Source organism: Chitinophaga sp. SVR4-12A (assembly GCF_056754765.1).
On the sequence record NZ_JBPGWP010000001.1, the window covers coordinates 3610858 to 3726200 of the forward strand.

General features: G+C 49.3%; 103 protein-coding genes and 1 tRNA gene (2 of these 104 only partly in view). 39 read left to right on the plus strand and 65 right to left on the minus strand.

What is annotated here, in order from left to right:
- The 5 genes from ACR9Y8_RS14715 to ACR9Y8_RS14735 all read right to left on the minus strand — a co-directional run.
- A protein-coding gene (locus ACR9Y8_RS14715) for an ABC transporter ATP-binding protein (protein ID WP_481213999.1) crosses the window boundary here: on the minus strand, nucleotides 1-623 show its 5' portion. It extends 187 nt beyond the left edge of the window; 623 of the gene's 810 nt are visible here — the first part of the coding sequence; its start codon is at nucleotides 621-623; its stop codon lies beyond the left edge, outside the window.
- Nucleotides 623-1408, minus strand: a complete 786-nt coding sequence (locus tag ACR9Y8_RS14720) for an ABC transporter permease (protein WP_481214000.1) — start codon at nucleotides 1406-1408, stop codon at nucleotides 623-625. The genes ACR9Y8_RS14715 and ACR9Y8_RS14720 overlap by 1 nt, the downstream gene beginning before the upstream one ends.
- Nucleotides 1409-1484: 76 nt before the next feature.
- On the minus strand, nucleotides 1485-3245 hold the full coding sequence (locus tag ACR9Y8_RS14725; protein WP_481214001.1) for an OmpA family protein: 1761 nt from the start codon (nucleotides 3243-3245) through the stop codon (nucleotides 1485-1487).
- A 55-nt stretch (nucleotides 3246-3300) separates the two neighbouring features.
- Complete coding sequence (locus tag ACR9Y8_RS14730; protein ID WP_481214002.1) at nucleotides 3301-4287, minus strand: hypothetical protein; 987 nt, start codon at nucleotides 4285-4287, stop codon at nucleotides 3301-3303.
- Nucleotides 4288-4306: 19 nt separating this feature from the next.
- Nucleotides 4307-4969: a hypothetical protein gene (locus ACR9Y8_RS14735; protein WP_481214003.1), complete on the minus strand. Its 663-nt coding sequence runs from the start codon at nucleotides 4967-4969 to the stop codon at nucleotides 4307-4309.
- Between the two features lie 318 nt (nucleotides 4970-5287).
- Between ACR9Y8_RS14735 and gldA the strand changes: the two genes are divergently transcribed.
- The 7 genes from gldA (at nucleotide 5288) to ACR9Y8_RS14770 (ending at nucleotide 11540) form a co-directional block, all read left to right on the plus strand.
- Nucleotides 5288-6208 carry a gliding motility-associated ABC transporter ATP-binding subunit GldA gene (gene gldA / locus ACR9Y8_RS14740; RefSeq protein WP_481214004.1) on the plus strand — a complete coding sequence of 307 codons (921 nt, stop codon included), beginning with the start codon at nucleotides 5288-5290 and terminating at the stop codon, nucleotides 6206-6208.
- Nucleotides 6209-6232: 24 nt separating this feature from the next.
- A complete protein-coding gene (gene eno, locus ACR9Y8_RS14745) occupies nucleotides 6233-7525 on the plus strand; it encodes a phosphopyruvate hydratase (RefSeq protein ID WP_481214005.1) in 1293 nt (430 codons plus the stop codon).
- A gap of 90 nt (nucleotides 7526-7615) precedes the next feature.
- Nucleotides 7616-7954, plus strand: coding sequence for an FtsB family cell division protein (locus ACR9Y8_RS14750; RefSeq protein WP_481214006.1), 339 nt, complete (start codon nucleotides 7616-7618; stop codon nucleotides 7952-7954).
- 168 nt (nucleotides 7955-8122) lie between these two features.
- A complete protein-coding gene (locus ACR9Y8_RS14755) occupies nucleotides 8123-8260 on the plus strand; it encodes a hypothetical protein (protein WP_481214007.1) in 138 nt (45 codons plus the stop codon).
- A gap of 45 nt (nucleotides 8261-8305) precedes the next feature.
- Nucleotides 8306-8956, plus strand: coding sequence for an endonuclease III (nth, locus tag ACR9Y8_RS14760; RefSeq protein WP_481214008.1), 651 nt, complete (start codon nucleotides 8306-8308; stop codon nucleotides 8954-8956).
- Between the two features lie 128 nt (nucleotides 8957-9084).
- On the plus strand, nucleotides 9085-10311 hold the full coding sequence (locus tag ACR9Y8_RS14765) for a nucleoside permease (protein ID WP_481214009.1): 1227 nt from the start codon (nucleotides 9085-9087) through the stop codon (nucleotides 10309-10311).
- Nucleotides 10312-10346: 35 nt separating this feature from the next.
- Nucleotides 10347-11540 (plus strand): Gfo/Idh/MocA family protein, encoded by a 1194-nt coding sequence (locus ACR9Y8_RS14770; RefSeq protein ID WP_481214010.1) that lies wholly within the window; start codon nucleotides 10347-10349, stop codon nucleotides 11538-11540.
- Here ACR9Y8_RS14770 and ACR9Y8_RS14775 read toward each other — a convergent pair.
- The 4 genes from ACR9Y8_RS14775 to ACR9Y8_RS14790 all read right to left on the minus strand — a co-directional run bounded on the left by ACR9Y8_RS14775 (nucleotide 11533) and on the right by ACR9Y8_RS14790 (nucleotide 14637).
- Complete coding sequence (locus ACR9Y8_RS14775) at nucleotides 11533-12123, minus strand: DUF6134 family protein (RefSeq protein ID WP_481214011.1); 591 nt, start codon at nucleotides 12121-12123, stop codon at nucleotides 11533-11535. The two genes, ACR9Y8_RS14770 and ACR9Y8_RS14775, sit on opposite strands and share 8 nt — an antisense overlap.
- Nucleotides 12124-12208: 85 nt before the next feature.
- Nucleotides 12209-12337: a hypothetical protein gene (locus ACR9Y8_RS14780; RefSeq protein ID WP_481214012.1), complete on the minus strand. Its 129-nt coding sequence runs from the start codon at nucleotides 12335-12337 to the stop codon at nucleotides 12209-12211.
- A gap of 11 nt (nucleotides 12338-12348) precedes the next feature.
- Complete coding sequence (locus ACR9Y8_RS14785; RefSeq protein WP_481214013.1) at nucleotides 12349-12711, minus strand: OmpA family protein; 363 nt, start codon at nucleotides 12709-12711, stop codon at nucleotides 12349-12351.
- A gap of 72 nt (nucleotides 12712-12783) precedes the next feature.
- Nucleotides 12784-14637 (minus strand): 2-oxoacid:acceptor oxidoreductase subunit alpha, encoded by a 1854-nt coding sequence (locus ACR9Y8_RS14790; protein ID WP_481214014.1) that lies wholly within the window; start codon nucleotides 14635-14637, stop codon nucleotides 12784-12786.
- Between the two features lie 511 nt (nucleotides 14638-15148).
- Between ACR9Y8_RS14790 and ACR9Y8_RS14795 the strand changes: the two genes are divergently transcribed.
- The 3 genes from ACR9Y8_RS14795 to ACR9Y8_RS14805 all read left to right on the plus strand — a co-directional run bounded on the left by ACR9Y8_RS14795 (nucleotide 15149) and on the right by ACR9Y8_RS14805 (nucleotide 17383).
- Nucleotides 15149-15466: a peptidase associated/transthyretin-like domain-containing protein gene (locus ACR9Y8_RS14795; RefSeq protein ID WP_481214015.1), complete on the plus strand. Its 318-nt coding sequence runs from the start codon at nucleotides 15149-15151 to the stop codon at nucleotides 15464-15466.
- A 239-nt stretch (nucleotides 15467-15705) separates the two neighbouring features.
- A complete protein-coding gene (locus ACR9Y8_RS14800) occupies nucleotides 15706-16386 on the plus strand; it encodes an RNA polymerase sigma factor (protein ID WP_481214016.1) in 681 nt (226 codons plus the stop codon).
- 4 nt (nucleotides 16387-16390) lie between these two features.
- The gene (locus ACR9Y8_RS14805) at nucleotides 16391-17383 is read left to right on the plus strand and encodes a FecR domain-containing protein (protein WP_481214017.1); all 993 of its coding nucleotides are present in this window, start codon (nucleotides 16391-16393) and stop codon (nucleotides 17381-17383) included.
- A 276-nt stretch (nucleotides 17384-17659) separates the two neighbouring features.
- Here ACR9Y8_RS14805 and ACR9Y8_RS14810 read toward each other — a convergent pair whose 3' ends face one another.
- From ACR9Y8_RS14810 to ACR9Y8_RS14835, 6 genes are all read right to left on the minus strand, one after another.
- Entirely contained in the window at nucleotides 17660-18862 is a 1203-nt protein-coding gene (locus tag ACR9Y8_RS14810) for a 2'-5' RNA ligase family protein (protein WP_481214018.1), read from the minus strand.
- A gap of 550 nt (nucleotides 18863-19412) precedes the next feature.
- Nucleotides 19413-20198, minus strand: coding sequence for a TIGR00266 family protein (locus ACR9Y8_RS14815; RefSeq protein ID WP_481214019.1), 786 nt, complete (start codon nucleotides 20196-20198; stop codon nucleotides 19413-19415).
- A 163-nt stretch (nucleotides 20199-20361) separates the two neighbouring features.
- Entirely contained in the window at nucleotides 20362-23928 is a 3567-nt protein-coding gene (locus ACR9Y8_RS14820) for an efflux RND transporter permease subunit (protein WP_481214020.1), read from the minus strand.
- Between the two features lie 21 nt (nucleotides 23929-23949).
- Nucleotides 23950-25065: an efflux RND transporter periplasmic adaptor subunit gene (locus ACR9Y8_RS14825; protein WP_481214021.1), complete on the minus strand. Its 1116-nt coding sequence runs from the start codon at nucleotides 25063-25065 to the stop codon at nucleotides 23950-23952.
- A 14-nt stretch (nucleotides 25066-25079) separates the two neighbouring features.
- The gene (locus ACR9Y8_RS14830; protein ID WP_481214022.1) at nucleotides 25080-26456 is read right to left on the minus strand and encodes a TolC family protein; all 1377 of its coding nucleotides are present in this window, start codon (nucleotides 26454-26456) and stop codon (nucleotides 25080-25082) included.
- 14 nt (nucleotides 26457-26470) lie between these two features.
- The gene (locus tag ACR9Y8_RS14835; RefSeq protein ID WP_481214023.1) at nucleotides 26471-27088 is read right to left on the minus strand and encodes a TetR/AcrR family transcriptional regulator; all 618 of its coding nucleotides are present in this window, start codon (nucleotides 27086-27088) and stop codon (nucleotides 26471-26473) included.
- A 235-nt stretch (nucleotides 27089-27323) separates the two neighbouring features.
- On the opposite strand from ACR9Y8_RS14835, the gene ACR9Y8_RS14840 reads away from it, so the two are divergent.
- The gene (locus ACR9Y8_RS14840) at nucleotides 27324-27935 is read left to right on the plus strand and encodes a DUF502 domain-containing protein (RefSeq protein WP_481214024.1); all 612 of its coding nucleotides are present in this window, start codon (nucleotides 27324-27326) and stop codon (nucleotides 27933-27935) included.
- 100 nt (nucleotides 27936-28035) lie between these two features.
- On the opposite strand, the gene ACR9Y8_RS14845 is transcribed toward ACR9Y8_RS14840, so the two are convergent.
- Nucleotides 28036-28869 (minus strand): alpha/beta fold hydrolase, encoded by an 834-nt coding sequence (locus tag ACR9Y8_RS14845; RefSeq protein WP_481214025.1) that lies wholly within the window; start codon nucleotides 28867-28869, stop codon nucleotides 28036-28038.
- 245 nt (nucleotides 28870-29114) lie between these two features.
- Between ACR9Y8_RS14845 and ACR9Y8_RS14850 the strand changes: the two genes are divergently transcribed.
- The 11 genes from ACR9Y8_RS14850 to ACR9Y8_RS14900 all read left to right on the plus strand — a co-directional run bounded on the left by ACR9Y8_RS14850 (nucleotide 29115) and on the right by ACR9Y8_RS14900 (nucleotide 39332).
- Complete coding sequence (locus ACR9Y8_RS14850; RefSeq protein WP_481214026.1) at nucleotides 29115-30098, plus strand: zinc dependent phospholipase C family protein; 984 nt, start codon at nucleotides 29115-29117, stop codon at nucleotides 30096-30098.
- 149 nt (nucleotides 30099-30247) lie between these two features.
- On the plus strand, nucleotides 30248-31357 hold the full coding sequence (serC, locus tag ACR9Y8_RS14855) for a 3-phosphoserine/phosphohydroxythreonine transaminase (RefSeq protein ID WP_481214027.1): 1110 nt from the start codon (nucleotides 30248-30250) through the stop codon (nucleotides 31355-31357).
- Between the two features lie 252 nt (nucleotides 31358-31609).
- On the plus strand, nucleotides 31610-31735 hold the full coding sequence (locus ACR9Y8_RS14860; protein ID WP_481214028.1) for a hypothetical protein: 126 nt from the start codon (nucleotides 31610-31612) through the stop codon (nucleotides 31733-31735).
- 64 nt (nucleotides 31736-31799) lie between these two features.
- Nucleotides 31800-33044: a DUF1015 domain-containing protein gene (locus tag ACR9Y8_RS14865; RefSeq protein WP_481214029.1), complete on the plus strand. Its 1245-nt coding sequence runs from the start codon at nucleotides 31800-31802 to the stop codon at nucleotides 33042-33044.
- A gap of 115 nt (nucleotides 33045-33159) precedes the next feature.
- On the plus strand, nucleotides 33160-34254 hold the full coding sequence (locus ACR9Y8_RS14870; RefSeq protein ID WP_481214030.1) for a tetratricopeptide repeat protein: 1095 nt from the start codon (nucleotides 33160-33162) through the stop codon (nucleotides 34252-34254).
- Nucleotides 34255-34355: 101 nt separating this feature from the next.
- Nucleotides 34356-36014 (plus strand): phenylacetic acid degradation protein PaaN, encoded by a 1659-nt coding sequence (paaN, locus tag ACR9Y8_RS14875; protein ID WP_481214031.1) that lies wholly within the window; start codon nucleotides 34356-34358, stop codon nucleotides 36012-36014.
- Between the two features lie 22 nt (nucleotides 36015-36036).
- On the plus strand, nucleotides 36037-36690 hold the full coding sequence (locus tag ACR9Y8_RS14880; protein WP_481214032.1) for a YceI family protein: 654 nt from the start codon (nucleotides 36037-36039) through the stop codon (nucleotides 36688-36690).
- A gap of 63 nt (nucleotides 36691-36753) precedes the next feature.
- The gene (locus ACR9Y8_RS14885; RefSeq protein WP_481214033.1) at nucleotides 36754-37041 is read left to right on the plus strand and encodes a 2TM domain-containing protein; all 288 of its coding nucleotides are present in this window, start codon (nucleotides 36754-36756) and stop codon (nucleotides 37039-37041) included.
- Nucleotides 37042-37068: 27 nt separating this feature from the next.
- Nucleotides 37069-38850: an AMP-dependent synthetase/ligase gene (locus ACR9Y8_RS14890; RefSeq protein ID WP_481214034.1), complete on the plus strand. Its 1782-nt coding sequence runs from the start codon at nucleotides 37069-37071 to the stop codon at nucleotides 38848-38850.
- A 71-nt stretch (nucleotides 38851-38921) separates the two neighbouring features.
- Nucleotides 38922-38993 (plus strand) — tRNA-Arg (locus ACR9Y8_RS14895).
- A gap of 162 nt (nucleotides 38994-39155) precedes the next feature.
- On the plus strand, nucleotides 39156-39332 hold the full coding sequence (locus tag ACR9Y8_RS14900) for a class I lanthipeptide (RefSeq protein ID WP_481214035.1): 177 nt from the start codon (nucleotides 39156-39158) through the stop codon (nucleotides 39330-39332).
- A 135-nt stretch (nucleotides 39333-39467) separates the two neighbouring features.
- Here the strand turns inward: ACR9Y8_RS14900 and ACR9Y8_RS14905 are convergent, their stop codons facing one another.
- Nucleotides 39468-39794: a VOC family protein gene (locus tag ACR9Y8_RS14905; protein WP_481214036.1), complete on the minus strand. Its 327-nt coding sequence runs from the start codon at nucleotides 39792-39794 to the stop codon at nucleotides 39468-39470.
- 126 nt (nucleotides 39795-39920) lie between these two features.
- On the opposite strand from ACR9Y8_RS14905, the gene ACR9Y8_RS14910 reads away from it, so the two are divergent.
- Nucleotides 39921-40898, plus strand: a complete 978-nt coding sequence (locus tag ACR9Y8_RS14910) for a GlxA family transcriptional regulator (protein WP_481214037.1) — start codon at nucleotides 39921-39923, stop codon at nucleotides 40896-40898.
- Between the two features lie 168 nt (nucleotides 40899-41066).
- The gene (locus ACR9Y8_RS14915; protein WP_481214038.1) at nucleotides 41067-43460 is read left to right on the plus strand and encodes an ABC transporter permease; all 2394 of its coding nucleotides are present in this window, start codon (nucleotides 41067-41069) and stop codon (nucleotides 43458-43460) included.
- 263 nt (nucleotides 43461-43723) lie between these two features.
- Here the strand turns inward: ACR9Y8_RS14915 and ACR9Y8_RS14920 are convergent, their stop codons facing one another.
- From ACR9Y8_RS14920 to ACR9Y8_RS14940, 5 genes are read right to left on the minus strand one after another with little or no spacing between them, the layout of a single operon-like run.
- On the minus strand, nucleotides 43724-44674 hold the full coding sequence (locus ACR9Y8_RS14920) for a hypothetical protein (protein ID WP_481214039.1): 951 nt from the start codon (nucleotides 44672-44674) through the stop codon (nucleotides 43724-43726).
- A gap of 13 nt (nucleotides 44675-44687) precedes the next feature.
- Nucleotides 44688-45638 (minus strand): hypothetical protein, encoded by a 951-nt coding sequence (locus ACR9Y8_RS14925; protein ID WP_481214040.1) that lies wholly within the window; start codon nucleotides 45636-45638, stop codon nucleotides 44688-44690.
- Nucleotides 45635-46333: a hypothetical protein gene (locus ACR9Y8_RS14930; protein ID WP_481214041.1), complete on the minus strand. Its 699-nt coding sequence runs from the start codon at nucleotides 46331-46333 to the stop codon at nucleotides 45635-45637. The genes ACR9Y8_RS14925 and ACR9Y8_RS14930 overlap by 4 nt, the downstream gene beginning before the upstream one ends.
- 2 nt (nucleotides 46334-46335) lie before the next feature.
- Nucleotides 46336-47385: a glycosyltransferase gene (locus ACR9Y8_RS14935; RefSeq protein WP_481214042.1), complete on the minus strand. Its 1050-nt coding sequence runs from the start codon at nucleotides 47383-47385 to the stop codon at nucleotides 46336-46338.
- Nucleotides 47382-48404, minus strand: coding sequence for a glycosyltransferase (locus ACR9Y8_RS14940; protein WP_481214043.1), 1023 nt, complete (start codon nucleotides 48402-48404; stop codon nucleotides 47382-47384). The genes ACR9Y8_RS14935 and ACR9Y8_RS14940 overlap by 4 nt, the downstream gene beginning before the upstream one ends.
- A gap of 167 nt (nucleotides 48405-48571) precedes the next feature.
- Between ACR9Y8_RS14940 and ACR9Y8_RS14945 the strand changes: the two genes are divergently transcribed.
- Genes ACR9Y8_RS14945 through ACR9Y8_RS14955 form a run of 3 tightly spaced genes read left to right on the plus strand, consistent with a single transcriptional unit; the run spans nucleotide 48572 to nucleotide 51524 of the window.
- Nucleotides 48572-49573 (plus strand): right-handed parallel beta-helix repeat-containing protein, encoded by a 1002-nt coding sequence (locus ACR9Y8_RS14945; protein ID WP_481214044.1) that lies wholly within the window; start codon nucleotides 48572-48574, stop codon nucleotides 49571-49573.
- A gap of 28 nt (nucleotides 49574-49601) precedes the next feature.
- Complete coding sequence (locus ACR9Y8_RS14950; RefSeq protein ID WP_481214045.1) at nucleotides 49602-50843, plus strand: outer membrane protein assembly factor BamB family protein; 1242 nt, start codon at nucleotides 49602-49604, stop codon at nucleotides 50841-50843.
- A gap of 24 nt (nucleotides 50844-50867) precedes the next feature.
- Complete coding sequence (locus ACR9Y8_RS14955) at nucleotides 50868-51524, plus strand: alpha/beta hydrolase family protein (protein ID WP_481214046.1); 657 nt, start codon at nucleotides 50868-50870, stop codon at nucleotides 51522-51524.
- 50 nt (nucleotides 51525-51574) lie between these two features.
- Here ACR9Y8_RS14955 and ACR9Y8_RS14960 read toward each other — a convergent pair whose 3' ends face one another.
- The 7 genes from ACR9Y8_RS14960 to ACR9Y8_RS14990 form a co-directional block, all read right to left on the minus strand.
- Nucleotides 51575-53011, minus strand: coding sequence for a TolC family protein (locus ACR9Y8_RS14960; protein WP_481214047.1), 1437 nt, complete (start codon nucleotides 53009-53011; stop codon nucleotides 51575-51577).
- Nucleotides 53004-56171 carry an efflux RND transporter permease subunit gene (locus ACR9Y8_RS14965; RefSeq protein ID WP_481214048.1) on the minus strand — a complete coding sequence of 1056 codons (3168 nt, stop codon included), beginning with the start codon at nucleotides 56169-56171 and terminating at the stop codon, nucleotides 53004-53006. Before ACR9Y8_RS14965 ends, ACR9Y8_RS14960 begins: the two co-directional genes overlap by 8 nt.
- A 22-nt stretch (nucleotides 56172-56193) precedes the next feature.
- Nucleotides 56194-57273 (minus strand): efflux RND transporter periplasmic adaptor subunit, encoded by a 1080-nt coding sequence (locus ACR9Y8_RS14970; RefSeq protein WP_481214049.1) that lies wholly within the window; start codon nucleotides 57271-57273, stop codon nucleotides 56194-56196.
- A 166-nt stretch (nucleotides 57274-57439) separates the two neighbouring features.
- Nucleotides 57440-57847 carry a hypothetical protein gene (locus ACR9Y8_RS14975; protein ID WP_481214050.1) on the minus strand — a complete coding sequence of 136 codons (408 nt, stop codon included), beginning with the start codon at nucleotides 57845-57847 and terminating at the stop codon, nucleotides 57440-57442.
- Nucleotides 57848-57932: 85 nt separating this feature from the next.
- Complete coding sequence (locus ACR9Y8_RS14980; protein WP_481214051.1) at nucleotides 57933-58454, minus strand: GNAT family N-acetyltransferase; 522 nt, start codon at nucleotides 58452-58454, stop codon at nucleotides 57933-57935.
- Nucleotides 58455-58469: 15 nt separating this feature from the next.
- Nucleotides 58470-59423, minus strand: a complete 954-nt coding sequence (locus tag ACR9Y8_RS14985; protein WP_481214052.1) for a bifunctional helix-turn-helix transcriptional regulator/GNAT family N-acetyltransferase — start codon at nucleotides 59421-59423, stop codon at nucleotides 58470-58472.
- A 71-nt stretch (nucleotides 59424-59494) separates the two neighbouring features.
- The gene (locus ACR9Y8_RS14990; protein ID WP_481214053.1) at nucleotides 59495-59995 is read right to left on the minus strand and encodes a transposase; all 501 of its coding nucleotides are present in this window, start codon (nucleotides 59993-59995) and stop codon (nucleotides 59495-59497) included.
- A gap of 90 nt (nucleotides 59996-60085) precedes the next feature.
- Here ACR9Y8_RS14990 and ACR9Y8_RS14995 point away from each other — a divergent pair, with 90 nt between their 5' ends.
- On the plus strand, nucleotides 60086-61063 hold the full coding sequence (locus tag ACR9Y8_RS14995; protein WP_481214054.1) for a helix-turn-helix transcriptional regulator: 978 nt from the start codon (nucleotides 60086-60088) through the stop codon (nucleotides 61061-61063).
- Between the two features lie 4 nt (nucleotides 61064-61067).
- Nucleotides 61068-61316, plus strand: coding sequence for a hypothetical protein (locus tag ACR9Y8_RS15000; RefSeq protein WP_481214055.1), 249 nt, complete (start codon nucleotides 61068-61070; stop codon nucleotides 61314-61316).
- A gap of 281 nt (nucleotides 61317-61597) precedes the next feature.
- Here the strand turns inward: ACR9Y8_RS15000 and ACR9Y8_RS15005 are convergent, their stop codons facing one another.
- Complete coding sequence (locus tag ACR9Y8_RS15005; protein WP_481214056.1) at nucleotides 61598-61747, minus strand: hypothetical protein; 150 nt, start codon at nucleotides 61745-61747, stop codon at nucleotides 61598-61600.
- A 214-nt stretch (nucleotides 61748-61961) separates the two neighbouring features.
- Nucleotides 61962-64283, minus strand: a complete 2322-nt coding sequence (locus ACR9Y8_RS15010) for a T9SS type A sorting domain-containing protein (protein WP_481214057.1) — start codon at nucleotides 64281-64283, stop codon at nucleotides 61962-61964.
- A 286-nt stretch (nucleotides 64284-64569) separates the two neighbouring features.
- Here ACR9Y8_RS15010 and ACR9Y8_RS15015 point away from each other — a divergent pair, with 286 nt between their 5' ends.
- Nucleotides 64570-64863 carry a hypothetical protein gene (locus tag ACR9Y8_RS15015; protein ID WP_481214058.1) on the plus strand — a complete coding sequence of 98 codons (294 nt, stop codon included), beginning with the start codon at nucleotides 64570-64572 and terminating at the stop codon, nucleotides 64861-64863.
- A 61-nt stretch (nucleotides 64864-64924) separates the two neighbouring features.
- Here the strand turns inward: ACR9Y8_RS15015 and ACR9Y8_RS15020 are convergent, their stop codons facing one another.
- The 3 genes from ACR9Y8_RS15020 to ACR9Y8_RS15030 are packed head-to-tail and all read right to left on the minus strand — an operon-like array spanning nucleotide 64925 to nucleotide 67618.
- A complete protein-coding gene (locus ACR9Y8_RS15020) occupies nucleotides 64925-65728 on the minus strand; it encodes a carboxypeptidase-like regulatory domain-containing protein (protein ID WP_481214059.1) in 804 nt (267 codons plus the stop codon).
- A gap of 56 nt (nucleotides 65729-65784) precedes the next feature.
- Nucleotides 65785-66666 (minus strand): alpha/beta fold hydrolase, encoded by an 882-nt coding sequence (locus tag ACR9Y8_RS15025; RefSeq protein ID WP_481214060.1) that lies wholly within the window; start codon nucleotides 66664-66666, stop codon nucleotides 65785-65787.
- A gap of 55 nt (nucleotides 66667-66721) precedes the next feature.
- Nucleotides 66722-67618 carry an alpha/beta fold hydrolase gene (locus tag ACR9Y8_RS15030; protein ID WP_481214061.1) on the minus strand — a complete coding sequence of 299 codons (897 nt, stop codon included), beginning with the start codon at nucleotides 67616-67618 and terminating at the stop codon, nucleotides 66722-66724.
- A gap of 85 nt (nucleotides 67619-67703) precedes the next feature.
- Here ACR9Y8_RS15030 and ACR9Y8_RS15035 point away from each other — a divergent pair, with 85 nt between their 5' ends.
- Nucleotides 67704-68564: an ester cyclase gene (locus ACR9Y8_RS15035; RefSeq protein ID WP_481214062.1), complete on the plus strand. Its 861-nt coding sequence runs from the start codon at nucleotides 67704-67706 to the stop codon at nucleotides 68562-68564.
- Nucleotides 68565-69036: 472 nt separating this feature from the next.
- Here ACR9Y8_RS15035 and ACR9Y8_RS15040 read toward each other — a convergent pair whose 3' ends face one another.
- The 3 genes from ACR9Y8_RS15040 to ACR9Y8_RS15050 all read right to left on the minus strand — a co-directional run bounded on the left by ACR9Y8_RS15040 (nucleotide 69037) and on the right by ACR9Y8_RS15050 (nucleotide 72788).
- Nucleotides 69037-69900: a hypothetical protein gene (locus ACR9Y8_RS15040; protein ID WP_481214063.1), complete on the minus strand. Its 864-nt coding sequence runs from the start codon at nucleotides 69898-69900 to the stop codon at nucleotides 69037-69039.
- A gap of 119 nt (nucleotides 69901-70019) precedes the next feature.
- Complete coding sequence (locus ACR9Y8_RS15045; RefSeq protein ID WP_481214064.1) at nucleotides 70020-70451, minus strand: molybdopterin oxidoreductase; 432 nt, start codon at nucleotides 70449-70451, stop codon at nucleotides 70020-70022.
- A 45-nt stretch (nucleotides 70452-70496) separates the two neighbouring features.
- Complete coding sequence (locus ACR9Y8_RS15050; protein WP_481214065.1) at nucleotides 70497-72788, minus strand: molybdopterin oxidoreductase family protein; 2292 nt, start codon at nucleotides 72786-72788, stop codon at nucleotides 70497-70499.
- 219 nt (nucleotides 72789-73007) lie between these two features.
- On the opposite strand from ACR9Y8_RS15050, the gene ACR9Y8_RS15055 reads away from it, so the two are divergent.
- Nucleotides 73008-73931, plus strand: coding sequence for an alpha/beta hydrolase fold domain-containing protein (locus tag ACR9Y8_RS15055; protein WP_481214066.1), 924 nt, complete (start codon nucleotides 73008-73010; stop codon nucleotides 73929-73931).
- A 6-nt stretch (nucleotides 73932-73937) separates the two neighbouring features.
- On the opposite strand, the gene ACR9Y8_RS15060 is transcribed toward ACR9Y8_RS15055, so the two are convergent.
- The 3 genes from ACR9Y8_RS15060 to ACR9Y8_RS15070 all read right to left on the minus strand — a co-directional run bounded on the left by ACR9Y8_RS15060 (nucleotide 73938) and on the right by ACR9Y8_RS15070 (nucleotide 76338).
- Nucleotides 73938-74351 (minus strand): hypothetical protein, encoded by a 414-nt coding sequence (locus tag ACR9Y8_RS15060; RefSeq protein WP_481214067.1) that lies wholly within the window; start codon nucleotides 74349-74351, stop codon nucleotides 73938-73940.
- 56 nt (nucleotides 74352-74407) lie between these two features.
- Nucleotides 74408-75445, minus strand: coding sequence for an Atu2307/SP_0267 family LLM class monooxygenase (locus tag ACR9Y8_RS15065; RefSeq protein WP_481214068.1), 1038 nt, complete (start codon nucleotides 75443-75445; stop codon nucleotides 74408-74410).
- A 74-nt stretch (nucleotides 75446-75519) separates the two neighbouring features.
- Nucleotides 75520-76338: an SDR family NAD(P)-dependent oxidoreductase gene (locus tag ACR9Y8_RS15070; protein WP_481214069.1), complete on the minus strand. Its 819-nt coding sequence runs from the start codon at nucleotides 76336-76338 to the stop codon at nucleotides 75520-75522.
- 138 nt (nucleotides 76339-76476) lie between these two features.
- Between ACR9Y8_RS15070 and ACR9Y8_RS15075 the strand changes: the two genes are divergently transcribed.
- Entirely contained in the window at nucleotides 76477-77454 is a 978-nt protein-coding gene (locus tag ACR9Y8_RS15075) for a ligand-gated ion channel (protein WP_481214070.1), read from the plus strand.
- Nucleotides 77455-77458: 4 nt separating this feature from the next.
- On the opposite strand, the gene ACR9Y8_RS15080 is transcribed toward ACR9Y8_RS15075, so the two are convergent.
- The 3 genes from ACR9Y8_RS15080 to ACR9Y8_RS15090 form a co-directional block, all read right to left on the minus strand.
- Nucleotides 77459-77836, minus strand: a complete 378-nt coding sequence (locus ACR9Y8_RS15080; RefSeq protein ID WP_481214071.1) for a VOC family protein — start codon at nucleotides 77834-77836, stop codon at nucleotides 77459-77461.
- A 72-nt stretch (nucleotides 77837-77908) separates the two neighbouring features.
- The gene (locus ACR9Y8_RS15085) at nucleotides 77909-78721 is read right to left on the minus strand and encodes an AraC family transcriptional regulator (protein ID WP_481214072.1); all 813 of its coding nucleotides are present in this window, start codon (nucleotides 78719-78721) and stop codon (nucleotides 77909-77911) included.
- 6 nt (nucleotides 78722-78727) lie between these two features.
- Entirely contained in the window at nucleotides 78728-81001 is a 2274-nt protein-coding gene (locus tag ACR9Y8_RS15090) for an ATP-binding cassette domain-containing protein (RefSeq protein ID WP_481214073.1), read from the minus strand.
- Nucleotides 81002-81140: 139 nt separating this feature from the next.
- On the opposite strand from ACR9Y8_RS15090, the gene ACR9Y8_RS15095 reads away from it, so the two are divergent.
- Nucleotides 81141-82085, plus strand: coding sequence for a helix-turn-helix transcriptional regulator (locus ACR9Y8_RS15095; protein ID WP_481214074.1), 945 nt, complete (start codon nucleotides 81141-81143; stop codon nucleotides 82083-82085).
- On the opposite strand, the gene ACR9Y8_RS15100 is transcribed toward ACR9Y8_RS15095, so the two are convergent.
- Nucleotides 82086-83114, minus strand: coding sequence for an aldo/keto reductase (locus ACR9Y8_RS15100; RefSeq protein WP_481214075.1), 1029 nt, complete (start codon nucleotides 83112-83114; stop codon nucleotides 82086-82088).
- 140 nt (nucleotides 83115-83254) lie between these two features.
- Between ACR9Y8_RS15100 and ACR9Y8_RS15105 the strand changes: the two genes are divergently transcribed.
- Nucleotides 83255-85423, plus strand: a complete 2169-nt coding sequence (locus ACR9Y8_RS15105; protein WP_481214076.1) for a xanthine dehydrogenase family protein molybdopterin-binding subunit — start codon at nucleotides 83255-83257, stop codon at nucleotides 85421-85423.
- Nucleotides 85420-85887: a RidA family protein gene (locus ACR9Y8_RS15110; RefSeq protein ID WP_481214077.1), complete on the plus strand. Its 468-nt coding sequence runs from the start codon at nucleotides 85420-85422 to the stop codon at nucleotides 85885-85887. Before ACR9Y8_RS15105 ends, ACR9Y8_RS15110 begins: the two co-directional genes overlap by 4 nt.
- A gap of 231 nt (nucleotides 85888-86118) precedes the next feature.
- On the opposite strand, the gene ACR9Y8_RS15115 is transcribed toward ACR9Y8_RS15110, so the two are convergent.
- The 7 genes from ACR9Y8_RS15115 to ACR9Y8_RS15145 form a co-directional block, all read right to left on the minus strand.
- Complete coding sequence (locus ACR9Y8_RS15115; protein ID WP_481214078.1) at nucleotides 86119-87912, minus strand: PQQ-dependent sugar dehydrogenase; 1794 nt, start codon at nucleotides 87910-87912, stop codon at nucleotides 86119-86121.
- A gap of 108 nt (nucleotides 87913-88020) precedes the next feature.
- On the minus strand, nucleotides 88021-89559 hold the full coding sequence (locus tag ACR9Y8_RS15120) for a DHA2 family efflux MFS transporter permease subunit (protein ID WP_481214079.1): 1539 nt from the start codon (nucleotides 89557-89559) through the stop codon (nucleotides 88021-88023).
- A gap of 51 nt (nucleotides 89560-89610) precedes the next feature.
- On the minus strand, nucleotides 89611-90201 hold the full coding sequence (locus ACR9Y8_RS15125) for a TetR/AcrR family transcriptional regulator (RefSeq protein ID WP_481214080.1): 591 nt from the start codon (nucleotides 90199-90201) through the stop codon (nucleotides 89611-89613).
- 56 nt (nucleotides 90202-90257) lie between these two features.
- Nucleotides 90258-90458, minus strand: coding sequence for a KTSC domain-containing protein (locus ACR9Y8_RS15130; RefSeq protein ID WP_481214081.1), 201 nt, complete (start codon nucleotides 90456-90458; stop codon nucleotides 90258-90260).
- Between the two features lie 184 nt (nucleotides 90459-90642).
- Entirely contained in the window at nucleotides 90643-90936 is a 294-nt protein-coding gene (locus ACR9Y8_RS15135) for a hypothetical protein (RefSeq protein ID WP_481214082.1), read from the minus strand.
- A 170-nt stretch (nucleotides 90937-91106) separates the two neighbouring features.
- Nucleotides 91107-94346, minus strand: coding sequence for a TonB-dependent receptor (locus ACR9Y8_RS15140; protein ID WP_481214083.1), 3240 nt, complete (start codon nucleotides 94344-94346; stop codon nucleotides 91107-91109).
- A gap of 185 nt (nucleotides 94347-94531) precedes the next feature.
- Nucleotides 94532-94915, minus strand: coding sequence for a winged helix-turn-helix transcriptional regulator (locus ACR9Y8_RS15145; protein ID WP_481214084.1), 384 nt, complete (start codon nucleotides 94913-94915; stop codon nucleotides 94532-94534).
- Nucleotides 94916-95020: 105 nt separating this feature from the next.
- Here ACR9Y8_RS15145 and ACR9Y8_RS15150 point away from each other — a divergent pair, with 105 nt between their 5' ends.
- Nucleotides 95021-95707 (plus strand): DsbA family oxidoreductase, encoded by a 687-nt coding sequence (locus ACR9Y8_RS15150; RefSeq protein WP_481214085.1) that lies wholly within the window; start codon nucleotides 95021-95023, stop codon nucleotides 95705-95707.
- A gap of 19 nt (nucleotides 95708-95726) precedes the next feature.
- Here the strand turns inward: ACR9Y8_RS15150 and ACR9Y8_RS15155 are convergent, their stop codons facing one another.
- The 5 genes from ACR9Y8_RS15155 to ACR9Y8_RS15175 all read right to left on the minus strand — a co-directional run bounded on the left by ACR9Y8_RS15155 (nucleotide 95727) and on the right by ACR9Y8_RS15175 (nucleotide 100675).
- Nucleotides 95727-96977, minus strand: coding sequence for an SGNH/GDSL hydrolase family protein (locus tag ACR9Y8_RS15155; RefSeq protein WP_481214086.1), 1251 nt, complete (start codon nucleotides 96975-96977; stop codon nucleotides 95727-95729).
- A gap of 79 nt (nucleotides 96978-97056) precedes the next feature.
- A complete protein-coding gene (locus tag ACR9Y8_RS15160; RefSeq protein WP_481214087.1) occupies nucleotides 97057-97731 on the minus strand; it encodes a chitosanase in 675 nt (224 codons plus the stop codon).
- Nucleotides 97732-97751: 20 nt separating this feature from the next.
- Nucleotides 97752-99023, minus strand: a complete 1272-nt coding sequence (locus ACR9Y8_RS15165; RefSeq protein WP_481214088.1) for an MFS transporter — start codon at nucleotides 99021-99023, stop codon at nucleotides 97752-97754.
- Nucleotides 99024-99102: 79 nt separating this feature from the next.
- Complete coding sequence (locus ACR9Y8_RS15170) at nucleotides 99103-99693, minus strand: TetR/AcrR family transcriptional regulator (protein ID WP_481214089.1); 591 nt, start codon at nucleotides 99691-99693, stop codon at nucleotides 99103-99105.
- Between the two features lie 136 nt (nucleotides 99694-99829).
- Nucleotides 99830-100675 carry a hypothetical protein gene (locus tag ACR9Y8_RS15175; RefSeq protein WP_481214090.1) on the minus strand — a complete coding sequence of 282 codons (846 nt, stop codon included), beginning with the start codon at nucleotides 100673-100675 and terminating at the stop codon, nucleotides 99830-99832.
- Nucleotides 100676-100983: 308 nt separating this feature from the next.
- Here ACR9Y8_RS15175 and ACR9Y8_RS15180 point away from each other — a divergent pair, with 308 nt between their 5' ends.
- The gene (locus ACR9Y8_RS15180) at nucleotides 100984-102369 is read left to right on the plus strand and encodes an alpha-L-fucosidase (RefSeq protein WP_481214091.1); all 1386 of its coding nucleotides are present in this window, start codon (nucleotides 100984-100986) and stop codon (nucleotides 102367-102369) included.
- A gap of 38 nt (nucleotides 102370-102407) precedes the next feature.
- Here ACR9Y8_RS15180 and ACR9Y8_RS15185 read toward each other — a convergent pair whose 3' ends face one another.
- The 9 genes from ACR9Y8_RS15185 to ACR9Y8_RS15225 form a co-directional block, all read right to left on the minus strand.
- Nucleotides 102408-103544, minus strand: coding sequence for a bile acid:sodium symporter family protein (locus tag ACR9Y8_RS15185; RefSeq protein WP_481214092.1), 1137 nt, complete (start codon nucleotides 103542-103544; stop codon nucleotides 102408-102410).
- Nucleotides 103545-103562: 18 nt separating this feature from the next.
- Nucleotides 103563-104486, minus strand: a complete 924-nt coding sequence (locus ACR9Y8_RS15190; RefSeq protein ID WP_481214093.1) for an RraA family protein — start codon at nucleotides 104484-104486, stop codon at nucleotides 103563-103565.
- A 29-nt stretch (nucleotides 104487-104515) separates the two neighbouring features.
- Nucleotides 104516-105802, minus strand: coding sequence for an amidohydrolase/deacetylase family metallohydrolase (locus ACR9Y8_RS15195; RefSeq protein WP_481214094.1), 1287 nt, complete (start codon nucleotides 105800-105802; stop codon nucleotides 104516-104518).
- 17 nt (nucleotides 105803-105819) lie between these two features.
- Nucleotides 105820-107043, minus strand: a complete 1224-nt coding sequence (locus ACR9Y8_RS15200) for an aminotransferase class V-fold PLP-dependent enzyme (protein ID WP_481214095.1) — start codon at nucleotides 107041-107043, stop codon at nucleotides 105820-105822.
- A 21-nt stretch (nucleotides 107044-107064) separates the two neighbouring features.
- Nucleotides 107065-107523, minus strand: coding sequence for a RidA family protein (locus tag ACR9Y8_RS15205; RefSeq protein ID WP_481214096.1), 459 nt, complete (start codon nucleotides 107521-107523; stop codon nucleotides 107065-107067).
- Between the two features lie 155 nt (nucleotides 107524-107678).
- A complete protein-coding gene (locus tag ACR9Y8_RS15210; RefSeq protein WP_481214097.1) occupies nucleotides 107679-109235 on the minus strand; it encodes a SusD/RagB family nutrient-binding outer membrane lipoprotein in 1557 nt (518 codons plus the stop codon).
- Nucleotides 109236-109262: 27 nt separating this feature from the next.
- The gene (locus ACR9Y8_RS15215) at nucleotides 109263-112748 is read right to left on the minus strand and encodes a SusC/RagA family TonB-linked outer membrane protein (RefSeq protein WP_481214098.1); all 3486 of its coding nucleotides are present in this window, start codon (nucleotides 112746-112748) and stop codon (nucleotides 109263-109265) included.
- Nucleotides 112749-112775: 27 nt separating this feature from the next.
- Nucleotides 112776-113828, minus strand: a complete 1053-nt coding sequence (locus ACR9Y8_RS15220; RefSeq protein ID WP_481214099.1) for a FecR family protein — start codon at nucleotides 113826-113828, stop codon at nucleotides 112776-112778.
- A gap of 44 nt (nucleotides 113829-113872) precedes the next feature.
- Nucleotides 113873-114496: an RNA polymerase sigma factor gene (locus ACR9Y8_RS15225; protein WP_481214100.1), complete on the minus strand. Its 624-nt coding sequence runs from the start codon at nucleotides 114494-114496 to the stop codon at nucleotides 113873-113875.
- A 69-nt stretch (nucleotides 114497-114565) separates the two neighbouring features.
- Between ACR9Y8_RS15225 and ACR9Y8_RS15230 the strand changes: the two genes are divergently transcribed.
- Nucleotides 114566-115343, plus strand: the 5' portion of a protein-coding gene (locus ACR9Y8_RS15230) for an SDR family NAD(P)-dependent oxidoreductase (protein ID WP_481214101.1). It continues 2 nt past the right edge of the window; only the first 778 of its 780 coding nucleotides appear in the window; the start codon lies at nucleotides 114566-114568; only part of the stop codon is in view: it crosses the right edge, with 1 base visible at nucleotide 115343.

Genomic DNA, 115343 nt, shown 5'->3' on the forward strand with positions numbered 1-115343 from the left:
CTCACGATAATGAGCGTATTGTGCTCTGCCAGGGTAGACACTTTCTGCAGCAGGCCGATCACCCTATCGATCATCAGGATATCCAGGCCGGAGAAAGGCTCGTCCAGCAGGATAAACTTATTGCCTGTGAGCACCTGCTGAATGATACTCACCCTTTGGCGCTGACCGCCACTAAGCTGGGCCGGGTATTTCTTCAGGTGTTCTGTAAGGCTGAAGGTGTCTGCGTAGTCGTTAATGATGGCTTTCTTTTCTGCATCGGATAGTTTCACCGCTGCGTTGTCCAGCCCTATTTTCAGGTTCTGGTAGATGGTGCGGTGGTTGAACAGTACATAATTCTGCGGAACGATGCCCATCTCCCCCGGGTATACGGCATGCTGGTCTTCATCTATCAGCACAGTACCGGTGGTAGGCTTATTCAAACCTGCCAGGATCCTGAAAAGCTGCGTTTTACCGATGCCGCTGCGGCCTATCAGTGATACCACCTGTCCCTGTGAAACTTCCGGGCGGTGAATATCCTGTATAGAAAAGTTGATATCCCTTAAGATCTGTTTGTCTCCGTATTGCAGGCTTACATCAGTTGCCTTCAACAACACCTCATGCTTGGTATAATTGCTATTTGCCATTACTTGCGGGTTTGAAGTTGGGTGTAAGGAAATAACCAGTAGCGCATCTTGCCGAGAATATAGTCGAACAATACACCCAGTATAAAGATGATGACGAGGGTGCCGAAAACGGCTTCCAGCTGTACATATTTGTTAGCCTTGATAAGCATCACGCCCAGGCCGCCTTCGCTCATGCTCAGGCCTTCCACGCTGGTGATCATCAGCCAGGCAATGGCAAAGTTCTGCCGCATTACCTCGAACACCTGGTCCAGGCGGCCCCTTACCACTACTTCCAGCCAGGTTTTCCAGCTGTTCATGCGCAGGGTGGTACAGAGCTCAAACTCCTGTACGTTGATGCTTTCAAATTCCGCCAGCAGGGAGGTTACGAAGAAGGGCACGATACCGAAGATAAGCAGGCTTACCTTCAGCTGATGCCCGTTCTGTGTCCATAGGGTAAACAGGAAGATCAGACCAGTGAGCGTGAGGTAACGGCATTTTACCACAAACCTTGCGATGGGATGGAAGAAAGGGATCATGGCGAGATAGCTGATCACCAGGGCAACCAGGATGGAAATGGCCATGCCTTTGATAGTAAGTGTTAAGCTGGCAAAGAGGTTATCTATAAAATCAGGGGCAGCTACAATACCACCCAGTGCTTTCAGTACTTTAACAGGTGTTGGAATAAGCCCTCCCCCGCTGAGCTGCCAGGCAATAAGCCCCAGCACGATCTCTGCAACCATCAGGAAGATCATGTTCCTCCTGCTGATAATACGTAGCGGTTCAAAGAAGGATTTGATCAGGTTCATAAGTATAAGTTTGTTAAAAGAAGAGGTAAGCTAATTGCTTACCTCTTCCTGATAATCTTGTATGTATCCGGAGAGATTAAGAGCCCAGTACGATCTGTACACGGCGGTTGCGGGCGCGGCCCTCGGCGGTAGTATTATCTGCTACAGGTTTGGATGCGCCATAGCCTTTGGACTCCAGCCTTTCCGTGGAAAGACCTTTGCCAAGCAGGTAGCTTTTTACAGCGGCGGCGCGCTCGTTAGACAGCTTCATGTTCGCTTCGTCGTTACCAACATTATCGGTGTGGCCATATACGCCCAACTTCAGACCTTCAGCCACCACAGCGCTTTTCAGAATCTCGTCCAGTGTAGTATAAGAAGCAGGTTTGATCACGGAGCTACCGGTCTCAAACTGGATCTCATATGATTTGGAAGATACTTCGTGCGTGATCTCCTGTGCATATGTTTCCTTGATGGCGGTACCTTCCATCAGCTCAGGGTGATTAGACACCACGGAGGTAACGAAGGAACGGTCTACCACTTTGTTATATACGGGATAAGCAGGTATCAGCTCAGGGTACATTTTGGAGAGAATGTCGCCGAAGGTGTTATACACCACCTTGTAACGGTCTAGACCGTCTTTACCCAGACCGAATGTATTGGCGGCGTCAGCCAGGTTAAAGGCCATAGAACCACCCAGGGTCTGATTAATGCCCTGTGCATCTTTTTCTTCTGTACCATTGTAGTACTTCAGCCAATAGGCGCCATCCTGCTCGTTGTATACTTTGGCAGAAACGGCGGCAGCAAAGGCTTTTGCCTCTGTAAAGGAACGTACCTGGTCGCCAGCCTGCGCCAGTGCCATGATCAGGTTCTCTATATCCGTTCTGTGATCGTAGGCAAACTTCTTAATGGTGATAGTGATGTTAGGCATTTGTGAAGCATACTCGCGGGTAGACGCGATGCTTACCAGGCCGCCTTTCTTCTGCGCCACGTTCACGTCGCCGGGTGTCCAGGTGGCCACAGCGTCAACACCTACCGTAGTATCTTTGCTCAGTTTCTTGCCATCTACTACCAGCTTGCGGTTCTCAGTATAACCGGCAATGTATTTATTACCGGCATCCAGGAAGTCGTTTGCAGCGATCAGGTTGATGGCGTTGCGGTCGTAGGATGTTTCATCCGGGTTAATGCGCAGGCCGTTATCGCCAGCCCATTTCAGCAGGATGTTCATGTCGCCGTCGCGCAATACGCAGGCAACCGTTTTACCCAGCGCGTTCTTAGGATCCCGTTTCCAGTCGGTAGGGCCCATCAGTTTATCTTCACCGTAGCTCTTACCCATTGCATAGAAAGCAATAGGCTGGTAGTCCGGGCCAAGTGGTTCCAGCTCTTTGCTCAGTGCAGCAAAGAACATGGGCATACCGTCTCCCATGAAGGAAGCGAACACGCCGGGTGTGTTGGCGTTTGTTTTATACTCCTGTGCAAATTTTACGATGTCTGCGATGGATTTATTACAATCGTCCTGGCGTTCGATCGTTACCTGCAGGCCTGCCTTATCAATAAGAGAGCCTTTGGTCGTGTTGGCGGCGCCGTTGGCGTACATCAGCGGGAATTGAGAGTTCCAGGCCATGATCTTCCAGGTAACTTTTGTTCCGCCGTTTACGGCCGCTTCCGTGCCGGGTAATGGCATCATTACCGCATTCTTACTAAGAGAAGCCTCCGGAGCATCCGGCAGGGATACCTTCCCGATATCAGCAGCTGCCTTAGCTTCCTGGGGACGTTTGTCCCACCATAATACTTTTGCTGCATAGATACCACCCAGTACCAGCACGATGGCCAGTATTTTACCACCGGGTTTTACTTTCATTGCCATTTTGTTTATGATTTAAGTTGTGAGTGCGTTGTTAATAATAATTGAATGCTTAGCTGAGCAGGTCATTATAATTGTCCTTCGCTACGGTGCCGGGCGTACGTACTTCGCGGGAAGGTTCCCATTTCTGTACATCCAGTTTGTAGGTAGTGTCAGGATCAAAAGACTCCAGCATTTCCAGTCCCTGTAATTCATAGGTAGCATTATCCAGGTCAATGGAGCGCATGAAATCTGTAGAGTAGTTGATCGCTTTCTTCATGCTGGATAGTTTGGTAGCGATATCTTCTTTCAGGAATTCCATGGATTGCTCTACCATCAGCTTCTTCTCAGGATCTCCCTTGAAGATCTTCAAAGCAGAGTTCAATGCTTTATTACCGGAAGAAACAGCCTTATACAGGTCTTTCTTCAGCTCCAGTTCATTGCGTGCATCTTCTATCAGGTAACCGCTGTTCTTGTGCACTTTGGTCAGGTAATCGCCTATCCTGGCCAGGTTATCGCGGATGGGAGCCAGCTGTTTGATGTATTCTTTAATACGTGCCACCTGCCGGGTAGCATTACCCAGCTCAGGCGCCATGTTATTGTTCTTGGCAGCGTTGGCACGGATCAGGAGCTGGTTCATTTCCTTTTCTTTCTCCTGGATCTTCAGGTCGATCTTTTCTTTCTGTGCATCTACGTCAACAGATTGTTTGTACAGCGTTTCGCGCTGCTCTTCCATGTCCTGGATATAGTCTTCTGCGATCAGGAAAGGGTCGAGCTCTATTACCACACCCACCAGTTTTTTCATGAGCCATTCATAGAGATAGAACAGGCTTAAACGCAGTTTGCGGTGAGTGATGCAATACAGGAATATGCCCAGGCTCACCAGTGCGATACCGAAATTGAGCGTGTTCCAAACCACCTGGGTGAGAATAGGCACTACATAGTATCCAATGAGCACTAATAAGCCAAGGCCGATGATGATACCGAATTTACCACCCGGCCTGTTCCAGTATGACTTTAGCTTTTGCTCCGTGGGAGCAGGGAAATAATTTGTTTCCATATGGTTCAGGGATAAATAATTAAAGGCTTGTTTGTATTTTCTGCAGGTCAGTTTCTATTTTATTGATCATAGCGCCGCAGGCAACCTGGTAGCCCTGGCGGTTGGAACTGATCTTTTGTTCATGTTCCGTGATCGCTGCTTTTATCTGCCCGGTTTGTATCTGGGCGGCAGTGATCTCTTCGGTCAATTTTTTGATGGTCTCTGCATTTTGTGCGATCTTCTTTTCCAGGTCTGCCAGTTGTTGCTGACGGCCCTGTACTTCCTGCAAAGCTTTCTCGTTGACCGCTTTTTCAAATTCAGCGCGGTCATTTTCCACTATCTGCCTGTACTGTGCAGCTGTTTCCAGGAGCTTCTGTTTGGTGAGGCCCTGGATGCTCAGTGTCGCAAATACGGCGGCCATGCGTGCCTTTTCATCAGGCACGTGTGCTTCGAGCGTTTCCATCATTTTCCAGAACTCATAATAGTCCGGGCCAGGAAGGTTGCTGCGTTCGAACAATCCGGAGAAGTGCTGCTCAAATTTGTCAATATCCGCTTCGCTCATTGACTGTGCAGCCTGCGTAGCACCCTTGATATTGCTCAACGGGAATTTCTGCGTAACATCGCGATGTATGTTTGCGTCAGTTTTTTCATTAGGCTCAAATTCAACGAAGAGGCCTAATGCTTTCTTAAGAAAATTTGCCATTAGTGCATAAGATTATAGTGTATTGTCCAATAGGCTGGGCTATGCTGATTCTTACGAGGGGTGTTGAATAGTTTTGATCACAGGGAAAACACATGCACGGTACGGGTTATTAACACGCCTCATGGTATAGGTCTGAAAGAGTATTTCTTACATCGGTCGGAATAATTAATCGGATGTAAATGTATAACATTTTCGAATATCCGCGTAAAAAATCGGTTAACTTACTGAAAATGAGTTGGTAACAAGGCCCAAAATTTCTTATATACGGTCCTTTACTATCGACTTATTTTTTTACTTTAGTGCCCGCAATATACAACCATGTCCATCCAGGTAACACAACTCAGTAAGACGTACGGTGAACAAAAAGCTGTAGACAATATCTCCTTTACACTCGGTAAGGGAGAGATCGTAGGTTTCCTGGGACCTAACGGCGCCGGTAAATCCACTACCATGAAGATGATCACAGGCTATCTGCCGCCCAGCGGCGGACAGGCGGTGGTAAGCGGTTTTGATGTAAGCAAAGATCCGCTGGAAGTGCGTAAGCGTGTAGGTTATCTCCCGGAATCCAATCCCCTGTACTACGATATGTACATAAAGGAATTCCTTTCATTCGTCGCTAATGTGCACCAGCTGGGCAATACGGCGCCTGAAAGGATCCGCAATGTGATTGCGCTTACCGGGCTGGAGCCTGAAAGCAAAAAGAAGATAGGCGCCCTCTCAAAAGGATATAAGCAGCGTGTAGGCCTGGCGCAGGCCCTGCTGCACGATCCCGAAGTACTGATACTGGATGAGCCCACCTCCGGCCTGGACCCTAACCAGCTGGCGGATATCCGCCAGGTGATCAAAAACCTGGGCAGCAACAAGACCGTTATTCTCAGCACGCATATCATGCAGGAGGTGGAAGCCATGTGCAGCCGCGTTATCATCATCAACAAAGGCCACATCATTGCAGACGATACCCTGCAAAACCTGCAGCAGCAGAAGGATGGCCAGGGCTATATACAGGTGAGCTTCGGAGAGCCTGTTAATGCCGCCGACCTGGAACAGCTGGCGGGAGTGACCCGGGTAGTGCCCGGCGACGCCAACAGCTGGCAGCTGTTTACCGGGAATGTGGATGAGGTACGTAAAAACCTGCTGCAATTTGCTTTGATAAATAACCGGAACATCCTTTCTTTGCAAAGCAATTCGCAAAGCCTGGAGGCGATCTTCCGGCAGCTGACGAGCCAATCCATAGACTAAAATTCTTTAAACACTGATAAAACTATGAGTACTATTACAGAGATCCATGCCAGGCAAATTTTAGACAGTCGTGGTAACCCCACTGTAGAAGTGGACATCACTACTGAAGATGGTCATTTTGGCCGTGCTGCCGTTCCTTCCGGCGCTTCTACAGGCAAACACGAAGCTGTAGAGCTGCGCGATGCCGATAAAGGCGTGTACGTAGGCAAAGGCGTGCTGAAAGCTGTAGCCAACGTAAACGACATCATCGCGGAAGAACTGATAGGATGGGATGTGAATGACCAGGCTGGTATCGATAAACTGCTGATAGATTTAGACGGCACACCTAATAAGGCTAAACTGGGCGCTAACGCTACCCTGGCAGTGAGCATGGCCGTAGCCAAAGCTGCTGCAGAAGAAAGCAACCTGCCCCTGTACCGTTACCTGGGCGGCGTAAATGCTACCACCCTGCCTATGCCCCTGATGAACATCGTTAACGGCGGTGTTCATGCCGATAACAAGATCGATTTCCAGGAATTCATGATCATCCCGGTAGGCGCTCCCTCCTTCTCTGAAGGCCTGCGCTGGGGTGTTGAGATCTTCCATACCCTGAAATCCGTGCTCAAGAAGAAAGGCTACAGCACCAACGTAGGTGACGAAGGCGGCTTTGCACCGGATATCCAGAGCAATGAAGAAGCTATCGAAACAGTACTGCAGGCTATCGAAGCTGCCGGCTACAAAGCGGGTGAGCAGATCGGTATTGCACTGGACGCTGCCAGCAGCGAAATGTTCAATGATGCTGACAAAACCTACAAGTTCTACAAGAGCTCCGGTAAGATCATCAGCAGCGACGAAATGGTAGCTTACTGGGCTGAGTGGTGTAAGAAATACCCCATCGTGTCTATCGAAGATGGTATGGCAGAAGACGACTGGACCGGCTGGAAAAAACTGACCGAAGCCGTAGGCGCTAATGTACAGCTGGTAGGCGACGATCTGTTCGTTACCAACGTAAAACGCCTGAAGCAAGGTATCGACCAGGATATCGCTAACAGCATCCTGATCAAAGTAAACCAGATCGGTACCGTTACTGAAACCATCGATGCCGTAAATATGGCGCATAAAGCCGGTTATACTTCCATCATGAGCCACCGCTCCGGTGAAACGGAAGACACTACCATTGCCGACCTGGCAGTGGCGCTGAACTGCGGTCAGATCAAGACCGGTTCTGCTTCCCGTACAGACCGTATGGCTAAATACAACCAGCTGCTCCGTATTGAAGAAGCATTAGGCAACGTGGCTTTTTATCCAAAAAATTCCGTTAAATTTGGTAAGAAATAAACCAGATTTTTCAATTAGTGGTCAATATTTCCGGGTTCTGGGCGATATGCTCAGTACCCGGAATTTCAGACTGATAACCCACAACCGCCCGTGTCAGCATCTAAAAGCATAAAAATACCCGCCTACCTGCGCAATAAGTTTATCATTGCCGCAGCTGCTTTTGTGATATGGCTCGGTTTCCTGGACCGCAACAACCTACTTTCCCAATTTCAACTGCAATCGGAAGTCAATAAACTGGAATCTCAGAAAGAATTTTTCAGGACAGAGATAGATAAAACCCGTGAAGAACAACGGGAATTATTATCCAGCCCCGAAAAACTGGAGAAATTTGCCCGGGAACAATACCTGATGAAAAAAGATAATGAAGATTTATTCATTATAAGGGACGAAAACGCATCTTCCAAAGGGAACGAAAAGAATGGTAAATAGCTTGCAGTTTTGTAAAAAATTGCTATAACTTAACAATAGATTCCACACAATTTCCGTTATATGTCTGGAAATTAATTTCTTGTATTAAAACAAATTTGCATGGGCAATTCTACACATTCCTTCTATGCCGTCTTAAGTTCTGATACTGATAGCAAAAACAACGTATCTATGTCTAAGAACCCGGAGCTTACCCGTGAAGAGCGTCTCTGCCATGCCCAAATGAAAAAAGCCTTAAACACGATTAAATTCTCTCCCCGCGCCGCTACCCTGAAGGCTATTCTGGAGCACGCGAAGAAAAAGAGTTAACGGTTATCAGTTGGCAGTTGGCAAGCTGTAAATTATTTTTACAGTATGACCAAGAAAGAACGCTTCGCGTTTGTGCTTAAATACTTTGAAGAGCACGCTCCCAATGCAGAAACAGAGCTGATCTACGACAATCCCTACCAGTTGCTGGTAGCTGTCATCCTTTCCGCCCAATGTACCGACAAACGCGTGAATATGACCACACCGGCCATCTTTGAACGTTACCCCGATGTATATGCATTGAGTAAAGCTACTTTTGACGAGCTATTCCCCTACATCAGAAGCATCAGCTATCCCAACAACAAAACCAAACACCTGATAGGCATGGCCCAGATGGTGACGGAGCAATTCAACGGCGAGATACCGGCTACCGTCCAGGAATTAATCACCCTGCCCGGTGTAGGCCGCAAAACCGCCAATGTGATCACCTCTGTCGTGCATCAGCAACCTAATATGGCTGTGGATACCCACGTTTTCAGGGTATCGGCCCGTATTGGCCTTACCACTAACGCTAAAACGCCGCTACAAACAGAACAGCAGCTGCTGCAATATATTCCCAGAGATAAAGTACACATCGCCCACCATTGGCTCATCCTGCATGGCCGGTATATCTGCGTGGCCCGCACTCCTAAATGCGGGGAATGCGGCCTGAGACCAGCGTGTAAGTATTACCAGCAGGTGATCCGTAAACAACAATAGCATGGCTATGAGTAGTCCCTCCGGCGGCAACGGTGGTGTAAAAAACAACTGCTCGTAAATCCTTTTTTACTATCTTAAGCTGCTAATAATCTTTTCATTAAAAAGCATCACTTAAAGGACCGACTCGTATGAAATTAGCCGTTAGACTGCAACTATCCACCATGATGTTCCTGGAATTCTTTGTTTGGGGCGCATGGTTTGTGACGATGGGAACATTTTTACTGAATGATCTGCACACCAATGCCAGCGATGTAGGCTTTGCCTACCTCACACAATCTATAGGCGCGATTGTGGCGCCCTTCATTGTAGGCCTGATAGCCGATCGCTTCGCACCTGCCCAGCTCATACTGGGCGTGTTGCATCTGATCGGTGCATTCCTCCTCTGGCTGGCCGGTTCAGCGGCAGATTTCGCGTCATTCTATCCCCTGCTGCTGGTATACATGATCCTCTACATGCCTACACTGGCGCTGGTGAATTCTATTTCATTCAGGCAGATGGATGATCCCAGTAAAAAATTCCCTGCCATCCGCGTATGGGGTACCATCGGCTGGATCATTGCAGGCCTTACCATCGGCTGGCTGGGTTGGGAGAAAGCCAATACGCTTTCCCTTACTTTCAAGATGGCAGCCGTAGCCTCCGGTTTACTGGGTTTACTCAGCTTCACCCTGCCCAATACTCCCCCGTTGAAAAAAGGCGAAAAGGTATCTGTAGGCGAACTGCTTGGCCTGGACGCCATCCGCCTGCTGAAACAACGCTCTTACCTGCTGTTCTTCCTGTCTTCTGTAGCCATCTGTATACCGCTGGCCTTCTACTATAATTTCACCAACCCTTTCCTGAACGAAGTGGGTATGTCTTCTGCCGCCGGTAAACAATCACTGGGACAGATGTCCGAACTGCTGTTCATGCTGATCATGCCGCTGTTCTTTGCACGCCTGGGCGTTAAGAAAATGCTGGCCTTAGGCATGCTGGCCTGGGTGATCCGCTATGTCTTCTTTGCTTATGGCAATGTAGACGCCAACTACTGGATGCTGATAGGCGGTATCATATTGCATGGTATCTGTTACGACTTCTTCTTTGTTACAGGGCAGATCTATACCGACTCTGTTGCCGGAGAGAAATTCAAAAGCGCTGCACAGGGTATGATCACACTGGCCACCTACGGCGTAGGTATGCTGATCGGCTTCCTGATCTCCGGTCCTATTGTGGACTCCTACAAGCTGGCAGACGGCACACACAACTGGCAGTCCGTATGGCTGATCCCCGCCGGTATCGCCCTGGTAGTATTGCTGCTGTTCCTCTTATTGTTCAGGGAAGGCAAAGCCGAGAAAAGCGTAACAATGAACAAACCCGCTTAAAAAATTATTACGGTAACCACTAATACATTCACGTCATGGCTAAAATCTCTATGTTAGGCTCGGGCTTCATCGGGCGTTTCTATGCGGATTCCCTGCAGGGACAAAGAAGCAGGGACAAGATCGTCAGTATTTACTCCCGCCGGGAAGAGAGCGCAAAGAAGTTTGCCGAAGATTACCAGGTAGGGCACTGGACCACCGATATGGAAGCATCCATCGCCCACCCGGAAGTAGAGGTAGTATGTATCTCTTTGCCCAACAACCTGCACGAAACCGCCGTAAACCTTTGCTGCAAGCACAAAAAAGCGGTGATCTGCACCAAGCCGCTGGGCCGTAATGCAGAAGAGGCTAAACGCATGCTGGAAGCCGTTGAAAAAGCCGGCATCTTTAACGGCTACCTGGAAGACCTGGTGTACACGCCCAAGTTCCTGAAAGCGCTTGAAAGCGTAAAGAATGGCGCTTTAGGACGTATCCTCTGGGCTAAATCCCGCGAAACCCATCCTGGCCCCCACAGCGAATGGTTCTGGGATAAAGAACAAGCCGGCGGTGGTTGTATACTGGATCTTGGCTGCCATTGCGTAGAAATAGCCCGCAGCTTCATTGGCAAAGACATCAAGCCTGTTGAAGTAATGTGCTGGGCAGATACGCAGGTAAAACCCATAGATGCAGAAGATCATGCGATTGGCCTGGTAAAATATGAGAACGGCGCCATTGGCCAGTTTGAAGTAAGCTGGACCTTCAGAGGCGGTCTTGACCTGCGCGACGAAGTAATGGGCACTGAAGGTACCATCTGGCTGAACAGCTTCCTGCGTACGGGCTTCGACATGTTCACCACCGGCAAGGGCGCAGACTATGTGGCTGAAAAAGCCGAAAGCAATTCAGGCTGGCTGTTCCCCGTAGGCGACGAGCTGAATGAGCTGGGCTATAACCACATGTTTACAGACATGTTTAACTCCATGGAGCAAAATAAAGCCGCCCGCGAAACCTTCTACGACGGTTACGTGGTAAATGCCGTACTGGATGCCGCTTACCGCAGCGCCCAGAGCAAACAATGGGAACCTGTAAAACTGGATATATGGCGTGGCAAGACCGGAGTGGGTAAAGACAAAACCCTTACTGAGTACGATGCGCAATATTACCTGGTGAAAGAGGAGATGACGCACTTCGGCGCCAGAAAGCTGATCCTGAAAGATAAGCAGAGCGGTCAGATCGTAGAGAAAGTACTTAACTAGTTCTTACAATATAGGCCTTCCCGAGGACATGATTGACTTCCACCTCTATCAGCGCACCTTTCTGATAACGGTAGATGTTCTTTTTACCTTCGGGGAGGCTTAATTCATAAGCCCCATTCCCCAATGACCTTATAGACAAAAGTTTACCCAGCGTTTCAGAATAAATGCTTGTTACCTGCCGCGGCTCTGTAAAGTAGAGGTCAGATACAGAATGCTGTATTTCCACGTTATCAAGTGTGCTCTTCTCCCCTTCGAGGTCTATCATATAACGCGTGCCGTTACGCCGCGTGATCACCGCCTTGCCTTCCTCTGATTTCCCACTGCTGCGCACTACCTTGGATGCAACGAGCACGTTATTGGTATACTCACAGGAAATGTCCGTGAACTTGGACATAAACGCTGTTTCTATCTTGCTTTTAATTACCATATTCCTGGCAGCCCCATTCACATTACAACGCGCTTCAACGGCGCCTATCACCCGGGAGCCCAACCGGATCTCGAAAGTATGTACCTGAGCCGGCAGCCGTAAAAAAGCCACGGTTAACAATCCTGTAAAAAGTATCTGCCGGGTAAAACGATTCATATATGAGCTGTTAACAATCCTATGGAAAATACAAAAAATCCTGCCCAATTGGGCAGGATCCCTGTTAAAACATTTAAAAAAACACTTATTCTTTCACGTTGTATAGTATCACAAACTCAACACGGCGGTTGCGGGCACGGCCTTCTTCAGTATCATTGGCCGCAACGGGCGCCCGTTCTCCCATCCCCCAGGTGAACATCCGGTCATCCTGCACCTGGTAGCTGTTTAACAGCTGCTTGGCGCTGGCGGCCCTTTTTCAGACAGTTCCCGGTTGTAATCTGAAGTACCGGTATTATCTGTATGACCGGTAACGAGGATCTTTGTCTTGTCAAACTTGTTTAATACGCCTGCAAAACGCTGAAAGGCGGGTTTGATATCATCTTTCAGCTGATCGGAAGAAGTCTCGAACAACACACCGTAAGAAAAGATCACCTTGATACTGTCCTTTATAATGCTTACATCCGCTTCATTCAATGCATGCTTCAGCTCCCGGTACTGATCGTTCATGTACTGCTGCTGCTTACTTACTTTCTTTGAAGCTGCACAGGACAGCAGGAAGATGAAGGCTGCCGCTACTATAATTCTCATAATACATTCATTTACATAGTTATATAACAGGTTACAAAACTATGCAAAAAACAAACTGAGCAATTAATTTGTTTAGGCCAGCATTTCTTTGATCTTGGTAACCAGCTCTCCGCGGGTGATTGGCACGCCCATTATTTTATTGTAGCCTTGGGCGTCTATCAGGTATTGGTCGCGGATAATTTTGATCAGCTGACCATTATTGATCTCCGGTATCAGCACTTTATCAAAGCTGTGCAGGATATCTCCCAGGTTCTTAGGGAAGGGGCGCAGGTGGCGGATGTGCGCATGGGCTACCTGGTGGCCTTCTGCCAGCAGGTCCAGCACGGCGCTCTTGATGGCGCCATAGGTAGAGCCCCAGCCCAATACCAGCACTTTACCGGTGTCTGGTCCTACTTCTATTTCCTGTGGAGGGATATGATCGGCAATACGGTCTACTTTCTCCTGGCGGATCTTCACCATCAGCTGGTGGTTCTCCGGATCGTAGCTTACGTTACCGGTAATGTTCTGTTTTTCGAGGCCGCCTATACGGTGCTCCAGTCCCGGGGTGCCAGGCACTGCCCAGGGACGTACCAGGTTCTCATCACGATGGTAAGGCAGGAACTGGTCTTCCCCTTCTGCAAGGCCGGTCTTGAATTTCACTTCGATCGGCTGCAGGTCGGCACTCGTAGGGAAACGCCAGGGCTCGGAACCATTGGCAATATACCCGTCGCTCAGGAAGATCACCGGCGTCATGTGCCTTACAGAAATGCGGAAGGCTTCGTAAATGGCGCTAAAACAGTCAGAAGGCGTGGAAGCAGACACGATGGGCATCGGGCACTCGCCGTTACGCCCGTAATAAGCCTGCAGCAGGTCGCTTTGTTCTGTTTTGGTAGGCAGACCGGTAGAAGGGCCGCCGCGCTGTATATCTACGATCAATAAAGGTATTTCCAGCATTACTGCCAGGCCCATGGCTTCGCCTTTCAGCGCCATACCGGGACCGGAAGTAGTAGTAACCCCCATGTGGCCGCCATAGGAGGCGCCGATAGCGGAAGTGATCCCTGCAATCTCATCTTCTGCCTGGAAAGTGCGGATGCCGAAATTCTTATAGCGGCTCAGCTCATGCAGGATGTCTGATGCAGGCGTGATGGGATAAGTACCCAGGAACAGGGGCAGGTTCGCTTTCTGGGAAGCCGCGATCAGGCCGTAAGCCAGGGCGGTGTTACCGGTAATGCTGCGGTAGGTGCCGGGCTCCATACGGGCCTTTTCTACATGGAAACGGGTGCTGAAAGACGCTTCCACGGTATCCCCGAAGTTATAGCCGGCGTGCAGCACTTTCAGGTTACTGTCCAGGATATCCGGTTTTTTACCAAACTTCTCTTTCAGGAAGTTCTCTGTGCTTTCCATGTTACGGTTATACAGCCAGTACAGGAAGCCGAGCACGAACATGTTCTTTGCACGGTCTTTTTCCTTCATGCCCATGTTAATGTCCTTCAGCGCTTCGCGCGTCATTTTGGTAACATCCATGGTATGCAGCTGGTAATCTGCCAGGGAACCGTCTTCCAGCGGGTTGATCCCATCCGGGTAATTGGCCAGGCGCAGGTTCTTAGCGTCAAAGCCATCTGTATTGGCTATAATGATGCCTCCTTTCTTGAGGCTTTTCAGGTTTGCTTTCAGGGCGGCGGCGTTCATGGCCACCAGCACGTCACAGGCGTCGCCGGGAGTGAATATCCGGTTGGAGGAAAAGTGCAGCTGGAAACCGCTCACGCCGGGCAATGTACCCTGGGGAGCGCGGATCTCCGCCGGAAAGTCAGGGAAGGTGCTCAGGTCGTTCCCCACCAATGCGGTGTTGTTAGAGAACTGGCTGCCGGTCAGCTGCATCCCATCGCCACTATCACCGGCAAATTTTATCACAACGTCTTCTATCTGCTGGATCGAAGTATTAGACATTCAGTATTTTATTTAAGTAAGAGTGCAAATTTAGCATTTCGGCAGGTAGTAATCTACTCGTATGCGGAAAAACGCTATCCATTTACAAAAGTACACAAAGCAGGTAGACTTTAAACTGTCAGGGCGTTTATCGGCATTGCTTATGGTTATGGCTAATAACTTTAAGTTATAATTTGCCCCTCCAAACCCGGCAGGAATACTGCATATAAGACCTTGTAAATTGTATGTCTTCAAACCCTTTCCTGCATTGACTTTCAGCGTTTTAACAAGTCTATAACACAACAAATGTATGTCGCCACACGTTTTTCATCCATACGCTGAAACACCGCCACAAGGGCGGCAGTACCTAAAGAAATGTTAAATACAGTTGGCAATTTATAACAAGCTGAGGGTGGCATGGTAATTGCCTTACTCTAAGTGTGCTGATAATCAGCAAAAGTTCTTTAAAAAAGTCTATACACCGCTAACCTGATTCCTGGCCATTTATTTATGAATCATTAAACTGTGTGCTATGAAAAAGATTAAAGTTACGGTGATAGCTCTCGCAGCAATAGCTTTAGGAACAATGGCCTTTCGCAATACGGAAGGCGGCTCTATTACAGGTAAAGTGAGGCCGATGGACGGCGCAACGGAAGCCTGGGCTATTCAGGGGTCAGACACTTTAAAAACGCCCGTCTTTGATGGTGCTTTTACCTTCAAGGATGCCAGGGCAGGCAACTATACCGTCATCATAGACGCCAAAGAGCCTTTTAAAGATGCGACAATGAATGATGTGAAGGTAGAAGATGGCAAAGCCACTGACCTGGGCGAGATTAATTTACAGCAATAACCAAGAGCAATAGTTGGTTTTCATAGGGGTTAATCAAAAAGCCGGTTCCATACGTCTGTATGGCCGGCTTATTTTTTTTAGTTGACAGTCAATGCGATACACCCCATCCCGGCCAACTGTAAACTGCAAACTGTCAACTATATACTCATCATAGGGGTATCCCCCTGGTTTCCCGTCTTATATATTAAACGCAACAGCAGGTACACCCGAAAAAGTTACCCGCCCAAACGAGTCACACTATGCAAACACAAAGTACACTGGCGTATCATACGGCCGGCACAAGTGGCAGCACCCGAAATGGGAACAAAAGCTATTTTTGTGTCATGCCCGACAATACCAGGTTACATGAACTATTGCAGGAAGATGAACAGGTCTTTATGGAAACGCTGTTCAAATCCTTCTTTCCCCTTGTTTGTAAAACCATTTACCGGCTGGTACTAGACACCGCCACCGCAGAAGACCTTGCCCAGGAAGTATTCATCAGGATATGGAACCGGCGAAGTTCCCTGCAGGATGTGTATTTTAAAGCGTACCTGCACAGAGCAGCTATCAATATGGCACTGGACCATCTGGACAAAAATAAACGGCAGGGCAAGCACCTGTCTATAGAGGAGAATGTGATACAGTTGCCGGCCAGCTCAGGCTCTGCCGAGAGCAGCCATCATTTAAAACAAACCAGCGCGCACATTCAGCAGGCTATTGACCGCCTGCCGGAGAAATGCCGGGAAATATTCGTTCTCAGCCGGTTTGAAGAAATGACATACCGCGAGATAGCCGCTACACTCAACATATCAGTGAAAACGGTAGAAAATCAGATGATCACTGCATTAAAGAAACTGCGCGTATCCCTGCAGGACTACCTGCCGGTGATAGCGCTGATTGCCTACAGCTGTTTATATACTTTATTATTACAATTTTAATGGTATGTCTTACGATTTAGACCATATAGAAACACTCATCGCCCGGGATATAGATAACAGCCTGAGCCCAGAAGAGAAGAGGACACTGCAGTCCTGGCTGGATGAGAATACTGCCAACCAGCAGTACTACGATGCATTGAAAAGCACGTGGTCGCTGTCTGCCAAAGCAGATACCGATTTTGTTCCCGCTACCGAAAAGAACTGGGAGATCTTCCGGCAGCAGATAACCGCGACGGGCAAACGTAGCTTCCTCCATACTTACCGCAACGCGCTACGTATAGCGGCCAGCGTTATACTGTTATGCGGCGCCGCCACTACCTATTTTGTGTTCTTCCATCATCCGGAAGTAGCGGTATATACACAGGCCAGGGAGAAGAGGACCGTTACATTGCCGGATGGCAGCAAGGTATTCCTGAACCAGCAGAGCAGCCTGCGATACGCCGCCGGCTTCAGTGGCAGCGAACGTGCAGTACACCTGGAGGGAGAAGCCTTCTTTGAAGTAACACAGCAGTCTGACAAGCCGTTCATTGTATACACGCAGCATACGCAAACGCAGGTACTGGGCACCTCCTTTGATGTGAAGTCTTACAATCCTGCAGCAGTGGAAGTAGCCGTGGTAAGCGGTAAGGTGGCCTTCTCAGACAGGAGCAATGCACAGCGGCTGGTACTTTCCAGTGGCAACAGAGGCGTGCTGCAATCTGCCAAAACATTGAAACAGCTGCCAATCGAAGATCCCAATTTCATGGCCTGGAAAGAGAACAGGCTATCGTTCCAGGATACACGCATCAGTGATGTGATCAATACGCTCGAGGGATATTTTGATGTGCAGATCGTGCTGAAAGACCAGGAGGCAGGACGCTTGAGATATAACGGCACATTTGATCCCGAGCAATTAAACAGCCTCGATTCTGTACTGGAGGTGATCTGTCCCACGGTAAATTTACGCTGGAGCAGGGAAGGTGGAGATGGAAAATATGTGCTGGTACCGGTGCAATAAGCGGGAAAATAGTCATTAGTCGACAGTCATTAGTCGTTAGTAAGGAAAACGTGTATCAAGCCCTAATGATTAATGGCTGTTGACTGACCACTTACAACTGACCACTTCCAACTGACCACTTCCAACTGACAACTTACGACTGACGACTTACGACTGACGACTTACGACTTAATTAAAAAACCCGTTCCGACAATGTCAGAACGGGCTTTTAGTTATATTAAGACCCCTGATCCGGCTGTACGACCGGACCCAGGCGGCTACTTTTCAGGTAACGGATCAGGCAGGAGTGCTTCCTCCGCCCAATTTGCATTTCTGCAGCACTTCCCATGATTTGCCGTTATGGCGCAGGAAGTACAGGTTGTTTACCTTAAAGGTAGCCTGGTACTCTTTAGTTTCGTATTCGGGCCAGGCCTTGTTAAACTGCTCGTCTTCCAGGTCTTTAAAGGCCACGGTAACATGGGGGGTGAATCCTGTGCGGGCCAGCATGGTGCTGAAGCCAAATTCCTTGCGCAGGAAGTTGATCAGCTGACGGTGCATGGCAGACATGGTTTCGCTCTTTTCCACGTTAATGAACAGTACGCGGTTCTGTTTGTTGGGGAAGGTGCCAAAGCCATTCAGGGAAACCTCAAAAGGCGCCTGAGATTTGGCAAATTCAGCCAGTTCATCGCAGAAGGCTTTTTCCAGGGCCGGATCAGCAGTGAAGGGTACCTGCAGTGTGATGTGCGGCAATACTTTCAGTGCATAGGTAGGGCCATATTTTTCTGCAAATTCCTGCTTTATCTTGATGATCTCCTTACCTACTTCTGCAGTTGGCAACAGCGCGATAAAGTAAATCTTGTTATCTGGTTTGGGTGTGAACGGTCTGCGCTGACCGCCGCCGCCAGGTCTTCTCTGGCCGCCATATCCGCCGCCACCGCCGCGGTTATATCCACCGCCGCCACCGCCACGGTTGTAGCCACCGCCGCCGCCGCCACGGTCATATCCACCGCCGCCGCCACCACGGTTGTATCCACCACCGCCGCCGCCACGGTCATATCCACCGCCGCCACCGCCGCGGTTGTATCCACCACCGCCGCCGCCACGGTCATATCCACCGCCGCCGCCACCACGGTTGTATCCACCACCGCCGCGATCATATCCACCACCGCCGCCACGGTCGTATCCACCACCGCCACCGCGGTTGTAGCCACCATCGCCGCCACGGTCGCGGTCATATCCGCCGCCGCCGCCTTCACGGTTGTATCCTCCTCCACCTTCACGGTTGTAATTTTCGCGGGGCCTGTAGCCGCCACCGCCACCTTCACGGTTGTAGTCGGGCCTGTCGCCACGATCCCGGTTGAAATTGGGTCTTCCCTCCCGATCACTGCTGTTAAAGTCGGGACGATTGTAGCCACCCGGCCTTTCCTTGGGATCATACTCTTTGTCTTTGTTAACGTCTGAAGAGTACTTGCGGGGGCGTTCGTTTCTCTCAAAATTCATCTTACTTAATTAAGCGTTTGAAGCAATATTAGCTATGATTTCATAAAAATGAAACTCATCTCCATAGAGAATATATAATACTAAGTGCCGGTGATACCCAGTATGGTCAATCTGGGTGTTCTCCAGTCCACATTTATTTCCGGCTTGTTATCATTTGTTTTTAAGTCTCTTTACCTTATTTCTTGAAGAACAAAGATAATTGTGGCCACGTTACTATACAATTGTGGTGCGTAATTTCAAAATCTGCACCTGTCTCTTTAGTGTTCGGCGAATCCCGGTGTTATTTATATTACAGAACGACAGATTTGATGCTACTCAAAGCAAATATACGGGAATATCTATGTCATTCTGCCTGATCCACCCCATTTATTTTATCTGTCAGTCGCGTTTCATAACAAACTTTCTTTATTACCGCTCAAAGTACCGGCTGGCATAGGTAAATGGTTTTTCAACAACAATACTTAAGCTAAGCTACTACTTTGTTGGTAAATTTTACCTAAAATATCCCTTAAATCTTAAATTTTTTCTGCAACCGGTTCCCAAACAACGATCAATCTCCATCCAGCAGGTTTCCTAATCCACCCAGGATACTACCCTCTTCCTTACGGGGTCCTGTACCATAGGCAATAATCCGGCCGGCCAGGCGACTGATGGGCAGCGACTGGATCCAAACCTTGCCCGGGCCCCGGAGAGTCGCAAAGAACAGGCCTTCACCGCCGAACACCATATTTTTGATACCCCGAACAAATTCAATATCGAAATCCACATTCTGGGTGTAAGCAACCACACAACCGGTATCTATCTTTAACACCTCCCCGGGCTGCAGCTCCCTTTCTACCACTATACCGCCGGCATGCACAAAGGCCATACCATCTCCTTCCAGCTTCTGCATAATAAAACCTTCACCCCCAAAAAGACCGGTTCCCAGCCTGCGCTGCCATTCTATCCCTACACTTACACCCTTGGCTGCGCAAAGGAAAGCGTCTTTCTGGCATACCACCTTGCCGCCCATCAGGAACAGGTCCAGGGGTATGATCTTGCCAGGGTAAGGCGCCGCAAAGCTTACCTTTTTCTTGCCCTGGCCCATATTGGTAAAAGCTGTCATAAACAGGCTTTCGCCGGTTAGTATACGTTTTCCGGCTGAAAGCAGTTTCCCGAAGATACCCTGGTTGGGCTGGGAGCCATCACCGAACATCGTTGCCATCTGGATTTCCTGGTCCATCATCATAAAGCTGCCGCTTTCTGCAATGGCCGTCTCCTGGGGGTCTAATTCAATCTCTACCATCTGGATCTCTTCCCCAAAAATTTTGTAGTCGATTTCGTGGTTCTGTCGCATAATATAGTGATCGTATTAAGGGATAATCTGAGTCAAAAGTAATAAAAGCAGGGTGTTTCCAATTGTTAAATATTACAAAAAACCGTCCCGATAGATATCGGGACGGTGATCTGTTAAACCTACAACTGTTACACTGTATTAGCTATTGTCTAGCTAAGACTTTTTAGTTCACTGAAACTTGTTTCTTTACTTTCCTGGCGTGCTCGTGCCCATGATCTTCTGCCATCTCTCCGTCACCGAAGAAATGATAGGGCTTGGGAGAAACATAGTCATGACGGTGCAGCTTTGCTACCACCTCTTTCTTCATGAAAAGTTTCAGGATCAGCACCAGGAAGGGTACATATTTTAACGCCCGCGGATACCCACGGTAATCCAGTACATCAATAGAGCGCTTGTTCATGGCGTACATCACAGGTACCAGGATCAGCGTAAGGAAAGTAGCGAAGATCAATCCGAATACCATCGTCCAGGCCAGCGGTCCCCAGAAGGCTACGTTGTCGCCGCCGAAGAAGATATGCGGATTACCTTCTGAGAACAGGGTAGCAAAGTCAATGTTCAATCCCACTGCCAACGGTATCAGGCCCAGGATCGCTGCAATAGCGGTGAGCAATACGGGCGTCATACGGGTTTTTCCTGCCTCTACCACTGCATCATGAATAGATGCGCCCTGTTTCACCAGCAGATCTGTGAACTCTACCAGCACGATACCGTTACGTACTACGATACCTGCCAGCGCCATGATACCCACACCTGTCATTACGATAGAGATCTCCATACCAAAAACAGCAAAACCGAGGAACACGCCTATAATAGAGAACACGATCTCCATTGCAATGATCAGCGGACGGCCCACAGAGTTAAACTGCGTTACCATGATCAGGAACATTAGGCCCACGGCGCCCAGCATAGCCATCAACAGGAAGTTCATGGTTTCCTGCTGATCTTCCTGTTCACCAGTCATGCGGATAGTAACACCGTCCGGTCTGCTGAAATCATTAATTGAACGTTGTATCTGCTGCACTACTTCGTTGGCGTTGTAGCCTGTCAGCACGTTAGAGTACAGGGTTACAACACGCTTCTGATCTATTCGCTTAATGCTGGCGAAGGTGTTGGAATAACGGATATCCGCCACGGCCGACAGGGGTACCTGCCTGATAGCGCCGTTCATGTTCATATCGCGGTAAGTAACATTTGAGTTCATCAGCATATTGACATTGTTACGCTGATCTTCCCTGAAGCGTACCATGATCGGGTAATCATCGTCCGGATCGCGGAACTTGGAAGCTTCTTCACCGTATAGGGCACGGCGTAAAGCCTGTCCGATCACGCCGGTGGAGATCCCTTCTTTATTGGCTCTTTCACGATCTATATTCACAATGATCTCCGGCTTGTTACTCTGGAAATCGCTGCGCAACTCTTCTACCCCACCTATCTGCAGGGAATCGAGATAACGTTTCAGCTTTTCTGAAGTAGTGGTCAGCTGATCAAATTCATCGGCACTGATCTCAATGTTAATGGCTTTACCGGTGGGAGGACCGCCCTGTTCCTGTTCTACGGTGATCTCTGCACCAGGGATACCTTTCACCGCATCACGGATCTTGTCGAGATAAGCAATGGTAGATTGTCCGTGACGGGCGCCAAATTCTACGAAGGCTACTGTTACTTTACCTTTCTGCGGCTGCACACTCTGGTCCATCTGGCTGGGATCGCCGGCGCCCACTGCTACGTTGGAGATAATGGATTCTACGATAGGATTGTTCTTACCTACTACTTTGGTGATCCTTTCTTCGAGAATGTGCGTGATGGAGTCGGTATATTTCTGATCTGTACCGTTAGGCAGTTCCAGGTAAGTATAGATAAAGTTGGGATCTGCTTTCGGGAAGAAATTCACTTTCGGATTGCGCATACCGGTGATCACAAGGCTGAATATCAGCAGGCCGAAAGTAGCCAGCAGTATACCTACGGGGCGCCATCCAACCAGGCACCATTCCAGTCTGCGACGATACCATTCCTGTACCCTGGGCCATGCGCGTTGCTGGAAACGGCGTGCCACAGCGGCCAGCCAGAAACGTTCCAGCACGATCAGCAGGTACATAAAGACTACAAAGTTGCCCACGCCAAAACTATTGGCATAAGCGATCAGCGCAATCACGCCAAACACAATTGTCAGGTTCCTGAACTTGCGGTCAAACCGGGGTTTGGGATGCTCTTCTCCTTCATGGCGGTCCATAAAATCAACTGCAAATACCGGGTTGATAATATAAGCCACCACCAGCGACGCGCCCAGTGTAACGATCAACGTTACCGGCAGAAAGACCATGAAGCCACCGATCACACCGGGCCAGAACAGCAAGGGCACAAAAGGCGCCAGTACGGTAAGCGTACCCGATAGTACTGGCAGGAACACTTCTCCTGCCGCTATCTTAGCGGCTTTTACAATGCCCAGGTCATGCCGTTCCTGGTAAATACGGTGCACGTTCTCGATCACCACAATGGCGTCATCCACCACGATCCCCAACGCTAATAGGAAGGAGAACAGCACCATCATGTTGAGGGTGAAGTCGAGCATCGGCATCGTCAAGAAAGCGATGAACATAGAGATGGGTACCGACAAGGCCACGAAAATGGCGTTCACGGCGCCCATGAAGAACATTAAGATGATCGTTACCAGTATGAAGCCGATGATAATTGTATTGATCAGATCATGCAGGGTAACACGGGTAGACTTTGACTGGTCTGCCGTGATCGTCACATCCAGCCCTTTGGGCAGGTAATGTTGCTTCATATCTTCAATGATGCCGCGGATCTTGTCGGATGCGTCAATCAGGTTCTTACCACTCTGCTTGATCACGTTCAGCGTGATCACGTTCTTGCCGTTCAGACGGGCATAGCTTTCCTGCTCCTTGAAACCATCCACCACATCAGCTACATCTTTCAGGTATACTACTGCACCAGACTGGCCGCGTATAACGATATCGCCTATTTTCCTGGCATCCTTGTACTCTCCTTTTACGCTAAGGGTCCGTTTCTGTCCGTCCATAGACACCAGGCCGCCGGAGATAGTACGGTTCTCTGCGCCGATGGCCATAATGATATCATCAAAGCTGATCTTGGCCGCATCCATCTTGTATTTGTCAACATTGATCTGGATCTCGCGGTCCAGCGCACCCACAATATCCACACGGGTTATCTCCGTGAGCGCTTCGATACGGTCCTGCATTTCATCTGCATATTTCTTTAAGGACTGCAGATCGAAATCGCCGGAGAGGTTCACGTTCATGATAGGGATCTGCGATACATCTATCTTGATAATGCGTGGTTCCTGGCCATTCTGGGAAAGGTCTGTAGGCAGGTCGGGCTTGGCATCATCCACTTTCTCCCGCACTTCCTGCCGCGCCGTTTCCATATTCACATCCGTATTGAACTCAATGGTAATAACCGAGTAGTCCTGCAGGGAGGTGCTTTTGATCTCCTTTACACCGGAGATACCACCCAGCTGTTTTTCGATGGGTTTGGTCACCAGCGTTTCCATATCCTCCGGGGCTGTACCATAGTACATCGTGCTGATATAGAACTGGGGGAATACCACCTCGGGGAATTGCTCCTTTGGAAGCGATATATAAGTAAGGATCCCGGCAAGGGCGATAATGACAGTGACCACGTAGATGCTCACCTTATTATCTATCGACCAGCTGGTAGGCTTGAATTCTTTAGTCAGATTGTCTTTCATAAAATAGCATTTAGCTTTAGCTTACAGCTTGATCAGGTCGTTGTCATTCAATCCCTGATAGCCAGTGGTGATCAGCCTTTCTCCGGGTTGCAGCCCGCTTTTTATCTCTGCTATATCATTGTAGGTACGCCCCATTTCTATATGCCTGCGCTCTGCCACCATTTTCCCTTTATTGTCCTTCGCCACTATCACATAAGGTTTACCCATGGTGTACTGGATCACGTTCACCGGTATTACCACCGCATTGGGAGCAGTGTAGTCAATGATTTTAATATGTGCGATCATGTTAGGTCTTATGGCGGCATCAGCAGGTAAAGGCACTTCCACTTTAATGGTGCGGCTCAGCGGATCAATGGTGCGGGATGCGAAATTGATCCTGGCGCTGATCTCCTTATCGATATCCGGGAAGTTGATCCTTACCTGGTCGCCGGTCTTCACCTTGCCTGCATATCCTTCTGCTACATTGGCCACTACTTTCAGGGAACTGCCGTTCACTACGCGGAAGGCAGGTTGAGGGGTACCTGGACCAGCATTGTCGCCCAGCTTAACGATCACGGCATCCACCGTACCGTTGATGGGGGATACGATCCGGGTCTGAGCCAGCTGCTCATTCAGTGTAGCCAGTCTTCTTTCCAGGCTTTCTTTATTATTCTTGGCGGTAAGGTATTGTATTTCGCTGCCTATCTTCTGGCCCCAAAGGTTCTTTTGTCTTTCGTAGGTAGTGGTGGCCAGTTCCAGTTGTGTTTTCACCTCTTCCACACCCGCTCTTGCCAGGCGGTCGTCTACCTGGCCTAACACCTGGCCTTTGCTTACTGACTGACCTTCTCTTACAGCTATCGCGGTTACAACACCCGGCACTTTGGAATATACGTTCACGTTTTCACGTGCATCCACACTGCCCTGCACGTCAATAAAATGCTGAAAGGTGGTATCATCCAGCGTAGCGAGCGTAACTGTCTTTACCTTTTCAGTCGTATCGGTTTTTCCAACTTCCTGCTCCAGCTTCGCGATCTCCTGCTCCAGTTTTGATTTTTCCTGCTTCAGCTGCTGCAGTTTGGCGGCTTTATCTTCGCCGCCACCGCCGCATGCGGCAAGGATGAGAGTAGTTAACGGGATAACGAAATATTTTTTGGTCATATGTGTGGAGGTGTTTATAGTTTACCGTATGCTTTTAAATAATCGATCTTCGCCACTATCGCCTGATACAATGCATCAAAATAATTCCGCTGGGCGGTCAGCATGTCGTTCTCCGCGTTAGACATTTCCAGGCTGCTGCCTACGCCTTCCTTGTATTTTGTCTGCGTGGTATTGTATACTTCCTGGGCCAGTGTCATGTTATCTTCCTGGGATTGCAGGGTGAGCAGGTTATTGCGGAAGCTGGAGGCTGACTGGGACTGTTCAAGGTCTATAGACAGCTTCAGGTTCTCCATATTCTCTTCTGTTTTCTTTACAGTGAGATAGGCCTGATCCACCTGGCGCTTTCTCTGCAAACCAGTGAAGATGGGCACAGACAGCTGGAGACCGGTGCTTACATAACCGTACCAGGACTGGCTCTGGAAGTAGTCGAACTTGCTGCTTCCCCTCAATGCGCCTGTAGAGGCGAATAAGGAAAGAGAAGGAACGCCTGCCAGTTTATAGCGCTTAAGATCATATTCATAAGCACGTTTCTGCGATTGCAGTACCTGGTATTCTATACGCTGGCTGTAATCAAAATTATCTGTATTCACTGCAGACTGGTCTGCAATGGCTTCGGTAGTCAGCGAATCTGTCAGTTCTACCTGCTGTGCCATGGGCATGCCCATCTGGAATTTAAGCGCGGCGGTGCCTACTTCTATCACATTACGAAGCTTGGTGATCTCTGTCTGCATATTGGTCATCTGCACCGAAAGCCTGTCTACATCCAGCTTTTCGGCCATGCCATTCTTGTAGATCTCTTTGGTTTCGCCCAGCAGCTTTTCCAGGGTGGCCATATTACCTTTCAGGATGGTAAGGGCTTTGTTTGCAGCGAGAATGTTATAATAGGCTTTGTATACGGACACCTTCACATCTATTTCTGAGCGCTTCACGTTCCGGTTGGCCAGCTCTTCGAGGGTTTTACGGGCCTGCAGGGCTACGAGCACGCTGGGATCGAAGAGCACCTGGTCCATACGCACTTCTCCGGCCACGTTGTGGGTAAGGCCGAAGGCCACCGGCTGATAGGTGCCCACAGGTGCGCTGGGATCAAAGTTGTGCAGGTCTATCTGCTGTTTCTGGAGGATGGGGTTGTACTGGTAAGAACCCGTGCCTTTAATGGTGGGCAGTGCCCGTCCGCTCACCTCTTTGTTGAGAGCAAGCTGGATGAGCTCATCCAGTTTGGCGGTTTTTACGGAGGATTGATTGGCCAATGCATAGTCCACTGCCTGCCTGGCGCTAAGCTGCAGCGTTTCCGGCTGCACTTTAGTTTGCTGCTGTGCCTGTACAGGCGTAACCAGCTGCAATGCCAGGAGTAGTGAACCGGCGAGGGCCATGTGCTTTCGTGTTAGTAGCATACGGTCGAATCGATTTATTGTGCGATAGTTTGATGTTGCTTGTATTGCTCTATCAGCTTCAATCCTTCTGCAGATACCACTCCGTACAGGAAATGCTCCAGCAGCACGCGCTGTACTTTTCCCATTTCAAAACCTGCGATCGGGAATACCTCCGGCTGAAAGCACAGCATAGCAGAGGCGATCCTGAACTGGGTAAGGATATTTACCTCCAGGTCTTTCCGGTACAGCCCTTCGGCAATACCCCGCTCCAGGTTTTCCCGGATGACGGTACGCAGGGAATTGTTGCGGTATTCCTGGAATACCAGGAAAGCCCTGGAATGGAATTTCTGGAGATCGAGCATAATAACCGGGTTCATGTTCCGTAAACGCTCGTCCATCATCTTCATCACCTCAAACAGCTCTTCTACTGCATTGGCCGCGTTTGCGCGGAGCACACGCTCCTCTTCCTGGATCACTTCCAGGAAACGACTGATAGCATGCACTACCATATCGTCCTTATCTACAAAATGCGCGTATAACGTTTTCTTGGAGATGCCCATCCTCGTAGCAATATCGTCCATGGTGATGGACCTGGTCCCGTACTGGCGGAACAGCCCGAATGCCGTGTCTAAAATGCGTTCCTGTGTTTCCATGGTCTAGATTACGTTACGATGCTACAATAACAGTTTTCAATGAGCAACAAAACTAGAGAAACTTTTTAAACTACCAAAGTTTCCATAAGAAATAATTTAAATAAGGGTATTAATAACCCTTTATGTGCGACGCTTAACCCAGACTTCATAGGAAAACAAGCGGAAATCAGGTACCTTTGCTCCCTTATATCCACAAGTTCGAAACCATATTACCATATTTCACATCACACTTTTTATGTCTCCCAATTTGAAAATGAAAGCCATTGCCGCGCGTGTCCTCCGGTACTTTTTCCAGGGCCTGTTGATCCTGGCGCCTATAGGCATTACCGCTTTTACTATATACTGGGCTTTTGTAACGATCGATAACCTGATCCCGACCTCGCTCATCCCCGAGGACGCGGTGATGCTGAAGTACCTGCGTTACAAGGGAGTAGGGTTCGTGCTGGTGCTGGTGCTGATCATCCTGGTGGGTTATTTGAGCTCGTCTTTCATTGTAGGCCGTATATTCGATCTGTTTGATCACCTGCTGGAACGCACACCATTTATCAAATATATCTATACTTCTGTAAAAGATGTGTTCGATGCCTTTGTTGGCGAAAAGAAAAAATTCGATCACCCGGTTTTGGTACAGTTGTACGGGCTGGATGTATGGGAAATGGGCTTTATCACACAGAGCGATGTAAGCCATCTGGGGCTGGAAGGCTATATGGCGGTGTATGTTCCTCATGCCTATGCCATTACCGGTAAGGTATTCATGGTGCCCAAAGAAAGGGTGAAACCCCTGGAGCACATCTCAGCCGGCGAGGCGATGAAGTTTGCGGTAAGCGGCGGCGTAACTTCTATTTAGTCCATGGTCGATGGTCCATAGTCCATGGACCAGCCTGATAAATCAGGACAGCTGCAAAATTCACATGCTATGCCATGGACCATCGACTATGGACCATGGACTATTTCATTACCTCGTCTGCAAACTGCAGCAGCAGGTGGTTAAAGATCTGGGGCTGGTCGTAATTAACAAGATGCCCTGCCGCGGGTACTTTGAATATCGTGTCTTTCCATTTATGCCGGAACCTGATTCCATCCAGGTAGTTAGGCTTTACGACTGCTTCCTGCTGCCCCAGCACAAAGCATACCGGTAACTGGCTTTGCTGCAGGCCGTCGATCTGGTTGGGCGTCTCACTTCTTCCGTCAATATATTCCCCGAAGCTCACCCTGAACACCGGATCGGTATCGTGATAATACTGCTTGCATACTGCAATGAACTTGTCTGTTGCTTTATATACCAGCCTTTTGGTATATGCCGTCAATACTGCATCTGAGGGCGGTGTTGCGGTCAGCACCTGTGCAAAGGGAGAGGCCAGCAGCACGGAATTAAGGGGCACATCGTTACCGGGCAGCGGCGCGCCTGCAAAGAACAATCCCCTGGGCGCAACGTTCAGGTGTGGCAGCGCTTCGCTGATAAGGCTTGCGCCTGATGAAAGGCCCACCAGCACATAGTCATCCAGGACAACGCCGTTGATATAATCAGCCAGTTGCTTCGCCATACCGGCTATACTGTAGTCGCGCTCCGGCGCTGCGCTGCGGCCGGAACGGCCATGCCCCGGCAGATCCAGCGCAATGAGCCGGAACTGCTCCTGCAGCAGATCGTCTTTCAGCTGCGCTTCCCATACGGCAGATTGCTGCAGCCCGCCGTGAATAAAAATGATGGCTTTACCGGAGTCACCGATACTGCGCGTGTATATGGGCACACCATTTACGGGAATAGTCGTGATCGTCTCCATAATTGTTGGTTTCCACTCCATGCATTGGGATAGGCTTGCAATGGGATTGCTGCTGTTTTTTGCCCGGAAGGGGGTAGTTGATAATAATTAAATATAAAAACCTTGCTGATCTTTCCCCTGGCTTTAACCATATATTAACAAAACAAACCGCAGTCTTGTTCATCCTGCTTTTTTATCTATTTTCGCGCGCGCAATCTTCTCTTCCTGTAAAATTTTCAATGGTTTGATTTAATGAGTTAACCTGTATGTGCATACGTCTGTTTTCCGCACTGCTGCTGTGTTTGTTGTTGTTTCCCACCCCACTGCAAGGCTGGGGATTTTTTGCGCACCGGCGCATCAACCGGCTCGCAGTATTTTCGCTGCCGCCTGAAATGATGGTGTTCTATAAACCGCAGCTGGAATTTCTCAGTGCCCATGCAACAGATCCCGACAAAAGGCGATATGCTGTTGCTGCGGAAGGATCGCGCCATTACATTGACATAGACCATTACGGTTCGCCGCCCTTCGACAGCCTGCCACGTTCCTGGGAGGAGGCGGTTGCACGCTATACGGAAGATAGCTTGCAGCAGCACGGCATACTGCCCTGGCATATCCAACGCATGATGTACCGGCTTACCAATGCTTTCAGGGAAAGGGATGCAGGCCGCATCCTGCAACTGTCTGCCGAACTGGGACACTACATAGCCGATGCCCATGTGCCGCTGCATGCCAGCTCCAACCACAATGGACAGCTCAGTGGTCAGCAGGGCATACATGCGCTCTGGGAATCGCGCATCCCGGAGCTGATAGCAGATAAGGAATTCAATTACTGGAATGGCCGCGCCGTGTATATCGCAGACATCAGCGCATTTGCCTGGGAGGTGGTGATCTCCAGCGCCGTTGCTGCAGATACCGTACTAAGGCTGGAAAAAGAGCTCAGCCTGCGCTATCCACCCGCACAACGCTACGCCTGGGAAAAACGGAATGGCATACTGACACGGAATTACGCCAGCGCCTACTCGTTAACTTACCATCGCCTTATGGGCAATATGGTGGAACGGCGCATGCGCAGCGCCATAGCGGCGGTAGCCAGCTGCTGGTACACTGCCTGGGTAGACGCCGGTCAGCCACCATTGCGGGAACTGGCCAATAAAACTTTTTCTGCTGAACAAGAGCAGCAATTCAGGGAGCTCGACAAAGCCTGGAAGAAGGGCCGTCTGCTGGGCCGTGAGCACGAAAATGAGCGTTAAAAATAAAAGCGGATTTTAAGAAAGTTTCGATTATCTTTGTCGACACTATACTGTCTATCTATTCTATTTTAACCTTTATCCTATCGCCACAAAAGGTTATTTGAAATACCTACTTTTTTTTATCCGTTCCTTAGAAAAACCAAAATAAAGTGGAAAAAGACAATAATGTATTTAATCAGGATCGCAACATGAAGGTGCACAATTTTAACGCAGGGCCTTCTGTATTACCTAACGAGGTACTATATAAAGCCAGCAAAGCGTTGATTGATTTCGAAGGATCGGGTATGTCCATACTGGAAATAGGTCACAGGACGGAGCTTTTCATGAACGTGCTGGACGAAGCCCGCAGTCTCGTGAAAGAGCTGATGCAACTGGAAGATGACTACGAAGTGCTTTACCTGCACGGAGGCGCCAGCACCCAGTTCATGCAGGTACCGATGAACCTTCTGGAAAATGGAGAAACCGCCGCTTATGTAGATACCGGCGTATGGTCATATAAAGCAATCAAGGAAGCAAAGTCATTCGGCTATGTGGACGTAGTGGCCAGCTCACGCGAGAGCAATTACAACCATATACCCAAACAGTTCAATATTCCGCCGCAGGCCAAATACCTGCATATCACCACCAACAATACCATTTACGGTACACAGTGGCAAACCACCCCGGTAACTGATATACCGCTGGTGGCCGATATGAGCAGCGATATCCTCAGCCGTCAGCTGGATTTTAACAGGTTTGCTTTGATCTATGCAGGCGTGCAAAAGAATATGGGCGCTGCAGGCACCACCATGGTGGCCGTACGTAAGAGCGCACTGGGCAAGGTGACGCGTAAAATACCTACCATACTGGACTATAAGGTACATATCGAGAACGGCTCTATGTTCAATACGCCGCCGGTATTTGCCATCTATATCTCCATGCTCACCCTGCGCTGGCTGAAAGAGCAGGGCGGTGTAGCGGCCATTGAAAAGCTGAATGAAAAGAAAGCAGCTCTGCTGTACAGCGAAATAGATAATAACCCGCTGTTCCGCGGCACCGTGGTAAAAGAAGACCGCAGCCGTATGAACGTATGCTTTATCATGGATAAGCCGGAGCTGGAGGAAGAATTCCTCAAGTTCTGCAAGAAGGAAGATATTGTGGGGATCAAAGGGCATCGCAGCGTAGGCGGTTTCCGCGCCTCCCTGTACAATGCACTGCCTTATGAAAGCGTTGAAGTAATGGTGGAAGCCATGAAATATTTCAGCCTTAAAAAGGCATGAAAATGATGTGTTGATGTGTTGTGACTAAACCGTCATGTTGATTAACCGCTATAAGTTTAGTCCCGTTCCCGGTTTGTCCGGGGCGGGACTTTTTCTTTTCCTCCTCCTGTCTCCCGATCAGCTGATCTGTCCTTTCCTCTTCCCGTAAAACTGCATAAAAGCCCCTGGAATTTCCCACTCAGGTGGCACCTGGATTGCCGTCGGGTTACCATATGTCCCGTATCACTCCCATACCTTTCCCATAGTTGTCACATGTCTTTAAAGGGAATGGGACATCCCTGGGACGCCAATGGGATGGAACTGTATAATTGGGTCATCCGGATGCAACATGAATGCAACACGAATGCAGCAAAAGATGACCTGGGCGCAGCCAAATAAGGCATTTATAAGGTTTGCCTTTTGACATCTGTATGTTATTTTTGCCCCTTCAAACAACACAACTATGGCAATTATCAGACCGTTCAAGGGCTTAAGACCGCAGGTAGCACTGGCCGCCCAGGTGGCATCCAGGCCTTATGATGTACTCAGCTCTGCAGAGGCAAAAGTAGCAGCAGCGGGCAATCCCCACTCTTATTACCATGTTTCAAAATCTGAAATAGACCTGCCGGACGGTACCGATATCCATAGCCAGGCTGTATACGCCAAAGCAGCAGAGAACCTGCAGGAGTTTATTAAAGACGGCGTGCTGTTCCAGGACGAGCAGGCCAGCTACTACATTTACAAGCTGGTAATGGACGGCCGTGCACAAACAGGACTGGTTTGCGCATCCTCCATAGCCGACTACAACAAAGGCATTATTAAAAAGCACGAATTTACCCGTCCGGATAAAGAACTGGACCGCATCAATCATATCAAAACCACCCGGGCCCAGACGGGCAACGTGTTCCTGGCCTATGAAGACGTTGCTGAGCTGAACGTGCTGATAGACCACTGGCAGCATGCCCATGCCCCGGCCTATGATTTCACCGCCGACGACGGCATTCAGCATACCGTTTGGGTGGTGAACGAACCGGCTGCCGTGCAGCACATCACCACCCTCTTTGCAGAGAAAGTGCCCTGTACCTACATCGCAGATGGCCACCACCGGGCCGCTTCCGCCTCCCTGGTACAGAAAGAATTTGCTGAAAAGGGACTGATCAAATCTGAAGAAGACCCGGCCAATTTCTTCCTGACCACCATTTTCCCTGCCAGCCAGCTGGCTATTCTCGACTATAACCGCCTGGTAAAGGACCTGAACGGCCATACCGCTGCCGATCTTATTTCCCGGCTGGAGTATGATTTTACCGTAGAAAAAACAGGACATGCTCCTGAAAAGCCCTCCATGCTGCATGAATTCAGCATGTACCTGGAAAATAACTGGTACCGCCTGGTTGCCCGGGAAGGCACTTATACCACAGACCCGATCGGCATCCTGGATGTGACCATCCTGCAGAATAATGTGCTGGACAAACTGCTGGGCATCAAAGATCCCCGTACCGACAAGCGCATTGATTTTGTAGGCGGTATCCGCGGGCTGGAAGAGCTGGTGAAACGGGTGAACAGCGGTGAGATGAAAGTGGCTTTTGCACTTTACCCTGTTACCATCCAGCAATTATTTGATATCGCAGACAGCGGCAATGTGATGCCTCCCAAATCTACCTGGTTTGAGCCCAAACTGAGGGATGGGCTGATCACCCAGATCATATAAACAACCATGGTCCATCGTCCATGGACCCTCCAAGGGTTTGAGACCTTTGGAGGGTTTGCTATTTATGGACTGTGGATGAATTTTCCTTACATTTACAACAAAGCAAAGACAGGTAATGAACAGAAGCTTTTCTTTATTGAAAAAATTCTTAATAAGTGGATTTTTACTGATTACACAGGTAGCATGGGCGCAGGATGCAAATGAGTTGTTCAGCACCGCCAATAATTTCATCCGTACGGGGGATTATGCCAATGCTATACTGGTATTGAACCAGGCATTACAGCTGGAGCCTGATAATATTCAGTTCAGGAAACAGCTGGGCTTTGCCTATTACCTGCGCGGAGAAATGAACAAGGCCAAGAGCGTGATAGATCCGCTGCTGGACAAAAAAGAGGCGGATGCCCAGATGTTCCAGATAGCGGGCAATATTTACCAGGCCAAGGAAGACTGGAAAGGTGCGCAGCGGCTTTATGACCGGGCTATCCGCCGCTTCCCGGAAAGCGGGGAGCTGTATAACGACAACGGGCAGCTGCTGGCCGTCCTCAAAATGAACGATGGCGCTCTTTACAACTGGCTGAAGGGAATAGAAAAAGACCCGAACTTCCCCGGTAACTACTACAATGCCGCACGCGCCTATTATTATTCAAAAGACCCGGTATGGGCGATATTATACGGAGAAATCTTTGTGAACCTGGAAAGCTATACTAACCGTACAGCGGAGATGAGGGATATATTGATAGAATCTTATAAGAAATTGTACAACGACCCGGATATGCTGAGCGCTCCTGTACCCGAAATGGAGGAAAGCGGCAAAAAGAGCAGGCGCGGCAAGAGCAGCAGTACAACCAGCGACTTCGTAAATGTTTACCGGCAGCTGATGGCTAAACAAACAGGCGTGATCAGCAGCGGTATTGACCCCGATGCGCTGATCATGCTGCGTACCCGTTTCCTGCTGGACTGGTACAATTTTTATGGCTTCAAATACCCGTTTGCGTTATTTGATATGCAACGCAAGCTGTTAAAGGCGGGATTGTATGAAGCCTATAACCAATGGTTGTTTGGCCCGGTAGCCAGTCAGGCCACCTTCCGTTCGTGGACTAACCTGCACAAAACGGAATATGATAAATTCATGCAGTACCAGCGTAACCACCCGTTCAGGCTGCGTGCTGATGAATATTATAACGACGGACGGTTCTCACTGAACCGGTAATCACCCACTGGCGGATGTACCAGTTAATAAGATGAATGCAAGTGCTGAGGATTCCACGTACGGTTAATTACTAATTATTTAACTTAATTATTAATTATTATATGCTTGCAACAAAACACCAAAACACGATTGAGAACGCGGTAAAAGCTAACCACGAACGGCGCTTTTATTCGCAGTACCCCGAACACCCCAAGGCTTACGGTGAAGAGGCTGCCGCCAAAGGAGCAGCCGGATTCCAGCAATTGCTGGGCCAGCCTTTTGATCAATTACTGCAAACCGGCACCGGTACCCGCGTAGGCGAAGAAGTATCTCCCTATACCCGCGAAGAGCTGGGCATCAGCTACCCCGCTTTTACCGTGGAAGAACTGGTAGCCAAAGCCGGTGCATCTGCCAGACAATGGGCCAATACTCCTGTCAGCAACCGCGCCGATATACTGGTGGAAACGCTGGAAAGAATAAAGAGCTTTTTCTTTGAGATCGCCTACGCTACCATGCATACCACGGGCCAAAGCTTTATGATGAGCTTCCAGGCATCCGGTCCGCATGCCAACGACCGGGCGCTCGAAGCCATTGCCATGGGCTATGAGGAATTGCACCGTTTCCCGGCAGAACAAATGTGGGAAAAGCCAATGGGTAAGACCAACCTGCAGCTGAAAAAAACTTACAAGGCCGTACCTAAAGGTATCGGACTGGTGATCGGCTGTTCTACCTTCCCGGTGTGGAATTCCTTACCAGGCATTTATGCAGACCTGATCACCGGCAATCCCGTGATCGTAAAGCCGCACCCCAAGGCAGTGCTGCCCATTGCCATCGCCATTGGGGCCATTCAGCAGGTGCTGCAGGAGAATGGTTTTGATCCGCACCTTTGCCAGCTGGCCACCGATACCAGCGCGCAGCCTATTACCAAGGCATTGTGCGAAGATCCGCAGGTATCGCTGATAGACTATACCGGGGGCAGCAGCTTCGGGGAATATGTAGAGTCCTTAAGCGGTAAGACGGTGTTCACAGAAAAAGCCGGTGTGAATTCAGTGATCCTTGACAGCATGCGGGATATAGACGCCGTGGTACAGAACCTGGCCTTTGCCGTATGCCTGTACTCCGGACAGATGTGCACTGCTCCGCAGAACTTCTTTATACCGGAACAGGGTGTTGCCACTGAAAAAGGCAGACTTCCCTTCAATGAAGTAACCCAGAAGATAAAAGACGCCATTGGGGCGCTCGTGAACAATCCCAAAATGGGAGCGGGCACTTTAGGCGCCGTACAAAATGATACTACGCTGCAGCGTGCACAGGACGCCGTTAGACTGGGTGGCAAAGTACTGCTGCAGGGCGGGCCTGTAACAAATGAAGAATTCAATAATGCGCGCGTATGCTCTCCTACCGTGATAGAAGTGAGCAGCGCAGACCGTGATATTTACGAAAAAGAGCTGTTTGGTCCGGTGATAATGCTGATCAAAACAAAAGATACCGATCATTCCATACAGCTGGCCAAACAGATGGCTAAGCAACATGGGGCCATTACCTGTGGCGCCTATACGAATGATCCCGTTGTAAAAGAAAAGATCGCCGATGAGATGAACAGCGTTTTCACTCCCGTATCTTTTAACTTTACCGGGCTGATATGGGTGAACCAGCATGCCGCCTTTTCTGACTTTCATGTAACAGGCGGTAATCCTGCCGGGAATGCAAGCTTTACTAACCAGGAGTTCATTGTGAAACGGTTTGTATGGGTAGGTAACCGGGAGGTAGTGGGCGGATAGCTGCTACTAAAACATACATAGTATGAGGTACATATTACTGATAGCGGGTTGCCTGGCGGCCTGCCAGCAGGCGCCTAAAGCGGACAAGGCTACCATCTCGGAGGCCAGGTCTGTACAGGAAGGCGAAGGCGCCGTATACCAGGTAAACCCGGACCAAAGCATGGTGCAATGGATCGGCACCAAACCCACCGGTAAACATACCGGCCGCTTCCTGCTGCAGGACGGTACCTTATACGTAAAGGACAGCATGGTTACAGGAGGCACATTCACCATCGATATCAAATCGCTGGTGGATGTAGACCTTGCAGCGGATACCTCCATGAAGAACAAACTGGAACGCGAACTGAAGAGCCCATTGTTCTTTGATGCGGAGAAATACCCTACCGCCACTTTTGCCATTACCGGGATCAACGCCTACCGTCCTGATGGGAACGAGGTGCTGCTGAAAGATGCCACCCATACCATAGAGGGCAATCTTACCATCAAAGAAGTAACCAAAAATGTGACTTTCCCCGCTAAAATTGTGCTGCTGAAAAACCAGCTGACGGCCAATGCGAACTTCAATATTGACCGCACGCTTTGGGGCATGACCTATCGCGCTGATAAATCCTTGCAGGATAAGCTGATTAATTCCATGGTCAATATACAGTTTAACATCACCGCGCAGCGGCAATAAACCTGGCAAAATCAAATAAAATTATTTAAATTTATTATGCTTCATTTGCATAAACCTATTCATATGGAAAGTACACAACAAAGGGACGAAAGACTTTGGCGCATTGCCAAGGCGAGAGCTGCATTTAAATCGCACCTTATTTCGTACCTGGTAGTTAACGCCGGTCTTTGGGCCTTATGGTTCATTACTGCCCGCGGCAACGGCGGCGTTCCCTGGCCGATATGGCCGTCCATGGGCTGGGGCATCGGCCTTGCATTCCACTATTTTGGCGCCTACCACAGCGACCATTACGGAGATACCCTGAAGGAATATGAAAAATTACAAAATGAGCACCAGCAACGGAACATGTGAGGATGAAAAACAGCAAACCACAACATAATGGATCAACCGAGCCGATTATTTGACGTGATCGCCTACCAGCTGGAAAAATATCCCAAAGAAGATATGCTGGCGGGCAAAGTAGACGGGAAATGGATAAAATACAGTACTAAAGCCGTTGCCGAGACTACCCTGCAATTTGCGTCCGGGCTGCTGCAATTAGGCATTACCCGTGGTGATGGCACCGTGGAAGGAAAAGACAAGATCGCGATCGTTTCGCGCAACCGGCCGGAATGGATACTGACCGATCTTGCCTGTCAGCAGACCGGGGCTGTACTAACCCCTATCTACCCTACCATCAGCCAGCATGAATTAGTCTTCGTATTGAAAGATTCCGGCGCACGTATCCTGTTCATCAGCGACCAGGAAATACTGGATAAAGTGAATGCCGTGCGGGATCAGCTGCCTGCGCTGAAAGAAGTATTCTCCTACGACCGGCTGCCAGGCGTACGTCACTGGACGGAAATACTATCCCTTGCCAAAGAAGAAGATTATCCCAGGATAGAAGAGATCAAGAAAAATACAGACCCTGAGGAGCTGGTCACCATTATCTATACTTCCGGCACTACCGGCACGCCCAAAGGGGTGATGCTGAACCACCGGAATGTGGTAAGCAACGTAGTGGCCTGTACGCCCTATCTGCCTGTTCACGCCAGTGCCCGGGCGCTGAGCTTTCTCCCTCTCAACCATATTTTCGAGCGCATGGTCACCTACGTATACCTTACTGCCGGGGTGCCCATCTACTACGCGGAAAGTATGGATACTATCGCAGACAACCTGCGAGAGGTAAAGCCCACCATCTTTACTACCGTACCCCGCCTCCTGGAAAAAGTGTACGAGAAGATCATGAGCAAAGGCCTGGAGCTGAAAGGTATTAAAAGAGCCCTCTTTTTCTGGGCCCTGGAACTGGGCAAACAATATGAGATCAACAAGCCCCTGGGTGGCTGGTACCGTTTCCAGCTGTCTATCGCCAACGCCCTGGTATTTAAAAAGTGGCGGGAAGCACTGGGGGGTAATATACAGGCGGTTGTAACAGGCGCCGCCGCCTGCCAGATGCGGCTGCTGAAGATCTTTACCGCAGGGCGCATACCCGTGCTGGAAGGCTATGGGCTGACAGAAACCTCGCCGGTGATCAGCGTGAACCGGGTTGACGAGCAAGACCGCATGTTTGGCACCGTTGGGCCTATTATCAGCGGTATTGAAGTGAAATTGGCGGAAGACGGAGAAATTCTCTGCAAAGGGCCCAATATCAGCATAGGCTATTATAAGCGGCCTGATCTTACGGCAGACGCTATCAAAGATGGCTGGTTCCATACCGGCGACATCGGGGTGATCGTGAACAATAAATTCCTGAAGATCACCGACCGCAAGAAGGAGCTTTTCAAAACCTCCGGTGGTAAATTTGTAGCGCCCCAGCCTATCGAGAACAAGTTCAAGGAGTCGCCATATATAGAGCAGATCATGGTGGTAGGCGAAGATCATAAATTCACGTCTGCCCTGATCGTTCCTTCCTTTTCCAACCTCCGGAACTGGTGCGATAAGAAGGGGATCAGCTATAACGGCAACGAAGGCCTGGTAAAGCTCCCGGAAGTAAAAGACCTGTTCCAGCAGGCGGTAGATAAGTACAACCAGTTCTTCAGCCATGTGGAACAGCTCAAAAAATTCGAGCTGATGCCTAATGAGTGGACGGTAGACGGCGGAGAGCTGACCCCTACCCTGAAACTGAAGCGAAAGGTGATACTGGAAAAGTACCGGAACGTGATCGAAGGCATGTATGATTAAGTTGGATTTTGAATTGAAATAACTTAGTTTTGCACTCCCTTTCTATTCCGGAGTATCCGGGGAGTGGAAATGGCCTCGTAGTTCAATGGATAGAATAGAAGTTTCCTAAACTTTAGATCCAAGTTCGATTCTTGGCGAGGCTACGAAAGTCTTGTAATCAATGATTACAAGACTTTTTTTATTGCCTCTTCCCTATAAATACCTACTTCCGGGTATTTTCAGACAATAAAGATAAAAGTACCTTTATCATACCCTTAATTGTTAGCTCAATTACCAATATTTCCAAATCATTAAAGACCTCACGTATGAAAAAGAAAAATCCCGCAAAAAAGCTCGTGTTACAAAAAGTAATTATTGCAGATCTGAGTCAAGGCCGTCAGCAACAGCTCCACGGTAATGCCGCCACTAGTTTCCGGGCCAAATGCCAGTTTACCTGTTTCTGCGTCACGAATGAAGATCCGTGTAATACTTTTACCTGCTGATGAGTGATAACCGGACAATAGTAATTTAACATTTGTCCGGCAAGGACTGTGAAAGATAATCTTCAAGCCAATTCTGACTTACCCGGAGTTGGCTTTTTATTAAGATCCCTTGTTAGTTGCTCAGCCATGTCCCCATTATTTTTCATGCAGGCAAACACTATTCCCATCCAGATCTTTCAGCCACGCAAATTTTCCCCAGGGCGTTTCATCCACTTTACCCACCTCAATTCCTTTTGAGCTCAAGGCTTTAATTTCTGCTTCAATATCATCCGTTTCACAAATAATACCATGAAAACCTGCCAGCGAAATGGTGGTATTACTGTTTGGAAGGCCCATCTGGATCCAGGTTTCACCGTGTGCACCGGGCGCTTCAATAATAACCTGAAAACCCAGTTTCAAATAAAACTCCCTGGCCTTTTGCCTGTCTGCAACAGGTAACATAATAATTTCGAGTGATTTCATATTTAGACGTTTATATTTACAATACAAAAATACAGGCCATCTATAAGCAGGACATTAGGCAGTAGCGACAAACTTACCCTGTAATTGCGACAGCCGGATTTTACATTGTTACTTATATAGCATACCGTGAAACACGTCTCCATCCTACCGCTCTATGATGCTACGCTAACAAGCATTGACAGCAGTCTCCAGCTGTTTAGCCGGATAAACGATTTTTTGAGATACCAGGGCAAGGCCCCCTTTTATGCTATTGATATTGTAGGACTGACGAAAAACACTGTCTTGTCACACGGGCTTTATACCATCAATACGAACAAAACAATTGATGAGGTGGAGAAAACAGATGTGATCGTACTACCCTTACTCTGTGGTGATTTTAAAAAAGCAATCCAGGAAAACAGCAAGTATACGAACTGGCTGCTTGCCCAATACGCTAAAGGCGCAGAGATTGTTTGTCTTTGTGTTGGCTCATTCTACCTGGCTTCTACAGGAATCCTGGATAATAAAAAATGTGCGATCCACTGGGCGGCCAAAAATGAATTCAGGGAGATGTTTCCCAATGTAAACATCATTGATGACACCATTATAACAGATGAAAAGGGCATTTACACCTGCGGTGGAGGATATTCTTATCTCAACCTGATACTCTACATTTTTGAAAAACATTTAGGCAGGGAAATGTCCATACTGGCTTCAAAGATGTTTGAAATTGATATTGAAAGGAAGCGCCAAAGCGCTTATATGATATTTATCGGACAAAAAAAGCACGGCGATGAAACAATCCTGAAAGCGCAGGAGTTGATAGAAAACAGTCCGGGCGAAGTGCTGACGGTAGATGGGATTTGTAATACCCTCAGTGTTGGAAGACGCACGTTTGAAAGGCGGTTCAGAAAATGCACCGGCAATTCAATCAGCGAATATATTCAACGGGTAAAAGTAGAATTTGTTAAAAAGCAATTGGAAACCGGACAGAAAACTATCAACGAAATAATTTACGAAACAGGCTATAATGATGTTGATACTTTCAGAAAGATCTTCAAAAAAATAACGGACTTATCGCCGCTTGAATACCGTAAAAAGTACTCCTCCCAGCTGATAAAATAAAAGCAAGCGCTTTACCGGCTTGTCCGGCTTCGTACAAAAGCTGTCCGATACCGGACATTCCAGCTGGCAACCCTGTTTCAAACCCTTTGCAGGCAAGCATTTACACCCTGGCACTGATCTTGTTGGCCTAGACCAGCTTGTTGTCCTAAAACATCAGAACGCTACGTTATGTTTAAAAACTATCTGAAGACCGCCTGGCGTAATATTCTCCGTAACAAAACTACCACGCTGATCAACCTGTTCGGGCTTTCTGTGGCCCTGGTTGCATTTATCTTTATTGCGCTTTGGGTACAGAATGAGTTGAGTTTTGATGACTACCACAAAGGGGCCAGGGATATTTACCTCGTGCAGTCAGCATTTGGCGGGAATGAACAACCGAATCCCCTCAGCGCCTTCCCTGTTGCAGCAACGCTTGGAAAAGAAAGCAAAGTGATGAACGTGGCAAGAATGGGATGGTGGGCAGGCACCTTGAATGTAGACGGCCAATTGTTTAATCAAAAAACAGGCATTGCTGTTGACAGCGGCTGGTTTAAAATCTTTGACTACAAAGTACTCAGCGGCGATATCCGGTCATTCAATCAGCATCCGTTCTCTATCATATTTACTGCATCGAGGGCCAGGCAATTGTTTGGCGATAAAGATCCCATCGGGCAAACAGTAAAACTGGATACTACCCTGTACCAGGTGAAGGCCATCATACAAGATAATCCTGTAAATTCGAGCATACAGTTCGATATGCTGGTACCAATGGCAGCGCGCCTTGCCCACAGGCAGGGAGATAACAACAACTGGGGCAACCTGAGCTATCGTACTTTTGTAAAAGTTTATCCCAATACAGATATCGCTTCTTTTATCAAAACGGCCACGAAGCATTTACAGGAAGCTTCCAAAGAGCCTGGTTTTTCTATTGCACTGCAGCCTTTACGCGAATTGCATTTCGATACCAGCTCATTCGATCCTGCATTCCGGCGGGGCAGCAAAACGGCTGTGTTTGTTTTCAGCGTGCTGGGTATCCTGCTTTTGATCACCGCGAGTATTAACTATGTAAACCTTAGCATTGCGAAGGCCAATGTGCGTTCCAAAGAGATCAGCATTAGAAAGATCATTGGCGGCAATTGGGCGCAACTGTTCTGGCAATTCCTGACGGAATCATTTTTATTGTGCTTTATTGCTTTGTCCGTTTCACTGGTCATCATGTGGCTCAGCCTTCCTGCATTCAACAAACTTACTGAAACCAGGTTCCAGCTATCTGTGGCTTCCACTATTTTATGGGCTGTGCTGTTGGGTACCTTATTGCTTACTACACTGGTAAATGGCGTATTCCCGGCGTTGACCATGTCACTTTTTAAACCATTGCATTATCTGCATGGTTATTCTTTTCTACAATTTAAAAATGTGTCGCTGCGCAAAGGACTGGTGGTGTTTCAATTTGTGATCGGAGTGGTCTTCATTATCGGCACGATTACTATTTATCTCCAGATGCGTTTGGCGCAAAATTCCGCTGCACAGTATGAGCGCACGCAGGTGGTATCGCTTGATATCCCCGCCCAGGCCTTACAGCGAATGGATTATGACCACGAAAAGATCAACCGGCTTTGTGAGGCTATCCGGAGCGATCTGCAGCGCAATAGCTTTATTGAAGGCGTAGCGTTCGCAAGCACCGCGATCGAAGGAAACACGCTGAATTCAAGTGGTATAAAAAACTGGTACTGGCAGGAAATGGATACCAGCCTGAAGGCGCGGGTGGTACATTTATTCCTGTCGGATGAAGCAAGATCCATATTCAATTTCCAGATGAAGGAAGGCAGGTGGTTCAGCAAGGATCATTCGGATAAGAAAAATTATGTCCTCAATGAAACGGCGGCAAAAGCATTTGGCCTGCATCCACCTTACACCGGGCAGCTATTTGGAAGAAACGGCGGAGATACCGGCCTGATTATTGGTGTGATGAAAGATTATAACTTTAGCTCCCTGTACAATAAGGTGGGCCCAATGGTGATCAGTAATAATGATGAAGATGAACTGGCGTCCATGTTTTTCGTAAAGATCGGTCCCGGGAATATTACCAGGGCAATGGACGCCATCACTGCAACATGGAAAACATTTATACCTGATGCTCCCCTTGATTACCAGTTTATGGATGAGGCCTTCGACAACCTGTATAAGAACGATCTGAAGATCTCAAAACTGGTATTGCTTTTTAGTTGTATCTCTATTATTATATCAGCGCTGGGCTTATTCGGTTTATCGGCATTTGTGGCTGAGCAAAGAAGAAAGGAAATAGGGATAAGGAAAGTGATGGGTGCTACTGTTACGCAGATCACTACCATGCTGTCAAGAGATTTTGTAATGCTGGTTATTATTGCCATTGTCATTGGATCGCCCATTGCGTGGTGGGCGATGGATCAATGGCTGCAAAACTTTGTGTACAGAATCAATATCAGCTGGTGGATATTTTTAGCGGCAGGTAGTGTGGTGATACTGATCTCTTTACTTACTATCAGTCTTCAATCTGTTAAAGCGGCCCTGGTTAACCCGGTGAAGAGTTTGAGAAGGGAATAAGTTTGCTGCGTAATATTTCTTAAATTGAAAGGTGCTTATTTAAACACATCACGCTATTAATGCCGCTTTAGCATACGCTTCAGATGTTATCTCTAATGAAACGGTAATTGCAGTTGCATAATCCTAAGCGTACTGTTTTTACGATATTCATTCCACGAATTTCGCGAGATCGCTCAAACGGTTGTCTATTTATTGAAAACACAACAGTTACAACGTCCCTTCTTTGCAACCATTACAACAAAGAAAATTAGGATACGGCAGCTTTAACTTAAAAAAGCCAACCACTTCGCCAGCCATCTTTTCAACCGTTTCTTCGGCTTCCTGTAAATCCTCCATCTCGCTTCCAGGTCATGCTCCTTTTTTAAGAAAAAATAATCCGCTCCGGGTTCAGGTAAAAACACGCTCGGATGCATAATCTCTCCTTCAAATTCTTCCACTGCTATCCCCGCATGGGGATTAATGGTATTTACTGTATGCGTGGCGTCCGGGCCAAAGCCGATGTTGCTGATAAGATTAATATTCGGCGTAGCACAAAGCCCATTCTCAAAAAAGGTGAGGAAATTAAACTGGTGATCCCAGGTATCGATCTCTCCTGATTGTAGTTTCTTGAAATCCTGTACCCAGTCCGCGATAAGAAATTCATCATGAAAGATCTTCTGCAGGGCGGCTTCTGCATCTGCTGCGGTGTAACGGGAAAGATCGCGGTCGTACTTTTTCCATACCCTGCGCCAGCTGGCCCAGCCCCATATGTTCACATAGCGGGAGAAGTAATAACTGGCGGTTCCCCATCGATGTCCTTGCTGAAGATTAGTTCCGGTAATACAGAACAACCGGGTATCATTTCTGAATTGCGCCAGCAGGGTATCACAGAAAAAGAAGAAACTATAGGCCGGGTAGCAGTCATCTTCCAGGATAATTCCTTCCTCCTCCTGGTCAAAGAACCATTGGATGGCATCTGAGACAGCCAGGCGACAGCCTTTGTTCTGATCGTTGAACAGCAGATGTACCTGGCAGGGCCAGTCTATTTTGCTTACTACCTGCCGTACCTGCATACAGGCTGCCAGATCCTCCGGGTGGTTCTTTCGCGGGCCATCGGCAGCAATGTACAGTCGCGGAGGTTGAACGGCCCTGATACGTGAGAACACCTGCTCCGTTAATTGCGGACGGTTGAAGACCAGGAACAGAATGGGTGATTGTACGTAGTAGCCCTTCATAATAAACCAGTTTTCAGAGGCCCAGCTTTTTTCTCCACTTTGCTCTTTTCCTGTCGCGCAGATACCGCTTCCTTGCTGCTTCATATGCATAGGGCAGCAAGGCGTATTGCTGCTGGCCTGCTTCCAGCAAAGCGGTATTGTACTCCTGGTACAGGGAAGCAAGGTCTGGCCTGTCTGATAGCCGGTAGCGGTCGTAAATATGATAAGGCAGTTCCGGATGACCGGCCTTGAAGCAACTGAAATGATAGAACAACAGCAGTGTTTCCTCATTCACCCGATAGTGGCCCGCGCTATAGCTCAGCTGGCGCTCATGCAGGTTCCAGGGAGCCATGTTAAGGCCCTTATCCAATAATACTTCCACGCCGCTGAAGAAGATAGGCGCCAGGTTGATAGGCAGCTGGTCTGTAAAGATGCCTTTGTACACATCAATGTAACACTGGCGATAGGTGTGCCCTTTCCACCAGGACAGGAATCTATCGGCTTCCTTGTTGTTAGCCACTGCAATGAAGCCGAGGTTGTAAATGCCGAAATTGAGAAAGGTGTTCTCTGATGGGTTCCGCTCGTCGTGGTCAATAGGACTGCAGATATGCGGGGTCAGTAAGATCGCGTGCTGCTGCAGCGCTTGTTCGAGGAACTCCATGGACTGATATACCCGGATATCAGGATCGAGGTAGATGGCATGAGACAGGCCACGCTCCCGGAACAGGTATTCAAAGACACGCGGCTTTATGCTGGTGTTCAGCTCAACAATGTTGTATTTAAGTGTCAGTGAATGCCAGTCGGACTCGATGGAAGCGGCCGTAATGATCTCATCCCCTGTGCAGGAATAGTCTATCCCGGATCGCTGTTCATCACATAAGATCAGCAAAAAGACAGATCCTGGCTCTACCGCTTTTATAGAGCGGGCCAGCACTTTGGCATAGCCAAGATAGTTATTGGAGCAGATGGTGAAATATGTGTTCATGCTTCTTTGTCAAATGGCCATGAAAAACGAATACCCAAAAAGTAGCGGTAGTTCATCAGCGAGCGGCACTTGATCAGGAACCTGTCTGCCATGTCGAAACGGGATAGAAAAGCGTGATATACCAGGCCGTTGTACGTAGTGCCTAAGCCGAATCTCCTGTGCTCGGGAGGATAGTAGAGGTCCCAAAGCTCTTCTTCCACATGCGAGGGCCACCAGTAGCAGATATTCCCTCCATCGCGGCGGATGGTTTCTGTGAGGTTCTGTGCAGCGTCCATATCTTCGGTCATGTTCATGTCGGGGTAATTGAGCCGGGCCAGGTATTCGGTAGAGATAGCCAGGAAGCAAGGGCCGATGTAAAGGTTCTTACCGTCGCGCAGGTGACTGGCGGTTTGTGCTGCGCCTACAATTGTATTGGGTTGCTGCAGGCTTTCCATCAGGGAATTGAACCATTGCTTACTGAGCGGTATGCAATCAATGTCGAAGAAGATGAGGTAGCGGGTATCTTTTACGTTACGGCATACGTGGTTGAGAAAATCGCCATGACTGAAATTTTCATCCTTCACCTGGTAAACACGAAAGCCGAACTTCCGGAACACCTTACGCTGGTAGCGCGGCACCTTCTTATTGATCTTACTGTTGTAAAATGAGAAGATTTTGAAAATGGGGTCCTGTTTTTTTCGCCGGTTCAATATCATGACTAATGCTTTGGCAGTGTTTTTAAATAGTGCATAAAGCGCTTGATGAATATCCTGGTAGGATGATCCTTACTGTCAAAGGGAGATAAATAGAACAGGGTGAGCTGCTCGTCAATGAGCAGCCGGTTGGATAATTTCAATTTGATGAGCTGAATGCGGAAGGGTGTTAAGAATAACAGGCGCCAGCGGTTCTTGGTCCGGTTGCGGTGATGTACCCGGATGGCCAGATCGTATTCCGAGATCACTTTCCCTGCTTCGAGGATGCCGGCCATCAGCCTTTCCCGGTAAGCAAGGGTGAGCCTTTGATGGGGAATGAAGTGATGCAGCTGCATACGCTGTTCATAATACAGCTTAAAGCCTGCCAGCAGCAGGCGCTTACAATATTCAAAATCATCCCCGGTACTGAGGCTGCTGCCGTTCCTTCCTGCCAGCAGGGAAGGAAAACCCGGTGCGTACATGGCAAGAAATAAAGACCTCCGGGTGGCCATCCCCGCGCCCAGCACAAAGCCACGCCCGGTAATATAACAGGATGCGCTGGCAGGGATACCTAAGGCATACTTGTCTGCATATTCCGCGAACCACTCGGGATAGGCGCCCGCATCGGTGACCGGCAGGTTGTCCCCTCCTACTGCCCCAATGCGATCATCGTTTCGCAGGGCTTGCCAGGCTGCAAATACATAACCCGGTTGCAACCAGTTATCGTCATCGCAAAATACCAGGTACTCATAGGCTGCTTCGTGTACACCTTTTTCCCGTGCATAGTATTGCCCTGGTTTAGGCTCGGTCACTATTTTGAGACGGCCGCCGGGAGCGGCGCACAGCTCCCAGATCTTCAGGGCCAGGGCGGCGGTGTTATCTGTAGATGCGTTATCAACCAGCAGTACTTCATACGCAAATTCTGCCGGATGCTGCTGGGCAGCCAGGTGTTTTAATGTAGCCGCGATCCTGTCTGCGCCGTTGTGGCAGCAGATCACTACCGTCAGCCCGCGTTCCCGTTCGGGGAGATATGGGGTGGCCAATAAATTTTGTGTAGCTGTGTACTGTGCGCTCATTCCAGTTTCATGTAATTGCTCAGCCATTTAACCGGTCGCGGAGTCCTTATCCCAAGGGCCCTGTAGACCCCTTCATTTGATCCTATATAATAAGCCAGCTCAAATGTTTTGAAGACAGACCTGCCCCATGCTGCTGCTATCCATTTCTTCAGGGACCTTCTTACAAAGCGCCCGGGTGTTATGAACCTGCTTTGCAGCAGTGGTTTCCGGTCCGGAAATACCTGCAGCAGGCAGGTAGCATAGCAAACACTGGTGCCGTAGGCCAAACGTTTTAAATAAGGCACATTGGCCCTGGCAGCCGGCACCAGGTGCCTGAGCCTGAGCTGCGGGGCTACTCCCGCCGCGTAACCCGACCTGATGGCCAGCAATACCATTTGTGTGTCCTCTCCGCTGCTCAGGCGTTTGCCCTGCCGCCCTTCTAAAGTCAGGGCGCCGGATGCTGCCAGGCGTACATATTTTTCCAACACCGAGCGGTAAGAGCATAAGCCGGTGCCAAAGGGGTAGCAAGGCTGCCATTCTTTTTCTGCCGCAGATTGCAGGCGCTGTTCATGGCGTTCCTGGAAAGCGTTTTTGGCATATTCTCTCAGCATGGGATCCACTTCGCCGGTAAATTCCACGGTAACGTCACCCGGGCCCCAGGCCCCTATTTCCGGGTATTGCTCATTGAGCTTTTTCAGTTCCTGCAAATAGGCGGGATCCGGCTCATTATCATAATCAAAATAAACAACGCGCCAGCCGCGTGCAGCTTTAATGGCGGCGATGCGTGCATACTGCACGCCCTGCTGTTGTTCTGTAATGATCTTAAGACCGGGAACAGCACTGCCGTATTCCGCCATGATCGCCGGCGCGTCCAGCGGAGGGCTGCTGTTGTTATCTACTATGATCGTCTCTGTTGTAATGCCTGTTCTGTCTAGCAAGGCCACCGCGTTCAGGCAACGCTTAAATATCCCATCATCCGGGTTGTATGCACAGATCACCAGCGAGTAGTCAATGCTCTCCGATTGCACATGATTTGCCATTCCCCTGGGGTTTACTCCTAGAATATAACACGATTCGCTCAAAATGGTTCTGTGGTGATAATCATCTATTTATAAGTTTGATGCAACTTGAACAAACTTGAAAACCCTTTGAACAGGCTTAGCACCCCGTTCGCCATACATTCACGGCCGAATTAAAGCACCTGCATATGCGCAAATCAATTTTTCAGACCACGATGTTATTATTGGCCACCGGTTGGCAACTAAGCGCTCAAACCATTTTTGTTGATCCGCTTAAAGGAAAGAATACCCAGGCAGGAACCGAGATGGCTCCCTTGGCAACACTGGATAAGGCAGTAGCGATGGCGGCGACCTTCACCGGGAAAGAACCGGTTACGATTAAACTTTACCCGGGGCTATACACCCTGTGGGAAAAGCTGGTTATCCAGTCGCCGGCCAGCATTGAGGCGGTGACCCTTCCGGATGATACGGGCTGGCTACCCACAAAAATGCCCGTCATACAATCTGTTTCCGGGAATAACTCGGGTGGACAGTTTAAGCATTCCGTAGGGCTACTGGTAGCTGCGAATAATGTGAAATTCCGCGGGCTTAAGCTCACAGGTAATGCCAATCCGGAGGTGAAATATTATTACCCGATCAAAAAAGAAGACTCGCTGCTGAGAGGAATGGAGGTATCCCAATGTTATTTTGCCGGAGACCGGTATTCGGCTCCTATCCAGGCGGCGGTATGGGCACATGGCCCGAACTCATCCATCGATCATTGCCTCTTTTATAATTGCAAAAATGCATTACTGTTCTTCCAGGGCGTACAAAACTTCTCGGTTACCAATACGGTTATTTACGGATCATATGAAGCGGCCATGTGGGTATGGCTGCAGGACGGGCAATTCACCTTCCGTAATAATATCGTCGCAGATTGCGACTTCTTCTGGACCATTCCGCCGGCTGCCAGTCCGAAGACGCGTTTTGAAAACTCACTATTCCTGAATGTGAATCACAACGCCGGTAATTGGAAAGATGGGGTGATTCCAGCCAGCGACGCCAGTTTTGTCTTTGAGCATGTACAACGTTCAAAAAAGGATAAGGTGTTAAAAGCTGCACCGGCAGAAGAGTCTGGCAACAGGGCCGGGCTGCCACTCATTCCTGAGGCGGCGAATATGGGAGCGGGATTGTTCAAGGCTGGCAGGTAAATTATATTCCGTTAAAACATTATCCCTGATGATCCGTATCAAGATATTGCAGATCCTTCCCCTGCTTTTTATATTTCTTAACGCTCAGGGCCGCAGCTGCGTCCCTGGGCACTTTAGTGACTCCGTTGAAACGCTGACGGCGAAATGGTCATTTGCTACAGGCGGTAAGATCTATTCCTCCGCTTGTTATCAAAACGGCCTTGTTTATTTCGGAAGCGAAGACAAAAAAGTATATGCGCTGGAAAGCAAGAGCGGTAAGCAGCAATGGGCTTTCAGCACCGGTGGCGCTGTTTATGCCTCTCCTGTTGTAAATAATGAGCGCTTATTTGTGCTTAGCATGGATGGTTACTTATATGCACTCCATGCCCGACATGGAAACCTGCTCTGGAAATTCAGGACTGGCGGGGAGCAACAACTGGATATGTGGGACTATTATTTAAGTGACCCGGTGGTACAGGATGGTATCGTTTATTTTGGCAGCAGCGATCATTATGTATATGCGATAGATGCTAATAGCGGCCGGCTTAAATGGAAGTTCAAAACCGGTGGTATGGTGCACGCCGCGCCGGTAGTACGGCAGGACAGCCTGTTCATTGGCAGCTTTGATGGCGGGCTCTATGCCCTGCATGCTAAGAGCGGGCAACTGTTATGGAAATTTCAGACGATAGGAGATGCTAACTTTCCCAATGGGGAACTGCAAAAAGCTATCTTATATCATGATCATACCCTTTATGCAGGCAGCCGGGATTACAATATCTATGCGATTGACCCCAACACCGGCCGGGGAAAATGGAACATGAAAGAAAAAGGCAGCTGGATCATTGCCACTCCCCTGGCCGTGAATAACCTGCTTTATTTCGGTACTTCGGATTCCCATACCTTCTATTGCATGGAGGCAAGCCATGGAAAGGTCAGATGGAAGCTGCCCTTGAATATGCGGGTATATGGATCAGCGGTAGCTGATGGGAATTGCGTTTACTTTGGCTGCTTTAACGGCAAAGTATATGGCGTAGATGCCGCAAAAGGCGTTATCAGGCAGACTTTCCAGACGGATGCCAGCAAGCGGGATTATGCGGCCGTTTATGGTGAAGACGATCATTTCCGGAAAGATTTTGAGCTATATGGAAAGGATATGACCGGAGCTGAGCAAAAGATCCTGTCATTAGGCAGCTTCCTTGCCACTCCTTTATTACATGATGGCGTGATTTATATTGGCAGCGCGGATGGAAATTTTTATGCCATCCCCGTAAGGTCTTCCGGCCTTCCTTAAATATCCCGTATTTTTGAGCCTATCATGAGTACGCAATCTTTCAAAATAGCTGTCTCTCCTGCCATCGGCAGCGTATCTGCGAAATATACCGCTCCAGAAAAGCCTGTCTGTATCTTCACGCTGGCACATGGAGCAGGAGCGGGTATGGATCATTCGTTTATGGAAACGCTGGCTGATGCGCTTGCAAATGTGAGCATTGCCACCCTGCGATTTAATTTCCCTTTTGCTGAAGGCAAAAAGGGCAGGCCGGATACCCCCGCTGTGGCGCATGCCACCATTGCAGCGGCGATCAAAAAGGCGCGTGAAATAAATCCGAAACTACCGCTGTTTGCATCGGGCAAGTCTTTCGGAGGAAGAATGAGCTCACAATACCTGGCGGCCAATGCGGAGCGTGATGTGAAGGGCATTGTTTTCTATGGCTTCCCGCTGCATCCTTCAGGGAAGCCGTCTACTGAGCGGGCGGAGCATCTGAAGGCATTGAAAATACCGATGCTGTTCCTGCAGGGTACAAAAGATACCCTGGCCACCTGGGATCTCATCGAATCGGTATGCGGCGCTTTGAAGAAAGCTACGCTGGTGAAACTGGAAGGAGCAGATCATTCTTTCAAGGCAGGTAAAAAAGATGTGATGTCTTTGCTGGTTAATGAAACGGAGCAATGGGTAAAGAAGATCCTTAAATAAAAAGCGCCCCGGCAGGTATACCGGGGCGCTTTTTATTTACCATCATTCCACTATTTCCAGCCGCCGCCTAATTCCTTATAAATATTGATCACAGCAATCAGCTGTTCCTTTTTGGTGGCTATTAACTCCAACCTGGATTCCAGCGCATCGCGTTGTGTCATCAGCACTTCTAAATAATCAGCCCTGGCTGATTTAAACAGGTCATTGGAAATATCAATAGACCTGGCCAGTGCATCTACCTGCTTAGATTTCAGGTCATAGCTCTTTTCCAGGTTACTGATATTGGATAGCTGCGTAGCCACTTCCAGGTATGCATTTAAGATCGTACGTTCGTAATTGTACATCGCCTGCAGCTGTCGTGCATTCGCGCTGTTGAACTCTGCCCTGATTCCATTCCGGTTGATGAGCGGCCCCACGATATCGCCTGCCAGCGAATAGAGCAGGGACTCCGGCGTTTTAAACAGGTACGAAGGCTTGAAGGCCTGGAAACCTATTGCAGCGGAGATGCCAAAAGAAGGATAGAACTCTGCCCTGGCCACTTTTACATCCAGCTTTGCTGCAGATAATTCCAGCTCCGCCTGTTTAATATCCGGGCGATTGCCCAGCAGCTGGGAAGGAATGCCCGTGTAAACTGCCTGCGGGAGTAATCCCAGCAAACTGCTTTTATCCCTGGGTATCTCCTGCGGATAACGGCCTAAGAGGAAATTGATCCTGTTCTCTGTTTCCTTGATCTTCTGCAGGATGTCAAACTCCAGGCTCTGTGAGCCCAGCACTTCTGCCTCAAATTTCTGCACGGCCAGCTCTGTTACCCTGGCGGCCTCTTTCTGGATCTTTACGATCTCCAGGGCGTTCTTCTGCAGCTCTATATTCTGCCTTACAATGGCCAGCTGGTTATCGAGGGCCAGCAGCTCATAGTAAGAGTTGGCTACTTCGGCTACCAGGTTGGTCACTACGAAATTCCTGCCTTCTACGGTGGAGAGATACCTGGCTACTGCTGCCTTCTTGGCGTTATGCAGTTTCTTCCAGATGTCTGCTTCCCAGTTGGCAAAGATGGCCACGGTGTAGTCTGCCAGGGGATCCGGCATTTCCGTACCCGGTTTGATCTCTGTAGTGGCATCGCCTGCGCCCTGGCTGGTGTACCTGCCTACTTTCTCCAGGCCTGCACCTGCCCTTACACCCACTGTAGGCAGCAGCGGCGCCTGCCTCAGACGGATGTCATTCCGTGCGATCTCTATTTCCTGGAAAGTGATCATGAGCTCCTGGTTGTTCTTCAGGGCCGTGTCGATCAGGTTCACCAGGTTTTTATCCGTAAAGAAGCTCCGCCACTGGATGGCGGCCGTGTTGGTAGTATCCGCGTTGTTATTGCCGTAAGAGCCGGGCACCGATCGGTTCTCGTTGGCCGGTACGATGGCTGGCACCTTACACGCCGCGGCGGCCAGGCAGATGCCCAGCACGCCCAAACATTGATGTATCCTGAATTTATACATTGTGATCAATTTCTTCGGTCAAAGGATTTTCTTCTTCATCTCTAACGAGCGCATGTCTTTCAGCAATCTTGCCGAAGATGTAATACAGGCCAGGTATGACCAGCACACCGAAAATGGTTCCGAAAAGCATACCACCTGCAGCAGCGGTACCAATGGTCCTGTTGCCGATCTTACCCGGACCACTTGCAAACACCAGCGGGATCAAACCTGCGATGAATGCGAAGGAGGTCATCAGGATGGGGCGGAACCTCACCTTGGAGCCTTCCATGGCAGCGGCCAGTACCTGTGCACCAGAGCGATGTTTCTGCACGGCAAATTCCACGATCAGTACGGCGTTCTTACCCAAGAGACCAATCAACATTACCATGGCTACCTGCGCATAGATGTTATTCTCCAATCCCATTACTTTCAGCAACAGGAAGGCGCCAAAAATACCTGCGGGCAATGAAAGCACTACCGCCAGCGGCAGGATGAAGCTTTCATATTGTGCAGACAGGATCAGGTATACGAAGCCCAGACAGATCAGGAAGATGTACACCGCCTGGTTGCCCTGCGCCACTTCATCTTTGGAGATACCAGCCCAGTCTATACCGTAGCCTCTTGGTAAAGTTTTCTGCGCTACTTCGTTGATGATCCTGATCGCTTCACCACTACTGTAACCAGGTGCAGCGGATCCACTGATCTCAGAGGCCAGGTACATATTATGGCGCGTGATCTCGGAGAGACCATATACCTTATCCATCTTCATGAAGGCAGAGAAGGGCACCATCTCTTCGCGGTCGTTCTTCACATAGAGCTTCAGGATGTCTTCCGGCTGCGCCCTGTATTGCGGGGACGCCTGTACGATCACTTTATACTGGCGATCGAATTTAATGAAGCTGATCTCGTAGTTACTACCCACCAGCGTAGACAAGGTATTCATCGCGTTTTCGATGCTCACGCCTTTCTGCTGGGCAATGTCATTGTCAACGCTCAGCATGTATTGCGGGAAGCTGGCGCTGTAAAAGCTGAATACAGAGGACAGCTCCTTGCGTTTGGTGAGCTCTTTCACGAAATCGTTGCTCACGGTTTCCATTCGCTTGTAGTCGCCCGATCCTGCCTTATCCAGCAAGCGGAGCTCAAAACCACCGGCAGCACCGTAACCCGGTACGGCAGGCGGCTGGAAGAATTCTATGTTGGCACCGGTAATGTGTTTGGATTTCTCTTCCAGCTCGTGGATGATCTCCTGTACGGAGTGTTTCCGTTCTTCCCAGCTTTTCAGGTTCACCAGGCAGGTACCTGAGTTGGCGCCTGTACCTTCGGTGAGCACCTCGTAACCCGCCAGGGAGGAAACGGAGGAGATCCCTTCGATCCCTTCTGCTATTTTCTGCAGCCGCTCTGCTACTTCGTTTGTTCTTTCCAGTGATGATCCCGGAGGCGTCTGGATAATAGCGTAAAACATCCCCTGGTCTTCATTCGGGATGAAGCCGGAGGGCACCGTACCGTTCAGGTACCAGATGCCCGCACAGAAGGCCAGCAGCACGATCACGGTAAGCGATCGCCTGTTAATGATAGCGCCCAGCAATTGCTGATACTTTCCTGAAGCCCGGTCGAATGAGCGGTTAAAGCCATCCAGGAATTTATCCATGATGGTTTTCTTCTTCGGCTTGCCGTGTGTATTCTTCAGCATCATGGCGCAAAGCGCCGGTGTAAGGGTTAAGGCCACAATACCGGAAAGAATGATCGCCGTGGCCATGGTGATGGAGAACTGGCGGTAGAAGATGCCCACCGGGCCAGACATAAATGCCACCGGTATAAACACCGCCGCCATCAGGAAGGTGATGGCAATGATGGCCCCGGCTATTTCATGCATCGCTTTCCTGGTGGCCTGGAAGGGCGAAAGATGTTCTGATTCCATCTTGGCGTGCACGGCCTCAATTACCACGATCGCATCATCCACCACCACGCCTATCGCCAGCACCAATGCAAACAGCGTGATCAGGTTCAGCGTAATGCCGAAGAACTGCATGAACACAAATGTACCGATCAATGATACCGGTACTGCCATGGCGGGGATCAGCGTAGAACGCCAGTCGCCCAGGAAGAGGAACACCACCAAACCCACCAGGATAAAGGCTTCCACCAGGGTATGGATCACTTTTTCGATAGAGGCTTCCAGGAACTTGGAAACGTCATAGCTGATCTCATAATCCATTCCTTTAGGGAAAGTGCTGGCCTTGATCTCCGCGAGCTTGGCCTTTACATCTTTAATTACCTGGTTGGCATTACTGCCGTAAGACTGCTTCAGTACGATCGCTGCAGAAGGTTTGCCATTCAGGTTAGAGTAGATATCGTACATGGAACTGCCGAACTCTATATCTGCCACGTCTTTCAGGCGCAGGATCTCCCCATCGGGGCTGGAGCGCAGGATCACATTCTGGTATTGTTCTTTGGAATTGTAGCGTCCTGAATACTTCAATACATACTCAAAGGACTGCGACCTTTTACCGGAGCTTTCCCCTGTCTTACCCGGAGAAGCTTCCAGGCTCTGTTTGCTCAGGGCCTCCATCACTTCGTCTGCAGAGATCTTATAGGCCAGCATACGGTCCGGCTTCAGCCAGATACGCATGGCGTATTCACGGTTACCGAGGATATCGGCGTAGCCCACGCCATCTACCCTTTTCAATTCTGACAGGATGTTGATGTCTGCAAAGTTGAACAGGAACTTCTGGTCTGCGTTGGGATCAGTGCTGTACAGGTTCACGTACATGAGCATGTTGGATTCCTGGCGGGAGATCTTCACGCCTTCACGCACTACCAGCGGGGGCAGCTTGTTCACTACGGAAGCCACGCGGTTCTGTACGTTCAGGGAGGCCTGGTTAGGATCTGTTCCCAGGTTAAATACTACCTGTATTTCGGCCTCGCCGTCGTTACCGGCGTCAGAGGCGATATATTTCATGCCCGGAACGCCGTTGATGGCTCTTTCAAGGGGGATGACCACTGATTTGATCATCAGCTCACCGTTTGCCCCGGGATATTCTGCAACAACGTTCACCTTAGGCGGTGATATGGAAGGAAATTGCGTTACCGGTAACTGGCTTACGGCCAGTACGCCCAGGAAAACGATGATTAGCGAGATCACTATCGACAGGATAGGCCGCTGTATAAATTTATTAAACATTACAGTACTCTTTTGGATTGAACTATTCCGCTTTCAGGCGGAGGTGAGAAATCACTTCCGCAGGCTGCTGGTATTCAAATTCGATCTTGTCATCGTCTTTTACCTTCTGCACGCCTTCCAGCAGTATTTTATCAGTTTCTGAAATGCCGTTCTCCACTACGTAGAGGTCCGGCATTCTGCCAGCGATGGTGATGTTCCTGGATTTTACCACGTTGTTCTTGTCTACAACAAAAACATAGGATTTATCCTGGATCTCATAAGTGGCTTTCTGCGGGATGATCAGCGCATTTTTCATTGGCATGGTCATCAGCACCTTACCGGTTTCGCCATGTTTGAGGATCCCATCCGGGTTGGGGAATCTTGCCCTGAAGGCAATATTTCCTGTTTCGTTGTCGAACTCACTTTCGATGGTCTCTACCTGTCCTTTGGCTTGCAGCGGAACGTTGTTGGCCAGCAGCAGGCCTACTTTGGTATCTGCGCGGCCTTTTTTGTTGGTGGCATAGTCCAGGTATTCCGGTTCGGATACGTTGAAATAGGCGAACATCTGGCTGTTGTCTGAAAGGCTGGTGAGCAGCTCACCTTCATCTATGAGGCTTCCCAGCTTCTTGGGGATGCGGTCGATGGTGCCGTTAAAGGGGGCCCTGATCTCTGTGAAAGACAGGTGCAGCTTTGCGAGTGACACGGCAGCTTTTGCCTGGTTAAATTTGGCGGTGGCCATGGCCAGCTCGTTTTTGGACACTACGTTTTTATCGGCCAAAGTTTTGGTATTCTGGAGCTCGATCTCTGTTGCTTCGGCTTCTGCCTGGGCTTCCTGCAGTTCGGCTTCATACACTTTGGGCATGATCCTGAACAGCAGCTGGCCAGCTTTAACGTACTGGCCTTCATCCACGTAAATGTCCTGCAGGTATCCTTTTTCCTGTGCCCGCAGCTCAATGTTCCTGACAGACCTGATCTGTGAAACATATTCCCGGGTAAAGGAAGTATCCACCCGCATGGGGCTGGTAACGGTATACTTGCTGGCTTCTTCTTTTTCTTCTTTGTGAGATGTACAGCTTACCTGGCACAAAATGGCCAATAAGCCAGTGAACATGACTGGTTTCATGATATTTAATAAATATTGAACGGTAGATAGGTTGGTAGCTGGCTGTTTACAGTCGTAAGTCGTTAGTCATTAGTCGTTAGTCGTTAGTCGTCAGTAATTAAAACGAGTGACATACTCGTGGACACTAACGACTAATGACTAACGACTTACGACTGACCCTTCAGGATCAGATCCTTAAGGCCCGGAGGGTGATGTATTTGTTGGGTAAATGACTGAAAAGGGGTGGCTGGTCTCTGAAGCCCCTGCGATGATTGTTCAACGTAATAGTGTCGGAGTAGGTTAAATAGCGCCGGATCAGCAATTTGTATTTCCGGGCGGCTATGTTGGTATCCTCGTCTTCTACATTATCGCTGATAAGGCTTTCTTCTGCGTCATCGGGGGTCTCATCCTCAATTAATGTATATCCCTGAGAGGTATCTGTAAATTTGATGCGATGATCGTCTTTTTCGAAGTTCCGGGGCTGGGATTGAGAGCAGGAGTAGCTGTTCCTGTCGTCATGGGCGCCCGTATGGATATAGTGGTAGCCCGCTAACAGCAGGAAGTACAGATATGTTAAAAATACAAATACTCTCATTCGGGGACCAAAAGTAATAAAAGTTTGAAACGGAAAAAAGCGCTGCTCTCAGCGGATTTGTGAAAAAAAGGTTAAGTCTCACCGCTTAGAGGGCCATTTCCAGCAGGGTTACGTTCAGATTCCGGTTCTGTTCGGGCAGTTCGGGGGTATTGGGAGTGGTTCGCTGTGCTACCACCCGGAAGCCATAGCGCTGGTAATAGGCGATGAGCTGCGGGTTATCGGTCCAGGTATCCATCCTGATAAAGGCCAGCTGTTTTTCCCGGGCGAAGTGTATGGCCCAGTTCCGGATCTTTTCAAATACCTGGCGACCTTTACAATTGGGATTGGTGATGGTTCTATGGAGGAAGAGGGCATTGCCGGTATCTCTTTCGCCCCAGGTGCCGGGGTCACTATAGGAGATGCTGAAGATGCCCAGGATATCGGGGCCCTGTACAATCTTGTACTGCAGACCGTTAACGATCTCTGCCTGTAAAGCTTCCTTGTCGTAGCCCTTCCAGGCGGGGAAGCCATGCTGTTGCTGGTAGCGGATGGCCTCATCGAATAGCCAGTAAATGACTGTTTTATCGGCTTCGGTGGTGTTGACGATGCTGGCGGGTATGGTGTCCATGATGCTGTGGGTTTATTACAATTGGAGGAACATGATCTTTTCTGTCCGCGCGAGCAGGTCCATGCTCCTGGGTGCGGGACTGTCGGCAAATCCCAGTTTGTAGTATAATTTATGCGCCTGCGGCATGCGGTTGGTGGTTTGCAGCCAAAGCATGTTGGCTTCGTTCTCTTTGCAGCGGCTGATGCATCTTTCGATCAGTTTCGTGGCGATGCCCAGGCCGCGGTATTCATTCCGGATGTAAAGTTTGGCGAATTCGAATTCGTCATCGTTCAATCTTTTTAAGGCTACACAGCCGGCAATCTCCCCTTTATACCTGGCAAAGAACAGGAAGCCGCCGTTGGCGAGGTACGCTTTATCGGGATGATTGATGGTAAACTTGTCTTCCTCTTCCAGTTTGCCGCCGGTCACTTCTGAGAGCCAGGGGGTGACCAGCTGAGCAAAGTGCTTTTTAAGGGCGGGCTGGTAATCGAGCACGGTAACCTGGTCCCTGTCGTCCGGGGATTTGGCCCTTTCATAGATGGGCGTTTGATATATTTCGCGGTCTATACGGTTCAGGATATTGGAGAAATCGGGATGCCCTAATGTGAAGACCTCTTTGAGGGCCGCGGCGATAGACAGCCATACGGGCTCCAGTTTACGGCGCAGGCGCTTTCCTTTTTCGGAGAGCGAGGCGAGCTTAGAGCGTTTGTCGTCAGGGTTTGGCTTAATCACTACCAGCCCTTCTTCTTCCAGTTCGCGCAGGATATTCTTTACGGTAATGTGGGAGAAGTAGATCTGGTCGGTTATTTCCAGGATGGTCATAGGGCTGGCAGCTTTTGCCAATACATAGTAAACGGAAAACCAGCTGGCTTTGAAGCCGATGTTATTGTCTTTATAGACTTTGTCGGCATCTATGTAAAGTTTGTCGGTGATCCTTTTGAACCTGGAGCCGTTTGCCAGGTGACCTAGTTGCACTAATACGTCGCTCATTGCAGAATAAAATTATAAAAGTACTTCCACAAATTTATGAAAGTACTTTTATAATGCAAATACTATCTCTTCTATTTCAAGCGGAAAAGCTTCAACCACAAGATGATTTGGGCGAGGGAAATGACGATGAATAAGGCTACTCTCAGGTAGTTCATCTTTCTCCAGAAAGCAGCTTTAGCGACCAGGTCTTGCCCTTCGCTTATCCCGTTGGCTATTTGCTGGAAGGCGATGATATTGGGGGCGAAGTAGCACAAGGTCCAGGCTCTGACAGCAAAGTGGAGAAGGAATAAGATCAGCAAGCCATTCCTCACCAAGCTTAATTTCCAGCAGCCTATAATGGCGATGATGAAGGTAATTTCATGGATAGAATGGGCGATGATCCAGAAAGCTTTCATATCCAGTCCGTAGGGTGCTTTGAAGAGCTGGAATGATTGCGGCGGTGCTGCTGTCCATTTAGGGATGATCACGAATGTTTCAAACAGCTGGGCGCCATTCATCATGCAATAAGCCAGTATGGTGAGGATCAGCCAGGCTTCGGCGCTGAATATGTAATTGGTGGTTGTGTTGATCACTTTCTGTATTTTGTTGGTGTATTACAAAACTACCGGAAGCCGCTCCTTCCATGTTATATTAAAAGGAGCAAAACTTATATTTAAGGGAGTATGGGGTTCGAAGTAAAAAATGATGCCGGGGACAGCGTCTTTAAACAAAACTTTAACGAGCAGCGTTTTGATACGAATGAGCTCAGGGCGGAGGCGTTCAATGTGAACACGCCTTATGGCGTGATGAATGCCAGTACCTGGTATTTTGATGGTATCAAAATAAGCTATGCTGCATCTGAACTGACGCAAACGGCAGAATTGGATTGGGTAGGAGACACAGAGCTGGTCACGATGCATTTTAACCTGCAGGGAAAGATCTCTTTGTTTGATAATAACCTGCCGCGGGCATTTGAGCTGGCAGATAACCAGCATAATATGTTCTATGGCAAACAGGCGCAGGGAAAGATGAAGCTGGAGGGAACGAGTATGCGGTCATTCCTGATCCAGTTTTCAAGAGCATCGTTCTTTAATATTGCCAGGGATGGGAATGATGCGATTAAACGCTTTGCGGATAATGTAGCTTCCAGTAATGCTGCTGCGTTCTCGGATAAGAACCTCGAGATTGATGCGCGTTTGCAGCAATGTATGCAGGCGATATTGAATTGCCAGTATGCGGATCCGCTGAAACGGATGTTCTTCTTTTCTAAGACGATGGAGATGCTGGTGTTGCAGGCGGAAGCGTTTGACAGATCTTTCAGTAACAAACCGTATTATATAAAGAGTGATTATGACAGGGAACGGATATTGTTTGTAAGAGATTATTTACTGGAGAATATAGACTCCCCTCCTACGCTTACGGAATTATCAAGGAAGGCGGGCCTGAATGAGTACAAATTGAAAAAGGCATTCAAGGAGACGTTTGATAAGACAGTTTTTGAATACCTTTCTGATGTGAGGTTAGAGACGGCCAAGAATGATCTGCTGGAGAACAAGAAAACGGTGACGGAGATTGCTTTTGGCTTGGGGTATTCTTCTTTGCAGCATTTTAGTATGGCGTTTAAGAAGAAGTTTGGGGTGTCGCCGAATAAGATGAAATAACTCTATGGAAAAGTTTATAAAGACGGCTAATCAAGTTGCGGAACAGACGGAGCGTTGGTTCTTAATGCATCATAAAGCGGAAAAGACTTGTTTTAATGGTAGTGAGGTGTTTACTATTTTCAATCATTTATACTTTGAACAGCAGAACGATTTGATCAGGCGAATGGGGTTAAATAAAAGTGAGATACCTGTGTTAGTTCTCAGGTTGAAGGATAATGAAGGCAATGACGGCAATGAAGCCCCTTGCTTGTAAGGACACGAGGTTGTTAAAAGATTGCTTCGGCCCGGCTCCCCGCAGCGCTCTGCGGGTCTCGCAATGACGGGAAAGGAGACCTTTGTGTTAGGCAATGACGGGAATGAAGCCCCTTGCTTGTAAGGACACGAGGTTGTTAAAAGATTGCTTCGGCCCGGCTCCGCGCAGGGCTCTGCGGGTCTCGCAATGACGGGAGGGGAGAGCCGGGTGTTAGGCAATGACGGCAATGAAACCCCTCATGTTCGACACTGTCAAGAAGGGGTTGTATAAAGGTTATCTCCTTAGCATGCCAATACGCTCGGACAACCCATTGCGCTGCATTTCATGGCAACGGTAGTAGGGCGTGCGTTGGCTGTTTCGTGCACATTAGCGCTCAGCTTTGCAACTTTAATCTTATCAAGGATCAGTTTTTTGGAGGTCTTAGTTTTCATAATTGTATGTTTTTGTATGGGAGTGAAAGAGGTGAACGTTTATAAAAATAAGAGAAAATCGTCCGACTTTATATCCTGCCAAAAGGGGATTTCCAGGCGGTGCTTATAAAGCGCGTAACCCAACCCTCCAAGGGTTTTGAACCCTTGGAGGGTTTGAACCTTAGAGGCTTGGGTTGCGCGTTGTAGAAGCCTTTCCCTATAAACTAATCTAGTACTACTGTACCACTAATTTTTGAGTAGTATCTGTACTAGTGTTCTTAATTCTTACAACGTACATACCGCCAGTGAGGCCTTTGGTATTGAAGATGTAATTATTACCGCTAGTCACGGTTTCAAATACCCGCTCCCCTTTCATATCTGTGATCGTGATAAAAGTCTTCTCTGATTTCACATTCGTAAATTCCAGCTTCAGGCTATTGCTCGTCATAACAGGGTTGGGATACATTAAAAACGCAGCAGGGCTGATGATCTTCTTTACTTCGGCCACTTCATTGGTATTGTGGTAGGCGTGGATACAGTATTTAGACCAGTCTATACCAGGTACCGCCTCTGCTTCTGCGCCGGATGTTCTGGCGGTAGACAGGGTAGCTGAATTGTACCATTTGGTGTTAACGTCTGCAGTACCGGTAACGCCGGTTACCAGCCGTAAACGGTAATCGTAGTGCGCTTTACGGGTGGTCTCACCATTGTAGATGTAATCAGTGTTAGTGATAACAGCGATCACTATTCCATTTGCAGGAGCCTGATCTAAGCGTAAGCTGCAGGCACCGCTGGAAACAAACTGGCTGTACACGGGCGTACCGCTGGTGGTACGATATACCAGCTGGCAGGTCATGTTAGCGCCGATGGGCTCGAAGTTAACGGTTACCATATTGCCTGTTACTTTCAGCGGGATCTGGTTGGCGCCAGACCATCCAGGCAGTGTACGTGCTTCGGGTGTGAGCAGACCGTTGTTATTGGTAGTCTTGGCATAAGGTGTGGCGATCCAGGCAGGAGGGTTCAGCCAGGAAGGCTGCCATTCTGCGCCGATAGATTGTCCGAAGTGGGCATTCAGCAGAGCGAGGACCGCATTCTTCCAGGGACCGAAATCTACCAGCGCCTGTTTGGCACGGTACTCTGTGATAAGCCTGCGCATCTGTGCAGCGCCGATGCCCGAGGCGATGCCTTCCAGCACACGGTTGGGGGCGTTCCTCCAGATCCAGGGTACAGCGCCATCGCCCAGGGTATTGCCCAGGAAAGTGGGGAAAGAGCTGCTGTACTGATGACCGCCGAGGTAGGTGCGCCAGGTACAGATCTGCTGGTTGCCGTTGAACATGTTCACGCCTTCGGCAGAAGGCCCACCAAAGCTATCGTCCTGCAGCCAGCCGGAGTAGCATTCTATCGGCATAAAGGGCGCGATGAAATCAGTACCGTTCAGGTCTCCCATAGAGCTGAAATTATTAGAGCGGCGTGCGTCTGCAGTTTGCTGCAGCCATACGTTGCCGCCTTCATGGAACCAGGCAGATTGCTTCACGCCCGGCAGATCGGCCAGTAATGAGTGAATGCCTTCATGCACCATGGCGCCTTTCTGGAACTCGCGATCGGAATACGGGCAGGCAGGATCATAGCTGTAGATCGGGTAATAAGAAGCCAGCACCATAGGCCAGCTGGTACCATTGTAGTTGATGGCGCTTTGCCAGCCGCCTAATTCAGTGTTAGAGGCGTTATCCGTACAAAGACCTGAACCGTAGAGGTACACACAGCTGCGGTATCCTTTTTTAGCGCGCAGGTCTGGCGGCCATCCCATCTGGTCACGGAAATAGGCAAAGTCGGTATTCATTCTTGCCAGCAGCGGGTTCACCGCATTATCTGTGACCAGTGAGTTTTTATTAGGTCCCCAGCGGAAAGCCCACCACTGCGAAGAGGTGGTACCGACTACCTGCGGACAGTCGTTCAGGATCTGTGTAGGCACCGGCAGACTGGGGAATTCATCCTTGAAATTATACCGGATCGTAGGCGAGTACGACGGCCATGTGTAAGGATCTCCGCCTGCAGGAGGAGGCGTGTTGCTGGTACCGATCACTCTCCACTCCAGCAGGCCGGTTGACTGTGTAGTGTTGAGCATAGACACACGTAACCTGTTCATATCAATGGAGGATACGGCCAGTACGTTGAAGGCATTTTTCTGCAAAGGGATATTGCCGATACGTACCCAGGCGGAACCATTCCAGTAATCAGCATAAGCGATGGTAGGTGTGAGCACACCGCCGCCGTCATCGAACCAATATACTTCGATAGATGTTACTTTATAGGTCTGTGACCAGTCGTACTGCACCCATTGGGTGGAGTTCGGGTTATTCCAGTTTCCATATGCGCCATGGGATTTATCATTAGAATTAGCCGGTGTGTAACCGTCGTTCAGCGCGGCAATCGTTTCCCAGGATGATACATAGGAAGTAGTGGCTGTGGCTTGCGGAGCGATGTTAGTTTGTGCTAATGCCCAGGTACAGCAAATGGTTAGGAATAAGGTTACAAGTGAGGGTCTTAATCCGTTCATAACAGATGGGTTTTCATTGTTAGATAATAGGCTAATGGCTATACTTTTTGAGAGACAGCATATCAGAAATTCGGGTAAAGGCTTCTATCGTACATAGGGTTTTTCTGAATATTTGTCCGGGGTGAAACTAGGCCAATAGTGCAGACCCTGCTTCATTTATCTTAACAAGCATTGGCAGGATTTTATCTTGATGGCTGGCGTAATAAGCCCCTCAAGAAGTCCAGATAACCGCCCCTGAAAGTCGTACCGCGGCAATAACTTTGTAAACACAATAAAACAATCCACCATGATCATCGTTCACGACATCTTCATTGCAAAACCCGGCAACGGTTCAAAACTGGCGAAACTGTTCAAAGAAGTGATGAGTGAGAGCAAAGAGTTTGTTAACGTTATGACAGACGTAACCGGGCAGTTCAACAAAGTAGTAGTAGTGACCAGGTTTGAAAATTTAACTGCGTATGAGAGCAACTGGGAGGAAATGCAAAAGGATACTGCGCTGATGGAAAAGATGAAAACGAAAATGGCGGGGTATCATGATATGTATCTTACCGGGTCAAGGGAGATTTACCAGATATGGTAGCTTGGGCAGGCTGCCAGTGCTACCATATATGGTGATAAGCACTGCGCCCGTCATAGCTCCGTTAACTGTGATGGGCGCAATTTTTATGGCGATGCACGATCCGCCTGAAAAAATACTTAACTCTCTGCCACCAGCTTGCACGGCGGACTTCTACGATCGACCCCATCATCACTTCTACTTTTCTCGTTCCGTATCCGGTGATCGTTAGCTCTCTAAGACTGACGTTTGACCGCTGCAAACTGATCTTTGCAGGCAGTGGTAGTTGCTCTTTATCAAAACGAACTTCTTTTGTATTATAACCCGTAGAGCTGATCTTAAAGGTGAGCGGCCCTTCTATCAACCTGTCCGGTACATGGAAAGTGAATCGCCCCTGGTCGTCAGTGATCGTTCCCAGGTACCGGGTCTCCTCATCCTTCAATGCCATACTAACATAGGGCACTGGTTCATTGGTCTGGGCATCAATGATCTGGCCTGTAAAAAGGCCGGGAGGGTTCATTTTAATAACTGAATCTGTTTCAGGCGCTACAGACAGCACAGTGGTATCTGGAACATTCTGGGCATCACTGCGGTCAGGCGTAATTGCAGCGATCAGGGTGCTCAGCATGGCGGCCGGCAAAAAAGACCACCTGGATTGACTACGCACTTGCAAATCCCTGTTTAGCTGTTCAGGGAGGAAACGCCCGCAGCGATGTTCCTTGTCAGTATTGAGCGCTGCGATGACCTCCTGGTCTGTCATGTTTGAAAAGTCTATCACTGTTTTCTGGCAATGCAGGCAAAAGCGCCCATTGTCTGCTGAGGTCATCTCATTCCAGGACTGCGTACAGGGATGCGGGATAATAACGGTCAGGGAACCTTTTTCTTTCATAGATACACGAAATATACTAAAAATCCTTCAACAAAGAAGGGAGCTTTATCTAAGTATTACACCCGGTCGTTGAAAAATGTAAACAGCTGCCGACAGGTGACATCAGGCGCTTCTTCCATCAGGAAATGCCCACCGGGCAGGGCTACACCGGATACATTGTCTGCCCATTGCTTCCAGATAGACAAGGCGCCTTCTTCGCCGCCCGGGTCATCATTCGCAGACCATAAGGCCATCACCGGACATTGAATACGGCGATTGTTATCCCGGTCTTCACGATCATAATCAGCATCGAGGAGATTGGTACGATACTCGGCGCACATGGCCGCCACAACCGCTTCGTTCTCAAAACAACGCAGGTATTCTGCACGTGCTTCGGGTGCGATCTGTTCAGGCAGCTCTGCCCAGCTACTGAGGATGTATTCAAGATAGAATGCGGGGTTTTCCCTGATGAGTGTTTCGGGCAAGGGAGCAGGCTGGCCGAGGAGGATCCAGTTCCCCATCTTGAGGGCCGATTCGAAGGTAAGGCGTTCTACAACTTCCAGTGTGGGGATAATATTCAGCACGGCTAAACGGGAAACCTTTTCGGGATGATCCAGCGCCATGCGGTAGGCTACTCTCCCTCCCCTATCGTGACCAGCCACCGCGAAAGTATCGAAGCCCAGTTCGGACATCAGCTGTACCAGGATATTTGCATATGCACGTTTGGTGTGGCATTCGCGATCAGCGTCGGGCGCGTAACCGGTTGAATCGCCATAGCCGGGAAGATCGGGCAGTATCACGGTATATTCTGTAGCCAGCTGAGGAGCTATTTTGTGCCATGCCGCTTTGGTTTCCGGGAAACCATGCAGGAGTAATAAAGGAGGCCCGCCACCGGCCATCAGTACGTCAATGGTACATTTATCGATCTCCAGGCTTTTATGGGTAAACGCGTCGAACATGATCAAAGCTATTTCATGAATGAGCACAACAAATATCCCGCCACTTCAGGGAGCTTTATTGTATAAAGCTGAAAACTGCGTTCGCGAAGTCGTTATTCTTTTCGTAATACAGCACGTGACCTCCTTCGATGATCTTTACCTGCTGACCAGGAAAACGGAACAGTTTGTAATGATCGGGACCGATGTTATGATCGGCGGTTCCCGTGATCACTAATACGGGAACCTTCACCTTGGCAGTTGCTGCTGTGAAATCCTTCAGATAGTCGGGTATGCCGAATGCACGTTGGGCAAATGTCCAGTCGCGCGGCGCGTTGTCTATGCTATCCAGCTTTTCTACGGTGGCTTTATTATCGGATAACATTTTATAGTCTTCCTTGTGTTCGCGCATGATCTTCTTAGCCGCAAAGAAGGACTGCATCAGGGAGTCTTTGTTGGCTACGGAGATATGACTGCCATACAGGCTGTTGATGAAATTCACCTGGGAGATCAGGGAATTGTAGATATAAAGGGTAGCATTCAGCAGGATCAATCCTTTGACATGACCGGGATATTTCTCTGCATATTTAAAGGCAGGGATGCCGCCAAAAGAGTGTGCTACCAGGTATACCTGCTCAGCTCCTGTCAGGGAGCGGATGTTCTCGATATCTTCTACAAGCCTGTCGAGGCTGTAATTATTGTTGGCGGCGGCTTTTGAGCGTCCGCTGCCACGCTGATCGAAATAATACATGGTCAGCTTTTCCTCCAGGCGGTTGCCACCCATTGCTTCGAAAGAGCGGCTCCACGCGCCAGGGCCGCCGTGTACAAATATGCAGGGAGCGCCGTTACCGGAAACTTTCAGGTACAGCTGTACGCTGTCGGATGTAAGAACGGTGGTGTCGTTCACTCTTTGCTGGCTGAATGTGTTGAAAACAATACAGATAAGCCAGGCGGTTGATAATAACAGATGCTTCATGCTACAGGTTGTAGCCTGCAAGATCAATGATTTTTTACAATTCCGGGCCTGCAGGCAGGTCTATTTTTGCTAAAAATTAAACAAAATGAAAACGTTACAGCTTAGCAAATACCTATTGTTGGCAATACTGCTGATACCGGGGCTGGCTAAAGCGCAATCAAAGGCACATTACACAAACGTAAAACAAAAGGAGGGTGATATGAATACCGCACAAAGCAACAAGGAAGTAATCAGGAAGATCTATGAGGAATCGCTGAACAAAAGGAACCTGGGATTATTAAAAGCGATCATCTCCGAAGAGTATACCGGGGTACAGGGCATCAAGGGCGCTGCAGGATTTGAACCGCCGATCAAACAGCTGATACAGGCTTTCCCGGATGTACAGTGGCATGTACTGGAACTGATCGCAGAGGGTGATAAGGTGATGATAAAATGGGAGATACAGGGCACGCATACTTATGCTTTCCAGTATATTGCGGCTACAGGAAAAAAGGTTAGCAGTACTGGTATGGGTATTTATGAGCTGAGGGATGGTAAGGTAGTGAGTGCGCAGGTGCAAACGGACCGCGTAGGATTTTTGCAGGAGCTGGGTGTGTTGCCGGTGGATCTTAGCCAGTTAGTTAAGAAAGAGGCACAGATCAGCTTTATAGATAAATTCCTGGTCCCGGCGGCTGCCAAGAAGGAGTTTTTTGAACGGGTGCATATAAACCGCAGCTTTATCAAACAGCTGCCTGGATTTATTGAGGATGCGGCATATGAGTATACCGACGACCAGGGTAACCTGGTATTTGTGACGGTAGCGCAATGGGAGAGCCGGGAAGCGTTTAATAAGGCCAGGGAGGCGGTGCAGGCGGAGTACGCCAAACAGGGGTTTGATATAGCGGCGATGTTGAAAAGGCTGAATATTACTTTGGACAGAGGGGTGTATACAGAAGTGAAGGAGTAATAAGATAATTGGAAGGAGCATAAGGCTGGCAGGAGACTGTCAGCCTTTGCTGTTTTATGGGGAGGGGATCAGGGGCATGGCGTTCCAAGTAAGCGCTGACCTGGCACTTATGCGGAAAGCACGAGGAGGGAACCCGGCTAATACCTTAAGTAGCCGGCTTGTAAGGGTATAGTAAGGGTTATGTAGAACTAAGGGGTAATTGGATGTGAGGTGGACTTGATCAAGAGTTGAAGGTGAGTTGATGCGGGAGGGGATTTGAGGTGAGGACGGCACCATCCGGTGGACAGGCCCCCATCCGCGTCATTGCGGGGAGCTGCGAAAGGTGAGCGCGTGGGGCGACGAGGCAATCTTTTAGTCCAATCTACATGGAAAAGATTGCTTCGTCGCCCCACGCACAAAAGGCTTAACCCCTCCTCGCAATGACGGAGGAGGAAGACCCTCGACGCTCGACTGATTGTGCTTGAGGATTGTGTTAGAAGATGGCTTCGTCGCGCTGCCCTGGTGGCCCTGCGGCGCCTCGTGCTGACGGGGATGGAGGCCCTTGGTTGTTGACGGAGGATGAAGACCCATGTACTGCTTTCTCTTGGCTGTTAACAGAGGAAGATGTTTTACGGAAGGCAAAACGTTTACGCGTTGCTTTTGCTATGAGCGCATCCGGTATGAGGACTTGATCTACAGGTACAACAAGATGGATAACATCGCCGGCTATGTAGCGGCGGTCGCAGGAAGGATATAAGACGCCGTTAGTAGCTTTACAGGCGCGGCATTGCAAGGTAACCATTAATACACCTTCTCCTTCAGTAGGAACGCTTAAAGCCAGGCCGTTGAAGGGAATATCGGGGTTAAGGTCGATGATAGCGGAGGAAGATTCGGAGCTGAGTACGCGGTGTGTACGGAAGTCGATCCGCGCGGCGATGAGGCGGACTTCCAGGTGTGTGTTGGCGCCTTGTGGCTCCAGTTCCTGGGCGGGGATATGGAGGGTACCGTTTACTGTGAAGACGGGCGGAATAATGAATAGTTTTTCCAGGCCGGTGTGGCGGTTAAAATGAAAGCCCTGGAGGCTAGGGAAATTGTTACGGCCGGCCTGAATGAATAGTTTATTCAGGCGGTTCACCAGGCCATCGTCACGGCGTAGGCCAAGGTAAGGACGGAAGGCGGTGCGAATAAGCTTTCCTTTCCGGCTGGCAATGCCGAAGTTACGGGCAGCGCGCTTAGTGGCAGCTGTCTGTCTTACTTTGTCCGGCATGCTACGCAAGAAATATTTACCATTTCTGCGGTAGCCAATGACGTTATCAAGTCTGCCGGTGAACTTGTGAATGCCGACTTGAAGGGCCATGGTAAATGATTTATATAAAAATACGGGAAAGGATCCAATGAAACATCAAGGGGTTAAATTTGATGATTTAGATCAACTTTATTCTCATTGGGAATAGTTGGGGAGGGGCTGCTACCCCACTATTCTGCAGCTATCAAGGTCTGTGGGGCGGCTGATTTCATCCTGGTGTAAATCCAGGCTTGTTGCCTTTTTGATTGCCGTTCTATTTCTCCGCAGGTTGACAACAGCGCTTCATCCCGCAAGCCTGCGGCAGCCTGCTGTAATATAGCGCAGCAAATCATCGCTTCGCCTACTATTAAATACAAGTCGTGCAGGTCTCTCAGAAGCGCCATTCCGCCTTTACGTGCTTCCTTTAATAAGGTTTGTGTCAGCCTGTCGGGTTCGTCATCACTTTCTTCACCATATGTTTCTGCAAAGACCTGGATATCATCAGCAAGGCTTTGAGACCATGATGATAACAGCATACAAGTCTGGTAAATGTCCACCTCATCTCCATGGGCATCCGCTACCAGTTTGAAAGCCTTTACGAGATCAACTTCTGTTCTGTGCACTAAGTCAATGTATTTTCCGATATGCATTGTGATACCTTCCGGGGTTTAAGTTTTACTTATTTTTACTGCTGCATATTTAAAATGGGGTTGCTTGCTCACCGGGTCCCATTCTGTAATGGTTAATTCATTTACTGCGCGCGGGCGCTCATCGTTATCCCAATAACCATAATGGAAAGGTATGAAGACAGTTCCCGGTTCGATGCCCCCGATCTTTGCAGGCTCCATTACTTTTCCCCGCCGGGATGTAACGGTGATCATATCGCCCTCTGCAATGTTATACTTGGCGGCGTCCTGTTCTGAGATCTGTACATATCCGTCAGGGGCCGCATCATGCAGCTCCTTAGACCGGTCTGTCTTTGTCCGCGTATGGAAATGATAAACGAGCCTGCCTGTAGTTAACCATAGCGGGTAGTCCTGATCCGGGGCTTCGTGCGGTGGAAGATAATCTGATCCTTTGAGGAATGCTTTACCGTTTGGATGTACTGCTTTGTATTCCTGTTCTGTAACTGCAGCGCCTGTATCTAAATCATGTCCATAAGTTTCGCAATAGTCAGCTGCGGTGTTGAATACGCCATCGGTATACAGATGACGCGTACCCTCAGGATACTTTTCATTGCAGGGCCACTGGATGCCTGATCCCCCTGTAAGCTTGGAATAGCTCATTCCTGTATAATCGCAAGGTCTGCCCCTGCTGCATTCTTTCCATGCTTCAAAGGCTTCTTCAGGCGTATTCCATTTTATCAGATCAGCGCCGTCTTTATCCTTAAAACCCATTCTGCGGCTGTAATCTAAAAAAATATCAAAGTCTGATCTCGCTTCTCCCGGCGGTTCAATTGCCTTGTGTGAAATGTGCACTGTTCTATCCACGTTGGTATAACAGCCTGTTTTTTCTCCCCATATTGCTGCAGGCAGCACTACATCTGCGAGCTTCGTTGTTTCCGTCATGAATGCATCCTGCGCTACTACGAAGAGATCTTCCTTTTGCAGGATCTTTCGGATGCGTGGCAATTCAGGCATAGACACGGCAGGATTTGTACCACTTATCCAAAGCATCTTTATTGAACCGGCTTCGGCGAATCGCCAGATCTGCATGGCGTGTGTGGGAGGGGACCAATGCGGGATCTTATCCAATTCAACATTCCACAAATCGGCAAGCTGTTGTACATGCGCTTTATTATCCCAATTTCTAAATCCCGGTAAATCGCCATCTGCTCCACATTCTCTTGTATTCTGTGAGGTGGGCTGTCCGTTCATTTGATAGATGCCGCAACCATCCATTCCAATAAGTCCGCGTAGCAGGTGCAGGTTATTTATCTGGATGGACGCTGCTGTTGCCTGCATGGATTGATAGACTCCCTGCAGAACAGTAGAGACGAGCGTTTTGCTTGTACCCAATAGATCTGCCGCTTCACGCAACTTAGCTGCAGGCACGCCGCTTACTTCGGCTACCCTTTCGGGCGGCCATTTTGCAACGATTTGTTTTAACGCTTCGAAACCAAGGGTATGTGCATCGATATATGCTTTGTTGATGTGCCCAGCTGTTATGATCAAATTAAGCAAGCCATTCATTACCGGGATATTGGTTCCCAGCTTTGGCGCTAAGTGCACGGTTGCTTTTTGAGCAGTATATGTTTCTCTCGGATCTATAACCACCAGCTTCGGCGGATTAGGGCCTGCAAGCCTGTCCAGGATCCGCATCCATAAGACGGTCTGTTGTGAAGCGATGTTATGGCCAACATGCAGGATACAGTCTGTTGTATCGATGTCTGAATAAGAACCAGGCTGACCATCCGTTCCAAAAGACGCTTTCAGTGCGGAAGCAGCAGTAGCGGTACAAAGCCTGGTATTTCCATCCATATGCGGCGTACCTAAACCAGCTTTGCCAAGTACGCCCAGTGTATAATATTCCTCTAAAAAGAGCTGCCCTGAAGTATAAAATCCAATACCAAGGCTTGTGTATTTTTCTATGATCTCCTTTGATCTTTGTACGATAAGGTTCATTGCCTCGTCCCAGCTGGCTTCTTCCAATTTACCGTTCCTTCTTATTAAAGGTTTCGTCAGCCTGTCTTTACTGTTGTTAGCTACCCATCCATGCAAACCCTTTGGCCCCATTCTTCCGAAGTTCACGATATCCTCTTTACGGCCACGAACGCCTACTATTCGTCCATTCTTTACCCCAATGTCCATTCCACAGCCATTGGAGCATAAGACACAGGCCGACTGTACCCAATAGTCGGGTTCTTCGCCAATACATTGGTCTACTCTCACCGGCCATTCACCTCTATAAGGGCTTCGTTCGCCCCAAATGTCGACGATACTATCGCGGCTCGCTTGCATAACAGTTTAATTTGTGTACGTTGAGAACGTGAAAAGATTTGCTGACAATCTTCCGAAGAGTGGCAGTGGTAACGTGGCGCGCATATTCCATGCTTTTTATCCTGTTACAATAATCATGCTAAGCGAAGTTCAATAAGTACGATTTGCAGGCTCAACTATTTGGGCCATTTAATCGTTATTCTCCCCTTTTTCTGCTAAATTCAGGCAAATATTCTCAACATGATCTTAAGACACTGTATGCGGCGGCTGCTCCTCCTGGCGCCCATTGTTGCGCTAACATTCCACGGACAGGCGCAAACATCACCGGTACAAAATATATTCCCTGAAGGAACGGTTGTACATCCCAATATACCCTATGCCAATGATACGCTGAAGAAGCACCTGCTGGATATTTATCTCCCTCCCAATGCGGGCAGTAACACCCCGCTGGTGGTATGGGTACATGGAGGCGGTTGGATGCTGAATGACAAGTATGCAGATATGAGCTATATGCAGGAGACTATCAAGGGGTTGATCAATAATGGCTATGCATTGGCTTCTATTGACTACCGTTGGAGCACTACGGCTATTTTCCCTGCACAGGTACAGGATTGTAACCAGGCGCTGGAATACCTGTACCAGCATGCGGGCGAGTATAAAATTGATAAGGACAGAATAGCACTGATCGGGTTCTCGGCAGGCGGGCATCTGGCGTCGTTACTGGCATTAGCTGCTAATAATCATATGCAGGAATTTTATCCACCTGGTAAGAGCCCGCATTTTAAGATCAAATGTGTGCTTGATTTTTATGGACCTTCCGATCTTATTGCGATAGCGGATCATCCTGTGGTAGCTGGCGGTAAGGGGGATGATCCTCTGTCTATGCTGTTAGGCGCTTCCCCCTTGCAACGTCCTGACCTGGCAAAGAAGGCGAGCCCGAATACGTATGTTGATAAGGATGATCCTCCTTTTTTCATTGTGCAGGGTGAAAAAGATGAATCAGTGCATTTTACACAATCTGTATTGTTAAGTTCCTGGCTGACGCTTAGCGGGGTAAAGAACCAGCTGACGGTTGTTCCGGGAGCACCGCATTTCGGGGTGATGTTTGATGCGCAGGATATAAGACAGCAGCTGTTTGCCTTCCTGGGAACTTATCTGAAATAAGTGTTCCTATAACTTTCCTTTAAACTCCTTTAGCCGCTGCCTTTGCGCATCGCGGTTAAGGGAGAATACTTTCAATGCTTTTTCCTTGCTGTCGGTACAGGCGATGAGCCAGTCTACTTTTGCGATCAGCATGGGGATGTTGGTGGTATTGGCGGTATCCAGGCGGATGTCGATTTCTTCCAGGAGCAGGTCGGTGATGACGTCGAGTGCGCGGTAGTCCATGTTGTTCTTTTCAACGAAGGCGGCCAGTTCGTCTATGGTCATATCGTCGAAGCTATTTTTATCCTTGAATTTGGTTCCTCTGAAGGCGACCCGGATCTCTTCCAATGCTTTAGAAGGGTTGGATTTCTTCATGTTGATGATGGTCCGGAGGATCCGGCCTAATTCTTCGACGATTTCTAAGATATAATCCTGGCGCATGTTATTCAGGTTTGGTTAATGTGTAGATATATGGATCAACACCACCTCGATATTTGCTACTGCACTCCCAATGCCTGCTTCACCGCCGGCGCCACCTTTGTGCCGAATAACTCTATCGCCCGCAGTACCTTATCGTGTTCTATATATCCCTTTACCAGCTGGCCCAGGAAACGGTTATGACCAAACAATTTGTACTGGTACAGTATCTTATCAATCACTTCCTGTACACTGCCTACAAACAGCGGGCCTTCGGGCATGCGCATATATTCAAAATGCTCCCAGGTAAGCGGCGGCCAGCCCCTATCCTTTCCAACACGGTTCATCAGCTTCTCATAGGAAGGGAAGAACTCATCTGCCGCCTGGTCTGAATCTTCTGCTACGTAGAACTGCGAGTTAATGGCCAGCTTCAGTTGGGCAGGATCATGCCCTGCTTCGCGGGCGGATTTGCGGTACAGCTCAGCGAGGGGAACAAACTGGCTGGGTTTTCCACCCAGGATGGCCAGGACAAGCGGAAGGTTCAGCCTTCCTGCTCTGCGAGAGGAAGCAGGTGTGCCGCCTGATCCTATCCATATCGGTAAAGACGGCTGATATGGACGCGGATACACGCCACGCTCATTCAGGGGAGGCCTGAATTTGCCTTTCCAGGAAACGATCTCATGCTGGTTGATGTGCAGCAGCATGTTCAGCTTTTCTTCGAAGAGGGCGTCGTAATCTGCCAGGCTATATCCAAAGAGGGGGAAAGATTCTGTAAAAGAGCCTCTACCGGCTAAGATCTCTGCACGGCCGCCGGAGAGCAGGTCTACCGTTGCAAATTGTTCAAACACCCGCACCGGGTCTGCTGAACTAAGCACGGTAACGGAACTGGATAAACGGATCTTTTGTGTGGCGGCCGCTATTGCGCCTAATACCACTTCAGGGGACGAGATCACAAAGTCAGGCCGGTGATGTTCGCCTACGGCGTAGACATCCAGGCCTACGGCTTCGGCCAGTTTTGCTTCGGCTATTACCTCCTGCATGCGCAGGTAGGATTCTTTTGCATTTCCGGGAACGCCTTCCGGTTGAACTTCTCCAAATGTGCTGATACCAAATTCCATGAGCGGGTAGTTTTCCTATCCGCAATATTAAAGCAATACGGCGAGATATAGGGCAGGCTCCGCCCGGAACGGGTTCAGGCCTCGTCTGCTTTTAAAAAGGCGATGTTGGTCACCTTATAATTCAATGCACTGGTGGTGCCAGCGGTTACATCGATGGTAACACCGGTGATGGAAGCAGCCATGTGAGACGAGAGGAATACGGCCGTGTTGGCGATATCCTGCATGAGAGGCATCCGCTTCAGCATGGTATCATTGGCCATCTTTTCAATAAACTCCTTTACATCGTCGCCACCGGCATCTATCGCTTCTTTGAAGATCCTGGAATCGGGAGAGCCGCCGGAACGGATATTGACCACCCGCACACCATAAGCGCCCAGCTCTGAAGCCAGGTTGCGGGAAAAACCTTCCACGCCGCAACAGGCGGGGCCAAAGCCGCCGGTGTTCGCATAACCTATTCCGCCGGGGGTGGCCGTGAGCGAGAGAATCACACCGGATCCCTGTTTCATCATCACCCGGGCGGCAGCAGTAGCGGTGATAAATTGTACTTCCAGGCCGATGTTGATCGGGCGGATAAAATCATCCAGGGTCATATCTGTCAGCGGGATGTTTTGCACCACCTGCCAGTCGATGGCGTTGAAAGAGATGTCCAGCGTGCCTGCCTGGGCGATAGACCCGATATACCCGTTAACGGCCTGCTCGTCCAGCGCATCCAGTTCGGCTGTTTCCGCCTGGCCACCGGCAGCGATGATCTCATCGGCTACCTGCTGAACGGAGCGCAGGGTACGACCTGTAAGAAATACTTTGGCGCCTGCTGCGGCCAGGGCACGGGCTACGGCTCCTCCCAGGGAGCCGCCTGCCCCGTAAATAATGGCGTTCTTATGCTGTAGTAACATATGTTGCGTTTTAAGCCGGATTCACCCTAAAGCTAGCTGAATCAGCCCGAAAGCCGGGTGGGTATACGCGCCAATTTAGGAGGGGTATTCTGACTTTCAATATAATTACATACCTTACATATTATAAAGAATACCAACATGAGAAAAGCGCTGTTGCTTTCCATCTGCTTCCTATTACACTGCACCATCTTTATTGAACGATCTTTTGCGAAAGAGGAACAGGATACACCACCGGATACCGTTAAAACGGGTATTTACGTTACCAGCATCCACGACATTGATTTCAAAGAGAATGAATATACCATCAGCCTGTGGCTGTGGCTCACCTATAAGAACAAGAAATTTGATTTCTGGCAGAACCTGGAAATACCACAGGCCAAAACCGTTACCAAATCCTACTATACGGTTGATACCAGCGAGGGACGCGTGTATATGCTGATGAAACTGCAATGCGTGATGAAGGACTCCTGGAGGATCAATAATTTCCCCTTTGACCGGCAGCGCTTAAGGCTGGGTATTGAAAACTCACAATTTGACGCCAGCTCCCTGGTTTTTGCGCCGGATACGTTGGGACAACATTTTGATCCGCGCTTTACCTTAAGGGGATGGAATATTGACAGCTTTGTGGTATCATCAGGCATCAAGGCATATGAAACGGGTTTTGGGGATGAAAGCCTGCCAAAGCCACATACCGAATACAGCACCTTCCGGGTAAGAATAGCGATTGACCGGGAAGCCACGGAACTGTTCTGGAAGATGTTCCTGGGCATGTATGTTTCTTTCCTAATCTCCTACATGTGCTTCTACATCCATGCCGACCATATCGATTCCCGCTTCGGATTAAGCGTAGGCGCCTTGTTTGCCGCTATTGGTAATAAATATGTGATTGATTCCTCACTGCCGGATTCTTCTGCGTTTACGCTGGTGGATACCCTGCATGGCATTACGCTTTTCTACATCTTTGCAGTGATCACCTCATCGGCTATTTCCCTGCTGATGTCAAAAAAGGATAACCTCAGAGCTGCCAACAAGTATGATCTGATCATTGCGCAGATCATGCTGGTAACGTATATCGGGTTGAACGCCTATTTCATTACGAAGGCGATCAATGGTTAGCGTATCATTCCGGCGACTGGTAACGTACGAAGTCTATCCCGATTCCGTTGGGGTCTAAAATCGCAAAATGGCGGTCGCCCCAGGGCTCGTCTTTCATCTCTACGCTGATAGGGATCCCTTTGCTTTTGATGGTGTCGTACCAGTCATCCACCTCCTCCATTTCGATAGTGAGATAAACGCCACGGCCGTTGAAGGGCTGCTGGAAGATGGGCGCCTGTGAAGGCAACCCCGGCTTCAGGAAAGCGATCTCTGAACTGTGGCCCGGTGTATGCAAAAGCAGGTACCATTCGTTTTCAAAGGTTACGCCAAAGCCCAGCTGACCTGCATAGAAATCTTTAGTAGCCTGTAAATTGTTGGTGATAATACCAGCGTTCAGTTTCATGGTGTTTAGTTTTATTGATCGTCACAAAACTACACCGGGCTGCAGGGCCGACATTGTAAAAAACGGACAAACTTAATCCAGTGCGATGGTGGGCGTTAAGCCGTACATGCGTTTAAACTCTTTGATGAAATGGGCCTGGTCGTGATAACCATAATCAAAGAAAAGCTTGTTCCTGCGCAGCGCCTGCCTGGAGGGCCTGGCATGCAGAATCTGCTGAAAACGCACCACTTTGCTGAACATCTTGGGCGTGTCACCGATATATCGTTCAAAGAGCCGTCTTAATTGCCGTGGGCTTATCCCGGTTTGCAATTCTTTTTCGATGGATAGTATACCCTGTGAGCGGAGGATGAGATCTATTGCCTCGTATAAGCGGTGATCCGGATGAGGGTTGATACCGGCTAACAGGCGCAAAAGGAGATTGTCCAGCGAAGGCTTTATGGATTGCAGGAAGTATTTTTCACTGGCGATGTTCCCCAGCTGATGCGCTACAGCGGGCAGAAAGGTGGATAATGCTTCTACTTTATCCGTCAGCTCCCCGGCATCAATGTTAAACAACAAGGGCAAGGCAGTGGGCAGAAAGCGGATACCTATATAGTTGAAATGGCGGCCCAGCGGAAATTCTGTAAAGGCAGTAGAAAATCCCATCACATAATTATCGCAGGGGGCATCTGCTTCAAAAAAGATATCCATGCAACCATCGGCCACTACGCGATAAAGGAAATCTTCCTGTAAAGGTGCAGTAGTGCTCAGCTGCCAGTAACAGAAAATGTAATGACTTAAGCGGATATCGGGTGTGTATTCATGATAGCGCACACCGTTCATCCCCGCTTTAACAGCAGGCTGTGAAGGCGTAAAACGATCCTTTATGACGGTGAGCGCTTTCATGTGTATTTACAAAACTACGGATTGTTGCTGCATATCACGCAGGTGTTTTGCTGTAAGCGAATCGGGCGATTGCAGCAGGCCTGCAGGCGTTCCTTCATACAATATGGCGCCGCCTTTTGAGCCGCCTTCAGGCCCGAGGTCTATGATCCAGTCGGCATTACAGATCACATCTGTATTATGCTCGATGACGATCACCGTGTTACCGGTATCCACCAGGCGGTCAATGATCTCCAGGAGGTGCCCGGTATCTGACATGTGCAACCCGGTGGTAGGCTCATCCATTACATAGATGCTGCCTTTTTTATGCAGCTCGCCGGCGAGTTTAATACGCTGACATTCGCCACCGGAGAGCGTGCTCAAAGGCTGACCCAGTGTGAGGTAATCCAGGCCTACATCGTTCATGGCGGAGAGCTTGTTCACCACATCTTTTTTGGTAAAGAAAGTTTCCGCCTGTTGTACGGTCATGTTCAGCACATCGGAGATCGTTTTGCCGTGGAGGGTATATTGCAGTACTTCCTCTTTAAAACGGCGTCCGTTACATATTTCGCAAACGGTGCGGACCGGCTCGAGGAAGGCCAGGTCAATATAGTTGAAGCCGAGCCCCTGGCAGCCTTCGCAGGCGCCTTTGGAGTTGAAGCTGAAAAGCGAGGGACTTACTTTATTGGCCTTGCCGAAGAGCTGACGTACATCGTCCATAATACCGGTGTAAGTAGCGGGGTTGGAACGGATGGATGTACCTACGGCTGATTGATCGATCACGATCGCTTCAGGATGTTGTGAGAGGAACACTTCGTTGATGAGGGTACTTTTACCAGAACCTGCTACACCGGTTACTACGGTAAATACACCTGTGGGAATGGCAACGGAAATGTTCTTTAAATTGTGTAAACGGGCATCTTTGATATGCATGAAATCTACCGGCTCGCGGAAAGTTTCCTTGATCTTTACGGTTCTGTTCATAAAGCGGCCGGTGAGTGTGTTGGATTGCAGCAAGCCTTTGAGATCTCCCTGGTAGACCACTTCCCCACCCTGGCTGCCGGCTTTGGGGCCTATATCTACAATATGATCGGCTGTTTTGATCACATCCGGATCATGTTCTACTACCAGGATGGTATTGCCTTTATCGCGGAGCTTCTGCAGCAGTTCGTTGAGGCGGTGCACATCGCGGGGGTGTAAACCGATACTGGGCTCATCGAAGATATACAGCATGTCGGCCAGGCTACTGTTCAGGTGCTTTACCATTTTGATACGCTGGGATTCGCCGCCGGAGAGCGTAGCGGTCTCGCGGTCCAGGCTGAGGTATCCCAGGCCGATATCCACCAGGTGTTCCAGCCGCATGACGAGCGAAGCGATCATCGGCCCTGCAGTGGGATCATCGAGCTGCCTTATTACTGCTACAAGGTCGCCTACTTCCATGGCAGCCATTTCGGCGATGTTCATTCCATTGATGCGGCAGCTTAGTGTAGCCTGGCTGAGGCGGGCGCCTTTACATAAAGGGCAGGGGCCGAACTTCATGTAACGTTCTGCATTCTGCCGGGTGCTTTCTGCCATCTCGGTACTGTCTTTCTGGATATAGAGCCGGTTAAACTTATCTACCAGTCCTTCGAATTTTGCATTGATTGGAATATTGTTGTCCAGTTTTACTTCGAAGGAGCCTTTACCGTAGAGTAAGGTCTGCCATTCTTCCGGCGTATAGTCTTCCAGCTTTTTGTCGTTGTCTAACAGGCCGGAGTACACGTAGCTTTTCCAGTACCAGGAGCCGACGGAGAAAGTAGGAAAGAGGATAGCGCCGTCATTCAGGGATTTTGTCTTATCAAGAAACTTATCCAGGTCCACTTCCACTTTATATCCCAGTCCTTTACATTCGGGGCACATGCCACTGGGATCGTTAAATGAAAATGCATTGGAATACCCGATGAAGGGCTTGCCTATCCTGGAAAACAACAATCGTAGCACGGCATAGATATCCGTAATGGTGCCCATGGTAGAACGGGAGTTGCCCCCGAGGCGTTTCTGATCGATGACAATGGCGGTGGAGAGGTTTTCAATGGCATCTGCTTCCGGCTGACTGATCCGCGGGAGTCGGTTACGGATGAACATGCTGAACGTTTCATTGAGCTGGCGTTGCGCTTCTGCCCCAATGGTATCAAACACCATGGACGATTTACCGGAACCTGACACGCCGGTGAAGATGGTGATCTTTCGTTTGGGAATTTCCAGGGAAACATTCTTCAGATTGTTTTCCCTGGCGCCTTTGATCCTGATATATTCCTGCTGCATACACGAAAATATTTTTGACACTCACAAGTTCCGCAAAAGCTGTTTCACAAAAACTGTGCAGGCGGATTCATTATCCTCCTGAACGGATCGGGCATTCCGGGAAAACTTTTTTTGTGTATGTTTGCTCAATACTTTTATTATGGCCGATAATAACTGTACTGTCAGCTCCTCCACCTATCCATTAATTGAACAAACCATACAGCATCAATATGACACCTCACTAGCCGATATCACCATGGCTTCTTTTGCAGGGGTAAAGATCATTTCTGCCAAAGTACTGCAGGAAAGGAACACCCGTTTTCCGGAGACAAAAGATACGCCTACACTGGATATGTATTTCTCTTTGAAGGGGCACAGCAGCGCTGCGGATACTGCTAACGGGCTGCTGTCGGAGATCTATAGTCATCATCACGGCGTAATATACACGCCGCGTTTTGACGGGTATTATACCATTTCAGGAAAAGAAGCGGAAGGCTTTTGTATAGAGATAGACAACAGCTATATGCATCGCCTGATGATCACGGACCTTGATTGCCTGAAACGCTTCTGGGACCGGACGATGAAAGGGCAGGCAGCCGAACTGTGTGATGTGCCCATGGCGCTTACCTGGCAGCAAAAGCAGGTGATCCGCGATATACAGGCATGCCCCTACAGCGGACATATGAAGATGCTGTATTATGAATCGAAGATCATGGAACTGTTCCTGATGCAGGCAGAACAGGCGGAACGACTGGCAGGAGGAGCAGCCATCAGCCTGCATCCTGCGGATAAGGAACGTTTATATGCTGCCCGCGACTATGTGAAGGAACATATGTTTGAGCCACTCAGCCTGATGCAGGTGGCAAGGCATTGCGGCCTGAATGATTTTAAGCTGAAGAAGGGATTCAAGGCTTTGTTTGGGACGACGGTATTTGGTTACCTGAATGAGCTAAAGATGAACTACGGCAGGCAGATGCTCCTGGAATCTGCCTGCACGGTAGCGGAAGCCGGTTATGTGCTGGGCTATACTGACAGCTATAATTTCTCCAAGGCCTTTAAGAAATACTTCGGTTACCCGCCCGGTAAATTAAAGCTGAAGCACTGATCATTTTGCGCCAAAGATCTCCTTATGCTGGGGATCAACGAGGTTCTGCAGGAACCAGTGCGGGTATAAGGTGCCCGGGTGCGTATGATCATTCAGCTGTTTGAGGTCTTCCTCGTTCAATTCAACATCCACTGCTTTCAAATTATCTTCCAGCTGGTGGATCTTACTGGCCCCTACGATAATGCTGGACAACACCGGTTTGCTGAGCAACCATGCCAGCGCCACCTGTGCTGGTGAAGCATTGTGTGCAGCGGCTATTTTCTTCATCACATCCACTACCTCAAAACCTTTTTCCTTGTCGAAAGGAATGATATCAAAACCGGAGAGGCGGTTGTCCTGGTCTTTCAGGTTCTCACGGGTATATTTACCACTGAGGAAACCGCTTGCCAACGGGCTCCAGATAGTCATACCGATGCCCGCGTGCTGCATGAAAGGAACCATATCATGCTCTACATCGCGGCCTACCAGGGAGTAATACAGCTGACCATTGCAGAAAGGCGCCCATCCCCGCTCCTTTTGCATCTGCCAGGCCAATGCTGCTTTCCACACGGTCCAGTTAGAAAAGCCCACATATCTCACCTTACCTGCCACTACCAGGGAATTGAGCGCTTCGAGGGTTTCTTCCAGCGGCGTGTAGGGATCTTCCTTATGCAGGATGTAAAGGTCTATGTAATCAGTATTCAGGCGCTTCAGGCTTTGCTCGCAGGAGTACAGGATATGACGGCGGGAAAGTCCTGCCTGGGTAACAGGCTGACCGGTGCGGAAACCTACTTTGGTGGCGATCACCACATCCTGCCTGCGTTTAGCCAGTGTTTTGCCCAGCATGATTTCTGACTGGCCGCCGGAGTAACCATCAGCCGTATCAAAAAAGTTAATACCAGCGTCCAGCGCTTTGTCTACCATGGTTTGCGCATCTTCCTGCGTTACTTTATAAATGGCGGTCAGAGATGGGTCGTTTCCGAAGGTCATGGATCCGAATGAAAGCCGCGATACGATAAGGCCTGTATTACCCAATTTAGTGTACTTCATTTGTGCGGGTTTTTAAATGTTAAGAGGTGCTGTACTACGACGAATATTACGGGAGGCGAATTTAAAGTACCTGTGGTGAAATAGCAATAAGATAAGATTTTTAACTACATTCAAAGTGGCTACAATTAAACCCATTCACTATGGATCAGTCCAGAAGAGATTTCCTGAAAACAGCCGGCTGCCTGACGATAGGATTTTCCCTCAGCGCTCTTTACCCAGCAGGTTCCACGCTACCCTTGCAGGAGCTTCCCGGTTCGCTTCAACGATATCCCCATATAAACGCCTGGCTGGAAGTGCTGGCCAATGGCAGTGTACGGGTGTTTACGGGTAAAATAGAGCTGGGACAAGGCATCCGTATCGCCATTGCGCAGGTAGCGGCAGAAGAGCTGGACCTTGATATTGGCAAGGTGAGCGTTGCTCTGGCTGAGACTGGCGTAACGCCCAATGAATCTTATACCGCAGGCAGCGCTTCCATTGAAACCAGCGCGATGTCTGTACGCTATGCCGCGGCCGCAGCCAGGCAACGCTTATTGCAGCTGGCTGCTATGCGCCTGGGCGTTGCTGCAGAAGAGCTGCGGATGTCTGAAGGCAGGATCCATACAAAGAACAACCAACGCTCCCTTACTTTTGCCGAGGTGCTGGATGGTAAAAAGCTGGATGGTGAGATCAAGATGCCGGTGCCGCTGAAAGCAAAACAGGATTACCGCTTTTCCGGTAAGCCTGTTCCACGGCAGGACCTGAGCGCTATGGTGAACGGCGGGCCGATATTTGTGCATGACCTGCGCTTTCCGGGTATGTTGCATGCCCGTATTGTACGGCCGCCTGTTTATGAGGCTAAGCTGGATAGTTTCAATGAAAAGAATGTAAGATCGAAAGTGCCGCAGCTGCAGCAGATCATCGTGAACGGCAGCTTCGTGGCGGTGGTTGCCAAAGGAGAATATGCCGCCATGCAGGCGCAGAAGATACTGGCTGAAAATACAAAATGGACTTTTGTAAAACCGCTGGAAGGCGGTAAGGATTTAGCAGCCTATCTCAGGCAATTACCTGTAAAATCACAGAACGTACAACAGAAAGGCGAGATACTGACCGGTGCGGCAACTGTGCGCGCCAGCTATTTCAAGCCTTATATTATGCACGGAGCATCAGGCCCCTCCTGTGCGGTGGCGCTGTACGAAAAAGACCAGCTGCATATCTGGACACATAGCCAGGGCGTGTATCCGCTGCGGGAATCACTGAAAGAGCTGTTACAGCTGCCCGCAGAACGCATTCATATCAAGGGAGTGCCGGGCGCAGGTTGTTTTGGACATAACGGCGCTGATGATGTAGCGGCAGAGGCAGCGCTACTGGCTATGCAGGTACCGGGGAAGCATATACGGTTACAATGGTCAAGACAGGAGGAGCATGGCTGGGAGCCCTATGGCAGCGCTATGCTGATGGATGCAGCAGCGGTGCTGGATAGCAATGGAAGGATCACTTACTGGCAATATGCATTATGGTCTGATACGCATAGTACGCGCCCGGGCGGTAAAGCAGAGAACCTGTTGCCTGCGCATTACCTGCAAAAGCCGTTTGCGGCAGGTGGTTCTACTTATAGCGGAGGCGCTTCGCGCAACTCGGAGCCTTATTATAATTTTCCCAACGTGGATATAAAGGCACATTCCTTTCAGGGACCGCTGCGTGTATCAGCGCTGCGGAGCCTGGGGGCATTTGCCAATGTCTTTGCGATAGAATCTTTTATGGAAGAACTGGCGGTAGCTGCAGGGAAGGATGGGTATAGCTTCCGGCTGATGCACCTGGAAGATGAACGGGCGATTGCGGTGTTGCGGAAGCTGCAGTCTATGGCGCCGGTGAAAGGAGATGCTAAGGGCAATGGGATAGGGATTGCCTTTGCACGGTATAAAAATACTGCGGCGTATGCGGCAGTGGCGGCACAGGTGCAGGTGGAACAGGGCGTGGTGCGCGTACAGAAGATGTGGGCGGTAATTGATGCGGGAGAGATCATTAATCCTGATGGCATTAAGAACCAGACGGAAGGTGGGATGGTACAGGCGGCCAGCTGGACGCTGCGGGAGCAGGTGAAATATGATGCGCAGATCAGGAGCCTGGACTGGTTCTCTTACCCGGTATTGCCGATCAGCCAGGCGCCGGAAGTGGAGGTAGCGCTGATAGATCGCCCAACGGAAGAGCCGCTGGGGGCGGGCGAAGCAGTGCAGGGCCCTGCGGGTGCAGCGATTGCTAATGCGGTGTATCATGCTACGGGAAAACGGGTGCGGGAGCTGCCGATATTACCTGAGAAATTATTAACATGATGAGATATATAGTTTTGATACCAGCGCTGCTGATGACGGCGACGGTGTTTTCGCAAACGAAGCCTATTGTTGAATTGGTGAACCCGGGCAGTGTGGCTGCACCGAAAGGATATTCGCAGGCGGCGGTGGTGGACCTGGGAAATTGTAAGATGGTGATCATGTCGGGACAGGTGCCATTGGATAAGGATGGTCAGTTGGTGGGGAAGGGTGATGTAGGCGCGCAGGCGAGGCAGGTGTTTCAGAATATTAAAAACATAGTGGAAGAGATGGGTGGGAGTATGAAGGATGTGGTTAAGCTGACTTATTTGATGACAGATGTAGCGGGGTTGGGGAAGGTGAGGGAGGTGAGGGATGAGTTTATTAATGTGCAGAAGCCGCCGGCGAGTACGCTGGCGCAGGTGAGCAGGTTGTATAGGGAGGATGTGTTGATTGAGGTAGAGGCGACGGCGGTGATTGGGAAGTGACGGGGGGAGAGTGATGCGGAGGTTAGTAAAAGATTGCTTCGTCGCGCCCCCGCGCGCCAGGCCCTTGGCTCCTCGCAATGACGGGGCTCAAGACCCGTGTCTTGGGGAATGACGGGGCTCAAGACCCGTGCCTTGGGGAATGACGGGGTTCAAGACCCGTGTCTTGGGGAATGACGCGGTTCAAGACCAAGGTCTCGCGCGATGACTGGACTCAAGACCCGGGTCTCGCCATTACTTACCAGTGGCCTTGCGCACTTTGTTCACTTCTTCCAATGTAAAAGGTTTGTCTTCATCAGCGAAACGGTTGGTGAGGAAGGTGAGGATGGAGGCCACAGCATGATCATCCAGTACATCTTTGTGGGCAGGCATGACGCCGTTGTAGGTTTTGCCGTTCACTTTGATCTCTCCCTGCAGGCCGTTGAGCACAATACTGATCAGGCGCTCACGATCGCCGCTGACCCATTCAGAGCCGACTAATGGCGGATAACGGTTGTTATCCCCTTTACCATCACGCTGGTGGCAGCTGGTACAGTAAGCGTTGTAGAGCATATGGCCGTGCATCTCTCCTCCTTTACCCAGGTTGTCATTTATCTCATGCGGTGTTTTAATATAGGTGCGTGATTTGCGCGCTTCCATGGCTGCCAGCTGCGCTGCTCCAAACTTCGTTTTATCTCCTTTATACATTACCCGCCAGATCTTTCCCTTATTGGATTCGGAGATATACAGGGAGCCGTCAGGCCCTTCTGCAAGGCCCATGGGGCGGTATACGGCATCGCTGGTATTTACAACAGTATCTACACCGGTAAAGCCATCTGCAAAGACTTCCCATTTGCCGTCAGACTTCCCGTTTTCAAAAGGAACAAAGCAAACGATGTAGCCCGCCTGGGGATAAGGAGAACGGTCTGTAGAGCCGTGGAAGGCTACGAATGCGCCTTTCTTATATCGTTCAGGAAATTGATTGCCGCGATAGAACAACAGATCCATAGGCGCCCAGTGACCGGGGAAACCGATCACCGGTACATTGAATCTGGAAGCCCGGCCTGTTATCTTACCATCGCCGCCATAACCAGGCTGCAGCATATTCTTTCCCTGCATGTGGTCAAAATAAGCATAGGGCCATCCAAAATCGGAGCCTTCTGTGACTTTCAGCAAAGGCTCTGAAGGCAGTACAGCAGCCTGCCAGGAGCTGAAGACCTGCGGGTAGCGGGTATGAAAATTATCCATGCCGTTCATCACTACATAAAGGCAATCGTCGTCCTGGTTCCACGCGATGCCTAATACGCTACGGATACCAGTGGCATATTTATAACCGTCCTGCTGCGTTTGACCTTCCTGATCTTCATCAAAACGCCAGATGCCGCCGTGCCATTTCAGATCAGGCGCGGGGTCCAGGCCTTTGCCACCGGGCATGCCACCGGGACCTGCTTTGTCAATATCCTGCGCAGCATCTGTAGGGGCGCCAAAGGGCACGTACATATGCCCCTTGTTATCAAAGGCGATGGGTTTGGCAGTATGCCAGTGACGCCGGATGTCGCCACTGGTATCGTTGAGGATGATCTCTGTTTTACTATCGGGTATGAGCTGGCCCGGCTTCAATTTATTCCTGAGCACCTGGCGGAGCGTGGAAGTGTACAGGTACCCTTTGTGGATCATCATCCCAACGGGTAGCCCTCCTTCATCTTTATAGCCACCGAAATAGGCCATAACGTCTGCCTTGCCGTCGTTATCGGTATCGCGCAGGCCGACTGTTCCACCCGCGCCCTGCATTACATCATTGTACACCAGCTTTACGTAGATATCACCATTGGTGTTAACGGTCAGATGCCTGGCGCGGCCGATGCTGTCTGCCACTACTACTGCCTGGAAGTTGCCCGGGAGTATGAGCCCTCCGTTGTCAGGATCGCCGGAAGGAAGGGGAGCTGGTGGTTCGCTTTTACATTGTACAAGGCTTATGGCTATACAAGCTGATAAACACCACATGAGCAGGGGACGAAATATTCCAAAGGCAAAGGAGGACCTGTACATGAGCTTCGCGTTTTAGGGTAAGTCAAAAAGTGCTGCTGCTAATCCTGGTTTACACTAATATACGGGAATCCGCTTGCTCTTTTAAGAAGATTTGATGAGCGTAAACTATCAATGATCGGACAATACCACCGCCGGTTTTGCGCCCTTTTTACGTGTAGCCATCAGCAGCAAAGGCAATGCTACCAGAAAGATCAGGCCCACCACCAGGTAAGCGTCATTAAAGCTCATAAGATTGGATTGTCTTGTTACATTCAGGTCCAACAGCTGCAGGCCCTGATGATATGCCTGGTCGGCTGTGGCGCCCTTACTGGTGAAATAATGGGTGTAGGCAGATAAACGTTGTACTGCAGCAGGATTATCCGGCGTGAGATTAGACACCAGGTCTGAACGGTGCACGGCATTACGATGGGTGAGATAAGTGTTGACCAGGGCGATGCCGAAAGAGCCACCCAGCTGCCGCATCATGTTATTGAGAGCGGCACCCTGCGGTATATCTTTAGGCTCCAGCGAGGAGACGGCCAGCGTGGTTAATGGTACGGTTACAACTGCCAGTCCGAGTGCGCGCCAAAGCAGGGTGACCGTAATGTTTCCCGCTCCGGCATCCAGGCTGAGTGCAGACATCTGCCAGCTGAACAAGGCAAAGAGGCAGATACCTGCTGCAATCATGTATAAAGGAGATATACCTCTTTGCAATAAGCGGGCGGATACGATCAGTCCTCCAATGGCAAGACATGCCCCCGGTAGCAATAAGAGCCCGGTTTGTGTAGGTGTAAAGCCCAGCAGGCGCTGCGCGAAAACGGGGGTCAGAAAAACAGAGCTGAACAAAGCTATGCCCGAAATAAAAGTGAGCACGGCGGCGATGCTCAGGTTACGGCTCTTCAGCACACGGAGGTTCACTACCGGGAACGCTACTTTCAATTCCCACCATACAAACAGGATAATGCCAAAAACGGCGATCACCGTGAGCCAGGTAATATAGCTGGTTTCAAACCAGTCTTCTGTTTGCCCTCTTTCCAGCACGGTTTGCAATGCACTTATGGATACTGCGAGCAGGAAGATTCCCAGCCAGTCTATTTTGGCGGCCGCCTGTTTGATCAGCGGCTCACCTAACAGCACAAAGCAGAGAGATGCCACGGCGATGCCCAGGGGCACATTGATGTAAAAGATCCAGGGCCAGGAATAGTATTCTGTGATGTACCCTCCCAGGGTGGGACCAATAGTAGGCCCTATAAAAACACCGATACCAAATATGGCGCTGGCTACATTCTGCTTTTCTTTGGGGAACAGTTCAAATACAACGGCCTGTGATACGGACAACAATGCGCCGCCGCCGATGCCCTGCAGGAAGCGGAAAGCTACCAGCATCCAGATATTGGTGGCTTGCCCGCACATAAATGAAAAGAACGTAAAGGCGATGATTGAGCCGATATAGTAATTACGCCGTCCTAGTTTATTTGTTAGGAAGCTGGTGATGGGAATGATGATCACATTGGCAATTGCATAGGCGGTGATCACCCAGGATGCGTCTTCTACCGTGGCGCCCAGGTTACCGCTCATGTGCGAGAGGGCCACATTCACTATAGAAGTGTCAATAAGCTCCATGATGGCCGCGACAATAACGGTCACCAACAATAACGTTCTCTTCATATTGGTTAAGGTTTAATTATACCGATCGGTATAATCTAATGCAAAAAAATTTTATGTCAGATCATTGATCAGTTTCTCCACTGATTGCATAATTGTTTTACGGTAATTTAATTTTCCTGTGAGCTTGGTGATCATGATAGCGCCTTCGATCATGGCGATCATGGTAAGCGCCGTTTGTTCGGGATCAGTGTCCGCTTTGAACTCCCCGTTGTCAATCCCTTTACGGACCAGGGCGCTGAGGTTGTTCTTCCAGAATGTAAGCGCCGCGGCGGCTTTTTCTTTTAAGGCCTCATGCGTGTCATCAGCTTCTACAGCAGTGTTCAGAATGGGGCAGCCTCCTTCGGGGAAGGGGCCTTTCAGAAAGTCGTTGTATACTTTTACATATACCAGCAATTTGTCTTTGATGGTATCGTGTTTGCTCATTTCCGCTCTTACGATCTGCTGTACCTGCTGGGTATTATGATCAAATGCAGCCAGGGCCACCTCATCCTTGTCAGCGAAGTTGCCATAGATACTGCCTTTGGTTAAGCCTGTGGCGGCTGTTATATCGTTCAGGGAAGTACCGGCGTAGCCCTTCTTATTGAAGAGGGGCGCTGTTTTCTCAATGATAAAAGCCTTTGTCTTTTCTGCTTTAGACATCATCTCCTGTACTTTGACTACACAAAAATATACCGTTTGGTATTATTTACCAAAACATTTTATTCTTCCACCTTTTCGAAGTCATATTTACCCTTGATGTAGCGGTTCAGGTATTTACCTTTTGAGATGGAATTCTTCATGGCTTCGTATACTTTTCCGGGCACTCCTTTATAATCGTACACCATGCCGGATACGTAGACTATCCTGAGTGTAGCGGTGTCAGGATCATACCTCATATTGGCAACAACGGAAGAGGGCATACCTATGGTATTGTTCCGTTTACTGTCTATCAAAAATAAGGCCTTATGGAAGGGATGGATTGCAGATCTGTTGGGGCTGCTACAGTTGATAAGGGGATACGGGGTAGGCAATTGATGGCCCCAATGACCGGGGCCACCAATCACAAGATGAAAATCAATTCGTTACAAATATCCGGGCAGGGCACTATTCTTCTTCTTCCTCGTCATCCTCGTCGTCAAGACCATCTTCATCCAGCCACTCCATGTAGGAGTAGTACCAATCCTCCAGCTGTTCGAGTAATTCCTGCTTTTTATCAGGATCATTATGGAAGAACTCATCTACGTTGTCCAGCTCTTCCACAATGTCTATGTATGCGGTCTCTTCATCTTCTTCCACACGTTTGGCAAAAAAACGGGGTTTTTCCGTGTGAAAAATGTATTCATTGTCAGGATCGGTAATAGGATCGTCGGCGATCATAAACTTAGGTAACTGTGCCATTTCAATTCATTTAGTACTCAAAAATACTCGATTCCTTGATTATGCAAGCAACAATAAAAAAATCGGTTAAAGTCCATGGTCGATGGTCCATAGTCTATAGCACAGTCTGTGAAATTTTATAGCTGACTTGATTTACAGGGATACGCTATGGACCATCGACCATCGACTATTTAAAACGAATACCTCAGGCCCACCTGCATCTGCCAACGGGATGGCAGATCCGGGCTGGGGGTGAAAGTATTTCGTAAAGAAGGATCGAACTGGTAAGTAGGTACATCGTTTTCGTAGAAGAAGCGCAGTGGCTGGAAATAACCGGAGGTAGTGGCATATTTTACCACGCCCCATTTACTGCTGATCAGGTTACCGATGTTCACAAAATCGATACTCAGCTGGATGGTCTGGTTCCTTTTGGTGCCCTTTATGATAAAGTCCTGCAGGATACGCAGATCCAGCTGGTTCAGCCAGGGATTTTCTCCTGCATACTTTTCTGTGTACTGGCCCCTGCGTTTTGTAAGATATTTATCCTGGCTGATGAACTGCTTGAATGCCGTGCGCTGGGCAGCGGCATTCTGCGTAACACCGTTCACATCTACCAGGGGAGAGAACTGCATCCTATCGATCTCTGCGTCTGTAGGTACGTATAAGAGGTCGTTCGTGTTAGTACCGTCATTGTTGATATCGCCGCCATACACATATGCAAAGCGGTTACCGGAGTTCAGAGAGCCAAAGAGGGAAACGGTAGTAGCCAGTTTCTTGTCCTTGCTATAGCTCCATTTTTTGGAAGCGGCCGCTATGATACGGTGGGTGTTGCCATACAGTGAAGTAGACAGCACCGCTTCATTGGCGTTGTTAAGGATCGGGTTACGGTCAAATGCATCACTGGATATTTCAGCAGAGATAGAGCTGGCATCTTTTGCGACCAGGAAGTTATAGCCAGCCATGAGGAAGAGGCCATTCTGAAAATTCTGCTGTGCCTGGAAGCTGACGTTAAACTGGTACCCTACGCTGGTGTTGGTAAATGCATAAACATTATTGGCACCCTGGTCTGCCGGCAGGTAGATCTTACGGTTATCGCCGATGCCGGAGTTAAAAGTACCGGTAGGCGTTCCCAGCTTGTAATTACGCACCATCATGCCTTTCACGTCTTTGGTGTAGGCTACGTCGGTGCTGAAGATGGTCCCGAAAGGGATCCTTACGTCCAGGCCCAGGTTAGAGCGCCATACCTGGGGCCATTTAAAGTTCCTGGCAGTTACATTATAAAAGCTGCTGAAGGGGTTACCGATCTGGTTGCCGATCCATACAAAGGGAAAACGGCCGGTGAACAGTCCGGAACCGCCGCGTACCTGTAGGGTTTTATCCCCTTTCACATCCCAGTTAAATCCTAAACGGGGAGAGAAGAGCGGGCTCTTTGAGGGGAAGCGGGTATTGTCAACATCTTTTCCTACGCCATTGGTAAGGCGGTTGCCATGTTCATCAAACATGGTAAGGTTGTCGTTATTGGGCACGGTTGGTTCTCCTTCGGTATAGGAGTTTTTAAACGTACCATCATCATTGAAATCGGGCTGGCTGAAGCTGGCATTAAAGTAGAAGGGCATATCTACCCGCAGGCCATAGGTTAGCCTGAAGCGTTCAGACAGTTGCCATTCGTCCTGCGCGTAAGCAGAGGCCTGGCCTACTGTCAGATAATACCAGAGCCATTTGTCGGCAGCGCCCCTGTTCCTCGCATATGTAACAAAGGGGTCCAGCGGTGCTGAACCGAATATTACATTGCCGCCCCTGGGCACTTCCGTAAGGAAAGTGTTGATGTCAATATCTGCGAATATGGATGGTCCATACCCGGTCAGGTTAAAGGAGTTGCCGAACTTGAATGACTCAAAGGAAGCGCCCAAAGTAACCGTATGTTTATTAAAGAACAGGTTGAAGTTATTGGTCACCTGGAAGGCGTCCTGGTTCAGGCGGTTATTGATAGAGAAAGGCTCATGGCCTGCTATGATATAACGTACACCGTACTTGGTAATATTTATTACCGGGAAAGGCTCAGAGAAGGGATTACGTTTATCCCTGAAGGTAGTATATACTATCCTGAGCTTATTGGCGGCATTGCTGCCAAAGCTGGATTTCAATTCAGCGCCAAAGGAATGCAGCTTATTCACGATCTCGTAACCTGAGTTCTCGAACTGCAGGGTGGTATAATCCGGTCCACGGCGACCGATGGCGCTTGGGTGGGCGGGTTTACCTTTCGTGGCATCCAGTCCGTTATAGGTAAAGGAAAGGCGGTGATTACTGGTGATGTTCCAGTCCAGTTTAACCAGCCATTTATAGCTTTTTTGGTCCAGGGTAAATCCCTGGTAGGGGCCGGTATTGTAACCAAAGCGGGAGTTCAGGATACTGCTTACCTGCTGCAGGTCTGATTCCAGCACACGGGAAGTATTGCTGTTACCTGCGTTGGAGCTGTTCCGCGCCACATAGCTGCTGGCCTGGTCTTTACGCTGCTCTGTTTCAAAGTTGACGAAGAAGAACAGCTTATCTTTCATGATCGGGCCGCCCAGTGAAAAGCCTGTTTGCAGCTGGCTGAGATCGGGCACTACCTGTTTGTTCTTATCTACTTTCTTACCAGTCATAGACTCGTTACGATAGAAGCCATATACTGTACCGGAGAAGTTATTGTCGCCTGATTTGGTCACTGTATTTACACCGGCGCCGGTGAAGCCTGCCTGGGTAACATCATAAGGGGCGATGTTTACCTGTATCTGGTCTATTGCATCCAGTGAGATAGGTTGGGCACTGGTTTGTCCGCCGGGAGTAGGCGCGTCTAAACCAAAAGGGTTGTTGAACACGGCTCCGTCCAGTGAGAAATTATTATACTGCCCGTTGCGCCCTGCAAAGGAAAGCCCGTTGTAGGTAAAAGAAGCTGAAGGGGTTAAACGCAGATAATCATCGGCGGAACGAGAGATGGTAGGAAGCGCACGGATGGTGCGGTTGGTAATGTTGGTGGAAGCGCCTGTCTTTTTATTATCGAAAATGGCAGAACGGCCGGTAACGGTTACGTTCTTCAATTCTACGGCACGTTCCTGCATCTGGATCTCCAGCACGTTATTCAAGCCCAGTTCAAGGAAAATATTATCTGTTACGTTCTCCTGGTAGCCCAGGAAACTCACCGTTACCCTGTACGGCCCTCCTACCCTGAGGTTGGGAACGGTGAAACGGCCGTCTGTTCTTGTAAGCTGCCCCTGTTTAATACCGGCGTTGGCGTATTCGACGGTAACAGTCGCAGCAGCGAGCGGTTGTCCTTTGGGGTCCTTCACGATACCACTGAGCGTAGCGGTGGTAACCTGTGCAAATACGTGTAATACGCTTAGTAACAGCAAAGGAAGGCCTACTAAAAACTTGTACTTGATTTTACGTAGCATAGCGATTTATTTTCGGTTGATATGCGATTGGCTGATACAAGATGGTATAGGGTCCCGTTTGATATAGCGATGATACCGGAACCCGTTTTGAGATTATGCCGCTTCCAATAGACTACACCAGATAAATTACAGCAAGGATTATTAGATTTTGATTGTTGATGATAACCGAATATAAGGAAAATAGATCAAACCGCTACCGCTTTTTTCTCCTTCTCACGGTTCCGGATCTTATGACGATGGGCCTCTCCCCATTCTCTCAATGCTCCGATAACATTCCCTAATGTATCACTGTATGGGGTTAACTCATACTCCACCGTAACCGGTATCGTATCATACACTTTACGCTCAATAAAATCATTCATTTCAAGGTGCTTTAATTCATGAGAAAGCACTTTAGCAGAAATACCCTTTACAGCTTTCTGCAATTCCCCGAAGCGTTTATGGCCTTCTCCAAGGGCGATGATAATGGGAATCTTCCACTTGCCATTCAGCACATACAGTGCGTCCTGCACTGCCCCTAGTGCACCAAGACATTCTTCTGCGCTGGGTTTGTCTTTATGTCCTAACATAACAGATGGTTTAGTTGACCAGGCATAAGCACTAACCTTTAGGTAAGTACTTACTTTTTGTAAGCAAATATACGTACTTTTGATGTTACAACATATATTTAGATTATGAAAGTAGAAATATGGTCGGATGTAATGTGCCCGTTCTGTTATATCGGTAAGCGGAGGTTTGAGAAGGCGCTGGCACAATTCCCGCAGAAGGACAACATAGCGGTAGAATGGAAAAGTTTCCAGCTGAACCCGGAGCTGGTGAAAATCAGCGGACAAAGTGTCCATGAATACCTGGCAGAGCGTAAGGGCTGGACATTGAGCCACGCCAAACAATTAAATGAGCAGGTGACCACCATGGCAGCCGAGGTAGGCCTGGAGTACAATTTTGACAAAGCAATAGTGGCCAATTCTTTTGACGCGCACCGCTTTGTACACCTGGCCGCTAAATACGGACTGGGCGATGCCGCTGAAGAAAGCCTGTTCAAAGCCTATTTTACGGAAGGGAAAGATATTTCAGACCGGGAAGTATTAGCGCAGCTGGGCGCCGGGATAGGCCTGGATGCTGAAGAGGTAAGCACCACTCTTTCCGGCAATACCTATGCCCGGGAAGTGCAGCAGGACATCGCTGAAGCAGCCACATTGGGTGTAAGAGGCGTACCCTTCTTTGTGATAGATCGTAAATATGCGGTTTCAGGCGCGCAGTCCGAAGATATATTCCTGAAAGCGCTGCAGCAGTCTTATAATGAGCAAGCCACTACAGATAGCAATGGCAATGCCTGTTCTATAGACGGAGATTGTGCGTAAGATGATATGCAGGGCGGGTTTATTGCTGTAACGCGCCCACCATCATGATCTTGCCGATATAAAAGTCATTCTCTTTATACTTTACCGCATCCTGCGCCGCGGCGGGCTTTACCAGTTTAAACTTGTCGATAGGCGTTGGATCGGGTTTGAATACAACGGTATGCGTGCCCTCTCCTAATGAGTCCAGCACAAAGTAATGCCTCCGATAGTTACCCCCGTATTTGTCAAAGCGGGTTTTCCGGATGGGCGGCTTGCCGTCGACAGTGATCAGGGCTGCGCCCGAAGTGGGGCCGATAATATCCTGTACACCGATCGCTGATCCTTTAAAGCGAACAACCAGGCTATCCTGCGGATCATCTGAATAGATCAGGTCAGGAAAGGCAGTGGCAAAGCTTTTGAGATCCGGGTTATCCTTCCCGCTTTTCCAGCCTTTGGTTTTCTTAAACATAGCCGGTGAATACTGGGCGGTTTGCTCATAACAACCAGGCGTTAGTGGCGCGGGCAGTCGCTCAGACGCCTGTGCCTGTACGCCGTTCTTTTCCATATCCATAAAAGCATTGGCAATAGTGGCGGTGTAGATCTGGTGCCCGGCTACTGTTGGGTGTACGCCATCAAAAGTGAAAACAGTTTGCGCGCCGTAATCATTGCCTTTTTGTCCGCGGAAAACAAGCGCATTCTTTTGCAGCTGGCCAAGCACATCCCAGCTAAGGTTAATGGATGGCAGGCCGTAATACTGGGCAATCTGCTCGGTATATTTAACGGAACGGATCTCTTGCCCCTGCTGCAGGTCTTTCAGCATGGGCTCTGATACGGTGTAGAGAAAACATATATCCGTATGCGGGTTGTGCTTTTTGATCTGCCGTACAATGCCTTCCATTGCTTTGTGGATATTGACAGAATCGGAGCCATCGTTTACGGCATATTCTATGAATACCAGGTCGGGGTTATACTGCAGCACATCGTCCTGCAGGCGGAAAACGCCCAGGTCTGAGCCGGTGCCGCCTACTCCGGCATTGATCGCCTTGATACGTGCCTTTGGATACTGCTGCCGGAACCACTGTTCTGTTTGCACCCGGTACCCCGGCGCCGCTGTAATACTGCCTCCCAGGTAAGCGATCACCACCGGGCCGCCGTTCTTCAGCTTAGTGAGCACACTGGGTAAACCCCGCCGGGCATGTAATGCAGGCTGCTCAGCTGTCTTATCATACTGCTTTTCGCCATGCGCCGCCATAGAAAAGGCCAGCGCCAGCACCAGGAACATTTTATTCATACCTGAAGTTACGGCAGCTATTACCAAGCTGCCATAACTCATTTCAGTACAAATATGATGCTGTTTTTCAGCTAAACTGTTAAGGGATTGTTACACCGTTGGCGCGTAAGGGTTTATCCAGCTGCCAGTTATCCTGCCTGATCGCTTCCAGGTAAGCTTTGGTACGGTATACCGTGGGATGCAGCACCTTTCTAGGGTGATTGGCCAGCCAATCCTGCCGTACCCTGAGGTATTCGGCGATCCATTCTTTTTCGTCGCCACCCCGCAAAGGAGTTGCTTCCGGGAAGCGGCCACGCAGAAACGCAGGGATACCACCGGAATGGATATAGCTGTCGTAGATGACCAGCATGCTAAGCGGCAGGGTAAATTTCTCCTGGTCGAAAAAGTGGGTAGCCGGCACGTAATAAAGAATCTCAAAAGTCTCATCCTGTGCCTCCCTCATCAGCGGGTCTTCATTTGCACTGGTCTTTAACAGCTGTTTGAATGCAGCGTCATTCACCAGCGGCTTTTTGCCAATCAGGGGCAGGAATGGGCTGAACGCTCCTGCAAATTTACCACCGGAATTTACGTACCGCTGGATAATATTCTTCAGGTTACCCTGCTCGGTAGCCTGGCTTCTGCCGTAGGTGATCTGCTTTACGCCGTTCTTTCCATCGGCCAGTATTGTTACCTGGTCATAACGGCCATCCGGCGTTCCGGTTTCCATCACATTCACAATCTGGATGATCTTCTTTTTCTGTTGATCGGTGATCATATGGGGAAGGAGTTTAAGGGTTATACTTCAGCTGGCAAATCTACCGTTTTTTCCGCTGGCTTTTTACCTGCTGAAGGAGTCACCATTTTGTTCACGAACCGCATCATGATAATGGTAATGATCATGGCGCAGATCACAACATCGCCCAGGTAGTTATAATGTTGAATGGCGCCCGTGCTGGTTTGCACGACTATCAGGCCAGCTACTGCAGAGCCGATGCCGCCGGAGATCTGCTGCACGGAGGAGTTTAGGCTCATAAAGGCGCCTCTGTCCTGCGGGGCCGGAACAGCCGTTGTCAAAGCCGAAGCAGAGATCATGCGGGAAGACACCCCCAGGAACATCAGTATGTTGATCAGTGCGACCACTGCAAAGGGCGTAGTACCAAGATTTGTGTAAATGGCCACCGTGGTCATGGTAAGCAGAGAGCCAGCCACAAAGATGTTGAACTTTCCTACCTTATCGCTCAGTCGCCCTACGAGGGGGCCGAATATGGCGGAGAATATACCGGTGATCAGATACAGGAGGGTCAATTGATCCATCGAAATTCCCAGGTTATGCGTGGTGAAGGCGCTGGCAAAGGGCATCAGCATAAAGCCACCTGTAGCTAGCAAGGTGGTGGCAGCAAATGCCAGGAGGTGGCGGGGCTTGATCATGGTTTCGAACAGGTGAACAACAGGATTCTTTTCTGATCTGATCTGCAGATGTGCAGTAACCGGTTTCATATAAACCATGATCAGGATGCCCAGTAAAACGCCGAAAGCAGTGATCATAAGGAAGGGCGCATGCCAGCCGAAATGATTGGCCAACAGTAAGCCTATCGGTATACCTAATACCTGGCTGGCGGAAAAGGCCATTTGTACAAAGCCCATTACACGGCCTCTTACTTCCATTTTGAACAGGTCTGTAATGATGGCAAAGCTCACAGAGCCTACTACTCCTCCAAACAGGCCGGTAACGATCCGCGCAATGAGCAGGAAATGGTAGTCAGGCGCTATACCACAAAGAAAAGTGCCGATGATAAAACCGGTGTAAAAGAACATCAACAGTTTCTTACGGTCAAATTTGTCGGCAAAGCCGGCTGTCAGCAGGCCTGCTATGCCTGCGCTGAATGCATAGGCCGATACTACCAGGCCGAATTGGGAAGTATTGATCTTTAGTTTTTCCAACAGCAATACGCCCAGTGGCGACAGTACCATGAAGTCCAGTACGATGGTGAATTGCAGTATGGCCAGGACAGCTATTATAAACGCCTGGTAAGAGGTGAAGGTCTTTGGTTTGGCGGATAAAGACATAACGTTGTTATTTTAGGATGATGCAAGAATAGGCACTATTTAAGTGAGCGCTCATTTAGTTATAATGGCAAAAAAAAGGCTACGGTTTTAATGCTTTCAGTACGAGTTCCAATGTTTGCATGATCGTTTTCTCATTGAGGACAAACTTCCTGCCGGTAAACGTTTTACCCTGCTGGTGGAATTTTATCAACTGGTACATAGGGGCATATGCAACACTCCAGTACACTTCGAAGGAGAGCGGCATCAGCTCTTTCCGTTCAATGGCATTGTTAACGAACTTCCCCATTACATCCCTAAAGCCCCTGCTCAATTCAGCCTGGATCTGTTCGTAATAGTTAGAATACCGGATCTGTTCAATGAACTGTACTTCCAGCGGATACTTCAGGTAAAATTGCATGCGGTTCAGCCACTGTTTCTTTAAGCCTTCTGCAAAAGATGCATCGGGATCAAAATCTTCCAGGCTGTCTGCCAGCATTCTTTTGGACACAGCTGTTCCCAGCTGCAGAATAAGGTCTTCCTTGTCTTTATAATAAATATAGATGGTGGCAGGAGAAACGCCCGCTGCCTTAGCGAGCCTGTTCACGCCAAAACCGTCCAGCCCTTCTTTCACTACCATCTCGATAGCCTTCTGGCGGATGATGCGTTCTTTATTTTCGTCTCTTGCCCTCATGCTGGCACAAAGATAAGTGAGCGTTCGCTCATTTAAAAATATTTTTCTGTTATGCTAAAAAAAACTCTGCCGGAGGCCTGTTATTGGTAACAGGGTCCGGCAGAGCGGGTAAAACCATTGCTTCTAAAAGAAGTTGTTATTGCACCGCAACAGTAGTATTCTTATTCACGATAGGCCATACACCGGGTGTGGGTACGCTTACGCCTTTGGTGCTGCCTCTTTGCATGGCATCTTTACCAAAGTAGTAGAGCGGGTGGCCTTTATAGGAGAGCTGTACTTTACCAAACACGTGCAGCGTATCGAAATCTGTTTTAGCCAGGATAGACGGAACGCTCCTGATATCGCTCACTTCGTATATGGGCCATGTTGGATTGTTCGAGAAGTCTGCCTTGGTGTAAGTATTCTTTTTAAACTTATCCGGTTTAAAGGCGTACAAGGTCCTGCCGAAAGCATCGGTCATATATTGTGTTATTTCTTTACCGGGCAGGTACTGGCTGTTATACTCTACAGAATCATTGCCTACCAGCTGCGTATTAGCCAGCATAACGGTGTAGTCGGTTTTGGCTACGAACCATACATTACCAACTGCTTCGCCTTTTACATCGCCTGCAGCTGCATCCGGTGCATAATAATACAGGGGCCATCCTTTATAGGTGGTTTGTTTGGAGCCGTCGGGGCGGGTAATTACGCCAAAATCCGCAGCATGTAAGCTGGTATCTCCCAGTGTAGGGCTGGCTTTATAAAATACAGGCCATGCTGCCAGACAGCCACCTGTACAGGTAGAAGCACCGTTGGCATCATTGGAAAAGAAATACAGGGTTTTGCCTTCGCTATCTGTCAGATACGCCCCAAGTGTGGCGTTGCTGGATATCTGGATATCGGCCTTGGGGGGAGTATTATTATCATCATCCTTGCTACAAGCTACAATCGTACTCACGAGAGTTGCCACTGAAAGAAACGTTTTTATTGCTCTGGATCTCATAACTTTTTGTTGACTGATTAATGATTTAAAAAATTTGATCAGGATGTGCACTCCGGAATACTAATACGGGGTTATTTTGCTAAGGTTGCTTGAGACAAAAAATTTTTTCCGGCCGAAATGGGTAAAAAACTATGATTATCTGCGAAAATCATTTTAAAAAGTACCTGGTTTATTAGCGACCTTTAAATAGTATAGTAGCCAGGAAGAGCTTTGCTCTTATTTTTTTCCCAAATTGTGCAAACGATTGCAAAAGACAAGGGCCATCATCTTCCTGCTCCAGATTTGTCATCATTCTATTAATACCCGTTATGAAAAAACTGTTTCTCCTATTATTCGTATTAGCCGGGATCACAACTGCGACTACCGCACAAACTTCGCTGACAAAGGATCAGCGCATGCAATGGTGGCGGGAAGCCCGTTTCGGTATGTTTATACACTGGGGCGTTTATGCGGTACCGGCAGGCATTTATGACGGGCACCCCGTTGGCCGTGCATCAGAATGGATCATGAACCGGGGAAAAATACCCGTAGCTGTTTACCAGCAATACGCTAAGTCATTTAACCCTGTAAAATATGATCCGGAGGCATGGGTGAAAATGGCCAAAGAAGCGGGTATGAAATACATCGTGATCACCGCCAAACATCATGACGGGTTTGCGTTGTTCAAAACCAGCGCCAGTTCCTGGAACGTAGCAGACGCTACTCCATATGGAAAAGACCTGCTTAAACCGCTGGCCGAAGCCTGCCGCAAATATGGCATCAGGCTGGGCTTTTATTACTCCCAGGCGCAGGACTGGAACAATCCCGGCGGCGCTGCTGCCCGCAAGGTAACATCCGAAGGATGGGCCAACCCCGATTCGGCAAAGATTGATGCCTATACGAAGGAGCATAGCGGCCATTGGGATCCTTTACAAACCTCGGCGTCCATGGATACCTATATAGATAAAGTAGCTGTACCGCAGGTAAAGGAGCTGCTCAGCAATTATGGGGATGTAGCCGTATTGTGGTGGGACACCCCTACCAATATGACAGATGCCTATGCAGAAAAGCTGAATGCCCTGCTGCGCCTGCAGCCGGAAATTATTACCAACGACCGCTTAAAACGGCCCAATTTCCCGGGCGACTATAAAACCCCTGAACAGAAAATACCCTCCTTGCATGAACTGGATGGGCGCGACTGGGAAACCTGTATGACCATGAACGGCAGCTGGGGTTACAAAAGCACAGATAACAAATGGAAAAGCACAGCAACCCTGGTACGTAATTTAATAGACATCGCCTCCAAGAACGGGAACTACCTCCTAAATGTGGGCCCCACTGCCGAAGGCGAATTTCCGCAAGGCAGCATTGATGCATTAAAGCAGATAGGCGCCTGGATGAAAGTAAACGGCGAAGCCATTTACGGCACTAAGGGCAGCCCCCTGGATACGCTGTCATGGGGCAGATGCACACGCAAGGAAAGCAGGAACGGCACCATTCTTTACCTCTCAGTATTTAAATGGCCCGGCGATGGCAAATTGCTGGTACCCGGACTGAAGAATACCGTTAGCAGCACAAAGCTGCTGGCCAACGGCGCAACTTTAACAACTACTGCAGATAAGGACGGACTTATTATCAATGTACCAGCACAAGCGCCAGACAACATAGCAAGCGTAATCAAACTGGAAGTACAGGGAACTATAGCAAGGCAATAATCACAGGGCGGGATACCATATAATGGCAACATCGGTTGTTATCCATTTGTTACTGCGGTAGCCTGCACAGCAGGTTCGGGATCCTCCTTCCCTTCAGGCGGCCTGCGATGCCACCAGGAAGCCAGCAGCGAACCGGTAATGTTCATTACCGGGCCAAAGATGGCGGGCGCTAATCCTACCGTGGCGATCTTTCCCATTTCCTTGGCAATGGCAGATGCCAGTCCACCGTTCTGCATACCCACCTCAATGGCAATGGTACGGCAGTCCTGTTCTTTCATCCGTATCAGGCGGCAAAACCAGTAGCCCAGCGTATACCCCGCCAGGTTATGGGTAAGCCCCGCCAGCACCAGTAAGAGCCCTACATTCAGCAGGCTTTCGCGGCCATGGGCAGTGATGATCACAATAATAAATGCAATGGCGGCCATAGAAAGCTTCGGCATCAGCTTGTCCAGCCAGCCAATGCGGCCACTCAGAAAATGATTGAACACCAAACCGCCTGCAACGGGGATGATCACCATTTTGGCAATATCCCACATCATTTTCTGTACGCTGATCTCAATGTAGTTACCTGCCAGCCATTGCATCAGCAGCGGGGTTAAAAAGGGCGCCAGCAAGGTGGACACGGCTGTCAGCGTAACAGAAAGCGCGAGATTGGCCTTGGCCAGGTAAGAGATCACGTTGGACGCCATGCCACAGGGTGCTGAACCTATCAGGATCACACCTGCAGCGATCTCCGGTGGGAAACGCAGGGTGGTAGCTAACAACAACCCTACCAGCGGCATGATGGTGAAATGGCAGGTAATACCAATAAATACGCCTGCAGGCATTTTTACCACACCGTAAAAATCACGCAGGCTCATGGAAGTACCCATGCCGAACATGATGACCTGGATCAAGGGCGTGATCAGCAGGGAAAGGTCCCAGCCATTAGGCTTTGTAAAAGGCTGCGGGTAGAACATGGCCGTTGTTACGGCGGCAAATATCATTAAAGTATACACGAAACCTTTGGTAGCCGTATGCCTGTTGCACAGCACCGCCAGCACCGCCCAGAACGCGATCATGAAGGGCCCCGCCTGCGCCGTTTTCCCGGTGCTGAACAGGATGACGTTGAGCAGCAGCAAAATGCCTGCTGCAATAGCCAGGAACAGACTTGGTCTATTGGAGGAGAATGACATATCAGACGGTTTAAATGCTTACCAGGTTCTTCCCTGTAAATATTGATCCAGCTTTTCTTTATTCAGCTGTATAGGGCCAGGATGCTGTTGCAGCCATTGCAGGAATTCTTCCTTTATTTTTTCTGTCCATTGGTTATCGATCTCACCAGGTGTGTATTTGCCAGACTTCAGCATGGCGTGGCCAAATTCATCTTTCATGCCGATGAAGATCGCGGTGTTGATCACCTTTTCGGCCATGTGGGCAGGTATAAAAAGGATGCCTTCGCGCTGGGCCAGCACCAGGTCGCCGGGCAGTACCACGGCACGGCCTATACGGATGGGTGTGTTCAGTCCCATGAGCACGGAATTCTTCAGGTAAGAAGGATCCCAATCGCGTACAAAGGCATTGAACCCGGTGATATCCGCCAGGCCTTCAATATCACGGGCGGACGCGTCGAATACCACGCCATTGCCCGTACGGCTAAAGATGGCATTGCCCAGGTTATCGCCAATCAGTGTGCCTTCTGCTATTTTACCAAAACCATCTGCCACATAGATATCGCCTTTGGTAAGCTGCTGAATGGGCCAGGAATTGGTATTGCCTTTGAATCCCTTGCTGTGGCCCCTTTCCAGGATGTTCTTTTCCACGTCAGGACGAGAGGGCATATACATGGCGGTAACCGCCCTGCCTATCATGGGCGTTTCGGGGTGCAGTATTTTCCAGCCGCCTTCAAACTGGCAGTGGTAGCCTTCATTATCCAGGATGGTCCATGCTTCTTCAATACCGATATGCTTTGCTTTTTCCAGCAGGCTGTCGGGTATTTTAGGGCGGCCATCCGGGAAGCGTTCTCCCTTCCAGGCAGACGTAAGAAAGATCAGCTCTTCTTTTGAAATAGTTTGCGCGGGCAAAAGGCCGGGCAGGCAAACAAGCAGTACGAACGCTAACAGGTGTGTTATCCTCATGATTGCAATAATGTATCAGTTTGATGGAATCAATGATCTCCGGGATCTTCTGCCGACATCACCGCCGCCGGGTCATAAGGCGTGCTGGCCAGGCCATTCAGGTCGTACACCACCTTGCCTGCCCGCAAAGTTAGCTCACATTCCAGTTTCTGGTTGCCATCCAGGCGGCAGTTGATCGCATCAATGAAACCGAACCTGCCTTTCACCAATCGCAGGATGGCGATATCTGCCACGGCTCCTTTTGACAGGTGCCCCAGCTCTTCATGTTTAATAGCTTTAGCCGGCTCCCAGGTGGAAGCTTTTATGACGGCTGCTACATCCATGCCCAGGTTCAGGCATTTGGACATTACGTTCAGCATATCTTTCATACCGGCGTTCATACTGGTGGTGTGAATATCCGTGCTGATCGTTGAAGGAAAGAAGCCGGCTTTCATCGCAGGCACTGCCTGTGAGAAAGCAAAGCTGGCCCCGCCATGTCCTACATCAAAAATGATCCCTTTCTCGCGGGCGGTTTTTGCAAAAGGTTCCAGGATGCCCTTTGCATTTACGATCGCCTGGCGGCTTTTCAATTGTGCGTAGGCGTGGGTGAATATATCTCCCGGCCGCAGGTGCTCCATGAACAATGCCTCCAGTGATAAGGGGGGCTGTTGTGAGCCGAAGTCCACCATCACCGGCACGTTGGCCATCTTGCCTGCTTCCACGGCGCGGTCAACCGGCGTCCACTCTGCGCCTACATAATGCGCCAGCTTAATGCCTACCAGGTAGGCCTTATTATGCAGGATAGTGAGGGCGGTCATCTTTGCGTCCATATCTGCTGCATTTTGTTCATACACGCCGCCACGCATGCCCTCTCCTACTATGTTCAGAAATGCCAGCACCCGTGTTTGCGAGTGCATGATGGTCTGCTTTTTAAACAGCTCAAAGTTCTTCCAGCCGGCGCTGCCTGCATCCACTACGGTGGTTACCCCGCAACGGAAGGTGAAACCGTCCGGCGCTACGGCAATGTAGCTGTTATTGAGGTAACGGTTTTCTTCTGTGCCTGCAAAATTATGGGTGTGCATGTCTATCAAGCCGGGCGTAACATACAGGCCTTCGGCATTGATCACCTGCCTGGCCGTTGACGGGTTGATGCTGGTTGCTACTGCGGCGATGGAGTCACCGTTCATGGCGATATCCATCACACGGTCAATGTTGTTCTTCGGGTCGATGACGTGGCCGCCTTTGATAAGCAGGCTGTATTGCTGTGCAATACTTGCTCCGCTGAAAAACAGTATGCCTGCGAAGAGCAGGCACCCGTTCTTCATGAATCTTTTCATCCGATATATTTTAAATGTTAGGACACTGCAGACAGCGCTTCCTTCAATTTTGCTGCTACGATCTTTTCCTGTCCGGGTACCAGCATCCAGGTGGTGATGCTGATGCTTTGTTTATCCTTATAATGTCCGTCTGCTACTTCGATAGATGGGTTTCCGTTGCGCAGCTTCTCCCTTAATTGCGCGGCGGTATGGGGCACTTGCGCATCCCATGAAACGTGGAGGGTGGGAATGTGATTGGCTACAGCCGGTACTTTTACTTCCACCATTACGCCCGGTACAGATTTGGCGGCATCACCTATCAGGGCGATCTGGCTTTCCCATTGTTTCCATTCCCTGGCATGGTCGCGGGCTACATACATTTCCAGCGCTACCATCATGCCCAGGATCTCTTCCTTATTTATTTTCATACCACGCCCAATGGTGTTGCCCCGGGGAGGCATGCTTAACCTCGCCGCCTTGAGGTACTTTTCCTTACCTAAGAGAAGGCCTGCGCTTTGCGGGCCACGGATGCCCTTACCGCCGGAAAAACAAACCATGTCGTATCCCATTTCGGTGTATCGCCAGAGGTTCTCTACCGGCGGCACATCTGCGGCGCAGTCGATCATGGCGGGGAGGTTATGGTCTTTGGCGATCTTGATCCAGTCTTCCACCAGGATCTTTCCCTCAAAGTTATTGGCGTTCACAAAAAAGAGCATGGCGGTCTGGTCATTGATGGCCTTCTCCAGCTCTTCCCGGGTTTCTATCATGATCACCTTTACGCCGGTGTTCTTCAGGGCATGTGCGTAGGGAATGTCGTGCGCTTTCTGCATGATCACTTCCGTTTTCATGCCGCTGCCTTCCAGGTATGGCACCATCGCCACTTTCTTTTCATCCATACCGGCCAGCACACCGGTGAGGCCGAGGGTAATGGCGGAGAATGCACCTGAGGTCACCACGGCATACTCGCTGCGCACCAGGGAAGCAATGCGCTGGCCTGCCTTATCCTGGATCTCATCCAGCATCACATATTCTTTGGATGCATACTGAATGGCCTGCAGCACTTCCGGCAGCATCAGGGAGCCGGTCATCGCGGTATAGGTGCCTGCGGCATTGATAAACGTGCGTACGCCCAGTTCCTTGAAATAATCTTTGCCGGCTGCCGGCGCTTCTTCCAGGAAGGGAAGCACTTTAGTGGTGCCTGCCAGTCCACCCAATAGGGGAACGGCAGAAAGATTCTTTATTAAATTCCTGCGAGAGATCATATACTGCTATTTAAGATCAGTTTATTCTGCAGCGATGCAGTCCATTTCTACCAATGAGTTGCCCGGCACGCCGCCATATACTGCCACCGTAGTGCGTACCGGCGGGTTGTCGCCAAAGCGTCCGCGAAATACCTCGTTCATGCCTTTGTAATCATTCAGGTCGTGCAGGAAAACGCTCACTTTCAGCACTTTGTCCATGGAGGTACCGGCTTTTTTCAGCTGTGTTTCCATTTCCTTCAGTACATGATCCGTGTGAGACTTAATATCGCCTTCGAAATGCGCCCCGATGCCGGCGATAAAAACAAAGCCATTGTGCTTGGTAATGCTGGAGAACAGCGGCTTTTCCTGGTCATACACCACGCCCTGGGCCTGTTTGTTGAATGTGGCGGTGGAGGCAGCTTTGGCTACTGCGCCGAAACCGGCAATACCTGCGATAGACGTGAACAGTTTCTTAATGACGTTTCTTCTTTCGTTTATCATAAACTAAAATTTAGCTTTTAGCTGTTAGCTTCTGGCTGTTAGCTGCGGGATTACCTAAAGACTAACACCTAAAAGCTAAAACTGTTTATCATAATCTGAATTAGCTATTAGCTGCCAGCATTCACTAAACGCTGACAGCTAATGGCTAAAAGCTGTTATTTATCCCACCATATACGGGTGGTGAATTCGTTCGGACCCTGGCGCTGAACTGCCTGCTGGAAGTTGGCGTTGTTCACGCTTTCTTCCGAGGGGGGATAGATCAGGCGCCGGGGGATGGTCCCGTTAGTAATATTGCCCGGGATGTTCACCGGCGTCAGTACGGGGAAGTTGGTACGGCGCCAGTTAGACCAGGCCTCCTGTTCGTCTATCAGGAGGGCTACCCACATCTGGGTGTGGATCTGGTTCAGTTTCTCGTTCAGGGTACCGCCGCTGTTAAAGGTATGGCCAGCCAGGTAAGCGCTGATACGTTCGTTGCTGATCACGCCACCGGCGCCGAATATTGACCAGTTACGCATAGCGGCGCTGATCCCATTTTCATAAGCTGCTGCTGCGTCGCCTGCATACCATCCACGGGCTGAAGCTTCCGCCAGCAAAAGGTTCATTTCAGCAGCGCTCATGATAATAAAGGGTGCAGCTTTCAGCAGTACCGTGTTGGGATTGGGCTCTGAATAGCTCACAAAATCAGCCGGCTTACCCAGCAGGCCGTTAGGCATACCTTTCTGCAAGGCAGTACTGGTATCCGGCTTGCCGCCTACCCATACTACTGCGATGACATTGAGACGGGGATCATTATTGGTTTTCAGGTAGTCAATCAATGTTTTGGCATACTTGCCGCCCTCCGTATTACCGTCGCCATTGGCCGCCGCAAAATTGTTGCTCAGCATATCGTAGGATGCGGGGTTCTGGTTGTAGGTCTGCGGACCGTCTGCATACTTCATGGTGGCCCTGTCGCCATCAGTGGTGATCACACCGCCGGCAATGGCTTTTTGCACCCATGTTTGTGCCGTTGCCGGGTCTACCTTGGTAAGGCGCATGCCCAGGCGCAGCATGAGGGAATAGGCCAGCTTTTTCCACTGTGTGATATTGCCGTTGTAAATAAAGTCGCCGGCCCCAAAGCTGGGCTGTGCAGCATTAAAAGCGGCGGCCGCTTCATCCAGCTCTTTCAGCATGTTAGGATAGATAGCTGACTGCTGGTCATAAGCGGGGGTGAAATTATTCTCCGTATAGCCTTTTACTGCATCGGTATAAGGCACATCCCCGAAAAGATCTGTGATGCGGTGCATGATATACACGCGCCATATACGGGCGATGGAAAGTTTGTTCACATTCACGGCAGCATCCTGCTGCAGGGCATTGATCACGGAATTCACTTCGTTGACTGCCCCGGGATAAGTATTCTCGAAATAAGCATAGGGATAACTGCCCTGCTGAAAATAATATTTATCGCCCAGCCCGGGCACATCTTTGTAAGTGGCATAGTGTTGAATGGCGCCGCCCGCGCATACCATGCTGGTAGAATACCAGGTAGTGATGGTAGTGCCGTAGCCTCCGCTTACCCCATCCATCAGCGCCTTACTGAACAGGAATTCAGGCTGCGCATTGGGAGAAGCGTCGGGATTGGTGTTCATTTCCTCAAAACCTTTATCACAGGCCTGCAATGCCAACACCCCCATTACAGCAACATATATCAGTTTGTTAATGCTTCTTAACATAGTCTCTTTGATGTAAGCGTGAAGAAATCAGAATTTCACCATCAGGTTAAAACCATAGCTCCTGGTACGTGGCACACCAAAGGCTTCAAAGCCTTGTGCGTTACCGTTAGTGTAGCTTGATTCAGGATCAAAATTGTCTGTCTGCTTGTATAAGATGAACAGGTTACGCGCCACAAAGGACACGGCTGCTGATTCCATTTTCAGTTTATAGATATGGGAGATCGGCAGCTGGTAGCTCAGGATCACCTGGCGCAGCTTTACAAAGCTGCCATCCTGCACAAACAGTTCGGTATAGTTCTTCAGGTTATCATAGTACAGGCGTAATGCAGATACCGGGATGGTATGCGGGTTCGCATTACCCGAAGCGTCCACACCATCCAGCGCCAGCCCTGATTCCCTGCCAGGCAGTGTTTGTTTATGCAAGCCAAAACGGGTAGCATAAACGTCCATGGTAGAGAATACCTTATTGCCGAACTTACCATCTACCAAAAATTCAAATGAGAGGCGTTTGTAGTTGAAAGTATTGGTAAGGCCCATGGTCCACGGTGGTACGCCGCTGCCCAGTTCTGTCAGCTCGCTCTTCAGCGGGTAACCGTTAGAGCCGTAGATGATCTGGCCTTTTTCATTACGCTGCATCTTATAGCCTTTGATGATGCCATAGGGGCGACCCACTGCATTGTGCACAAAAGCCCATCCGCCCACACTCGCTGCCATTTCTATGGTGTTCAGGCCTTCGGCCAGTTTTACCACTTCACTTTTGTTGTAGGCAACGTTATAGCTTACATCCCAGGAGAAGTCCTTACGCTTCACCGGTGTGCCGGTGAGCAGCAGTTCCACGCCCTTGTTGGTCAGCTCGCCTACATTCAGCAGGGCGTCGTTATAACCGGAGGCGCGGGAGATGGCCGTACGTACTATATCATTAGTGGTCTTACGATTATAGAAGGTAAGGTCCATGCCCAGGCGGTTGTCCAGGAACTGCGCTTCCAGGCCAGCCTCATAGGTGGTAGCCGTCAGCGGTTTCAGGCTGGAATTGGTTACCAGGTTCACGTTGTTAGAGGTGGTGATCTGCTGTACCGGTTGGCCCAGGTGGCCGCCCTGTACGCTGGTGTAAGTCTGGTTCAGGATGTAGGGATCAGGTGTAGCGCCACCCACCTGCGCCCAGGAAGCACGCAGTTTTGCGAAGTTCACAAAGGCGGGCAGCTTCACGGCATCAGACAGTATAAAGCTGGTACCTACGGCCGGGTAAACAATGCTGTTGTTCCTCGGGCTCAGGGTAGAGAACCAGTCCTGCCTGCCGGTCAATGTCAGGAATATGATGGATTTATAATCCAGGTCGGCAGAGGCAAACCAGGAATTGGTGCCGGTGCGGTTCCTGGTAGGCTTGGTAGTAACCGTTGCCAGGTTGGTATAGCTATAGAAGAACGGTATTACAAACTGGGAACCGTCTATCTCTGTCATATCGCTGGAATACCTGCGGCGGTTGGCGCCAGCCAGGAAGTTCAGGCCTACGGTGTTCCAGAACTTCTGGTTGTAGTTCAGGGTGAGCATGGCATTGGTTTCTGCCACGGAGATCTTTTTACCGCTGTACTGGCCTGCAGCGCCCTGCGTATATACCGTACCGGTAGGGATGATGCCTACGAAGTCATAGTTAAAGAAATCGCGGGCCACGGTACCTTTTACAGACAGGTTGCTCAGCAGATCGTATTTAATGCTGGCCTGTCCGATGAAACGGTTTTTATTGTCGTTATTCTGAAAACGGTTTACAACAAAATAAGAGTTGGAGGCATAGGGTGTTTCATTCCACTGTACTTCGCGGCCGCTGCTGTCATAACCGGGGTTCATGGAGCGGATATCCACTGTATTGGCGATCATGTACACCGCCCAGTTAGGATTGCCGGGCGCATCGCCGGAGCTGGGCCTGTTTTTGGCTTCCTCCACGTTATACTGCGCTACCGCCTCAATGCTGATCCGTTTGCCCAGGTAGGCGTTCACATTCAGGTTAGCGATCTTCTTATTAAGGGAAGAGTTGGGCAGAATGCCTTTACTGTCTGTATTGGATAGTGAAAAGCGGTAGTTGATGGTCTCCGTACCACCGGTAAAGGCAATGGTATTGATCCAGGTAGTACCGGTATTGTAGAAGTTCCTGATATTATCCTTTTGTGGTGAATACGGATGCTGCTTGCCATCAAACTGGGTGTACAACTGGCCATCCATAGGGGTGCCGAAAGAACGGCGCCCCCAGTCAATGGCCTGCTGCTTGGTGGCCGGTTTTACTCCTCCATCACCTTGTCCGTACTCATACTGCCAGTCAGGAATAACCGCGGGGTTTTCCAGTGTCAACGTTGTGTTGTAGTCAACCCCTATGCCTTTTCTTGCTTTACCTTTCTTAGTCGTTATGAGGATTACACCATTTGCCGCACGGGAACCGTACAGCGCCGCTGCAGCTCCCCCCTTCAATACGCTCATAGATTCTATATCGTCGGGGTTGATGCCTGCAATACCATCGCCGCGGTCTACGTTCAGGCCGCCGCCATTGGTAGTAGGGCTTCCCCCGGGATTCGTGTTATCGATCGGCATACCGTTCACCACATATAATGGCTGGTTATCGCCATTCAGCGAGGTGTTACCGCGGATGATCACACGGCTGGAGCTACCCGGACCGCTTGCCAGGCTGGTAGCATTCACACCGGCGATCTTTCCGCTCAGGGCGTTGGCCACGTTGATCTCTCTTGCACGGGTGAATTCACTGCCGCTTACCTCAGTTACTGCAAATGGCACCGCCTTCTTTTCCTTTCGTATGCCCAGCGCCGTTACCACCACTTCTGTCAGTGATTTGTTGGCGTCTTCCAGCTGGATAGTGACCATCGCTTCCGGGTCGCTTACGGTGAACTCCTGCTGCTTGAACCCGATGGAAGAGATCACCAGCACCAGGGGGCCGGTTTTGTTCCTGTCTTTCAGGGTCAGCTCGAAGTTACCATCCCCATCCGCCATGGTGGCGGTATTGGGATCACCTTTCACGTAGACGGTAGCACCTGGTATAGGCCCATTGTCTTTTGATGACACTACGCGCCCTTTTACCTTGTCTGCGAACAGCAGGATGCTGAACAGGCTGGAAAGGCTGTCTGCATGTACATTCGGATTAAATATGGAAAACTGTTTGTCGTTAATACGTTTGAATTCCAGGCGCTGATCCATTAACAGCTGTTTAAGCGCCGCTTCCGGCTGCATCTTTTCTGCCTTATCCAGGAGATCGGCCGGTACGGTCTTTCCATCCAGCAGGCCTTCGCGGTAAGCGATCCTGATGTTATGGAACCTGCGTATACGGTCCAATGCTTCCTTTAAAGAAATAGGCGCCCTATTGGATCCTCCACCCTGGGAGGTTACAACGTGAAATGGAGATGATGGACGGGAGGCATACACTTTATCATTTTGCGCAATTACAGGTTTTCCCATACCAAACGTGAGGGCACAGCAAAGGAGGCCCAAAAGAAGATTTTGGTCTGTTCGTCTCATGTCTTTTTTTTTAGCAGATAATTCCCGCTACCTACTTAAATAAAACACCAGATGTTTTTCTGAAGATTTGTTCACTTTGACGGTTAGAGTAGTAGAAATAACAGTCAGTAATTCGTCTACATTGGCAACATTGATCTCACCTTCGATCTTCAGTTGCCGGATTTGGTCATTGTTCGTCTCAACCGTGTAGCCATAGTTGTCTTGCAATGTTTCTATAATTTCCTCTAACGTGGCGTCGGTAAAAATAATTTCCTTCCTGGTCCAGTCCTTTAGCTTTTCTGGCCTTTCTAATTTTTGGTTGCTCAGCAGCGCTTTGCCGCCGTATTCTACATAATCGCCTGGTAACATCACGATAGCCGGCCTATCGGAATTACCGGAGTTTTCGACTTTTATTTTTCCTGTAACTAGTCCGATGTTGGTTTTACCGCGCCGGCTCTTCACATTGAAGGAGGTGCCCAATACCTCTATGTTAATGCCGTCGCTGTGCACGATGAAACGCTGATAGGGTTTTACGCGCTGTGTATCTTTATTGATATGGGCCACATCAAAGAAGGCCTCGCCTTCCAGCCATACTTCACGGGGAGTGGTGGTATCCCATTTGTCTGCATAATGCAGGCTTGAGTTTGCATTTAATATTACAACAGAATGATCTGGCAGGATGATGGTCCTTTTTTCGCCATAATCAGTAGCAATCTTCTGTTTGCGCTGCAGCAGCTGCAGTGCCAGCAGGCCCGTGGCCGCTACCAGCAGCAGGGTAGCTGCGATCTTCATCCAGGGCCGCAGCCATTTTACGCGTGCTGTTGTGGCGATAACAGGCTGTTCCTTTATCGTTGCAGTGATCCGTGACAGGAGCTGCGCCTTGCGTTCGTCTGCTGTGATAGTATCCTGTGTACGGTAAGCATGGATAAACTGCATCGCCTGTCTGAAATTTTCTGCGGCGGCAGGGTATACCAGGGGAAACGCTTCCCAGAAGCGGGCCGTTTCCGTATCATTTGCCACAGCGCCATTCGCCCATTTGACAAAAGCATCATCGTCCAGAAAATCCTGAAATGTATATGAGATGTATCTGTCGTTTTGCATGCACGAATGAGCTGTTTAATACTAATAGACAAAAGGAGGAAAAATTATCCCTCCCAATCCGGAAAAAATTTAAAAATAATGTCACTTTGGAGCAAAATGCAGCACAGCAGGGCAAAAGAGCGTTTATTTAAAATACGCTGCAGGCTCTCCAGGGCCTTATATAATAGCTTGTAGGCAGAGTTGGTGCTGATGCCCATAATATCTGCTATTTCATCGTAAGAAGCGCCTTCATAGAAACGCAGGAAGACGATTTCCTGCTGGCGGTCTGACAGCTGTCCTACCATAGCGGCCACCTGCGTCCGCAGCTCCTGTTCCTCCATCTTTAAAGACAGCTCCTGTTTAAAGGTAACATGAAAGCTGCCGCTGGATAGAACGCCATCCAGGTTCACCAGTTTGGACTGCGACTGCATTTTGCGGAACAGCATGGTGCGGAGGGACTTAAAAAGATAATTCTTTACAGATGCCGGTGCACCAAGATTGTTGCGGGACGTCCATAGCTGTACAAACAGATCGTGGATCGCGTCTTGTACCAGGTCGGTATCTTCAGTGAACTTCGCGCCATAGTTATTCAGGGGGGCATAAAATTCCTCATACAAAGCCGTATAAGCTTCCCAATCGCCTTGTTTAAACGCATTCCACCATATTATATGGCTATCAGCTGCATGCACCGGCCTAAATAAATTAAGTGTTTGAAAAGGAGGATGGATAATAATACAAAAAAATTCTAAATTAACAGCATGTCTTCATATGCCCTTATTACAGGTGCCAGCAAGGGGATTGGCCGCTCACTGGCAACATCGCTGGCCCGCCGTAAATATAACCTCTTACTGGTAGCCCGCTCTTCCGCAGATTTAGCAACATTAGCAACAACACTGGCAGCAACACATGATATTCAGGCACATTACCTGGCGCTGGACCTTAGCCTGCCTGATGCGGCGCAGCAGGTACGCAACTGGTGCCTGGAGCAACAGTTCAAGGTAAGCCTGCTGGTAAACAATGCAGGCTACGGCGTGTGGGGATACTTTGACGAACTGCCGCTGAACGATCAGTGCAATATGCTGCAGCTTAATATGCAACTGCCCGTGGAGCTTACCTATCATATGATCCCTTTACTGAAGGAGCACCCCAGGGCCTATATATTAAATGTGAGCAGTACAGCTGCCTCCCAGGCGGTACCTACCATGACACTCTATGCAGCATCCAAATCATTCATGCTAAGCTTCACCCGGGGCCTGCGCTATGAGCTTAAACGCACACAGATCATGGTAAGCTGCCTTTGTCCCGGCCCGGTGAACACCCATTTTATCGAACGGGCTAAAATGCAGGCCGTACAGGCCACGGCAGAAAAGTTCGGCATGACGCCCGAAGCGGTAGCAGAAAAAGCATTGAAGGGATTATTTGCCGGGAAAGCAGAGATTATCCCCGGCGCGCTGAATGTGATCAGCACCCTGGGCGCCAGGTTTTTACCCAAAGCAATGATCGAGCGCATAGCGGCAGGGCTGTACAAAACCAAAT

Coding starts and splice junctions, on each gene's coding strand:
- ACR9Y8_RS14720 (WP_481214000.1), bottom strand. CDS start 1,408: ATGAACCTGATCAAATCCTTCTTTGAACCGCTACGTATTATCAGCAGG.
- ACR9Y8_RS14725 (WP_481214001.1), bottom strand. CDS start 3,245: ATGAAAGTAAAACCCGGTGGTAAAATACTGGCCATCGTGCTGGTACTG.
- ACR9Y8_RS14730 (WP_481214002.1), bottom strand. CDS start 4,287: ATGGAAACAAATTATTTCCCTGCTCCCACGGAGCAAAAGCTAAAGTCA.
- ACR9Y8_RS14735 (WP_481214003.1), bottom strand. CDS start 4,969: ATGGCAAATTTTCTTAAGAAAGCATTAGGCCTCTTCGTTGAATTTGAG.
- gldA (WP_481214004.1), top strand. CDS start 5,288: ATGTCCATCCAGGTAACACAACTCAGTAAGACGTACGGTGAACAAAAA.
- eno (WP_481214005.1), top strand. CDS start 6,233: ATGAGTACTATTACAGAGATCCATGCCAGGCAAATTTTAGACAGTCGT.
- ACR9Y8_RS14755 (WP_481214007.1), top strand. CDS start 8,123: ATGTCTAAGAACCCGGAGCTTACCCGTGAAGAGCGTCTCTGCCATGCC.
- nth (WP_481214008.1), top strand. CDS start 8,306: ATGACCAAGAAAGAACGCTTCGCGTTTGTGCTTAAATACTTTGAAGAG.
- ACR9Y8_RS14765 (WP_481214009.1), top strand. CDS start 9,085: ATGAAATTAGCCGTTAGACTGCAACTATCCACCATGATGTTCCTGGAA.
- ACR9Y8_RS14770 (WP_481214010.1), top strand. CDS start 10,347: ATGGCTAAAATCTCTATGTTAGGCTCGGGCTTCATCGGGCGTTTCTAT.
- ACR9Y8_RS14775 (WP_481214011.1), bottom strand. CDS start 12,123: ATGAATCGTTTTACCCGGCAGATACTTTTTACAGGATTGTTAACCGTG.
- ACR9Y8_RS14785 (WP_481214013.1), bottom strand. CDS start 12,711: ATGAGAATTATAGTAGCGGCAGCCTTCATCTTCCTGCTGTCCTGTGCA.
- ACR9Y8_RS14790 (WP_481214014.1), bottom strand. CDS start 14,637: ATGTCTAATACTTCGATCCAGCAGATAGAAGACGTTGTGATAAAATTT.
- ACR9Y8_RS14795 (WP_481214015.1), top strand. CDS start 15,149: ATGAAAAAGATTAAAGTTACGGTGATAGCTCTCGCAGCAATAGCTTTA.
- ACR9Y8_RS14800 (WP_481214016.1), top strand. CDS start 15,706: ATGCAAACACAAAGTACACTGGCGTATCATACGGCCGGCACAAGTGGC.
- ACR9Y8_RS14805 (WP_481214017.1), top strand. CDS start 16,391: ATGTCTTACGATTTAGACCATATAGAAACACTCATCGCCCGGGATATA.
- ACR9Y8_RS14810 (WP_481214018.1), bottom strand. CDS start 18,862: ATGAATTTTGAGAGAAACGAACGCCCCCGCAAGTACTCTTCAGACGTT.
- ACR9Y8_RS14815 (WP_481214019.1), bottom strand. CDS start 20,198: ATGCGACAGAACCACGAAATCGACTACAAAATTTTTGGGGAAGAGATC.
- ACR9Y8_RS14820 (WP_481214020.1), bottom strand. CDS start 23,928: ATGAAAGACAATCTGACTAAAGAATTCAAGCCTACCAGCTGGTCGATA.
- ACR9Y8_RS14825 (WP_481214021.1), bottom strand. CDS start 25,065: ATGACCAAAAAATATTTCGTTATCCCGTTAACTACTCTCATCCTTGCC.
- ACR9Y8_RS14830 (WP_481214022.1), bottom strand. CDS start 26,456: ATGCTACTAACACGAAAGCACATGGCCCTCGCCGGTTCACTACTCCTG.
- ACR9Y8_RS14835 (WP_481214023.1), bottom strand. CDS start 27,088: ATGGAAACACAGGAACGCATTTTAGACACGGCATTCGGGCTGTTCCGC.
- ACR9Y8_RS14840 (WP_481214024.1), top strand. CDS start 27,324: ATGTCTCCCAATTTGAAAATGAAAGCCATTGCCGCGCGTGTCCTCCGG.
- ACR9Y8_RS14845 (WP_481214025.1), bottom strand. CDS start 28,869: ATGGAGACGATCACGACTATTCCCGTAAATGGTGTGCCCATATACACG.
- ACR9Y8_RS14850 (WP_481214026.1), top strand. CDS start 29,115: ATGTGCATACGTCTGTTTTCCGCACTGCTGCTGTGTTTGTTGTTGTTT.
- ACR9Y8_RS14860 (WP_481214028.1), top strand. CDS start 31,610: ATGTCTTTAAAGGGAATGGGACATCCCTGGGACGCCAATGGGATGGAA.
- ACR9Y8_RS14865 (WP_481214029.1), top strand. CDS start 31,800: ATGGCAATTATCAGACCGTTCAAGGGCTTAAGACCGCAGGTAGCACTG.
- ACR9Y8_RS14870 (WP_481214030.1), top strand. CDS start 33,160: ATGAACAGAAGCTTTTCTTTATTGAAAAAATTCTTAATAAGTGGATTT.
- paaN (WP_481214031.1), top strand. CDS start 34,356: ATGCTTGCAACAAAACACCAAAACACGATTGAGAACGCGGTAAAAGCT.
- ACR9Y8_RS14880 (WP_481214032.1), top strand. CDS start 36,037: ATGAGGTACATATTACTGATAGCGGGTTGCCTGGCGGCCTGCCAGCAG.
- ACR9Y8_RS14885 (WP_481214033.1), top strand. CDS start 36,754: ATGGAAAGTACACAACAAAGGGACGAAAGACTTTGGCGCATTGCCAAG.
- ACR9Y8_RS14890 (WP_481214034.1), top strand. CDS start 37,069: ATGGATCAACCGAGCCGATTATTTGACGTGATCGCCTACCAGCTGGAA.
- ACR9Y8_RS14900 (WP_481214035.1), top strand. CDS start 39,156: ATGAAAAAGAAAAATCCCGCAAAAAAGCTCGTGTTACAAAAAGTAATT.
- ACR9Y8_RS14905 (WP_481214036.1), bottom strand. CDS start 39,794: ATGAAATCACTCGAAATTATTATGTTACCTGTTGCAGACAGGCAAAAG.
- ACR9Y8_RS14915 (WP_481214038.1), top strand. CDS start 41,067: ATGTTTAAAAACTATCTGAAGACCGCCTGGCGTAATATTCTCCGTAAC.
- ACR9Y8_RS14920 (WP_481214039.1), bottom strand. CDS start 44,674: ATGAAGGGCTACTACGTACAATCACCCATTCTGTTCCTGGTCTTCAAC.
- ACR9Y8_RS14925 (WP_481214040.1), bottom strand. CDS start 45,638: ATGAACACATATTTCACCATCTGCTCCAATAACTATCTTGGCTATGCC.
- ACR9Y8_RS14930 (WP_481214041.1), bottom strand. CDS start 46,333: ATGATATTGAACCGGCGAAAAAAACAGGACCCCATTTTCAAAATCTTC.
- ACR9Y8_RS14935 (WP_481214042.1), bottom strand. CDS start 47,385: ATGAGCGCACAGTACACAGCTACACAAAATTTATTGGCCACCCCATAT.
- ACR9Y8_RS14940 (WP_481214043.1), bottom strand. CDS start 48,404: ATGGCAAATCATGTGCAATCGGAGAGCATTGACTACTCGCTGGTGATC.
- ACR9Y8_RS14945 (WP_481214044.1), top strand. CDS start 48,572: ATGCGCAAATCAATTTTTCAGACCACGATGTTATTATTGGCCACCGGT.
- ACR9Y8_RS14950 (WP_481214045.1), top strand. CDS start 49,602: ATGATCCGTATCAAGATATTGCAGATCCTTCCCCTGCTTTTTATATTT.
- ACR9Y8_RS14955 (WP_481214046.1), top strand. CDS start 50,868: ATGAGTACGCAATCTTTCAAAATAGCTGTCTCTCCTGCCATCGGCAGC.
- ACR9Y8_RS14960 (WP_481214047.1), bottom strand. CDS start 53,011: ATGTATAAATTCAGGATACATCAATGTTTGGGCGTGCTGGGCATCTGC.
- ACR9Y8_RS14965 (WP_481214048.1), bottom strand. CDS start 56,171: ATGTTTAATAAATTTATACAGCGGCCTATCCTGTCGATAGTGATCTCG.
- ACR9Y8_RS14970 (WP_481214049.1), bottom strand. CDS start 57,273: ATGAAACCAGTCATGTTCACTGGCTTATTGGCCATTTTGTGCCAGGTA.
- ACR9Y8_RS14975 (WP_481214050.1), bottom strand. CDS start 57,847: ATGAGAGTATTTGTATTTTTAACATATCTGTACTTCCTGCTGTTAGCG.
- ACR9Y8_RS14980 (WP_481214051.1), bottom strand. CDS start 58,454: ATGGACACCATACCCGCCAGCATCGTCAACACCACCGAAGCCGATAAA.
- ACR9Y8_RS14985 (WP_481214052.1), bottom strand. CDS start 59,423: ATGAGCGACGTATTAGTGCAACTAGGTCACCTGGCAAACGGCTCCAGG.
- ACR9Y8_RS14995 (WP_481214054.1), top strand. CDS start 60,086: ATGGGGTTCGAAGTAAAAAATGATGCCGGGGACAGCGTCTTTAAACAA.
- ACR9Y8_RS15000 (WP_481214055.1), top strand. CDS start 61,068: ATGGAAAAGTTTATAAAGACGGCTAATCAAGTTGCGGAACAGACGGAG.
- ACR9Y8_RS15005 (WP_481214056.1), bottom strand. CDS start 61,747: ATGAAAACTAAGACCTCCAAAAAACTGATCCTTGATAAGATTAAAGTT.
- ACR9Y8_RS15010 (WP_481214057.1), bottom strand. CDS start 64,283: ATGAACGGATTAAGACCCTCACTTGTAACCTTATTCCTAACCATTTGC.
- ACR9Y8_RS15015 (WP_481214058.1), top strand. CDS start 64,570: ATGATCATCGTTCACGACATCTTCATTGCAAAACCCGGCAACGGTTCA.
- ACR9Y8_RS15020 (WP_481214059.1), bottom strand. CDS start 65,728: ATGAAAGAAAAAGGTTCCCTGACCGTTATTATCCCGCATCCCTGTACG.
- ACR9Y8_RS15025 (WP_481214060.1), bottom strand. CDS start 66,666: ATGTTCGACGCGTTTACCCATAAAAGCCTGGAGATCGATAAATGTACC.
- ACR9Y8_RS15030 (WP_481214061.1), bottom strand. CDS start 67,618: ATGAAGCATCTGTTATTATCAACCGCCTGGCTTATCTGTATTGTTTTC.
- ACR9Y8_RS15035 (WP_481214062.1), top strand. CDS start 67,704: ATGAAAACGTTACAGCTTAGCAAATACCTATTGTTGGCAATACTGCTG.
- ACR9Y8_RS15040 (WP_481214063.1), bottom strand. CDS start 69,900: ATGGCCCTTCAAGTCGGCATTCACAAGTTCACCGGCAGACTTGATAAC.
- ACR9Y8_RS15050 (WP_481214065.1), bottom strand. CDS start 72,788: ATGCAAGCGAGCCGCGATAGTATCGTCGACATTTGGGGCGAACGAAGC.
- ACR9Y8_RS15055 (WP_481214066.1), top strand. CDS start 73,008: ATGATCTTAAGACACTGTATGCGGCGGCTGCTCCTCCTGGCGCCCATT.
- ACR9Y8_RS15060 (WP_481214067.1), bottom strand. CDS start 74,351: ATGCGCCAGGATTATATCTTAGAAATCGTCGAAGAATTAGGCCGGATC.
- ACR9Y8_RS15065 (WP_481214068.1), bottom strand. CDS start 75,445: ATGGAATTTGGTATCAGCACATTTGGAGAAGTTCAACCGGAAGGCGTT.
- ACR9Y8_RS15070 (WP_481214069.1), bottom strand. CDS start 76,338: ATGTTACTACAGCATAAGAACGCCATTATTTACGGGGCAGGCGGCTCC.
- ACR9Y8_RS15075 (WP_481214070.1), top strand. CDS start 76,477: ATGAGAAAAGCGCTGTTGCTTTCCATCTGCTTCCTATTACACTGCACC.
- ACR9Y8_RS15080 (WP_481214071.1), bottom strand. CDS start 77,836: ATGAAACTGAACGCTGGTATTATCACCAACAATTTACAGGCTACTAAA.
- ACR9Y8_RS15085 (WP_481214072.1), bottom strand. CDS start 78,721: ATGAAAGCGCTCACCGTCATAAAGGATCGTTTTACGCCTTCACAGCCT.
- ACR9Y8_RS15090 (WP_481214073.1), bottom strand. CDS start 81,001: ATGCAGCAGGAATATATCAGGATCAAAGGCGCCAGGGAAAACAATCTG.
- ACR9Y8_RS15095 (WP_481214074.1), top strand. CDS start 81,141: ATGGCCGATAATAACTGTACTGTCAGCTCCTCCACCTATCCATTAATT.
- ACR9Y8_RS15100 (WP_481214075.1), bottom strand. CDS start 83,114: ATGAAGTACACTAAATTGGGTAATACAGGCCTTATCGTATCGCGGCTT.
- ACR9Y8_RS15105 (WP_481214076.1), top strand. CDS start 83,255: ATGGATCAGTCCAGAAGAGATTTCCTGAAAACAGCCGGCTGCCTGACG.
- ACR9Y8_RS15110 (WP_481214077.1), top strand. CDS start 85,420: ATGATGAGATATATAGTTTTGATACCAGCGCTGCTGATGACGGCGACG.
- ACR9Y8_RS15115 (WP_481214078.1), bottom strand. CDS start 87,912: ATGTACAGGTCCTCCTTTGCCTTTGGAATATTTCGTCCCCTGCTCATG.
- ACR9Y8_RS15120 (WP_481214079.1), bottom strand. CDS start 89,559: ATGAAGAGAACGTTATTGTTGGTGACCGTTATTGTCGCGGCCATCATG.
- ACR9Y8_RS15125 (WP_481214080.1), bottom strand. CDS start 90,201: ATGATGTCTAAAGCAGAAAAGACAAAGGCTTTTATCATTGAGAAAACA.
- ACR9Y8_RS15130 (WP_481214081.1), bottom strand. CDS start 90,458: ATGCCCTCTTCCGTTGTTGCCAATATGAGGTATGATCCTGACACCGCT.
- ACR9Y8_RS15135 (WP_481214082.1), bottom strand. CDS start 90,936: ATGGCACAGTTACCTAAGTTTATGATCGCCGACGATCCTATTACCGAT.
- ACR9Y8_RS15140 (WP_481214083.1), bottom strand. CDS start 94,346: ATGCTACGTAAAATCAAGTACAAGTTTTTAGTAGGCCTTCCTTTGCTG.
- ACR9Y8_RS15145 (WP_481214084.1), bottom strand. CDS start 94,915: ATGTTAGGACATAAAGACAAACCCAGCGCAGAAGAATGTCTTGGTGCA.
- ACR9Y8_RS15150 (WP_481214085.1), top strand. CDS start 95,021: ATGAAAGTAGAAATATGGTCGGATGTAATGTGCCCGTTCTGTTATATC.
- ACR9Y8_RS15155 (WP_481214086.1), bottom strand. CDS start 96,977: ATGAATAAAATGTTCCTGGTGCTGGCGCTGGCCTTTTCTATGGCGGCG.
- ACR9Y8_RS15160 (WP_481214087.1), bottom strand. CDS start 97,731: ATGATCACCGATCAACAGAAAAAGAAGATCATCCAGATTGTGAATGTG.
- ACR9Y8_RS15165 (WP_481214088.1), bottom strand. CDS start 99,023: ATGTCTTTATCCGCCAAACCAAAGACCTTCACCTCTTACCAGGCGTTT.
- ACR9Y8_RS15170 (WP_481214089.1), bottom strand. CDS start 99,693: ATGAGGGCAAGAGACGAAAATAAAGAACGCATCATCCGCCAGAAGGCT.
- ACR9Y8_RS15175 (WP_481214090.1), bottom strand. CDS start 100,675: ATGAGATCCAGAGCAATAAAAACGTTTCTTTCAGTGGCAACTCTCGTG.
- ACR9Y8_RS15180 (WP_481214091.1), top strand. CDS start 100,984: ATGAAAAAACTGTTTCTCCTATTATTCGTATTAGCCGGGATCACAACT.
- ACR9Y8_RS15185 (WP_481214092.1), bottom strand. CDS start 103,544: ATGTCATTCTCCTCCAATAGACCAAGTCTGTTCCTGGCTATTGCAGCA.
- ACR9Y8_RS15190 (WP_481214093.1), bottom strand. CDS start 104,486: ATGAGGATAACACACCTGTTAGCGTTCGTACTGCTTGTTTGCCTGCCC.
- ACR9Y8_RS15195 (WP_481214094.1), bottom strand. CDS start 105,802: ATGAAAAGATTCATGAAGAACGGGTGCCTGCTCTTCGCAGGCATACTG.
- ACR9Y8_RS15200 (WP_481214095.1), bottom strand. CDS start 107,043: ATGATCTCTCGCAGGAATTTAATAAAGAATCTTTCTGCCGTTCCCCTA.
- ACR9Y8_RS15205 (WP_481214096.1), bottom strand. CDS start 107,523: ATGATAAACGAAAGAAGAAACGTCATTAAGAAACTGTTCACGTCTATC.
- ACR9Y8_RS15210 (WP_481214097.1), bottom strand. CDS start 109,235: ATGTTAAGAAGCATTAACAAACTGATATATGTTGCTGTAATGGGGGTG.
- ACR9Y8_RS15215 (WP_481214098.1), bottom strand. CDS start 112,748: ATGAGACGAACAGACCAAAATCTTCTTTTGGGCCTCCTTTGCTGTGCC.
- ACR9Y8_RS15220 (WP_481214099.1), bottom strand. CDS start 113,828: ATGCAAAACGACAGATACATCTCATATACATTTCAGGATTTTCTGGAC.